General features: G+C 71.6%; 96 protein-coding genes (1 of these 96 running past the window's edge). 49 read left to right on the top strand and 47 right to left on the bottom strand.

The window, feature by feature from the left end; translation table 11 throughout:
• Together ACLF6P_RS07595 and acnA are read left to right on the top strand one after the other, a co-directional pair.
• A protein-coding gene (locus ACLF6P_RS07595) for a MalY/PatB family protein (protein WP_415949065.1) crosses the window boundary here: on the top strand, positions 1-100 show its final stretch. It extends 1,127 nt beyond the left edge of the window; only the last 100 of its 1,227 coding nucleotides appear in the window; its start codon lies off the left edge, out of view; the stop codon is at positions 98-100.
• 258 nt (positions 101-358) lie between these two features.
• A complete protein-coding gene (gene acnA / locus ACLF6P_RS07590) occupies positions 359-3,076 on the top strand; it encodes an aconitate hydratase AcnA (RefSeq protein ID WP_415949064.1) in 2,718 nt (905 codons plus the stop codon).
• Positions 3,077-3,220: 144 nt separating this feature from the next.
• On the opposite strand, the gene ACLF6P_RS07585 is transcribed toward acnA, so the two are convergent.
• The 4 genes from ACLF6P_RS07585 to ACLF6P_RS07570 form a co-directional block, all read right to left on the bottom strand.
• On the bottom strand, positions 3,221-3,916 hold the full coding sequence (locus tag ACLF6P_RS07585) for an ester cyclase (protein ID WP_415949063.1): 696 nt from the start codon (positions 3,914-3,916) through the stop codon (positions 3,221-3,223).
• Positions 3,917-4,149: 233 nt separating this feature from the next.
• A complete protein-coding gene (locus ACLF6P_RS07580) occupies positions 4,150-4,542 on the bottom strand; it encodes a VOC family protein (RefSeq protein WP_415949062.1) in 393 nt (130 codons plus the stop codon).
• Positions 4,543-4,683: 141 nt separating this feature from the next.
• Positions 4,684-6,396 carry a VanW family protein gene (locus ACLF6P_RS07575; RefSeq protein WP_415949155.1) on the bottom strand — a complete coding sequence of 571 codons (1,713 nt, stop codon included), beginning with the start codon at positions 6,394-6,396 and terminating at the stop codon, positions 4,684-4,686.
• A gap of 236 nt (positions 6,397-6,632) precedes the next feature.
• The gene (locus tag ACLF6P_RS07570; RefSeq protein ID WP_415949061.1) at positions 6,633-7,139 is read right to left on the bottom strand and encodes a hypothetical protein; all 507 of its coding nucleotides are present in this window, start codon (positions 7,137-7,139) and stop codon (positions 6,633-6,635) included.
• Positions 7,140-8,136: 997 nt separating this feature from the next.
• On the opposite strand from ACLF6P_RS07570, the gene ngcE reads away from it, so the two are divergent.
• The 8 genes from ngcE to dxs all read left to right on the top strand — a co-directional run bounded on the left by ngcE (position 8,137) and on the right by dxs (position 18,731).
• On the top strand, positions 8,137-9,543 hold the full coding sequence (gene ngcE, locus ACLF6P_RS07565) for an N-acetylglucosamine/diacetylchitobiose ABC transporter substrate-binding protein (RefSeq protein WP_415949060.1): 1,407 nt from the start codon (positions 8,137-8,139) through the stop codon (positions 9,541-9,543).
• Between the two features lie 7 nt (positions 9,544-9,550).
• A complete protein-coding gene (locus tag ACLF6P_RS07560; RefSeq protein ID WP_415949059.1) occupies positions 9,551-10,606 on the top strand; it encodes a carbohydrate ABC transporter permease in 1,056 nt (351 codons plus the stop codon).
• Positions 10,603-11,478, top strand: coding sequence for a carbohydrate ABC transporter permease (locus ACLF6P_RS07555; RefSeq protein WP_415949058.1), 876 nt, complete (start codon positions 10,603-10,605; stop codon positions 11,476-11,478). The genes ACLF6P_RS07560 and ACLF6P_RS07555 overlap by 4 nt, the downstream gene beginning before the upstream one ends.
• A gap of 215 nt (positions 11,479-11,693) precedes the next feature.
• On the top strand, positions 11,694-12,941 hold the full coding sequence (locus ACLF6P_RS07550; protein WP_415949057.1) for an ROK family transcriptional regulator: 1,248 nt from the start codon (positions 11,694-11,696) through the stop codon (positions 12,939-12,941).
• 121 nt (positions 12,942-13,062) lie between these two features.
• Complete coding sequence (locus tag ACLF6P_RS07545) at positions 13,063-14,157, top strand: substrate-binding domain-containing protein (RefSeq protein WP_415949056.1); 1,095 nt, start codon at positions 13,063-13,065, stop codon at positions 14,155-14,157.
• Positions 14,158-14,447: 290 nt separating this feature from the next.
• Positions 14,448-15,227, top strand: coding sequence for an ATP-binding cassette domain-containing protein (locus ACLF6P_RS07540; RefSeq protein ID WP_415949055.1), 780 nt, complete (start codon positions 14,448-14,450; stop codon positions 15,225-15,227).
• Positions 15,224-16,624, top strand: a complete 1,401-nt coding sequence (locus ACLF6P_RS07535; protein WP_415949054.1) for a sugar ABC transporter permease — start codon at positions 15,224-15,226, stop codon at positions 16,622-16,624. Before ACLF6P_RS07540 ends, ACLF6P_RS07535 begins: the two co-directional genes overlap by 4 nt.
• 184 nt (positions 16,625-16,808) lie before the next feature.
• Positions 16,809-18,731, top strand: coding sequence for a 1-deoxy-D-xylulose-5-phosphate synthase (dxs, locus tag ACLF6P_RS07530; protein ID WP_415949053.1), 1,923 nt, complete (start codon positions 16,809-16,811; stop codon positions 18,729-18,731).
• Between the two features lie 80 nt (positions 18,732-18,811).
• Here the strand turns inward: dxs and ACLF6P_RS07525 are convergent, their stop codons facing one another.
• The 6 genes from ACLF6P_RS07525 to ACLF6P_RS07500 form a co-directional block, all read right to left on the bottom strand.
• On the bottom strand, positions 18,812-19,183 hold the full coding sequence (locus tag ACLF6P_RS07525) for a PIN domain-containing protein (protein WP_415949052.1): 372 nt from the start codon (positions 19,181-19,183) through the stop codon (positions 18,812-18,814).
• Between the two features lie 227 nt (positions 19,184-19,410).
• On the bottom strand, positions 19,411-21,537 hold the full coding sequence (locus ACLF6P_RS07520) for a 3-hydroxyacyl-CoA dehydrogenase NAD-binding domain-containing protein (protein ID WP_415949051.1): 2,127 nt from the start codon (positions 21,535-21,537) through the stop codon (positions 19,411-19,413).
• Positions 21,534-22,748 (bottom strand): thiolase family protein, encoded by a 1,215-nt coding sequence (locus ACLF6P_RS07515; protein WP_415949050.1) that lies wholly within the window; start codon positions 22,746-22,748, stop codon positions 21,534-21,536. Before ACLF6P_RS07515 ends, ACLF6P_RS07520 begins: the two co-directional genes overlap by 4 nt.
• Positions 22,749-23,127: 379 nt before the next feature.
• Positions 23,128-24,420 carry an HRDC domain-containing protein gene (locus tag ACLF6P_RS07510; protein ID WP_415949049.1) on the bottom strand — a complete coding sequence of 431 codons (1,293 nt, stop codon included), beginning with the start codon at positions 24,418-24,420 and terminating at the stop codon, positions 23,128-23,130.
• Positions 24,421-24,500: 80 nt separating this feature from the next.
• Complete coding sequence (locus tag ACLF6P_RS07505) at positions 24,501-25,163, bottom strand: helix-turn-helix transcriptional regulator (protein WP_415949048.1); 663 nt, start codon at positions 25,161-25,163, stop codon at positions 24,501-24,503.
• A gap of 255 nt (positions 25,164-25,418) precedes the next feature.
• Positions 25,419-26,078 (bottom strand): DUF3000 domain-containing protein, encoded by a 660-nt coding sequence (locus tag ACLF6P_RS07500; protein WP_415949047.1) that lies wholly within the window; start codon positions 26,076-26,078, stop codon positions 25,419-25,421.
• Positions 26,079-26,197: 119 nt separating this feature from the next.
• On the opposite strand from ACLF6P_RS07500, the gene hemE reads away from it, so the two are divergent.
• Positions 26,198-27,262: a uroporphyrinogen decarboxylase gene (gene hemE / locus ACLF6P_RS07495; protein WP_415949046.1), complete on the top strand. Its 1,065-nt coding sequence runs from the start codon at positions 26,198-26,200 to the stop codon at positions 27,260-27,262.
• Positions 27,263-27,271: 9 nt separating this feature from the next.
• On the opposite strand, the gene ACLF6P_RS07490 is transcribed toward hemE, so the two are convergent.
• Entirely contained in the window at positions 27,272-28,645 is a 1,374-nt protein-coding gene (locus ACLF6P_RS07490; RefSeq protein WP_415949045.1) for an FAD-dependent oxidoreductase, read from the bottom strand.
• A 191-nt stretch (positions 28,646-28,836) separates the two neighbouring features.
• Positions 28,837-29,904 carry a DUF4349 domain-containing protein gene (locus ACLF6P_RS07485; RefSeq protein ID WP_415949044.1) on the bottom strand — a complete coding sequence of 356 codons (1,068 nt, stop codon included), beginning with the start codon at positions 29,902-29,904 and terminating at the stop codon, positions 28,837-28,839.
• Positions 29,905-30,117: 213 nt separating this feature from the next.
• Between ACLF6P_RS07485 and hemG the strand changes: the two genes are divergently transcribed.
• Both hemG and hemQ read left to right on the top strand, forming a co-directional pair.
• A complete protein-coding gene (gene hemG / locus ACLF6P_RS07480; protein WP_415949043.1) occupies positions 30,118-31,659 on the top strand; it encodes a protoporphyrinogen oxidase in 1,542 nt (513 codons plus the stop codon).
• A gap of 4 nt (positions 31,660-31,663) precedes the next feature.
• Positions 31,664-32,389 carry a hydrogen peroxide-dependent heme synthase gene (gene hemQ, locus ACLF6P_RS07475; RefSeq protein ID WP_415949042.1) on the top strand — a complete coding sequence of 242 codons (726 nt, stop codon included), beginning with the start codon at positions 31,664-31,666 and terminating at the stop codon, positions 32,387-32,389.
• 43 nt (positions 32,390-32,432) lie between these two features.
• Here hemQ and ACLF6P_RS07470 read toward each other — a convergent pair whose 3' ends face one another.
• The 7 genes from ACLF6P_RS07470 to zapE form a co-directional block, all read right to left on the bottom strand.
• Complete coding sequence (locus ACLF6P_RS07470; RefSeq protein WP_415949041.1) at positions 32,433-34,001, bottom strand: alpha/beta hydrolase; 1,569 nt, start codon at positions 33,999-34,001, stop codon at positions 32,433-32,435.
• Between the two features lie 199 nt (positions 34,002-34,200).
• A complete protein-coding gene (locus ACLF6P_RS07465; RefSeq protein WP_415949040.1) occupies positions 34,201-35,070 on the bottom strand; it encodes a TIGR04222 domain-containing membrane protein in 870 nt (289 codons plus the stop codon).
• Positions 35,071-35,259: 189 nt separating this feature from the next.
• Complete coding sequence (locus ACLF6P_RS07460) at positions 35,260-36,519, bottom strand: MbnB/TglH/ChrH family RiPP precursor modification enzyme (RefSeq protein WP_415949039.1); 1,260 nt, start codon at positions 36,517-36,519, stop codon at positions 35,260-35,262.
• A gap of 282 nt (positions 36,520-36,801) precedes the next feature.
• Positions 36,802-37,569 (bottom strand): DUF4142 domain-containing protein, encoded by a 768-nt coding sequence (locus ACLF6P_RS07455; RefSeq protein WP_415949154.1) that lies wholly within the window; start codon positions 37,567-37,569, stop codon positions 36,802-36,804.
• 190 nt (positions 37,570-37,759) lie between these two features.
• Positions 37,760-38,488, bottom strand: coding sequence for an aminoacyl-tRNA hydrolase (locus ACLF6P_RS07450; RefSeq protein ID WP_415949038.1), 729 nt, complete (start codon positions 38,486-38,488; stop codon positions 37,760-37,762).
• Positions 38,489-38,531: 43 nt separating this feature from the next.
• Positions 38,532-39,467 carry a polysaccharide deacetylase family protein gene (locus ACLF6P_RS07445; protein ID WP_415949037.1) on the bottom strand — a complete coding sequence of 312 codons (936 nt, stop codon included), beginning with the start codon at positions 39,465-39,467 and terminating at the stop codon, positions 38,532-38,534.
• 198 nt (positions 39,468-39,665) lie between these two features.
• Positions 39,666-40,724, bottom strand: coding sequence for a cell division protein ZapE (gene zapE, locus ACLF6P_RS07440; RefSeq protein ID WP_415949153.1), 1,059 nt, complete (start codon positions 40,722-40,724; stop codon positions 39,666-39,668).
• Between the two features lie 91 nt (positions 40,725-40,815).
• Between zapE and ACLF6P_RS07435 the strand changes: the two genes are divergently transcribed.
• From ACLF6P_RS07435 to ACLF6P_RS07405, 7 genes are all read left to right on the top strand, one after another.
• Positions 40,816-41,661, top strand: coding sequence for a pyrimidine reductase family protein (locus ACLF6P_RS07435; RefSeq protein ID WP_415949036.1), 846 nt, complete (start codon positions 40,816-40,818; stop codon positions 41,659-41,661).
• A gap of 164 nt (positions 41,662-41,825) precedes the next feature.
• The gene (locus ACLF6P_RS07430) at positions 41,826-42,293 is read left to right on the top strand and encodes an indole-3-glycerol phosphate synthase (protein WP_415949035.1); all 468 of its coding nucleotides are present in this window, start codon (positions 41,826-41,828) and stop codon (positions 42,291-42,293) included.
• A 138-nt stretch (positions 42,294-42,431) separates the two neighbouring features.
• Positions 42,432-43,832, top strand: coding sequence for a UDP-N-acetylmuramate--L-alanine ligase (gene murC / locus ACLF6P_RS07425; RefSeq protein ID WP_415949034.1), 1,401 nt, complete (start codon positions 42,432-42,434; stop codon positions 43,830-43,832).
• 38 nt (positions 43,833-43,870) lie between these two features.
• Positions 43,871-44,278 (top strand): peptide-methionine (R)-S-oxide reductase MsrB, encoded by a 408-nt coding sequence (gene msrB / locus ACLF6P_RS07420; RefSeq protein ID WP_415949033.1) that lies wholly within the window; start codon positions 43,871-43,873, stop codon positions 44,276-44,278.
• A gap of 64 nt (positions 44,279-44,342) precedes the next feature.
• Complete coding sequence (locus ACLF6P_RS07415) at positions 44,343-45,074, top strand: alpha/beta fold hydrolase (RefSeq protein WP_415949032.1); 732 nt, start codon at positions 44,343-44,345, stop codon at positions 45,072-45,074.
• Positions 45,075-45,128: 54 nt separating this feature from the next.
• Positions 45,129-45,725 (top strand): short chain dehydrogenase, encoded by a 597-nt coding sequence (locus tag ACLF6P_RS07410; protein ID WP_415949031.1) that lies wholly within the window; start codon positions 45,129-45,131, stop codon positions 45,723-45,725.
• A 69-nt stretch (positions 45,726-45,794) separates the two neighbouring features.
• Positions 45,795-49,193, top strand: a complete 3,399-nt coding sequence (locus ACLF6P_RS07405; RefSeq protein WP_415949030.1) for a hypothetical protein — start codon at positions 45,795-45,797, stop codon at positions 49,191-49,193.
• A gap of 18 nt (positions 49,194-49,211) precedes the next feature.
• Here the strand turns inward: ACLF6P_RS07405 and ACLF6P_RS07400 are convergent, their stop codons facing one another.
• Entirely contained in the window at positions 49,212-51,227 is a 2,016-nt protein-coding gene (locus ACLF6P_RS07400) for a PE-PGRS family protein (protein ID WP_415949029.1), read from the bottom strand.
• Positions 51,228-51,573: 346 nt separating this feature from the next.
• On the opposite strand from ACLF6P_RS07400, the gene ACLF6P_RS07395 reads away from it, so the two are divergent.
• On the top strand, positions 51,574-53,784 hold the full coding sequence (locus ACLF6P_RS07395) for an ATP-binding protein (RefSeq protein WP_415949028.1): 2,211 nt from the start codon (positions 51,574-51,576) through the stop codon (positions 53,782-53,784).
• Between the two features lie 38 nt (positions 53,785-53,822).
• Here the strand turns inward: ACLF6P_RS07395 and ACLF6P_RS07390 are convergent, their stop codons facing one another.
• The gene (locus tag ACLF6P_RS07390) at positions 53,823-54,188 is read right to left on the bottom strand and encodes a zinc ribbon domain-containing protein YjdM (protein ID WP_415949027.1); all 366 of its coding nucleotides are present in this window, start codon (positions 54,186-54,188) and stop codon (positions 53,823-53,825) included.
• A 175-nt stretch (positions 54,189-54,363) separates the two neighbouring features.
• Between ACLF6P_RS07390 and ACLF6P_RS07385 the strand changes: the two genes are divergently transcribed.
• The 3 genes from ACLF6P_RS07385 (at position 54,364) to ACLF6P_RS07375 (ending at position 57,050) form a co-directional block, all read left to right on the top strand.
• Positions 54,364-56,139 (top strand): SulP family inorganic anion transporter, encoded by a 1,776-nt coding sequence (locus tag ACLF6P_RS07385; RefSeq protein WP_415949152.1) that lies wholly within the window; start codon positions 54,364-54,366, stop codon positions 56,137-56,139.
• A complete protein-coding gene (locus ACLF6P_RS07380; RefSeq protein ID WP_415949026.1) occupies positions 56,136-56,522 on the top strand; it encodes a pyridoxamine 5'-phosphate oxidase family protein in 387 nt (128 codons plus the stop codon). Before ACLF6P_RS07385 ends, ACLF6P_RS07380 begins: the two co-directional genes overlap by 4 nt.
• Positions 56,523-56,681: 159 nt before the next feature.
• On the top strand, positions 56,682-57,050 hold the full coding sequence (locus ACLF6P_RS07375; protein WP_415949025.1) for an ArsR/SmtB family transcription factor: 369 nt from the start codon (positions 56,682-56,684) through the stop codon (positions 57,048-57,050).
• A gap of 37 nt (positions 57,051-57,087) precedes the next feature.
• Here the strand turns inward: ACLF6P_RS07375 and ACLF6P_RS07370 are convergent, their stop codons facing one another.
• On the bottom strand, positions 57,088-57,246 hold the full coding sequence (locus ACLF6P_RS07370; RefSeq protein WP_415949024.1) for a DUF6126 family protein: 159 nt from the start codon (positions 57,244-57,246) through the stop codon (positions 57,088-57,090).
• A 216-nt stretch (positions 57,247-57,462) separates the two neighbouring features.
• Between ACLF6P_RS07370 and ACLF6P_RS07365 the strand changes: the two genes are divergently transcribed.
• Entirely contained in the window at positions 57,463-58,311 is an 849-nt protein-coding gene (locus ACLF6P_RS07365; protein WP_415949023.1) for a S1 family peptidase, read from the top strand.
• Between the two features lie 168 nt (positions 58,312-58,479).
• On the opposite strand, the gene katG is transcribed toward ACLF6P_RS07365, so the two are convergent.
• Positions 58,480-60,660 (bottom strand): catalase/peroxidase HPI, encoded by a 2,181-nt coding sequence (katG, locus tag ACLF6P_RS07360; RefSeq protein WP_415949022.1) that lies wholly within the window; start codon positions 60,658-60,660, stop codon positions 58,480-58,482.
• A gap of 227 nt (positions 60,661-60,887) precedes the next feature.
• On the opposite strand from katG, the gene ACLF6P_RS07355 reads away from it, so the two are divergent.
• A complete protein-coding gene (locus ACLF6P_RS07355; protein WP_415949021.1) occupies positions 60,888-61,301 on the top strand; it encodes a Fur family transcriptional regulator in 414 nt (137 codons plus the stop codon).
• Positions 61,302-61,370: 69 nt separating this feature from the next.
• Here ACLF6P_RS07355 and ACLF6P_RS07350 read toward each other — a convergent pair whose 3' ends face one another.
• Positions 61,371-62,411 (bottom strand): lysylphosphatidylglycerol synthase transmembrane domain-containing protein, encoded by a 1,041-nt coding sequence (locus tag ACLF6P_RS07350; protein ID WP_415949020.1) that lies wholly within the window; start codon positions 62,409-62,411, stop codon positions 61,371-61,373.
• 455 nt (positions 62,412-62,866) lie between these two features.
• Here ACLF6P_RS07350 and ACLF6P_RS07345 point away from each other — a divergent pair, with 455 nt between their 5' ends.
• The 3 genes from ACLF6P_RS07345 to ACLF6P_RS07335 all read left to right on the top strand — a co-directional run bounded on the left by ACLF6P_RS07345 (position 62,867) and on the right by ACLF6P_RS07335 (position 65,509).
• The gene (locus ACLF6P_RS07345; protein ID WP_415949019.1) at positions 62,867-63,538 is read left to right on the top strand and encodes a PDZ domain-containing protein; all 672 of its coding nucleotides are present in this window, start codon (positions 62,867-62,869) and stop codon (positions 63,536-63,538) included.
• 103 nt (positions 63,539-63,641) lie between these two features.
• Positions 63,642-64,766, top strand: coding sequence for a M24 family metallopeptidase (locus ACLF6P_RS07340; protein ID WP_415949018.1), 1,125 nt, complete (start codon positions 63,642-63,644; stop codon positions 64,764-64,766).
• A 275-nt stretch (positions 64,767-65,041) separates the two neighbouring features.
• A complete protein-coding gene (locus ACLF6P_RS07335) occupies positions 65,042-65,509 on the top strand; it encodes a hypothetical protein (RefSeq protein WP_415949017.1) in 468 nt (155 codons plus the stop codon).
• On the opposite strand, the gene treZ is transcribed toward ACLF6P_RS07335, so the two are convergent.
• Entirely contained in the window at positions 65,469-67,298 is a 1,830-nt protein-coding gene (gene treZ, locus ACLF6P_RS07330) for a malto-oligosyltrehalose trehalohydrolase (protein ID WP_415949016.1), read from the bottom strand. The genes ACLF6P_RS07335 and treZ overlap by 41 nt on opposite strands.
• Positions 67,299-67,499: 201 nt before the next feature.
• On the opposite strand from treZ, the gene ACLF6P_RS07325 reads away from it, so the two are divergent.
• Together ACLF6P_RS07325 and ACLF6P_RS07320 are read left to right on the top strand one after the other, a co-directional pair.
• The gene (locus ACLF6P_RS07325; RefSeq protein WP_415949015.1) at positions 67,500-68,096 is read left to right on the top strand and encodes an FHA domain-containing protein; all 597 of its coding nucleotides are present in this window, start codon (positions 67,500-67,502) and stop codon (positions 68,094-68,096) included.
• Between the two features lie 176 nt (positions 68,097-68,272).
• A complete protein-coding gene (locus ACLF6P_RS07320) occupies positions 68,273-68,866 on the top strand; it encodes an SSI family serine proteinase inhibitor (protein ID WP_415949014.1) in 594 nt (197 codons plus the stop codon).
• 123 nt (positions 68,867-68,989) lie between these two features.
• Here ACLF6P_RS07320 and ACLF6P_RS07315 read toward each other — a convergent pair whose 3' ends face one another.
• Positions 68,990-70,303 carry a M14 family zinc carboxypeptidase gene (locus tag ACLF6P_RS07315; protein WP_415949013.1) on the bottom strand — a complete coding sequence of 438 codons (1,314 nt, stop codon included), beginning with the start codon at positions 70,301-70,303 and terminating at the stop codon, positions 68,990-68,992.
• Between the two features lie 202 nt (positions 70,304-70,505).
• Between ACLF6P_RS07315 and ACLF6P_RS07310 the strand changes: the two genes are divergently transcribed.
• The 3 genes from ACLF6P_RS07310 (at position 70,506) to ACLF6P_RS07300 (ending at position 74,222) form a co-directional block, all read left to right on the top strand.
• A complete protein-coding gene (locus tag ACLF6P_RS07310; protein WP_415949012.1) occupies positions 70,506-71,906 on the top strand; it encodes an MFS transporter in 1,401 nt (466 codons plus the stop codon).
• Between the two features lie 246 nt (positions 71,907-72,152).
• Entirely contained in the window at positions 72,153-73,403 is a 1,251-nt protein-coding gene (locus tag ACLF6P_RS07305) for an SAV2148 family HEPN domain-containing protein (RefSeq protein ID WP_415949011.1), read from the top strand.
• Positions 73,404-73,499: 96 nt separating this feature from the next.
• Positions 73,500-74,222, top strand: coding sequence for a 3'-5' exonuclease (locus ACLF6P_RS07300; protein ID WP_415949010.1), 723 nt, complete (start codon positions 73,500-73,502; stop codon positions 74,220-74,222).
• A 72-nt stretch (positions 74,223-74,294) separates the two neighbouring features.
• On the opposite strand, the gene ACLF6P_RS07295 is transcribed toward ACLF6P_RS07300, so the two are convergent.
• Positions 74,295-75,158, bottom strand: coding sequence for a phosphotransferase enzyme family protein (locus tag ACLF6P_RS07295; RefSeq protein WP_415949009.1), 864 nt, complete (start codon positions 75,156-75,158; stop codon positions 74,295-74,297).
• A 190-nt stretch (positions 75,159-75,348) separates the two neighbouring features.
• On the opposite strand from ACLF6P_RS07295, the gene mgt reads away from it, so the two are divergent.
• The 3 genes from mgt (at position 75,349) to ACLF6P_RS07280 (ending at position 77,627) form a co-directional block, all read left to right on the top strand.
• Positions 75,349-76,548, top strand: coding sequence for a macrolide-inactivating glycosyltransferase (mgt, locus tag ACLF6P_RS07290; RefSeq protein WP_415949008.1), 1,200 nt, complete (start codon positions 75,349-75,351; stop codon positions 76,546-76,548).
• 147 nt (positions 76,549-76,695) lie between these two features.
• Positions 76,696-77,241, top strand: coding sequence for a DUF1697 domain-containing protein (locus ACLF6P_RS07285; RefSeq protein WP_415949007.1), 546 nt, complete (start codon positions 76,696-76,698; stop codon positions 77,239-77,241).
• Positions 77,238-77,627 carry a nuclear transport factor 2 family protein gene (locus ACLF6P_RS07280; protein WP_415949006.1) on the top strand — a complete coding sequence of 130 codons (390 nt, stop codon included), beginning with the start codon at positions 77,238-77,240 and terminating at the stop codon, positions 77,625-77,627. Before ACLF6P_RS07285 ends, ACLF6P_RS07280 begins: the two co-directional genes overlap by 4 nt.
• A 90-nt stretch (positions 77,628-77,717) precedes the next feature.
• Here ACLF6P_RS07280 and ACLF6P_RS07275 read toward each other — a convergent pair whose 3' ends face one another.
• The 13 genes from ACLF6P_RS07275 to ACLF6P_RS07215 form a co-directional block, all read right to left on the bottom strand.
• On the bottom strand, positions 77,718-78,251 hold the full coding sequence (locus tag ACLF6P_RS07275) for a GNAT family N-acetyltransferase (RefSeq protein ID WP_415949005.1): 534 nt from the start codon (positions 78,249-78,251) through the stop codon (positions 77,718-77,720).
• Between the two features lie 66 nt (positions 78,252-78,317).
• Positions 78,318-79,115, bottom strand: a complete 798-nt coding sequence (locus ACLF6P_RS07270; RefSeq protein WP_415949004.1) for a sirohydrochlorin chelatase — start codon at positions 79,113-79,115, stop codon at positions 78,318-78,320.
• 10 nt (positions 79,116-79,125) lie between these two features.
• A complete protein-coding gene (locus tag ACLF6P_RS07265) occupies positions 79,126-80,010 on the bottom strand; it encodes an ABC transporter permease (protein ID WP_415949003.1) in 885 nt (294 codons plus the stop codon).
• On the bottom strand, positions 79,997-80,779 hold the full coding sequence (locus ACLF6P_RS07260) for an ABC transporter ATP-binding protein (protein WP_415949151.1): 783 nt from the start codon (positions 80,777-80,779) through the stop codon (positions 79,997-79,999). Before ACLF6P_RS07260 ends, ACLF6P_RS07265 begins: the two co-directional genes overlap by 14 nt.
• Positions 80,780-80,891: 112 nt before the next feature.
• Complete coding sequence (locus ACLF6P_RS07255) at positions 80,892-82,244, bottom strand: sulfate adenylyltransferase subunit 1 (RefSeq protein WP_415949002.1); 1,353 nt, start codon at positions 82,242-82,244, stop codon at positions 80,892-80,894.
• Positions 82,245-82,246: 2 nt separating this feature from the next.
• Entirely contained in the window at positions 82,247-83,185 is a 939-nt protein-coding gene (gene cysD / locus ACLF6P_RS07250) for a sulfate adenylyltransferase subunit CysD (protein ID WP_415949001.1), read from the bottom strand.
• On the bottom strand, positions 83,182-83,715 hold the full coding sequence (cysC, locus tag ACLF6P_RS07245; RefSeq protein ID WP_415949000.1) for an adenylyl-sulfate kinase: 534 nt from the start codon (positions 83,713-83,715) through the stop codon (positions 83,182-83,184). Before cysC ends, cysD begins: the two co-directional genes overlap by 4 nt.
• A gap of 26 nt (positions 83,716-83,741) precedes the next feature.
• Positions 83,742-84,452, bottom strand: coding sequence for a phosphoadenylyl-sulfate reductase (locus tag ACLF6P_RS07240; protein WP_415948999.1), 711 nt, complete (start codon positions 84,450-84,452; stop codon positions 83,742-83,744).
• Positions 84,449-84,706, bottom strand: a complete 258-nt coding sequence (locus ACLF6P_RS07235; RefSeq protein ID WP_415949161.1) for a hypothetical protein — start codon at positions 84,704-84,706, stop codon at positions 84,449-84,451. The genes ACLF6P_RS07240 and ACLF6P_RS07235 overlap by 4 nt, the downstream gene beginning before the upstream one ends.
• Positions 84,703-86,397, bottom strand: coding sequence for a nitrite/sulfite reductase (locus tag ACLF6P_RS07230; RefSeq protein WP_415948998.1), 1,695 nt, complete (start codon positions 86,395-86,397; stop codon positions 84,703-84,705). The genes ACLF6P_RS07235 and ACLF6P_RS07230 overlap by 4 nt, the downstream gene beginning before the upstream one ends.
• A 160-nt stretch (positions 86,398-86,557) precedes the next feature.
• Positions 86,558-86,641: a putative leader peptide gene (locus ACLF6P_RS07225; RefSeq protein ID WP_352248988.1), complete on the bottom strand. Its 84-nt coding sequence runs from the start codon at positions 86,639-86,641 to the stop codon at positions 86,558-86,560.
• Between the two features lie 215 nt (positions 86,642-86,856).
• A complete protein-coding gene (locus tag ACLF6P_RS07220; protein WP_415948997.1) occupies positions 86,857-87,405 on the bottom strand; it encodes a GNAT family N-acetyltransferase in 549 nt (182 codons plus the stop codon).
• Positions 87,406-87,498: 93 nt separating this feature from the next.
• Complete coding sequence (locus ACLF6P_RS07215; RefSeq protein WP_415948996.1) at positions 87,499-88,812, bottom strand: GAF domain-containing protein; 1,314 nt, start codon at positions 88,810-88,812, stop codon at positions 87,499-87,501.
• 537 nt (positions 88,813-89,349) lie between these two features.
• On the opposite strand from ACLF6P_RS07215, the gene ACLF6P_RS07210 reads away from it, so the two are divergent.
• Positions 89,350-90,531 (top strand): YihY/virulence factor BrkB family protein, encoded by a 1,182-nt coding sequence (locus tag ACLF6P_RS07210; protein ID WP_415948995.1) that lies wholly within the window; start codon positions 89,350-89,352, stop codon positions 90,529-90,531.
• An 18-nt stretch (positions 90,532-90,549) separates the two neighbouring features.
• On the opposite strand, the gene ACLF6P_RS07205 is transcribed toward ACLF6P_RS07210, so the two are convergent.
• Entirely contained in the window at positions 90,550-91,407 is an 858-nt protein-coding gene (locus ACLF6P_RS07205) for an NmrA family NAD(P)-binding protein (protein WP_415948994.1), read from the bottom strand.
• An 88-nt stretch (positions 91,408-91,495) separates the two neighbouring features.
• Here ACLF6P_RS07205 and ACLF6P_RS07200 point away from each other — a divergent pair, with 88 nt between their 5' ends.
• Together ACLF6P_RS07200 and ACLF6P_RS07195 are read left to right on the top strand one after the other, a co-directional pair.
• Positions 91,496-92,443 carry an AraC family transcriptional regulator gene (locus ACLF6P_RS07200; protein ID WP_415948992.1) on the top strand — a complete coding sequence of 316 codons (948 nt, stop codon included), beginning with the start codon at positions 91,496-91,498 and terminating at the stop codon, positions 92,441-92,443.
• A gap of 63 nt (positions 92,444-92,506) precedes the next feature.
• Entirely contained in the window at positions 92,507-92,932 is a 426-nt protein-coding gene (locus tag ACLF6P_RS07195; RefSeq protein WP_415948990.1) for a VOC family protein, read from the top strand.
• A gap of 57 nt (positions 92,933-92,989) precedes the next feature.
• Here the strand turns inward: ACLF6P_RS07195 and ACLF6P_RS07190 are convergent, their stop codons facing one another.
• Positions 92,990-93,679 (bottom strand): helix-turn-helix domain-containing protein, encoded by a 690-nt coding sequence (locus ACLF6P_RS07190; protein ID WP_415948989.1) that lies wholly within the window; start codon positions 93,677-93,679, stop codon positions 92,990-92,992.
• Positions 93,680-93,781: 102 nt separating this feature from the next.
• Between ACLF6P_RS07190 and ACLF6P_RS07185 the strand changes: the two genes are divergently transcribed.
• Entirely contained in the window at positions 93,782-94,465 is a 684-nt protein-coding gene (locus tag ACLF6P_RS07185) for a 4'-phosphopantetheinyl transferase family protein (RefSeq protein ID WP_415948988.1), read from the top strand.
• Positions 94,466-94,678: 213 nt separating this feature from the next.
• Here the strand turns inward: ACLF6P_RS07185 and rsgA are convergent, their stop codons facing one another.
• Positions 94,679-95,782 (bottom strand): ribosome small subunit-dependent GTPase A, encoded by a 1,104-nt coding sequence (rsgA, locus tag ACLF6P_RS07180; protein ID WP_415948987.1) that lies wholly within the window; start codon positions 95,780-95,782, stop codon positions 94,679-94,681.
• A 439-nt stretch (positions 95,783-96,221) separates the two neighbouring features.
• Here rsgA and ACLF6P_RS07175 point away from each other — a divergent pair, with 439 nt between their 5' ends.
• From ACLF6P_RS07175 to ACLF6P_RS07165, 3 genes are all read left to right on the top strand, one after another.
• Complete coding sequence (locus tag ACLF6P_RS07175) at positions 96,222-97,175, top strand: GNAT family N-acetyltransferase (protein WP_415948986.1); 954 nt, start codon at positions 96,222-96,224, stop codon at positions 97,173-97,175.
• 124 nt (positions 97,176-97,299) lie between these two features.
• On the top strand, positions 97,300-98,727 hold the full coding sequence (locus ACLF6P_RS07170) for a bifunctional transcriptional activator/DNA repair enzyme AdaA (protein ID WP_415949150.1): 1,428 nt from the start codon (positions 97,300-97,302) through the stop codon (positions 98,725-98,727).
• Complete coding sequence (locus ACLF6P_RS07165) at positions 98,724-99,224, top strand: methylated-DNA--[protein]-cysteine S-methyltransferase (protein WP_415948985.1); 501 nt, start codon at positions 98,724-98,726, stop codon at positions 99,222-99,224. The genes ACLF6P_RS07170 and ACLF6P_RS07165 overlap by 4 nt, the downstream gene beginning before the upstream one ends.
• Before the next feature lie 15 nt (positions 99,225-99,239).
• Here the strand turns inward: ACLF6P_RS07165 and ACLF6P_RS07160 are convergent, their stop codons facing one another.
• Positions 99,240-100,220: a helix-turn-helix domain-containing protein gene (locus tag ACLF6P_RS07160; RefSeq protein WP_415948984.1), complete on the bottom strand. Its 981-nt coding sequence runs from the start codon at positions 100,218-100,220 to the stop codon at positions 99,240-99,242.
• Between the two features lie 249 nt (positions 100,221-100,469).
• Between ACLF6P_RS07160 and ACLF6P_RS07155 the strand changes: the two genes are divergently transcribed.
• The 3 genes from ACLF6P_RS07155 (at position 100,470) to ACLF6P_RS07145 (ending at position 107,926) form a co-directional block, all read left to right on the top strand.
• Positions 100,470-104,249 (top strand): S8 family peptidase, encoded by a 3,780-nt coding sequence (locus ACLF6P_RS07155; RefSeq protein WP_415948983.1) that lies wholly within the window; start codon positions 100,470-100,472, stop codon positions 104,247-104,249.
• A gap of 181 nt (positions 104,250-104,430) precedes the next feature.
• Positions 104,431-105,912 carry a protein phosphatase 2C domain-containing protein gene (locus ACLF6P_RS07150; protein ID WP_415948982.1) on the top strand — a complete coding sequence of 494 codons (1,482 nt, stop codon included), beginning with the start codon at positions 104,431-104,433 and terminating at the stop codon, positions 105,910-105,912.
• Between the two features lie 271 nt (positions 105,913-106,183).
• Positions 106,184-107,926, top strand: coding sequence for a pyruvate dehydrogenase (locus ACLF6P_RS07145; protein ID WP_415948980.1), 1,743 nt, complete (start codon positions 106,184-106,186; stop codon positions 107,924-107,926).
• A gap of 88 nt (positions 107,927-108,014) precedes the next feature.
• On the opposite strand, the gene ACLF6P_RS07140 is transcribed toward ACLF6P_RS07145, so the two are convergent.
• On the bottom strand, positions 108,015-111,149 hold the full coding sequence (locus tag ACLF6P_RS07140) for an alpha-mannosidase (protein ID WP_415948979.1): 3,135 nt from the start codon (positions 111,147-111,149) through the stop codon (positions 108,015-108,017).
• 267 nt (positions 111,150-111,416) lie between these two features.
• On the opposite strand from ACLF6P_RS07140, the gene ACLF6P_RS07135 reads away from it, so the two are divergent.
• Positions 111,417-111,863, top strand: coding sequence for an ATP-binding protein (locus tag ACLF6P_RS07135; protein WP_415948977.1), 447 nt, complete (start codon positions 111,417-111,419; stop codon positions 111,861-111,863).
• Between the two features lie 91 nt (positions 111,864-111,954).
• Here ACLF6P_RS07135 and ACLF6P_RS07130 read toward each other — a convergent pair whose 3' ends face one another.
• Positions 111,955-113,088, bottom strand: coding sequence for a DUF2637 domain-containing protein (locus ACLF6P_RS07130; protein WP_415948976.1), 1,134 nt, complete (start codon positions 113,086-113,088; stop codon positions 111,955-111,957).
• Positions 113,089-113,275: 187 nt separating this feature from the next.
• The gene (locus ACLF6P_RS07125) at positions 113,276-114,139 is read right to left on the bottom strand and encodes a (2Fe-2S)-binding protein (RefSeq protein ID WP_415948975.1); all 864 of its coding nucleotides are present in this window, start codon (positions 114,137-114,139) and stop codon (positions 113,276-113,278) included.
• A gap of 193 nt (positions 114,140-114,332) precedes the next feature.
• Between ACLF6P_RS07125 and ACLF6P_RS07120 the strand changes: the two genes are divergently transcribed.
• Positions 114,333-115,292: a GntR family transcriptional regulator gene (locus tag ACLF6P_RS07120; RefSeq protein WP_415948973.1), complete on the top strand. Its 960-nt coding sequence runs from the start codon at positions 114,333-114,335 to the stop codon at positions 115,290-115,292.
• The last annotated feature ends 51 nt before the right edge of the window (positions 115,293-115,343 follow it).

Here is a 115,343-nt window from a genome sequence, read left to right as displayed (position 1 = left end):
AACTGGCGGCGCAGGTCATGTCCGGCTGAACTTCGCCACCTCACCAGCGGTGCTCCGGGAGGCGCTGACCAGGATGGGACGCGCCATCCGGGGCAGGTGACCGACTGGCCGACCGGGGCAGGCGGCCGCCGAGCCCCGGGCGGCCCGCACGTGATCAGTGCAACAGGCCTGAGCATGACCAGGCCGCGGTCATGTACTAGAGTTATCTCGACATCGAGATATCTGCCGAGGCGTGCCGCAGCCGCCACCCCGGCCGAACCGGTAAGGCTTGCCTAACTTAGCCCTACCTTAGCGGATCGGGCTCAGGTCATGGCGGCAGGATGCGGTGGGAACGCGCACACATATGAAGGAGACTGTCGTGTCGGCGAACAGCTTCGACGCCCGCAGCACGCTGCGCGTGGGCGACGAGTCGTACGAGATCTTCAAGCTGGACAAGGTCGAGGGCTCCGCACGCCTTCCCTACAGCCTCAAGGTTCTCCTGGAGAACCTGCTCAGGACCGAGGACGGCGCGAACATCACCGCCGACCACATCCGCGCCCTCGGCAACTGGGACTCCCAGGCGCAGCCCGCGCAGGAGATCCAGTTCACGCCCGCCCGTGTGATCATGCAGGACTTCACCGGCGTGCCCTGTGTCGTGGACCTCGCCACCATGCGCGAGGCCGTCAAGGAGCTCGGCGGCGACCCGAACAAGATCAACCCGCTCTCGCCGGCCGAGATGGTCATCGACCACTCGGTCATCGCCGACAAGTTCGGCACCAACGACGCGTTCGCGCAGAACGTGGAGCTGGAGTACGGCCGCAACAAGGAGCGCTACCAGTTCCTGCGCTGGGGCCAGACCGCCTTCGACGACTTCAAGGTCGTCCCGCCGGGCACCGGCATCGTCCACCAGGTCAACATCGAGCACCTGGCCCGTACGGTCATGGTCCGTAACGGCCAGGCCTACCCCGACACCCTCGTCGGCACCGACTCGCACACCACGATGGTCAACGGCCTGGGCGTCCTGGGCTGGGGCGTCGGCGGCATCGAGGCCGAGGCCGCGATGCTCGGCCAGCCGGTCTCGATGCTCATCCCGCGCGTCGTCGGCTTCAAGCTGACCGGCGAGCTGAAGCCCGGCACCACCGCCACCGACCTGGTGCTCACGATCACCGAGATGCTGCGCAAGCACGGTGTCGTCGGCAAGTTCGTCGAGTTCTACGGTGAGGGCGTCGCCGCCACCTCGCTCGCGAACCGCGCCACCATCGGCAACATGTCGCCCGAGTTCGGCTCCACCGCCGCGATCTTCCCGATCGACGGCGAGACCCTGAACTACCTGAAGCTCACCGGCCGCTCCGAGCAGCAGGTCGCGCTCGTCGAGGCCTACGCCAAGGAGCAGGGCCTCTGGCTGGACCCGGCCGCCGAGCCCGACTTCTCCGAGAAGCTCGAGCTGGACCTGTCCACGGTCGTCCCGTCGATCGCCGGACCGAAGCGCCCGCAGGACCGCATCGTCCTCGCGAACGCCGCCGAGCAGTTCAAGACGGACGTCCTCAACTACGTGGACACCGCCGACGAGGCGGGCCTGGAGTCCTTCCCGGCCTCCGACGCCCCGGTGAACCACCCCAACGGCGGCCCGTCGAAGCCGGTCACCGTGACCGCCCCCGACGGCTCCACCTACGAGATCGACCACGGCGCCGTCACCGTCGCCGCGATCACCTCCTGCACCAACACCTCGAACCCGTACGTGATGGTCGCCGCCGCGCTCGTCGCGAAGAAGGCCGTCGAGAAGGGCCTGACCCGCAAGCCCTGGGTCAAGACCACCCTCGCCCCGGGCTCCAAGGTCGTCACCGACTACTTCGACAAGGCGGGCCTCACCCCGTACCTCGACAAGGTCGGCTTCAACCTGGTCGGCTACGGCTGCACCACCTGCATCGGCAACTCGGGCCCGCTGCCCGAGGAGGTCTCGAAGGCCGTCAACGACCACGACCTCGCCGTCACCTCGGTCCTCTCCGGCAACCGCAACTTCGAGGGCCGCATCAACCCCGACGTCAAGATGAACTACCTGGCGTCCCCGCCGCTGGTCGTCGCGTACGCCCTCGCCGGCTCGATGAAGGTCAACATCACCGAGGAAGCCCTCGGCACCGACCAGGACGGCAACCCGGTCTTCCTCAAGGACATCTGGCCGACCGAGGCCGAGGTCAACGACGTCGTCGCCAACGCCATCGGCGAGGACATGTTCTCGAAGTCCTACGAGGACGTGTTCGCCGGTGACGCCCAGTGGCAGGCGCTGTCGATCCCGACCGGCAACACCTTCGAGTGGGACGCCGAGTCCACCTACGTCCGCAAGCCCCCGTACTTCGAGGGCATGACGATGGAGACCACCCCGGTCTCCGACATCGAGGGCGCCCGCGTCCTCGCCAAGCTGGGCGACTCGGTCACCACCGACCACATCTCCCCGGCCGGTGCGATCAAGGCCGACACCCCGGCCGGCCAGTACCTCACCGAGCACGGTGTGGCCCGTCGTGACTTCAACTCCTACGGCTCGCGCCGAGGCAACCACGAGGTCATGATCCGCGGCACGTTCGCCAACATCCGCCTGCGCAACCAGATCGCGCCGGGCACCGAGGGCGGCTTCACCCGCGACTTCACCAAGGCCGACAAGCCGGTGTCGTTCATCTACGACGCCTCGCAGAACTACCAGGCCGCCGGCACCCCGCTGGTCATCCTGGGCGGCAAGGAGTACGGCTCCGGCTCGTCCCGCGACTGGGCCGCCAAGGGCACCGCGCTGCTCGGCGTCAAGGCCGTCATCACCGAGTCGTACGAGCGCATCCACCGCTCGAACCTCATCGGCATGGGCGTCCTGCCGCTGCAGTTCCCGGCCGGCCAGTCGGCCGACTCGCTCGGCCTGACCGGCGAGGAGACCTTCTCGATCTCCGGCATCACGGAGCTCAACGAGGGCACCACCCCGGAGACGGTCAAGGTCACCACCGACACGGGCGTCGAGTTCGACGCGGTCGTCCGTATCGACACCCCCGGTGAGGCGGACTACTACCGCAACGGCGGCATCATGCAGTACGTGCTGCGCGGACTCGCCGGTTCCTGACCCGACGTGAACGAGCGCCCCGCCCCTGTGTCTCGCGCAGGGGCGGGGCGCTCGCGTTCGACGGTACGGAAGGCGCCGCCTGAGACCGTGCTCGCATTCGATCGATCTGAGACCGTTGAATCGCTCTGAGACCGTTGATGTGGATCAGACTTCGATCGCACCGAGCTGCTGCAGCAGGCCGAGGTCGTCCAGGTTCCACCAGGTCTCCGCGATCTTGCCGCCCTCGCACCGGAAGGTCGCGTGACCGGTCCCCGAGAACTCCCGGCCGGTGGGCTCCATGTCCTGGTACGGGCCCACATGGCGCCCCGTGAACGATATCCGCGCGCAGACCGTGTCGCCCTCGGCCACCAGACTGTCGATGGTGACCACCGATTCGAATGCCGCTGCCATCTCCGCGTTCTCAGCCTTGGCCTGCGCGAGCCCCAGGTCGTACGACGACATGGCCGGGTCGTGCTCCCGGTAGTCCTCGGTACACAGTGCGTCCGCCGCGTCGATGTTTCTCGCATTGACCACATCCTCGAAGAAGCTGCGGACCATGATCTTGTTCAGCTGCTCGTCCCGCACGACGTCGAGATCGGTGAAGGAAGGCTCGCCCTGGCACAGGGCCACCATCTCCCGGAAGATCCGGTCGGTCTCGGGCAGGTTCGAGTTCTTCATCGCCTCCTCGTACGAGGGAAACTCCACGATCTCGACCACGTGAGTGGAGTCGGCGCGGTCCCGCCCCACGATCGAGTGGGTGGCTGTGCGCTTGCCCTGAGTGGCTACGACCCAGTCGTCCATCAACCGGTTCAGCTCTTCGGGACTGCTCGTCTTGCAGTCGATGACCTGCATGAATGTCATGACGCCTCCCAGCGTCGAAGACTCCGGGACACTTCCAGGCCAGGCCAGGCCAGGCCAGGCCTGGGCGAGGGGTCAATTCCAGGCTAGGCCTGGGCGAGGTGAGCGGCCAGTCGTGGCGCGGGCGGCAGGTCTCCTGAAGCCCTGCTCTCCTGAAGCCCTGCGCCGCCGTCACGGCAGAAGGGCCGCACGCCTGCTGTCGCGAGGGGTGCGGCCCTTCTGGCCGTCCGTCCGGGCTACTGCTTCGGCCAGCCGCCGTACGGCACGGTCAGGATCTCCAGCGCATGCCCCGACGGATCGAGGAAGTAGACACCCTTCCCGCCGTCGTTGGTGTTGTACTCACCGGGATGACGCCGGTGCGGATCCGCCCAGTGCTCCATGCCGCGCTCGGAAATCTTCCGGTACGCGGCATCGAAGACGTCCTCCGAGACGAGGAACGCGTAGTGCTGCAGCGGCGTCTGTCCATCGGGGGTCTCGGCGAAATCGAGCGTCACGCCGTTGTCGAGTACGACGGGGACGAACGGCCCCCAAGGGGCGCCGACTTCGAGACCGAGGAGCTCCGCGAGGAACTCGGCGGACTCCCGTGCGTCCTTCGACGCGATGATGGTGTGGTTGAACTGCACTGACAAGGTTGAATGCCTCCAAGGCAAACTCCGGCACCTCCATGCCTCACCCAGACGGTGACCGACACGCGATGCTGCCCGGAAGCCTAGGTGGCAGGCAGGGAACCTGTCGAAGCCTTTTCAGCCAGTTTGCTCCTCTTCCTGCTCCTACTCCTCCTGCTCCTCCTTCTTGTTCTCCTCCTTCTCCTCCGGCACGCAGGTGATCTCGTTCCGTGGCGTGTAATGCGTACGGAAGGTCTTGCGCCCGACCTCCTTTCCGTCGTTCACCAGCACCCGGTCGACCTCGACGTCGAAGCCCACGTACGGCGGCTGCGGCACGCACTTCTCGCCCTTGCCCTCGATCTTCTCGGGCTGGGTGATGTTGGTGCGCGGGCCCTTCACCGCCTTCACCTCGTCGTACTTCTTCGTGCCGAGGAAGGTGATGGTGACGGTGGTGTCCGTGGCGGAGGCCTGTACGTAGATGGCGTTCCCCGAGTCGTTCTGCCAGCGCAGATCGAGCGTGCCCCACGCGACGGTGGCCTCGCGGCCCTCGGGATAGCGTTCGATGTAGAACGAGTGCGCTCCGTACTCCACCGGCTTGACCCCGGCGAAGAACATCGCGTTGAACATGGTCGTCGCCACGGCGGAGACTCCGCCGCCGGGCGCGCTGTAGTAGCGCCCGTTCAGGATCATGGTCCCGTCGGTGAAGCCGTTCTCCTTGGTGCGCTCACCGACCGTACGGTTGAACGACCACTCCTCGCCGTCCTTCACCAGCGAACCGTTGATCAGCTCGGCGGCCCGGCCGATGTTGACGGTGCGATACGGAGCCGCGTCGAACTCCACGGTGAACGTCGACACCTGCTCCTCGATCCCGAGCGCCTCGACGCTCCGGGAGGTCAGCTCGGGCTCCGTGTTTACGGTGGCCACGGTTCCGCTGCGTGCGGCCGCACCCTCCTTGGTGAGCAGCGGCAGCACGGCCTTCTGAAGGGCACCGGGCTTCACCTCACGCCCGGGCCTGCCCTCCTCCGCGACGACGACCTTCCCGCCGGCCTCGACCCGGAGCTTCGCGTCCACGGGCGGGCCGGTCGCCTCCTCGAGCTGCCCCGCCACCTCGGAATCCTTCATCAGCCCTTGGGCGTCCAGCTCCGGCGTGAGCCTGCCCTGCTCATCCGCGACGAGACTGAGATGCCGTCCCAGAGCGGCAGGCGTCATCCGGATCTCGCTGTCGCCTACGGAGAGAGTGACGGGACCGGACATCGCGGGCCCGGCGAACTGCTCGACGGCGCGCCGCACTTCGGCCGCACCGACCTTCGGTTCGGTCTCCGTGCCCGGCAACCGCACCGCCCCCTCGGCCGGAAACGCCGAACCCAAGGCGTCGACCGAACCCTCGACGTCCAACTCGATCCCGGTCCGTGCCTGCGTGACCTCAGGCTTCCCTTCCTCGAAGCCGACAGCCCCGTCCCGCGCGCTCCGGTCGTACTCCTGTGCCAGCGCACTGACCGCGGCCTCGGCCTTGCCCTCGTCCACCCGAACCACGGGCTCGATCTCACGCCCCCGGTCTCCGAACAGCCCGGCGATCACCGCCACCGGATTCGCCTCGCTCCCCTCCGCCTGTGCGACGGTCGCGGCGGCATCGACGCTCAGCCCGGCCTCACCTGGATCGATCTCGGCGACCTGATCCCCGATCCGTACGTCCAGCGGCGCCGCCCACGCCTCCCCGCGCTCCTCCACCAGCCGCTCCCGCGCCTCCCCGGCGCTGAGCCCACCCAGCGGCACGCCCTCGACGGTGGTCCCGTCCGGTATCCCGTCCCCTTCGGCCACCAGCCCGGCCACATACAGCCCGCCCAGCACGACGACCGCACCCCCTGCGGCGTAGAGCACGGGCCGCCGTATTCGCCCCCGTCCCGGACGCCGCGAGCCGGAATCCGGCCCCTTCTCGGGGGCGGGCTCGGGCTCGGGCTCGGGCTCGGGACCGGGTTCGGGGGCCTGGGGGAAGTCCGGGTGCGACACAGGGAGCTCCTTGGGGCCGACAACTCGGAACCGGGATTATTCACCCTATAAGCGGCACTCCTGTCTGTCGCGCCGACCGCCTCGCCCTCGCTGTCGCCTGCCCGCCCCTATTCACCGGGGATGCGAACAGACCAGCGTGCCCGCTCGTACGCGTCCCCCGGAGCGGTCCCGATCCTGAGCGGCCCGTGGCCGCTCGCATCGTCGACCCGGAGGGTGTACTCGACTTCGATGGCGGTGTCCGGCGGTATGGCCTCGAGGGTCCTGGGACTGTGCCAGTCCATCGGCAGGCTCTTTTCCTGGTCGGATGCCACGATGCTCAGGTGATCCGGCGTTACGGGACGGTCGCCGGTGTTGCGGAAGGTGATGACCATCCGCACGGTGAAGTCCTTCTTCAGCCAGCGCGCCCGCGAGACGGTCACCTGGAGCCCGTCGTCGTAGGTGACCGTGGTTCCCTCCTTCGCCATCGATCCGTCGCAGGGCGGTCCACAGCCGATGTTCCGGTCCGGCGCCAGATACAGCACCAGGAGGAAGAGGAGGAGCGGGACGCCGAGGATCGCCCCGAGGATGCCCCAGGTCCGTGCAACGTCATTTCTCTGTGTTGGTATGCCCGCCAACGAACTGCTCCTCCCGTGCAGTTGAACACCGACGCCCCTGGGTGCGTCGGTTGGCACGACTGTACGGTCGGTTCGCCCGGTGGTCGTCTCAGGCCCTGGTGTCGGCGCGAGGTACGGGCCGGGTCGGAGTGTCGAGCCGGTGGAGTGTCGAGCCGGATGAGTCGGCGCCGGGCGGCAGGGCTCACGCCGAAGTGCTTCCGGCTGGGCCGGTCGTGCTCGACGTACAGCCGGTGCGCGGCCCCCACCGCGTCCCACAGCAGCAGGGCCCCCGGCTTGCTGTGCCCAGCCGTCGTCGGCACGTGCCCACGCCCCATCGGCACGCCACAGTTCTACGGCGATGACGCTGCCGTCTTCGTCATGCTCGGATCCCCGTCACGATGTCGGGCGCGACGAGAGCCACCTGGAAGCAGTCATCCCCGCAGCCCGGTAGGTTGCCGGCGTGATCGCATGGGTACACCAAGGGGCCAAGTGTACGGCGGCATCAATGGTTCCAGGTTTGCTGATGGGATGTTCCGGGCGGCACCGCGGATCTACCGTCCGGCGCTGGTTTCCCGGAGCGCCGTGTGCCCCCCGAGGTCTCAACTCAGGAAAGACTGGCGCCCAAACTTGCCTTTGATCTTGCCCACTTGAAGGGGAGTGGACTATACCTGTCGGCGTCCGAGCTTCCCGCGGATGCGGATGCGGGTGCGAGGCGGGAGTGGGAAAGGTGCGGTAAGGGCCCAGAACCTTCAGGCGTCAACAATTCACCCACTTCAACAGATCCATCAGCACTTGGAGCTTCATCTGTTCGCGGGCGCCAGTGGATTCCACTGCACCGCCTGAGTCCAGGAGGGAGCGAGGACTTGAGTACGGGATCCACGCTCGGCGTGTTCCACGCGGAGACCCACTCGAAGCCGCGCTCGCAGGCAGGTGCGGTCAGCGCATCGCCGACCTGGCCCAGAAGGCCGACCACGCAGTGAATTCCACGAAGATCGAATCGATCAGTGAGGATGCAGAGATGACGACTCGTATGGGGTCTTTCGACAGGCGGGCCTTCCTGCGCGGGGCGATCGCCGCAGCCGCCGCGGCATCGATGGCGACCGCCTGTGGCTCTCCCTCCTCCGGGGGCAACGGCGACGGTGGCCCGAAGGGTGAGAAGTCGGCCAAGAACCCGTTCGGCGTCGCCAAGAACTCCAAGGTCGAGGCGGCCATCTTCGACGGCGGCTACGGCGTCGACTACGTCGAGTTCGTCAACACGCTCATCGGGTCCCAGGTCGCCGGGGTCAAGGTCGACGTCAACCCGGTCGTCGACATCGGCCCGCAGCTCCAGCCCCGCTTCGTCGGGGGCAACCCGCCGGACCTCATCGACAACTCCGGCGAGGACCAGATCGGCTTCCTGGGCATTCTCGACCAGCTCGAGGAGCTCGACGACGTCTTCGAGGCCAACACCTACGAGGGCAAGAAGATCGCCGACATCGTCTACCCCGGCGTCAAGGCCCCCGGCACCTTCAAGGACAAGTTCGTCGCACTCAACTATGTGATGACGGTGTACGGAGTCTGGTACTCCAAGACCCTGTTCGAGGCGAACGGCTGGACCCCGCCGAAGACGTGGGACGAGGCGATCGACCTCGGCCAGGCGGCGAAGAAGAAGGGCAAGTACCTCTTCGTCCACGGCAAGGAGGCGGCGACCTACTACCGGACGCTCCTGATCGACTCGGCGATCAAGGAGGGCGGTGACGAGGTCCGGCTCGCGCTGGAGAACCTGGAGAAGGGCTGCTGGTCGCATCCGGCGATCCAGGGAGTCATCAAGGCCATGGAGACCATGGTCAAGGAGAAGATGTTCGTCCCCGGCGGCTCCGGCACGCAGTTCCAGAAGGCGCAGGCGATCTGGAGCAACGACCAGAAGGCGCTGCTCTACCCGTCCGGTGGATGGATCGAGAACGAGATGAAGGACGCCACCAAGGCCGACTTCCAGATGACCGGTTTCCCGTCGATGACGCTCACGGACAAGTCGAAGCTCCCTTACGGGGCGCTCCGCGCGGCCGCGGGCGAGCCGTTCATCGTTCCCAAGCAGGGCAAGAACCCGGCCGGCGGCAAGGAGGTCCTGCGGGCGATGCTGTCCGCGGAGGCGGCCGCCAACTTCTCCAGGACGAAGCTGGCCCCGACGATCGTCAAGGGGACCGTGCCCGCCGACGGCTACGGCTCCACAGCCCTCGTCTCGCAGACGACGATGCTCGAGGCCGCGGGCGAGAGCATCTTCAACTACAAGTTCGTCGAGACCTACGGCATGAACACCGACCAGCTGGTGCCGTGGAACTCGTTCCTCTCCGGCGACATCGACGGCAAGGGCCTGACCTCGGCCCTCCAGAAGATCTCCGACAAGATCCGGGAAGACGACTCCATCGAGAAGATCAAGGTCAGCTAGCAGCGCGATGAGTGACACGATCACCAAAACCGAACCCGCGAGCGGCCGGCTCGAGTCGGCCGCTCGCGGGGGGCGCCTCCGGCGCCGCAAGCTCACCTTCGACCGGGTGACGTTCTTCCTCGCGTTCCTCGGCATACCCCTGGCCGTCTTCGTCACCTTCGTCCTGATGCCGTTCGTCCAGGCGATCTACTGGGCGATGACGGACTGGCGCGGCTTCAGCCCGGAGTACAACTTCGTCGGCTTCGACAACTTCATCAAGATGTTCCAGGACGACATCTTCCTGAAGGCGTTGCGCAACGTCGTGCTCCTCGCGGCCGTCGTTCCGCTGGTGACGCTGACGCTCGCCCTCGGTGTCGCGGTGGCCATCACCCTGGGCGGGCCGAGCAAGGGACCCGTCCGGGGGATCCGCGCAGCGTCGTTCTACCGGATCATCTCGTTCTTCCCCTACGTCGTGCCGGCGATCATCGTCGGCCTGATCTGGGCGCAGATGTTCGACCCGAACGCGGGACTGCTCAACGGCTTCCTCACCACGGTCGGTCTCGACGGCTTCGAGTCGTTCGCCTGGCTGGGCGAGCAGGCCACCGCCATGCCGTCCCTGATGTTCGTCTTCGTCTGGGGGCTCGTCGGGTTCTACGCGGTGCTCTTCATCGCCGCGATCAAGGGAGTTCCCGGAGAGCTGTACGAAGCGGCCAGGATCGACGGGGCCGGGCGCCTGCGGACCACGATCTCGGTCACCCTGCCGGCGATCCGGGACAGTGTGCAGACGGCGTACATCTACCTGGGCATCGCCGCGCTCGACGCGTTCGTCTACGTCCAGGCGATGCTGCCGGGCGGCGGTCCCGGCAACTCGACCCTGACGATCAGTCAGCGGCTGTACAACGTCGCTTTCGCGAAGCAGCAGTTCGGATACGCCACCGCGATGGGTGTCGTCCTCGCCGCCGTCACCCTGGTGTTCGCGGCGCTGGTGTTCGCCGTCAACCGGCTGACCGGCGGTGGCGAGAGAAATGAGAACGCGCGTGGGTCCAAGGCTCGGCGTGCCGAAGCCAAGGGAGGTGCTCGGTGAGCAGCGCCGTAGCCGCCGACCGGAAACTGGTCAGAGTCACCGCGAGCAGCGACCGCAGGTTCGCTGCGCTCTCGCACACCTTGCTGGTCATCTGGTCCGTGATCGTGATCGTGCCCATGCTGTGGGTACTGATGTCGTCGTTCAAGTCGACCGGAGAGATCCTCTCGTCGCCGTTCTCGCTCCCGGACCACTGGAGGTTCGAGAACTACGCGAACGCGTGGACGGACGCGAACATCGGGAAGTACTTCCTGAACTCGGTGATCGTAGTCGTCAGCGCCCTGTTCCTGGTCATGCTGCTCGGCTCCATGTGCGCCTACATCCTGGCCCGGTTCCAGTTCCCCGGACGCCGGCTGATCTACTACACGATGCTGGCCGGACTGACCTTCCCGGTCTTCCTGGCGATCGTGCCGCTGTTCTTCCAGCTGCAGAACTTCGGGCTGCTGAACACACGCCTGGGGCTGATCCTCACCTACGTCGCGTTCGCGCTGCCGTTCACGGTGTTCTTCCTCTACTCGTTCTTCCGGTCGCTGCCGCATGACGTCTATGAGGCCGCGCTGATCGACGGTGCCGGTGACTGGCGGGCGTTCTTCCAGGTCATGCTGCCGATGGCCAGTCCAGGGATGGCCGCGGTGGCGATCTTCAACTTCCTGGGGCTGTGGAACCAGTTCCTGCTGCCTGTGGCGCTCAACACCGACCAGGACATGTGGGTCCTGACCCAGGGCATGGCCGCCTACGCGTCCTCGCAGGTCTACGACGTCGACTACGGCGCGCTGTTCGCGGCGATCGTGGTCACGGTGGTGCCCGTCCTGCTCGTATACGGCATCTTCCAGCGCCGGATCGCCGGTTCGGTGTCACAGGGCACCTTCCGCTGACACCTGCTGTCCGACTGCCCGCAGAGGCCGACCTTGTCGCCCTCTGCGGGCAGTCGCGTTTCAGGAGCCGCGGCCGTGGCCGCAGCGGAGTGTTCCCTCTCGCTTTTATCTCAAGGGCTTGACGTGGGATGACCCCTCGGGCTCAGCTTAGAGTTCATAAGTTGGAGAGAGTCGGGGGGCTGCAATGACGCCGCGGCCCCGGCAAGGAGGTCGTCGTGCAGACTCCGGGGTCGCAGTCGTCGCTGCACCGGGCCAATCTCGAGCGGGTCGTGCGGGCCGTGCGGATGGCAGGCTCACTCACGCAGGCGGAGATCGCCAGGACGACGGGCCTTTCCGCGGCCACGGTCTCCAATATCGTGCGCGAGCTCAAAGACGGCGGAACCGTCGAGGTCACGCCCACATCTGCGGGCGGCCGCCGCGCCCGCAGCGTCTCGCTCAGCGGCGACGCGGGTCTGGTCGTCGGGGTCGATTTCGGGCATACGCATCTGCGCGTCGCCATCGGCAACCTCGCCCACCAGGTGCTCGCCGAGGAATCCGAGCCGCTCGACGTGGACGCCTCGTCCGCCCAGGGCTTCGACCGGGCGGAAGCCCTGGTCGGCAGGCTGATCGAGGCAACCGGCGTGGACCGCGCGAAGGTGGCGGGCGTCGGCCTGGGCGTCCCCGGCCCCATCGACGTGGAGTCCGGCACCCTCGGCTCGACCTCGATCCTGCCGGGCTGGCAGGGCATCGCCCCCGCCCAGGAGCTGTCCGAGCGCCTCGGTGTGCCCGTCTCCGTCGACAACGACGCGAACCTGGGCGCGCTCGGCGAGCTGGTCTGGGGGAGCGGACGCGGGGTCAAGGACCTCGCGTACATCAAGGTCGCCGGCGGGGTCGGTGCCGGGCTCGTGATCAACGGGGAGATCTACCGCGGCCCCGGCGGCACCGCCGGCGAGATCGGGCACATCACGCTCGACGAGTCCGGACCGGTCTGCCGCTGCGGCAACCGCGGCTGCCTGGAGACCTTCGCCGCCGCCCGCTACGTACTGCCGCTGCTGCACTCGACGCACGGCCCGGACCTGACCATGGACAAGGTGGTCGCGCTCGCCCGCGAGGGCGATCCGGGCTGCCGACGCGTCATCTCGGATGTGGGGCGGCACATCGGCAGCGGGGTCGCCAACCTCTGCAATCTGCTGAACCCCTCACGGGTCGTGCTGGGCGGCGACCTCGCCGAGTCCGGCGAGCTGGTCCTCACCCCCATCCGCGAGTCGGTGGGGCGCTACGCCATTCCCAGCGCCGCCCGTCAACTCTCCGTACTTCCCGGGGCGCTGGGCGGCCGTGCGGAGGTGCTTGGGGCGCTCGCGCTCGCGCTCAGCGAGGTGGGCGACTCGACCCTGATCGCACCCTCCGTGCCGCCCGTACCCTCCGCACCGACTTCGGCGGGCGAGGGCGAGCTGCCCCAGGCGCCGACCCCTGTCTTCACTTAGAGAACGAATGGCACCGTTGTCATCTCGTTAAGTATTTACTCCTTGACGCTGACAACGGGGCCGAGTTGACTCACTGCCACCTCGGCCGCAACGACGCGGCCTCGTCAGGGAGGCACCCTTCATGAACGCAATGACGCGCCGCGTCGTCATAGGTACGGCCGCGGTATCCATGACCCTCGCCCTCGCCGCCTGCGGCAAGGCCGGCGATGGCGACGACGCCGGTGACAAGGGCGGGGACGGCAAGACCATCGGTCTGCTGCTCCCCGAGTCCAAGACCACCCGCTACGAGTCCTTCGACAAGCCGCTGATCGAGAAGAAGGTCAAGGAACTCTGCGGCGAGTGCAAGATCGACTACAAGAACGCCGGCGAGAACGTCTCCACCCAGAAGCAGCAGTTCGACGACCTGGTCGCTTCCGGCGTCAAGGTCATCATCCTCGACTCGGTCGACTCCGGCGCCACCAAGGAGTGGGTGAAGGCCGCGGACGCCAAGGGCATCAAGGTCGTCGCCTACGACCGTCTCGCCGAGGGCCCGGTCTCCGCCTACGTCTCGTTCGACAACGAGAAGATCGGCCGGCTGCAGGGCGAAGGCATCGTCAAGGCACTGGGCGACAAGGCGAAGGACGCCAACGTCGTCATGATCAACGGCAAGGAGTCCGACCCGAACGCGGGCCTGTTCAAGAAGGGCGCCCACTCGGTGCTCGACGAGCAGGTCGGCAAGGTCGTATACGAGCAGACCGGTGAGTGGGATCCGGCCAAGGCCGGTCAAGCGATGGGCACCGCCATCACCCAGCTCGGCAAGGACGGCTTCGACGCGGTCTACTCCGCCAACGACGGCATGGCCGGCGGCATCATCGCCGCGCTCGATTCGGCCGGCATCACGGGCAAGCCGGTCGGCGGTCAGGACGCCGAACTCGCCGGTATCCAGCGGATCCTGAAGGGCACCCAGGCCTTCACGATCTACAAGCCGTACAAGCCCGAGGCCGACCTCACCGCCGAGATCGCGGTCAAGCTGCTCAAGGGCGAGGCGATCGACTCCCTGACCACCGGCACGATCGACAGCCCCAGTGACAAGGGCATCCCGGCCGCGCTGATCGACGCCCAGGTCATCACCAAGGCCAACATCAAGGACACCGTCATCGCGGACGAGCTGTACAAGGTCTCCGAGATCTGCACGGCGGACTTCAAGCAGGCCTGCGCGGACGCCGGCATCAGCTAGCACGCGCCCAGGACGCCCGGTCCCGGGGCGGTCGGCCCGCGAGGCGACCGGCCCCCGGATCGGCCGCCCGGCCGGACCAGTACGGCGGCCCCGGTCCCGGAATCAACCCCGCTGCGGGGCCGGGTCCGCCGTACGCACCCCCTCCTTCGCCCCGCTGCCGCCGCACGCGGCAGCCGGCCCGCAGCGCGCGCACAGGCCCAAGCCGGCGCCCGACTGCCCCCTCAACCCGCACGATTCATCCGGCCGTACGCTGCCGAGCAGCGCGTACGAGCCGAGGGAGATGGTTCAACATGTCCGCTGCGCCCGTACTGGCGTTGCGCGGCGTCTCCAAGCGCTTCGGTGCTGTACAGGCGCTCACCGACGTCGAACTCGAGGTCCATGCCGGGAAGGTGGTCGCCCTCGTCGGTGACAACGGCGCCGGCAAGTCGACCCTGGTCAAGACCATCGCCGGGGTGCACCCGGTGGACGAAGGCGTCATCGAGTGGGGCGGCAGGCCCGTCTCCATCCAGCGCCCGCACGACGCCCAGGAACTGGGCATCGCGACCGTTTACCAGGACCTCGCCCTGTGCGACAACCTGGACGTCGTCGCGAACCTGTTCCTCGGCCGCGAGCTGGGCCGCGCCAAGGTGCTCGACGAAGTCGCGATGGAGAAGCGCGCCAAGGAACTGCTCGACACCCTGTCGATCCGTATCCCCAGCGTCCGTATTCCGATCGCCTCGCTCTCCGGCGGCCAGCGCCAGGTCGTGGCCATCGCCCGCGCCCTGGTCGGCGACCCCGAACTCGTCATCCTCGACGAGCCCACCGCCGCCCTCGGCGTCGAGCAGACCGCGCAGGTCCTCGACCTCGTCGAGCGGCTGCGCGAGCGCGGCCACGCGGTCATCCTCATCAGCCACAACATGGCCGATGTGAAGGCCGTGGCCGACGAGGTTGCAGTGCTGCGGCTCGGCCGCAACAACGGGGTGTTCCCGGTGGCGGGAACCAGCCAGGAAGAGATCATCGCCGCGATCACCGGCGCCACGGACAACGCCGTGACCCGTCGCAAGGCGCGCAGCGCGGAGGCAGCGAAGTGAGCAACCTCGACAAGGACAAGGCCACGAGGGACGCCGAGGCCACCGTCCCCGCACAGCAGACGACCACCGCCGAACCGAATGCGGCCACCGCCGAACCCAATGCGGCCACCGCCGGATCGAAGACGCCCACCGCCACGGCACAGACCGGCGGCAACGGCGCCGCCCCCGGGGCCGACCCCGCCGTCGACCCCCGCCTGCTCGTCCGCGAGCAGGGCTTCGCCGGCTACCTGGGCGAGTTCAAGCGCAAGATACGCGGCGGCGAACTCGGTGCCGTTCCGGTGGTCTGCGGCCTCATCATCATCTGGGGCATCTTCGAGTTCACCACCGGGCGCTTCCTCGACCCGAACAACCTCTCCAACATCTCCCAGTACATCGTCGGCCCCGGCCTGATCTCCGTCGGCATCGTGTTCGTGCTGCTGCTCGGGGAGATCGATCTGTCGGTCGGGTCGGTTGCGGGTGTGACCGCGGCGATCAGCTCGGTGCTCGCGATCAAGCAAGGCGTGAACGAGGGGCTCGCGGTGCTGCTGGGCCTGCTCGCGGCCGCCGCGATCGGCGCTGTCCACGGCTTCTTCTTCGCCAAGATCGGCGTACCGGCCTTCGTGGTGACGCTGGCCGGCATGCTCGGCTGGCAGGGCCTGCAACTGCACGTCCTCGGCGACACCCTCAGCCTGAACAACCTCTCCGACGGCGTCGTCCACACGCTGAACAACTACTACTTCGAGGACATCGCCGTCGCGTACGGCCTGGCCGCCGTCGGCGCGGCCGGGATCCTCCTCACCGCGCTGCGTGAGCGAGCCCGCCGCAAGGCCGTGGACCTGCCGCACCGGCAGATGCCCGAGATCGTGCTGCGCACGGGCGTGCTCTCCGCCGTGCTGTTCGCGGCCGCCTGGGTCTACAACCAGTACAAGGGCCTGCCGCTCGGCATCACGATCTTCGTCGGCATCGTCGTCCTCGCCAGCTATGTGCTGCGCCGCACCAACTACGGCCGGCAGGTCTTCGCGGTCGGCGGCGGCATCGAGGCCGCACGCCGTGCCGGTATCAACGTGGCCTGGATCCGGATCTCCGTCTTCACCACCTCCGGCTTCCTCGCGGGCCTCGGCGGCCTCTTCGTCGCCTCGCAGTCCGGTGTGGCCGACTCCACGCTCGGCGGCGGCAACACCCTGCCGCTGGTGATCGCGGCGGCCGTGATCGGCGGCACCAGCCTCTTCGGTGGCCGCGGTACGCCCTGGTCGGCGCTGCTCGGCATCCTGGTGATCCAGTCGATCATCACGGGCCTGTACATGAACGGCAGCTCCAGCCAGGCCATGCAGTACATGATCACGGGCGCGGTGCTGCTCGGCGCGGTCGTGCTCGACTCGGTCTCCCGCCGTACGCAGAAGTCCTCCGGTCGCGCCTAACGACCTGCCTGCCGGAGCCCGGCGCCCGATGCGGGTGCCGGGCTCCGGTGCGTCCATATGGTCACCCGTCCTCCGAACGGGTGACACACCCGGCGGCGCCATCCGCGAGCGGAACATTAGACTCGACAGACCCGGCAACGCTCGAACAGCTCTGCCGAACCGAATAACACGCTAGGAGGCACGGGTGGGCTTGCTGACCCGTATCAAGGGGCCGCGCGACCTGGACCGGCTCAGCCATGAGCAGCTGGACCAGCTGGCCGCCGAGATCCGGACCTTCCTCGTCGACGCGGTCTCCAAGACCGGCGGCCACCTCGGTCCGAACCTCGGAGTCGTCGAGCTCACCATCGCTCTGCACCGCGTCTTCGAATCCCCCAGGGACAGGGTGCTGCTCGACACCGGCCACCAGAGCTATGTGCACAAGCTGCTCACCGGCCGCCAGGACTTCTCGAAGCTGCGCGCCAAGGGCGGCCTCTCCGGCTACCCCTCGCGAGCCGAGTCCGAGCACGACGTCATCGAGAACAGCCACGCCTCCACCGTCCTCGGCTGGGCGGACGGCCTCGCCAAGGCCAACCAGGTGCTCGGCAAGGACGACCACGTCGTCGCGGTGATCGGTGACGGCGCGCTCACCGGCGGCATGGCCTGGGAGGCGCTGAACAACATCGCCGCCGCCAAGGACCGCCCGCTCGTGATCGTCGTCAACGACAACGAGCGTTCGTACGCCCCCACCATCGGCGGCCTCGCGGACCACCTCGCGACCCTGCGGACGACGGACGGCTACGAGCGTTTCCTCTCCCGTACGAAGGAAGTACTGGAGAAGACCCCCGTCGTCGGCCGCCCGCTCTACGAGACGCTGCACGGCGCCAAGAAGGGCCTGAAGGACTTCATCGCCCCGCAGGGCATGTTCGAGGACCTCGGCCTCAAGTACGTCGGACCGATCGACGGGCACGACATCCAGGCCCTCGAATCGGCGCTGCAGCGCGCCAAGCGCTTCGGCGGCCCGGTGATCGTGCACTGCCTCACCGAGAAGGGCCGCGGCTACCAGCCCGCCGTCCAGGACGAGGCCGACCGCTTTCACGCCGTCGGCGTCATTCACCCCGACACCGGGCTGCCGGTCGCCGCCTCCGGGGCCGACTGGACCAGCGTCTTCGGCGACGAGATGGTCGAGCTGGGCCGGGAGCGCAAGGACATCGTGGCGATCACCGCCGCGATGCTGCAGCCGGTCGGTCTGAAGAAGTTCGAGAAGGCCTTCCCGGACCGGATCTTCGACGTGGGCATCGCCGAGCAGCACGGCGCGGTCTCCGCCGCCGGGCTCGCCACCGGCGGACTGCACCCGGTCTTCGCCGTGTACGCGACCTTCCTCAACCGCGCCTTCGACCAGCTCCTCATGGACGTGGCCCTGCACAAGTGCGGCGTCACCTTCGTGCTCGACCGGGCCGGTGTCACCGGAACGGACGGTGCCTCGCACAACGGCATGTGGGACATGTCGATCCTGCAGTGCGTGCCGGGCCTCAGGCTCGCCGCGCCCCGCGATGCCCAGCAGCTGCGCGCGCAGCTGCGCGAGGCCGTCGACGTCGACGACGCGCCGACCGTGGTGCGCTTCTCCAAGGGCCTGGTCGGCCCGGCCGTGCCCGAGGTGGGCAAGGTCGGCGGCATGGACCTGCTGCGCGAGGCGGGCACGGACCGGCCGGACGTCCTGCTCGTCTCCGTGGGCGCCCTGGCACCCATGTGCCTGGAGATCGCCGACCTCCTCGACAAGCAGGGCATCTCCACCACCGTGGTCGACCCCCGCTGGGTCAAGCCCGTCGACGAGGCGCTCGCCCCGCTCGCCGAGCGGCACCGCGTCGTCGTCACCGTCGAGGACAACGGCCGGGCGGGCGGCGTCGGCTCCGCCATCGCCCAGGCGCTGCGCGACGCGGGCGTCGACGTGCCGCTGCGCGACTTCGGCATCCCGCCGCGCTTCCTCGACCACGCCTCCCGCAAGGAGGTCATGGCCGAGATCGGGCTGACCGCGCCGGATGTCGCCCGCCAGGTCACCGGGCTCGTCTCCAAGCTGGACGGCCGCTTCGAAAGCCGTACGGCCCCGGCCGCGGAGCCTGCGCGCGACTGACCGCGACCACACGGCCCCGTATGTCCCGCTCCGTGAAGACGCGGGGGACATACGGGGCCGTACGCGTGGACCGCTCACGCTCAGTACACGGCCCGCGGCCCCACACACCGCGCCCCCGACGCAGCCACCCGGCTGCGCAGTTCCCGGTCCGCGGTGACCACCACACAGGCGCCGCCCGCCTCGGCGGCCAGCTCCACCATCCGGTCGTCCCCACTGCCGGGCGCCTCGTCCACCCGTACCCCCGGCACCGACTCGACGCCACGCGCCTTGCCCTCGACGACCAGCACGATGTCGAGCGGCCCGTCGAACTCGCCCGGCACACCCTCCTCGGCGTACGCAACCAGCGCGTCCCGCAGCCGCTCGGCGGCGGCCCTGCGGTCGCGCCACCAGCCGTCGGGGCGGGAGCCGACGACGTTCGCGCCGTCGACGATCAGAAGCAGGGCGGATCGCATCCGGACAGCCTCCCACAGCCGGTCCGGACAGCCGCCCACCGCCCGGACCCAGCGCCGTGCCCACCGCCTGGCCCAAGCCCCGTGCCCACCGCCCGGACCCAGCCCCGTGCCCACCGCCCGGACCCAGCCCCGCGGCCCCGGTCCGGACCGCCGCCCACCGCCCGAGGGAACGCAGACGGGCCCGCACCGGAGCGACTCCGGTGCGGGCCCGCCGTGGGCTCAGGTGATCACGCCGGTACGGACGCGACCCCCGGGGCCAGGAACTTCTTGCCGTTGACGCGCTCCGAGACGCCCTCGCGGTCCAGGTACGGCGTGATGCCGCCCAGGTGGAAGGGCCAGCCGGCACCGGTGATCAGGCACAGGTCGATGTCCTGGGCCTCGGCCACCACGTTCTCGTCGAGCATGAGGCCGATCTCCTGGGCCACCGCGTCCAGGACGCGGTCGCGGACCTGCTCCTCGGTGAGGACGGAGTCGCCCTGCACGAGCAGCGCCGCCACCTCGGGGTCCAGCTCCGGCGTGCCGGAGTCGTAGACGTAGAAGCCGCGCTTGCCGGCCTTGACGACGGCCGCCAGGTTCGGGGAGACCTTGAAGCGGTCCGGGAAGGCGCCGTTCAGCGTCTCCGAGACGTGCAGGCCGATCGCCGGGCCGACCAGTTCGAGCAGGACCAGCGGGGACATCGGCAGGCCGAGCGGCTCGACGGCCTTCTCGGCGACGGCGACCGGGGTGCCCTCGTCGATCACGTTCTGGATCTCGCCCATGAAACGGGTCAGGATGCGGTTGACGACGAACGCCGGGGCGTCCTTCACCAGGACCGCGGTCTTCTTCAGCTTCTTGGCGACACCGAAGGCGGTGGCCAGCGAGGCCTCGTCGGTCTGCTCGCCCTTGACGATCTCCAGGAGCGGAAGGACCGCGACCGGGTTGAAGAAGTGGAAGCCCACCACGCGCTCGGGGTGCTTCAGCTTCGAGGCCATCTCGGAGACGGAGAGCGAGGAGGTGTTCGTCGCGAGGATCGCGTGCGCCGGGGCGACGGCCTCGACCTCGGCGAAGACCTGCTGCTTGACCGACATCTCCTCGAAGACCGCTTCGATGACGAAGTCGGCGTCCGCGAAGCCCTCGGCCTTGTCCAGGACACCGCTGACCAGGCCCTTGAGGCGGTTCGCCTTGTCCTGGTTGATACGGCCCTTGCCGAGCAGCTTGTCGATCTCGGCGTGGACGTAGCCGACGCCCTTGTCGATGCGCTCCTGGTCGATGTCGGTCAGGACGACCGGCACTTCGAGGCGGCGCAGGAAGAGCAGCGCGAGCTGCGAGGCCATCAGGCCCGCACCCACGACGCCGACCTTGGTGACCGGGCGGGCCAGGTCCTTGGACGGGGCACCCGCGGGGCGCTTGCCGCGCTTCTGCACCAGGTTGAAGGCGTAGATGCCGGAGCGCAGCTCGCCGCCCATGATGAGGTCGGCGAGCGCCTGGTCCTCGGCGTCGAAGCCGGCCTGCAGGTCACCGGACTTGGCGGCCTCGATGATGTCGAGCGCGCGGTAGGCGGCCGGGGCGGCGCCGTGCACCTTGCTGTCCGCGATGAAACGGCCGTGCGCGACGGCCTGGTCCCAGGCCTCGCCACGGTCGATCTCGGGGCGCTCGACCGTGACATCGCCCTTGAGGACGGAAGCGGTCCAGAGCAGCGACTGCTCCAGGAAGTCCGCGCCCTCGAAGATCGCGTCCGCGATGCCGAGCTCGAAGACCTGCTTGCCCTTGAGCTGGCGGTTCTGGTTGAGCGAGTTCTCGATGATGACCGAGACGGCCTTCTGCGGGCCGATCAGGTTCGGGAGCAGCGCGCAGCCGCCCCAGCCCGGGACCAGACCGAGGAAGACCTCGGGCAGCGAGAAGGCCGGGATGGCCTTCGAGACGGTGCGGTACGTGCAGTGCAGACCCGCCTCTACACCGCCGCCCATCGCCGCGCCGTTGTAGTAGGCGAAGGTCGGGACCGCGAGGGCCGAGAGGCGCTTGAAGACGTCGTGGCCGCCCTTGCCGATGGCCAGCGCGTCCTCGTGCGTCTTGAGCAGCTCGACGCCCTTGAGGTCGGCTCCGACGGCGAAGATGAACGGCTTGCCGGTCAGACCGGCACCGACGATCTCGCCGGCCGCGGCCTCCTTCTCGACCTGGTCGACGGCGGCGTTCAGGTTCGCCAGCGACTGCGGGCCGAAGGTGGTCGGCTTGGTGTGGTCCAGGCCGTTGTCAAGGGTGATGAGGGCGAAGCGGCCCGCACCGTACGGCAGTTCGAGGTGCCGTACGTGCGCCTGCGTGACGACCTCGTCCGGGAAGAGCGCCGCGGCACCCTTCAGAAGCTCGGTGGTGCTCACTTGCCCTCCCAGTTGGGGTTCTCCCAGATGACGGTCGCGCCCATGCCGAAGCCGACGCACATGGTGGTGAGGCCGTACCGCACCTGCGGCTGGTCCTCGAACTGCTTCGCCAGCTGCGTCATCAGACGCACACCGGAGGAGGCGAGCGGGTGGCCGAAGGCGATCGCGCCGCCGAACTGGTTGACGCGCGCGTCGTCGTCGGCGATGCCGTAGTGCTCCAGGAAGGCGAGCACCTGCACGGCGAAGGCCTCGTTGATCTCGAACAGGCCGATGTCGTCGATGGACAGACCGGCCTGCGCGAGCGCCTTCTCGGTGGCGGGGATCGGGCCGTAGCCCATGACCTCCGGCTCGACGCCCGCGAAGGCGTACGAGACGAGGCGCATCTTGACCGGGAGGTCGTGCTCCCGGGCGAAGTCCTCGGAGGCGATGAGCGAGGCGGTGGCGCCGTCGTTCAGACCGGCGGCGTTACCGGCGGTGACCCGGCCGTGCGTACGGAACGGGGTCTTCAGGCCGGACAGGTTCTCCAGCGTGGTGCCCGGGCGCATCGGCTCGTCCGCGGTGACCAGGCCCCAGCCGGTCTCGCCGACGTCCGGGTTGGTGTTGCGCACCGAGATCGGCACCAGGTCCTGCTGGATCTTGCCGTCGGCGTACGCCTTGGCGGCCTTCTCCTGCGAGCGGACCGCGTACTCGTCGGCGCGCTGCTTGGTGATGCTCGGGTAGCGGTCGTGCAGGTTCTCGGCGGTCATGCCCATGAACAGGGCGGACTCGTCGACCAGCTTCTCGCTGACGAAGCGCGGGTTCGGGTCGACGCCCTCACCCATGGGGTGACGGCCCATGTGCTCGACACCGCCGGCGATGGCGGCGTCGTACGCGCCGAAGGCGATGGAGCCGGCGGCGGTGGTGACGGCGGTCAGGGCGCCGGCGCACATGCGGTCGATCGAGTAACCGGGCACGGACTGCGGCAGCCCGGCGAGGATTCCGGCGGTGCGGCCGATGGTCAGGCCCTGGTCGCCGATCTGCGTGGTGGCGGCGATGGCGACCTCGTCGACCTTCGCCGGGTCCAGGTTCGGGTTGCGGCGCAGCAGCTCCCGGATGGCCTTCACGACGAGATCGTCGGCGCGGGTCTCGTGGTAGATGCCCTTCGGGCCCGCCTTGCCGAACGGGGTGCGGACGCCGTCTACGAAGACGACTTCCTTGACGGTACGAGGCACGATGGCTCTCCTCCAGGGGGTGCGGGATCGCTGCGTACGCACGCGGCTGAGCGCGCGCTCACCTCTACATGCTACTTGTCGGTAACCAATGGCGACAGTGGGAGGGGGCGGAGCGGTGAAGGTCACATCCTGTGAGGGTGTGGATCGGGGCCCGATGCGGTGGGCAACGGGCCCCGGTGGGGCGGGGTGGGGTGGGGGCGCGTGGGTTGCGGTGGGGTCGCCTCCGGCGGGGGTGCGCCTCCGGTGGGGGTGCCGCTGTGCCCACCCGTGCCGCCCTGCGGCACGACTGCCCACAGCTGGGCGGGGGAGGGGTGGCGTGACTGCCCACGGCTGGGGGTGGGAGGGGGCGTGACTGCCAACGGCTGGGTGGGTGGGCTGGCTAGGGGGTCAGGGCCGTTACCAGGAGAGGCGTCACCTGGGCCACCTGCCAGGGGCGTGCGCCGTGCGCGAAAAGCACCGCGGCGACCGACTCCGGGTCGGGGTTCGCCGGGGGCTCCCAGCACAGGCGGCGGACCGTGTCCGGGGTGATGAGGTTCTCCTGGGGCATGTTCAGGCGTTCCGCCAGGGACATCACCGCGGCACGCGCCGCCGAGAGGCGGGCCGCGGCGGCCGGGTCGCGGTCGGCCCAGGAGCGCGGCGGCGGGGGGCCGGCCGAGGGCTGACCGGGCTGCGGGAGATCGGACTCGGGCAGCGCCTTCGCCCGGTCCACCGCGGACTGCCACTGTTCGAGCTGCCGCCGGCTCATCCGGTGCCCGAACCCGTTCAGCCTGCCGAGCGCCTGCACGTTCACCGGCAGCGCGAGCGCCGCCTCGACGATGGCCGCGTCCCCGAGCACCTTCCCGGGCGAGACGTCGCGCCGCTGCGCGATCCGGTCCCGTACGTTCCACAACTCCCGCACGGCCGCCATCTGCCGGCGCTTGCGCACCTTGTGCATACCGGACGTGCGCCGCCACGGATCCTTGCGCGGCTGCGCGGGCGGAGCCGAGGCGATCGCATGGAACTCCTCGTGGGCCCAGTCCAGCTTGCCCTGCCGGTCGAGCTCCTTCTCCAGCGCGTCGCGCAGGTCCACGAGCAGTTCGACATCGAGCGCGGCGTAACGCAGCCACGGTTCGGGCAGCGGCCGGGTCGACCAGTCGACCGCCGAGTGCCCCTTCTCGAGTACGAAGCCGAGTACCGATTCGACCATCGCGCCGAGGCCGACCCGCGGGAAACCCGCGAGGCGTCCGGCCAGCTCGGTGTCGAAGATGCGCTCCGGGAGCATGCCTATCTCGCGCAGGCACGGCAGATCCTGGCTCGCGGCGTGCAGCACCCATTCCGCATCGCCGATCGCCGCGCCGAGCCCTGAGAGGTCGGGGCAGGCGACGGGGTCGATGAGAGCGGAGCCCGCGCCGGTCCGGCGCAGCTGGACGAGGTACGCGCGCTGCCCGTAGCGGTAGCCGGAGGCGCGCTCGGCGTCGACCGCGACGGCACCGGTGCCGGCGGCGAAAGCGGAGACCACCTCGGCGAGCGAGGCGGCGTCGGCGATCACCGGCGGAATGCCGTCACGGGGTTCGAGCAGGGGGGTCGGCGGCGCTTCGTCAAGAGCGACGTCGTCCGGAGGGGCGCCTCCGGTGGTTCGCAGTGAGCTGTCGAGCGGGGAGCTGTCTTCTGCGGTCTCTTGAGCGTCGGTCACTTGTTAAGGGTATCCGTGGATGAACGGCGCCCGCCGACGGAACGTTCCGTCGGCGGGCGCGGAAATGGGACGATACGGGATCAGTGGATGATTCCGGTGCGCAGAGCCACCGCGACCATCCCGGCACGGTCACCCGTGCCGAGCTTGCGGGCGATCCGCGCGAGGTGGCTCTTCACGGTGAGCGCGGACAGGCCCATCGAGACGCCGATCGCCTTGTTGGACTGGCCCTCCGCCACCAGCCGCAGCACCTCGACCTCACGTCCCGACAGCTCGCGGTAGCCGCCCGGGTGGCTCGGGGCACCCGGGGGGCGGCGGTGCATCCGGGAGGCGGCCGCACCGATCTGTGCGGCTCCGTGCCGGGTCGGCATGCCGATGTTGGTGCGGGTGCCGGTGACGACGTAGCCCTTCACGCCGCCCGCGAGGGCGTTGCGCACGGCTCCGATGTCATCGGCCGCCGACAGGGCGAGCCCGTTGGGCCAGCCCGCGGCGCGGGTTTCGGAGAGCAGGGTCAGGCCCGAACCATCGGGCAGGTGGACATCGGCGACGCAGATGTCGCGCGGGTTGCCGATGCGGGGACGGGCCTCGGCGATCGAGGACGCCTCGATGACGTCGCGTACTCCGAGCGCCCAGAGGTGACGGGTGACGGTGGATCGGACGCGCGGGTCCGCCACGACGACCATGGCGGTCGGCTTGTTCGGGCGGTAGGCGACCAGGCTTGCGGGCTGCTCGAGGAGAACGGACACCAGGCCTCCTGGGTGCGGGACGGGGGGAGCCGGCTGCGGGGAAGAAGCCGGGCGAACCGTGCTTTCAGGGTCACGTTCGTCTTCGGCAGCCAGGAGGTCCGCCTTTAGCGAATGATCACGTACGAGTGAAAGCGGGACGATTCGTGCGGGTGTCCGTTGGATCGGGGGAAAGGCGCAGGGCTGGATCGAAGGAAGGGCGCAGGGCTGGATCGGGGGAAGGCGCAGAGCTCGATCGCGGAAGGGCGCGGAGCTCGGTCAGCGTGACTGCGGCCCGCGCCGCTGCGGCAGCGAGACCACCGACGAGTCCGGTGTCTGCGTCGGCGGCAGGCCCGCGACCTGACACAGCAGATCGCACCATCCGGCCAGGTGGGAGGCCGTGTCCGGTACGCCGCCCATGCCCTCGCGCGGGGTCCACGAGGCGCGGATCTCGATCTGCGAGGCAGGCGGGCGCTGTGCGAGGCCGCCGAAGTAGTGGGAGCCGGCGCGGGTGACCGTGCCGCTCGGTTCGCCGTACGTCAGCGAGCGGGCCTGCAGCGCACCGGTCAGCCAGGACCAGCAGACCTCCGGCAGCAGCGGGTCCGCGGCCATCTCCGGTTCGAGTTCCGCGCGGACCAGCGTCACCAGGCGGAAGGTGCCGTGCCAGGCCTCGTGGCCCGCCGGGTCGTGCAGCAGCACGAGCCGGCCGTCCGCCAGGTCCTCGCCGTCCTGGACCACGGCCGCCTCCAGCGCGTACGCGTACGGCGCCAGCTTCTTCGGGGCGGGTACCTGCTCGATCTCGATCTCCGGCCGCAGCCGTGCCCCCCGGAGTGCCTCCGTGGCCGCACGGAACGGGAGCGGTACGGCATGCGCCGCGCTCGCCTCCGTACTGTCCATCCCCTCAGCACCTTCCGACAGTCGTCCCTGCGCCGCAGCCATGCGGGGAAGGTTAAGGGGAACGGAGCGTTCGCGCAGTCCAAGACACTCGGGCCGGGCCGGGCACTTCGCAAGCCTGCGCCGAACGCAGGCTTCTCGGGGCACATGGGAGACTCTGCGGTGTGAGTGCCATGGACAGCCCCGAGGGCAAGAAGAGCCAGACGTACGATTCCGCCTTCCTGAAGGCCTGCCGCCGGGAGGCCGTGCCGCACACCCCGGTGTGGTTCATGCGCCAGGCCGGGCGCTCACTTCCGGAGTACCGCAAGGTGCGCGAGGGCACCGCGATGCTCGAATCGTGCATGATGCCGGAGCTCGTCACCGAGATCACCCTGCAGCCGGTGCGGCGGCACGGCGTCGACGCCGCGATCTACTTCAGCGACATCGTGGTGCCGCTCAAGGCCATCGGCATCGACCTGGACATCAAGCCCGGCATCGGCCCGGTCGTCGAGCAGCCGATCCGTACGCGCGCCGACCTCGCGCGGCTGCGGGACCTCACGCCCGAGGACGTCTCGTACGTCACCGAGGCGATCGGGATGCTGACCGCGGAGCTCGGCGAGACGCCGCTGATCGGCTTCGCGGGCGCGCCCTTCACTCTCGCCAGCTACCTCGTCGAGGGCGGCCCCTCGCGCAACCACGAGCACACCAAGGCCCTGATGTACGGGGACCCGCAGCTGTGGGCCGATCTCCTCGACCGGCTCGCCGAGATCACCGGCGCCTTCCTGAAGGTGCAGATCGAGGCGGGCGCGAGCGCCGTGCAGCTCTTCGACTCGTGGGTCGGCGCGCTCTCGCCCGCCGACTACCGGGCGCAGGTCATGCCGGCCTCCGCGAAGGTCTTCGACGCGGTCTCCTCCTACGGTGTGCCGCGCATCCACTTCGGTGTCGGTACCGGTGAGCTGCTCGGGCTGCTCGGCGAGGCCGGTGCGGATGTCGTCGGTGTCGACTGGCGGGTGCCGCTGGACGAGGCCGCGCGCCGGGTCGGCCCCGGCAAGGCGCTGCAGGGGAACCTGGACCCGGCGGTCCTCTTCTCCACGACCGAGGCCGTCGAGGCCCGCACCCGTCAGGTGCTCGATGCGGCCGCCGGGCTCGAAGGCCACATCTTCAACCTCGGCCACGGCGTCCTGCCGACCACCGACCCGGACGCGCTGACCCGGCTCGTGGAGTACGTGCACACGCAGACCGCGCGCTGACAGCCGCTCTCATCCGGCGGCACGTACGGCGGTGACCGCCTTGCGTGCCGCCACCAGGACCGGGTCCCACACGGGCGAGAACGGCGGGGCGTAGCCCAGGTCGAGCGCGGTCATCTGGTCGACGGTCATGCCCGCCGTGAGCGCCACGGCCGCGATGTCGACGCGCTTCGCGGCGCCCTCGCGGCCCACGATCTGCAGCCCGAGCAGACGGCCCGTGCGGCGCTCGGCGAGCATCTTCACCGTCATCAGGGCCGCGCCCGGGTAGTAGCCCGCGCGGCTCGTCGACTCGATGGTGGTCGTCACGTACTGCAGCCCGGCGGCCTGCGCGTCCTTCTCGCGCAGGCCGGTCCGTGCGATCTCCAGGTCGCAGACCTTGCTGACCGCCGTGCCGACGACGCCCGGGAACGTGGCGTAGCCGCCGCCCGCGTTCGAGCCGATGACCTGGCCGTGCTTGTTCGCATGGGTGCCGAGGGCGATATGGCGCTCGCTGCCCGAGACGAGGTCGAGCACCTCGACGCAGTCGCCGCCCGCCCAGATGTCGTGGTGGCCGCGCACGCGCATCGCCCGGTCGGTGAGCAGCCCGCCGTGCACGCCGACGGGCAGGCCCGCGTCACGGGCGAGCGAGGTCTCCGGACGCACGCCCATGCCCAGGATCACCACATCCGCCGGGTACTCGGAGTTCTGGGTGGCGACCGCCCGGACCCGGCCGTCCGCGCCGGTGAGGATCTTGGTGACCTCCGCGTTGTTCACCATCCGCACGCCCATCAGGCTCATCGCCTCGCCGACGAGCCGGCCCATGTCGGGGTCGAGGGTGGCCATCGGCTGGGCGCCGCGGTTGACGACCGTGACCTCGTAGCCGCGGTTCGTCATGGCCTCGGCCATTTCGACGCCGATGTAGCCCGCGCCGACCACGACGGCGCGGCGGCCCTCGGTGCGCCGCAGCGAGTCGAGGAGCGCCTGGCCGTCGTCGAGGGTCTGCACGCCGTGCACCCCGGGGGCGTCGATGCCGGGGAGCGGTGGACGGACCGGGCGGGCGCCCGTGGCGATGACCAGCTTGTCGTACGAGGTCTCGTACTCCTCGCCGCGCTCCAGGTCCCGGGCCACGACGCGCTGCCCGGCGACGTCGATCCGTACGACCTCCGTGCGCATCCGCAGGTCGATGGCGCGCTCGCGGTGCGCCTCGGGGGTGCGGGCGATCAGATCCTCGCGGTCCGCGACGTCGCCGCCCACCCAGTACGGGATACCGCAGGCGGAGTACGAGGTGAAGTGGCCGCGTTCGAAGGCGACGATCTCCAGCTCCTCCGGGCTCCTCAGCCTGCGTGCCTGCGACGCGGCGGACATGCCCGCCGCGTCGGCGCCGATGACGATCAGACGTTCGCTCATGGAGCCCACGCTACGTCGTGGTGCTGACAGTTCAGGCGGCTTCGCCGCCTGAACTGTCCCTGGGGCTTCGCCCCTTGCCCCCGATCACGCTGACCGCGCTCGCCCTCAAACGCCGGACGGGCCGGCAGTTGCTCCACGTGCCGAGTGCTCGGTTGTCGAGCGACAGGCAGTTGCCCCCACGCGCGCGTGCATCAGTCGCCGGACGTGTTGGGTGGGCCGGACGGACCGTCCGGCGCCGAAGCGGGCGGTGCGGCAGTCGGCGGGGCCGACGTCGGGCGTTCGGGGACGGCCGGCTCCGTGGCGGCCGTGGGGCGGCTCGGCAGGCGGATGCCGAGCACACGGCGGGCGAGGCGCCACAGGGCGTACAGCAGGACGAGCGCCACCGCCCACGGGGCGATCATCGCGAGAACGATGATCAGCCACCTCGCCGCGCTCACCAGCGCGTCCCAGCCGTCCGACAGGGCGTCCAGGAAGCCCTGGTCGTCGTCCTTGCCGGACTCGCCGCCCGTCTCGGTGAGATGCAGCGTGATGGTGGAAAGGCTCGTGCGGTCCTTGAGCGAGGCCTGCTGGGCCAGGAGGGACTCCAGGTCGGCCTGCCGGGTGCTCAGTTCGCCCTCCAGGACGACCACGTCACTGATCTTGGTCGCCTTGTCCATCAGCGCCCTGATCCGCGCCACGCTCGCCCGCTGCGTCTTGATCCGGCTCTCGACGTCCACCACCTGTTCGGTGACGTCCTCGGCCCGCTCGCTGCGCTCGAGCTGTTCACCGGTGCCGGCCAGGGCTTCGAGCACCGCGGCGTACTGCTCCTGCGGCACCCGCAGCACGATCCGGGAACGCTGGTGCCCCTTCCCGTCGCGGTTCGTCGTCTCACTGCCGACGAACCCGTCCGCGTCCTTCGCCGCCGTGCGCACCCCGTCGAGCGCGGAGGGCACATCCTCGACCTCGACCCGCAGGGTCGCGGTGCGGATGACGTGCTGGGCGAGCTTGAGGTTCGAGGCGGAATCCTTCGAACCCTTCTGATTGGCCGCGCCTTCGTTCGCGGCCTCCTCCGCGGCGCCGGCGGCCGCGTCGCTGCCTGCTCCGCGCCCGGCGCCCTTGGCGTCCGCGGCCTCCCGGGGCCCCTCCGCCCGCGCGGCTGAGGCGCTGTCACCACCCGAGTCGGATCCCGCGGCACACCCCGCCCCCGCCAGCGCCACACTCAGCAGCAGCGCGGCCAGTGCCGTGCCCCGCCGTCCTCTGTCGCCCCACACCGTACGCATCCCGGATCGACCCCCAAGCTCTGTCGTCTGTCGCTGCTTCGACGCCGGGTTCCGTGGAAACGTTCGGTGCCGGCAGGTTCCGAGGAGGTCACGGTCCGGCCGCGGAAGGGGCGGTTCCGGTCCTCGTGGGGCACTTCGGACCTCGTACGGCACTTCCGGACCTCGTATCGGACCTCGTACCGGGCCTCGTACGGCATCTGAGAGGCTGGGGGCATGCGCGAAACGGACCGCCGTACGGAATCTGGACACGTCGCCGTGATCGGTGGTGGAATCGCGGGCCTCACCGCCGCCCACCGGCTGCTCGACCGGGGGCTGCGGGTCACGGTCCTCGAAGCCTCCGAGCGGCTCGGCGGCAAGCTGCACGCGGGCGAGATCGAGGGCCTCCAGGTGGACCTGGGCGCCGAGTCGATGCTCGCGCGCCGCCCCGAGGCGGTGGCGCTCGCGCGCGAGGTGGGTCTCGGCGAGCGGCTGCAGGCACCTGCCACGGCGAGCGCCTCGCTGTGGAACCGGGGCGAGCTGCGACCCATGCCCAAGGGGCACGTGATGGGCGTCCCCGCGGACGCGGCCTCCCTGGCCGGGGTGCTGTCCGCGGAGGGCCTCGCGCGGATCGAGCGCGAGCGGGAACTGCCGCCCACCGAGGTCGGCGAGGACATCGCGGTCGGCGAGTACGTCGCGGCCCGCGTCGGGCGCGAGGTGGTGGACCGCCTTGTCGAGCCGCTGCTCGGCGGGGTGTACGCGGGGGACGCGTACCGGATCTCGCTGCGGATGGCCGTACCGCAGCTGTACGAGGCGGCGCGCAGCCGAGGCTCGCTGCTCGACGCGGTGCGCGCCCTGCAGGAGCGGGCCGCCGCCCGGGCGGACGACAGCCCGGTTTTCATGGGCATCGCGGGCGGCGTGGGCCAACTGCCCGCGGCTGTGGCGGAGTCGGTACGGGAGCGGGGCGGGCGGATCCTGCTCGGCACCCCCGTGAGCGGGCTGGCGAGGAAAGAGAACGGCTGGATCGTCCGTACGGGACGGGAGCCGGGACGGGGGCCGGGACGCGAATCGGTACAGGCGACGGCACAGGCGACGGCACACGCGACGGCACGGACGGCACAGGTGACAGCACCGGAGCCGCTGTACGCCGATGCCGTGGTCCTCGCGCTGCCCGCACCGCAGGCCGCCCGGCTGCTCGACCCGGTGGCCGCCTCGGCCGCCGCCGAGCTGCGGGCCGTCGAGTACGCCTCCATGGCACTGACCACGCTCGTCTACCGCCGGCAGGAGATCGAGTTGCCGGCCGGCAGCGGCTTCCTCGTCCCGCCCGTCGACGGGCACCGGATCAAGGCCGCCACCTTCGCCGGCCAGAAGTGGCGGTGGATCGCCGACCAGAACCCGGACCTGGCCGTGCTGCGCACCTCCGTCGGCCGGTACGGCGAGACCGAGCTCCTGCAGCGCGAGGACGAGGAGCTCGTCGAGATCGCCCGGCAGGATCTCAAGGCCGCCGTCGGCATCGGCGCCGCGCCCCTCGCGAGCCTCGTCACGCGCTGGGACGACGGCCTGCCCCAGTACCCCGTCGGCCACCACGCACGGGTGGCGCGGATCCGCGGCCGTCTCGCCGCGTTCCCCGGCCTCGCCGTCTGCGGCGCCGCCTACGACGGCGTCGGGATCCCGGCCGTGATCGCGAGCGCCACGGCGGCCGCGCAGGAGGTCGCGGAGGGTTCGGCCGCGCCGAAGGCGAACCCGGGCGAGAGCGTCTTCGGCGGCGCGGGACAATAGCCCCATGAGTGACGCCCCTGAGAAGATCCCGAACGCCGGCAAGAAGGCCAAGGACCTCAACGAGGTCATCCGCTACACACTGTGGTCCGTCTTCAAGCTGCGCGATGTGCTGCCCGACGACGGAACGGTCCGGGCCGGTTACGCGGACGAGGTGCAGGAGCTGTTCGACCAGCTCGCCGCCAAGGACGTGACCGTGCGCGGCACGTACGACGTCTCCGGCCTGCGCGCCGATGCCGACGTCATGATCTGGTGGCACGCCGAGACCGCCGACCAGCTGCAGGAGGCGTACAACCTCTTCCGCCGCACCGGGCTCGGCCGCGCGCTCGAGCCGGTGTGGTCGAACATGGCGCTGCACCGCCCCGCCGAGTTCAACAAGTCGCACATCCCGGCGTTCCTCGCCGACGAGACCCCGCGCAACTACGTCTCGGTCTACCCCTTCGTGCGCAGCTACGACTGGTACCTGCTGCCCGACGAGGACCGCCGCCGCATGCTCGCCGACCACGGCAAGATGGCCCGCGGCTACCCTGACGTGCGCGCCAACACGGTCGCCTCGTTCTCGCTCGGCGACTACGAGTGGCTGCTGGCCTTCGAGGCCGACGAGCTGTACCGGATCGTCGACCTGATGCGTCATCTGCGCGGCTCGGAGGCCCGTCTGCACGTGCGCGAAGAGGTTCCGTTCTTCACGGGCCGCCGCAAGTCGGTGGCCGACCTGGTGGCCGGGCTCGCCTGAGCCACGTCGGCGGACGGGTGTGGGGGCCCGGGCCCCCACACGCCTACGGCGTCGGCTTCGGTTCCTCGCGCGGTGCGCAGTCCGCGTGCACGGCGGGCAGGCGGCCGTCCAACAGATACGCGTCCAGGTGGCCGTTGAGGCACTGGTTCGGGCCGCCCGCCACCCCGTGGGTGCCGGCTCCGCGTTCGGTGACGAGGACCGAGTCCGGCAGGCGGCGGTGCAGTTCCAGGGCCCCCTCGTACGGTGTGGCCGCATCGCGTTCCGCCGCCATGATCAGTGTCGGCGGCAGCTCGCCCGGTGCGAGGCGCACGTCCACCGGCTGCTGCCGGGGCACCGGCCAGTAGGCACACGGCAGGTTCATCCAGACGTTGTCCCAGGTCTCGAACGGGGCGATCCGGGCCAGCCGGCTGTTGTCACGGTCCCAGACCTCCCAGTCGGCGGGCCAGGGTGCGTCGTTGCACTCGACCGCGGTGTACACGGCCGTACCGTTCTCCGCCTCGGCGGCCGCCTCGGGACGCCTCGCGGCCTGCTCGACCAGCGGCTGTTCGTCGCCGCGCAGATACTCCGCCAGCGCGTGGGCGCGCTGCGGCCAGTAGGCATCGTGGTACCCGGCCTTGAGATACGCGGACTGCAGCTGCGCCGTGCCGACCCTGCCGCCCGCCGGCCGCGCGGCGATCCGTGCCCGCGCCTTCTCGTAACTGCGCTGCACCGCGGCCGGGGTACGGCCGAGACCGTACGTCTCGTGATGCTTGGCGACCCAGGCGCGGAAGTCGGCCCAGCGGCGCTCGAAGGCAAGGGACTGGTCGAGGTTGTTGCGGTACCAGATCCGCTTTGGATCCGGGTTGACGGCCGAGTCGAAGACCATGCGCCGCACCCGCGAGGGGAACAGCTCCGCGTACACGGCACCGAAGTACGTGCCGTACGAGGCGCCCACGAAGTTGAGTCTCCGCTCGCCGAGCGCCGCGCGCAGGACATCGAGGTCGCGGGCGTTGTTGAGGGTGTTGTAGTGCCGCAGTGCGCGGCCCGTGTGCTTGAGGCAGCCCTGCGCGTACGCCTTGGCGCGGGCGATCCGTTCCTTCTTGTAGGTCTCGTCCGGGCGCGGCGGCAGGACCGTCGGCGCCTTCGCGAAGTCCTCGGGGCGCTGACAGGTCAGCGGCGCGGAGCGGCCCACCCCGCGTGGGGCGTAGCCGATCAGATCGTAGGCGCGGGCGATGTGCTGCCACTCGGGGAGCGAGCCCATCAGCGGGAAGTGCATGCCGGAGCCGCCCGGGCCGCCCGGGTTGAAGACGAGCGCGCCCTGCCGCTCGCTCTTCTCCCCCTGGGCCGGCACACGGCTGACGGTCAGTTCGATCTGCCGTCCCGCGGGCCGGGCGTAGTCGAGCGGGACACGGACCGTTCCGCAGGTGACCGCATCCGGGAGCTTTTCCGCCTCGGGGCAGGCGCCGAAGGTGATGCCGGCGGCTTCGGCGCGCTCCGCGGCGACCGCGACCCCGCTGCGCTCGGGCGACACCGGACCGGCCGGTGACTTCGCGGGCGCGCCGCCCGCGGGCGTGACGGACAGGGCGGTCAGGGCCAGTGAGCAGGCCAGGCCGTACAGCAGGGGCGCTCTCATCGCGCTGCGGCATCCCTTCGAGCGGGCCGAGTGGAACGAAAGGGATACTTCGGCGGTGCGCTGCGGATGTAAAGCACCGCTGTGAGGGTGTCGGTGCAATGACCCCGTTGCGCGGCTTCGTCGCGGACGGCGCTCGTCGCGCTGCTCGGACGGGCGGCCCCCCCCGCTCGTCGTGCTGCTCAGTCGTGGAGCGCGCGCATCAGTCGAAGACCGCGCGCAGGGACGGGTCCCTCAGGGCGCGCCTGCCGCGTACCGCCACCGCCGTGAGGAAGCCGCGCTCGTCGTCCGGGCGGTCGGTCTCCAGGGTGCAGAGGAGCTGCCGCCCCTCGGTCGAGGCCCAGCGGGTGTACGGGTGGACCTCGAAACGGGCTATCGCCAGGCAGCCGAGGGTGAGGAGGAGCGGGAGCAGGAACCACAGGGCGGGTGGGCCCATGCTGCCCTCGCCCTGCGGCCACATGGAGAGCGCCACGGCACCCAGGACGACGACCGCGACCGCCGCCGCCTGCACCTGCCGCACCGCGGCCTCGATTCCGCCGCGGGCGTCCTCCGGTACGGCCAGACCGGCGGCGGTGAGACGGTCGGCGAGCCTGCGCACGGGCTCGTCACCGGCCGCGCGGTGCCGGGCCGGGGCTATCGGTGACTGTCCTTCGGGGCCGATTGCGCCGAGCACCGCGCGTTCCAGATCGTTCCTGCCGTCCGGGTCGACCACGGTCGCCCAGCCCGTGTGGGCGAGGAGGAGTCGGCGCTGGCGGGCCATCGCGATCATCGCGAGGGCGGCGACCCGGTCGGGGCCGCCGGAGAGGAAGGCGGCCTCGTAGATGTTCAGTTCGGGTGCGGCAGCGGGCTCGGCGCCACCGGGTCTCTCGCCACCGGGTCTCTCGCCACCGGGTCTCTCGCTACCCGGCCTCTCGCCACCGGACCCCTCGGCGCCGGACCGCATGCCGTCGGGCGGTGCGATGCCGGGTCTCGTCGCCGGAGGGCCGTCGCTGCGGCTCGCGGCGAGGCAGAGCCTTGTGCAGGTGATGCCTGCCAAGACCCAGGCGACGAGGAGGAAGGGGACCCAGAACATGGCGGTGTTTCTATGGGACGGGGTACGCAATCCGCCATGGGGTGTTCACCATCCGGACACTCGGTGACGGAAACGTGACCCGGTACGGCTCCGCTGTGTCCCAGTATCCGTCGACTTCAGGCGGAATGCGCCACCACACCCAGGATCCGCCGCATCCAGGCCCCGCCTCCGCGAAGATCTCCCTTGCCCTCAGCCCCTGCCCAGCGCGAGCCGCACCCGACGGGCGAGGCGCGCCACCGGCCGCTGCGCCATCGGCTTCGGACCCACCCGGTCCAGCCACCAGTCGGTCAACTCCCGCCGCGCCCCGCGTTCCTCGGGCCGCCCGTTCGCGAGCAGATGCTCGGCGAAGTCGAGGGCGTCATGGCGGTAGCCGTCCGTCATGGGCCGCAGCCGTGCGTACGCGATGAAGTCCGCCCGGTACGCATCGCCGAGGATCACCGGCAGTTCGGGGGCCACCTTCGCCACCACGTCCGCGCGCTTGGCGGTCAGGGCCCGGCTCTGCACCGCGAGCCGCCGCCGGTCGAAGCCCTCGGGCGCCGGCGTCCCCGCGACCAGCGCCGACAGCAGCGACGTCTGCGCGAGGGCGAGCCGGTCGCGGGCCGCCTCGGTGGACTCGCCGGTCGGCGCGGCCGGAGCCGCGGGCGCGGCGGCGGGTGGCTCGGCCGGATGGTGGGCCGCGACGGTCTCCCGGATGGCGGCGAGCTCGCGCTCCAGCTCGGCGGGCTCCGGGAAGTGCTCGTCGCGCTCCAGGAGTACGCCGGGCGGGCTGACGCGCGAGGCGAGTTCGGCCAGGATGCCGAGGACCTGCGGCGGTACCGGGTGGGCGTGGCTGTCGTGCCAGACGCCGTCGCGTTCGAAGCCGCCGGCGACATGCACGTAGGCGATGGCCTCGACCGGCAGCTGTGCGAGCGCCTGCGCCGGGTCCTCGCCGCGGTTGACGTGGTTGGTGTGCAGATTCGCCACGTCGATGAGCAGCCGTACACCCGTGCGCTCCACCAGCTCGGTCAGGAACTGCCCCTCCGTCAACTCCTCGCCGGGCCAGGCCACGAGCGCGGCGATGTTCTCCACGGCGAGCGGCACGGGCAGGGCGTCCTGCGCGATGCGGATGTTCTCGCAGAGCACGTCGAGCGCGTCGTATGTGCGCGGCACCGGCAGCAGATGCCCCGCCTCCAGCGGCGTGGACGCGGTCCGCCTGCCCCCGGCCCGTACGAAGGCGATGTGCTCGCTGACCAGCGGCGCGCCCAGGGCCTCGGCGCGCTCCGCGAGGGCGGCCAGCCTGCTCGCGTCCGGGCGCTCGGCGCCGCCGAGACCGAGGGATACCCCGTGCGGGATCACGGTGATGCCGCGTTCGCGCAGCTTCAGGAGCGGATCGGGGAGGTGGCCGGGGCAGATGTTCTCCGCCACGACCTCCACCCAGTCGATCCTGCTCGCGGCGGGCAGGGTGGACATGCGGTCCACCGCCCCGGCGATCTCCGGGCGCCAGCCGATCCCCGTACCCAGTGTCGGAGTGCCCTGTGTCGGAGTGCCTTGTGTCGGAGTGCCCCGTGCCGGAAGTGTCGTCATGTCTGTCGTCCCCCTCGCTGCCGCGCCGGCCTGCCTCCTCGGCCGGGTACGCGGCACAACGCTGTGCGTGCAGAGGTGATGGCCCCGGCGCGCGAGGGTGAATCCACCCGGAGGGACGTTCAGAGGTTGATTTGAGGTTTCGGCGAGCAGGCGCCCGATTTCGACCGGTCAGTCCTCCGGCTCGGGACGCGAAGTGCTGATGTCGGACGGTCCCGGCGCGGAGGGGCGGGATGTGAAGGACAGGTCGCCGTCCGACGGCGAGGCGGGCGGGGCCGGGGGCACCGGGTTCGAGGCCGCCGGCGGGCCGGTGGGGCTCGCGGTGAGCTTGCCCGCCGCCTCGTCGGCGATGCCGTCGAAGTCGACGCGTCCGGTGCGCTCCAGCATCACGATGTGGTCGAGCACCGTCTGGTTGGCGTCCGTGGCGAGCTGCCGTACGAGGGTGTTGCGGGTCGTGTGCCGGACCTCGGCGATGAGCGAGAAGACCTTGCCGTGCGAATTGCGCAGCAGGTTCGCGAACTTGCGTTCGTACTCCAGGCCGCGGGCGGCGCTCAGTTCGTTCAGCCAGCCCTGCTGCTGGGCGGTGGGCTGGTTGGGCAGCTCGATGTTGAGCTTCGCGGCGATGGAACGGGCCCGGCGGTCGAGGTCCGCATGACCGACCACCAGGTGGTCACCTGCCTCCCGGAACGCCCGGGTGGGCGCGCGTTCCATGGCCTGCTGGCCCGCGGGCAGCTCCCACAGCCCGGCGAGGCGCACCTTGACGACGAAGTCACGGTCGGTGGCGGTCAACGGCCCCCACTGTGTGGAGACCGTACCTGCGTCGACGTTCGCCTGCCCCGTGCCCGAGCGGTCGGCGTACGACCAGATGGGAAAGGACAGCGCGCCGAGCGTCGCGACCAGCGCCGCGACGATGAGGGCGGTTCCGTTGACGCGTCGCAGCAAAGGTGCCTCCCGGGGTGGTGCGGACTTCCGCACGAACCAACCGCCAACCGACCGGTCGTACAACCTGCTTGGCGTTATTGGGAGATACGCATGGCCGAGGTGTTGTGTTCAGAGTGACTGTGGCGGTTCTTGGCCGTCAGGAGACCGGTGAGGCGAGGGTGGCGGGGGAGGGGGGGCAGGCCGCCGCCTATCGCCGTAGCGCCGGGTGGTCGGCGACGACCGTGCACGATCCGGGGGCGATCTCCGTGAAGCCCGCGTCCCTGACCACCGGAAGACCGCTGCTCGTCAGGGCGGCCCACTGTTCGCTCGGCGCCGTGCGGACCGCCAGCGGGAAGCCCGCCTCGCGCCACTGCGTGCGCTCGGCCTCGTCCAGCTCCCACCAGGCGAGCTGTGCGCCGTGCCCGGCCTGCGCCATCGCCTTGCCCGCCGACATGTCGACATCGGGACTCATCCACAGCACGGCCGCGCCGGGATCGGGCTGCGCGGGCGGCTCCGGGTCGTCCAGCTCCGTCCCCGAGACCTGGAGCTTGGCCAGCTCCTTCGGCCAGCCGTCGAGGGGCACGGGCGGGAAGACCCGCACCTCGGCCGACTTGCCCGTGACCGTGAGCCCGGGCAGCGCGGAGGCCTTGCGCCATTCCGCGCCGCGCGCCCGGCGCACCACCTTGCGGATCCGGGCGTCCTGCCAGTCGCGCATCGCCTCCGCCCACTCGCCCTCGCCGAGCGACCGCGGATCACTGAGCATCACGAGCACCGCGCGGGCCGCCGTCTCCAGTGCGTCGGTGCGCGCCGGGGGAGCGGTCTTCTCCAGGTGGACGACGAGGGGGAGGGCGAACTGCGGGGCCTCGTCACGGAGGGTGTTCTCGTGCCGGAACGGACTGTCGGGCGCGGCACCGGGGGCGGGATTCTCACTGCTCACCCGCCCCAGTCTGCCAGGACGGCACCGGATGCCTCCCCTCCGGTCAGCGGGACGCACCGCCCACGGACTCCCGCATCAGCTCCGAGACCCGTACGAAGCGGTACCCGCGCTCGCGCAGCTCCGGGACGATCTTCCGTACCGCCTCGACCGTCGCGGGCGCCGCGCTGCGCGTGCAGTGCATGACCACCACCGATCCGGGCCGCACGCCACCGAGCACGTCCCGTGTCACGGCATCGGCGTCCGTGGCGAAGGCGTCCCCGCTCACCACGTCCCACTGCACGGCGGTCACGCCGGTGGCCGCGATCGCCTTCAGCGCCGCCTTGTCGTAACAGCCGCCGGGGAAGCGGAAGTACGGCACGGCTTCCCGCACCCCCGCCTTCGCCAAGGCCGTGAAGGCCTTCTCGACATCCGCGCGCATCTTCTCGGGCGCGATCGTCGGCAGGCCGTAGCAGTCCTCGGTGAAGGCGTGGTGGCTGTACGAGTGGTTGGCCACCTCGAAGAGCGGGTCCGCGTCGATCGCTTTCGCCTGCGCCGGGTACTCCTCGGCCCAGCGGCCCGTCATGAACACCGTCGCGGGCACCTTCAGCCGCTGCAGGGCCCGGATCAGCTCCGGATTGTCGAAGCGCTCCCCGCGGGCGGCGCGCGGCCCCTGATCGGCCGTCATGTCGGCGTCGAAGGTCAGCGCGACGGTCTTCTCGCCGCGCTCCCCGCGCTTGCCACGCTCGCCGTTCTCGAACACGGGCGTGAGGCCCTGCGGGCCGGGCGCGAGCGTCGGCGGACGCGGGGCGGCAGCCTTCGGCGAGTGCGCGGGCTCGGCGGGCGCGGCGGCCGGCGGGGCGGCGGGGGAGGTGCCGCAGCCGGTGAGTGCGGCCGCGAGGGTGGTGGCGAGTGCGGTGGCGAGCAAGGAGCAGGTGGTGGCGGGGCGAATGCGCGGGGCGAGGGTGAGGGCGCGGGCGCTGCGGGGGCTGTGCGGGCTCATGCGCGGACGCTAACCCGGCAAATCGGATAAACGGCTCATTTACGGGTTCTTGTCGGGGTGATGGATCGTGCCCGCCGCCCCGGAACGCGGGAGGCGGACGGGAATATGACCCGCCTGTGTGCATCACGCAGATGGCTGCGCGGGAACCACGCCCGCGGCGAGGACCCGGGTGTCGCCCGAGCGGCCTCAGGTGCCCTCTCAGGCCCCTTCCACCAGCCGCTGCCCGTCCCGTGCGAGGGCCGTGAGCCGCGAAATCGCCCGGAAGTACTTCTTCCGGTAGCCGCCGCGCAGCATCTCCTCGCCGAAGAGCCCGTCGAACGGCACCCCGGAGGCCACCACCGGCACCTCACGGTCGTAGAGCCGGTCCGCGAGCACCACGAGGCGCAGCGCCGTCGACTGGTCGGGCACGGCCTCGACCCCGTTCAGGCACACGGCCGCGAGGTCGTCGGTGAGCGCCCCGTACCGGCTCGGGTGCACCTTCGCGAGATGGTCGAGCAGATGCGGGAAGTCGTCCAGGCTGGACCCCGGTGTCGCGTACGCCGTCTTCGCGACCTGCTCGTCGTCGAACGGCGGCGGTGCCTCGGGCAGCCCGCGGTGCCGGTAGTCCTCGCCGTCGATCCGCAGCGCCTTGAAGTGCGCGGACAGGCCCTGGATCTCCCGCAGGAAGTCGGCCGCCGCGAAGCGGCCCTCACCGAGCTTGCCCGGCAGCGTGTTCGAGGTCGCGGCGAGCGCCACGCCCGCGTCCACCAGCTTGCCGAGCAGCGTCGAGACGAGCACGGTGTCACCCGGATCGTCCAGCTCGAACTCGTCGATGCACAGCAGCCGGTGCCCGCTCAGCGTCGCCACCGTCTGCTGGAAGCCGAGCGCACCCACCAGATTCGTCAGCTCGACGAACGTGCCGAAGGCCTTCAGCGAGGGCTCCGCGGGGGTGGCGTGCCACAGGGAGGCCAGCAGATGCGTCTTGCCGACCCCGTACCCGCCGTCGAGATACACCCCGCGCGGCCCCGCCGGGACCTGCGCCTTCTTCTGGAACCAGCGCCGCTTGCCCGACCCGCTCGCGTGCGCCCCGCCGAGCGTCCCCGCGAAGCTGCTCAGGACCTGCACGGCCTGCGCCTGCGAGGGTTGCGAGGCATCCGGTACGTAGGTCTCGAAGCGCGCCTTCTGGAAACGCGGCGGCGGCACCATCTCGGCGACGAGCCGCTCGGCCGGAACCTGTGGCTCGCGCGCGCAGAGGGACAGGGGGGCCGGGTCCGCTATCGGACGGGAACCGGGCGCGGTGGAGTAGGCGGAGGAGTCAGGAGAAGGCGACACAGGGCCTCACTCTACGGGGCGTGCCAGACTGCGGGACATGCGCAGCCTGTTCCCTGTGACCGAAGAAACAGCCGCTCAGAGCGGTGCCGTGGCGGCCGAGGCCGGTGAGGCGGCCGGTTCCGGTACCGCCCCCGGCCCCGTGAGCGCCCCCCGCCCCGCCGATGACCGGGAGTGGAGCCTCGACGAGCTCGCCGACCGGTACGCGTACCCGGCGGGCCCCGGCCCCTGGCTGCGCGCCAACATGGTGTCCACACTGGACGGAGCGGCCCAGCACGACGGTCGCTCCCAGCCCATCTCCTGCCCCGCCGACATGCGGATCTTCGGCACCCTGCGCGGGCTCGCCGACGCCGTTCTCGTCGGTGCGGAAACGGTACGCCTGGAGGGGTACCGGCCCGCCCGCGCCCGCGAGGCCTTCGCCGCGCGCAGGGCCGCGGCCGGGCAGGGGCCGGCCCCCGCGATCGCCGTCGTGAGCGGCAGCCTCGACCTGGACTTCTCGCTGCCCCTGTTCACCGATCCGGTGGTGCCGACCCTGGTCGTCACGGGCTCACAGGCCCCGGCCGACCGGGTCCGGCAGGCCGAGAAGGCGGGCGCCCGGATCGTCCGCGCGGGTGAGGGCCGCCGGGTGGATCCGGCGGCGGCCGTACGGGCGCTCGCCGATCTCGGCCTCACCCGGCTGCTCAGCGAGGGCGGCCCACGGCTGCTCGGCCAGCTGATCGCGGCCGGCGTCCTGGACGAGCTGTGCCTGACGGTTTCGCCCATGCTTGCGGCGGGTGACGCCCAGCGGGTCGCCTCAGGGCCGTCCGTGCGGGTTCCCGAGCGGCTCGGGCTCGCATCGCTGCTGGAAGAGGACGGGTTCCTGTTCTGCCGCTACCGTCGTAGCTGACAAACAACGGAATGTACCGTTCCGTTTACTCTCCGCTGGGCACACTAAGACACGCAGACCCCGTGCCGAGACGGGGAAGGATGGTTTCCGCAGCGGCCGTAAGGCCCTGTGGTCACGAGGTTCCACAGGAGCCGAGAGGGCTCCGGAGGAGAAGGGCGCCGGACGTGTTCACGAGCGTATTGATGATCGAGAAGGCCTTGTCGGCCATCGACGTGGAGTTCGTCACGACCCTGCACGGAGACGACAGCGTCTCCTTCGTCGTCCTCATGCAGCCGAGAGGCGACCAGGACCGGCTGCTGCGCGCCGTGGACGACGTGGCCCTGGGCGAACTCGACCAGGCCGTCCGCGAGGGCGAGGAACCCGAGGGCAGTGAGGCCATGGGACCCGCACAGCAGGCACTCGACCACTCACTGAAGGCGCTGCGGGAGGCGGGGTGCGAGGCGGTCGGACATCTGGTCGAGGACCACCCCCTCGACGTGCTCTCCAAGATCACCGAGGAGACCGACGCGGACGAGGTCATCGTCCTGACGGCCCCCCACTACGTGGAGGAGTTCTTCCACCGCGACTGGGCTTCGAGGGCCCGCCACAAGGTGGGCGTCCCCGTCCTGAAGCTCTACGCGCACAGCGAGTAGCCGGACGTCTGGGCGCGGCCGGGCGGCCGACGGCCGGGCGGTGGCCGGACCCCGGCCCGGCCACTGCCCACGTCACCCCGTGGAGCGCATAGGCTTGGCCCCGCCCCAAGCCCGGCCGCACCCCTCGGGAGACCCCGCATGACCCCCGGCATTCCCCCCGCCCTGTCACGCCCCCACTTCATCGGCATCGGCGGAGCCGGAATGTCGGGCATCGCGAAGATCCTCACCCGGCGCGGAGCACGGGTGGCGGGCAGCGACTCCAGGACCTCCCCCACCTCGCAGGCCCTGACCGCCCTCGGTGCGAGCGTCCACCTCGGCCACGACGCGGCACACCTCGCCGAGGACGCGAGCGCCGTCGTCGTCTCGTCGGCGATCCGCGCGGACAACCCGGAACTCGCCGCCGCCCAGGAGCGCGGCATCCCGGTGATCCACCGTTCGGACGCCCTCGCCGCCCTGATGGACGACCTGCGCCCGATCGCCGTGGCCGGCACCCACGGCAAGACGACCACGACCTCGATGCTCGCGGTCGCCCTCTCCCACCTGGGCCTCGACCCCTCGTACGCGATCGGCGGCGACCTGGACGCCCCCGGCTCCAACGCCGAGCACGGCACGGGCGAGATCTTCGTCGCGGAGGCCGACGAATCCGACCGCAGCTTCCACAAGTACGCCCCCGAGGTCGCGATCGTCCTCAACGTCGAGCTCGACCACCACGCCAACTACGCCTCGATGGACGAGATCTACGACTCCTTCGAGACCTTCGCCGGCAAGATCGTCCCCGGCGGCACCCTCGTCATCGCGGCCGACCAGCCCGGCGCCGCGGAACTCACCCGCCGCCTGCGCGAAGCCTCCTCCCTCGACATCGTCACGTACGGCGAATCGGAGGGCGCGGACGTCCGCATCCACAAGATCACCGCGCGCGGCCTGAGCAGCGAGATCACCGTCCTCATCGGCGGCAAGCTGCTGACGTTCACCGTCTCGGTCCCCGGCCGCCACTACGCGCACAACGCGGTCGCCGCGCTCGCCGCGGGCGTCGCGCTCGGCATCCCGGCGCACAACCTCGCCGCCGCCCTCAAGGCGTACACCGGCGTCAAGCGCCGCCTCCAGCTCAAGGGCGAGGTGGCCGGCGTGCAGGTCATCGACTCCTACGCGCACCACCCCACGGAGATGACCGCCGACCTGGAGGCGATGCGCGCGGCCGCCGCGGACGCCCGCATCCTGGTCCTCTACCAGCCCCACCTCTTCTCCCGCACCCAGGAACTGGGCACCGAGATGGGCCAGGCCCTCGCCCTCGCCGACTCCTCCGTCGTCCTCGACATCTACCCGGCCCGCGAGGACCCGATCCCGGGCGTCACCAGCGATCTGATCATCGACGCGGCCCGCAGTGCGGGAGCGGACGTCGTCGCGGAGCACGACAAGGACAAGTCGGTCGCCGTGATCGCGGGAATGGCCAGGCCCGGCGATCTCGTTCTCACCATGGGAGCGGGCGATGTCACCGACCTGGGTCCGCGCATCCTGGACCACCTGTCCGCCGCCGAATAGCCGAATAGCCGAATAGCCGAGTAGGGGAGCCGAGCATCATGTCGTACGAGGTGGAGAAGCCGGACGAGCAGTGGCGCGCCGAACTCACCCCGGCCGAATACGCGGTGCTGCGCGAGGCGGGCACCGAGCCGGCCTTCGTCGGTGAGTACACCGACACGAAGACGGCCGGCGTCTACTCCTGCCGCGCCTGCGGAGCGGACCTCTTCACCTCGACGGAGAAGTTCGACTCCCACTGCGGCTGGCCGAGCTTCTACGATCCGAAGGACACCGACGCGGTCGAACTCCTCGAGGACCGCTCCCACGGCATGGTCCGCACGGAGGTCCGCTGCGCCCGCTGCGGCTCCCACCTGGGCCATGTCTTCGAGGGCGAGGGCTACCCGACCCCGACGAACCAGCGCTACTGCATCAACTCCATCTCGCTGCGGCTGGAGCCCGCTTCGGACTGAGCCGAGGTTCTGCTGTCGGCCGAGAAGGTCGCGGCTTCGACGGCACGGGCGACAGCATCGTCGTATGCAGCCCATGCAGCCCATGCAGCCCATGCAGCCCATGCAGCAGGTCTTCGTTCTCGTACACAGTCCGTCCGTGGGTCCCTCGACCTGGCACCCCGTCGTCGAGCACCTGACGGCGGCGGGACACCAGGTGCGGGTGCCGTCCCTCGTGAACGTGGGCGCCGGTGCTCCGCCGTTCTGGCCTCACGTCGTCGACGCCGTCCGCGACGAACTGCGGCAGGTCCCGGCCGATACCCCGCTCACGTTGGTGGCACACAGCAACGCCGGGCTGTTTCTCCCACTGATCTGCTCGGGCCTCGACCATCCGGTGATCGGCTCGGTCTTCGTCGATGCCGCACTGCCGGCCCGATCCGGACCCACCCCGGTCGCCCCGCCCGAGCTCCTTGAATTCCTCCGCCCGATGGCCGTGAACGGCAGGCTGCCGCGCTGGACCGACTGGTGGGACGAGGCGGATATCGCCCCCATGTTCGCCGATCCGGCCATCCGGCAGACGGTCATCGATGAGCAGCCGACCCTGCCCTTGTCCTACTACGAGCAGCACATCCCGGTCCCCGAGGGCTGGGACGACCATCCCTGTTCCTACCTGCTGTTCGGTCCTCCGTACGACGGCCTCGCCGACGAGGCGCGCGCACGCGGCTGGCGAGTGGCGCACCTGCCCGGCGCGCACCTCCATCAGACCGTCGAGCCCGCCGCCACGGCCCGGCACCTCGTCGAACTTGCCACGACGAACTGAGCAACGGGCGGGCGGAGCCGGGTTTCTGAGGGGCGGCGTGGGACCGTGGAGGGTATGAAGATCCTTCTGACCGGCGCGGCCGGCACTCTCGGACGTGCTCTCGATGCCTCACTGCGCGAGCGCGGCCACCAGGTCCTCACCGTGGGCCGCAGCTCCGGTGACCTGCGCCATGACCTGACTGACCCCGAGCAGATCGCGGCCCTGTACGAGGCCGCGGGGCCGGTGGACGCCGTGGTCAGCGCCGCAGGTTCCGTTCCGTACAAGGCGCTGGCCGAGATGAGGCCCGCCGACTGGCACTCCGCCTTCGCCGGCAAGGTGCTCTCGCAGATCGAACTGGTCCGCCAGGGGCTGCCGTACGTCGCCGAGCGCGGCTCCTTCACCCTCATCACCGGCATCCCCGCACGTGAACCCGTCCGCACCGGTGCCGCCGCAGCGCTCGCCAACGGAGCGGTGGAAGCCTTCGTCCGCACCGCGGCCGTCGAGATCGCGCCGCAACGCGTCAACGCCGTGAGCCCCAATGTGTTCACCGAGTCCCTGCCCGATTACGGTGCCTACTTCCCCGGCCAGGGCTCGGTCGACCTCGCCGATGTCGCCGAGGCGTACGTCCGATCCGTCGAAGGCGCCCAGACCGGACGCGTCTACGAGCTCTGACCTGCTGGACGTGGCGTCCCGCGGGAAAACGCGTGGCCCGTCCGGCAGGGGGACCGGCAGAATCGCGGCATGCCGAGCACCGCCGATGAACTGCTTGCCGACCTCGAACCCCTGCCGCACACCCAGCGCCCGAGACAACTGGCACTGACCGCGCGGTCCTTGGCCGAAAGCGGTGAGTTGCCGGATCTTCTGGCCGAGCTCGACGCGCGGGGTCCCTACGAGCGCCGGCTGGCCGCGCTGGCCGCGCTGTCCGGGCGGCAGGCCGGCTTCCTGGCGGCGCGGCTCTCGGATCCTGACCGGGTGGTGCGGGGGTATGCGCTGGCGGCCGCCCGTACCTTTCTTCCGGATGCCGCGATCGAGGCGGCCTACGCCGACGCCTCCGAGGCGCTCCGCCGCGACCTGGGCAGGATCGTGGCGGGGAAGCGCCGTACGGAGCTGGCCGAGCGGCTCCTCGTACGGTTGCACGAGCAGTGGGGTGACACGGAGGCCGCGCGGCTGCTCGCGGCATGTTCGGCCGGGTTCGTGGCCGCATGGCTGCCCCGGCTCGCGCATGCCGTCACCTCCTGGGCGAGTCTGGCCCGGCACCACCCGGACCTGCTGCTCGACCATGCCGAATCCGAGCTCGCCGCCCAAAGGCAGAGGCAGCTGCGCGCGGCGTGGTGGGAGCTGCACGCCGGTGCGGTCGCGGCCGTTGCCCAGGCGCGCCCCGAGCGGGTCCTCACGCTGCTGGAGCTGTACGGCCCGGCTCGGCTTCCGCACCAGCTCAGGGACCGGCTCGGCAGGCTCGTCAAGGCCGATGCGGAACGGACCGTACGCTGGTTCCTCGCCCCCGAGCGCGAGATGGCGCACCACGAGCGCGTGTGGTCGCCCGGGGTCCTGCGCCGGCTCGTACAGGCCGATCCGCCGTCCCTGCCGCTGCTCGGCCGACACTGGCTGAAGCGGCCCGGCCACTTGGCGGCACTGCTCAGGGCCATGCCGCCGAGCCGACGCAGTGCCTTCCTCGACGGCTGCACGGACGAGCCGACGTCCAGGGACGAGCCGTTGCCGGACGCCGTCCTCGACGTGCTGCCGCGCGAACGGCAGTGGGCCGAGGCGCGATACTGGGCGCCCAAGGGCCGTGCCGAGGAGTGGTACTGGGGCGATGTCCTTCAGACCCTGTCCTATGCCCCGCCGGCCGAGGCCGTGCCGGACCTGCTCGCCGCCTTGCGGCGCCCGGACGCACAGGAGCGCGCGATGGTCTGGCCGTGGCTGGTCGCCTGCCTCGGACGCGGCGGCGATCGGGCGGCGATGACCGAGCTGTTGGGGCTGATGCTGCGGCTGCGCAACGAGCAGGATCCCGTGCGGGCCAGTGCGCTCGGCGCGCTCGCGGGGCTGCACCCGCGGCTGTTCGCCGCCGAGGACGTCGTACACCTCGACCGGATTCTTCTCGACGCGCTCGAGGCGAGGGACAGTTCGACGAGGACGCGGGACACGCTGCGGCGTCTCGCGGTCGGGCTCCTCGTGGAGCACGCGGGCGATGACGCCCCCGGTGCCCGGCCCGGGTCCGGGCTGCTCGCCTGGTCGTTGCGTGCGCTGGAGCGCATCGTCGCCCATGCCGGAACCATGATCTTCGGGCCGCTGCACCGCACCCTGCGCCGGGGCCAGGAACACGACCTCTTCGAGGCGCTGCGGCCCCGCCTCGAAGCGGAGGCGCAACGGGCCGACTTCGGCCTGCTCTTCGCCTTCGCCGGCTCCCTGGGCACCCGCGCCCGCACCATGCCCGTGCTCCAGGACATGCTGGAACAAGCCCTGAAGCACGGCTCGGACAGCGACTTCACCACGGCCACCCGGCTCTGGCTCGGCGTTTCGGCATCGCCCGACGACCGGGTGGCGAGCCTCCTGGAGCGGGACCCCTCCGCCGCCGTGCTCGCTCCCGTGCAGCAGATTCTGGCCCGGCGCCGTACCGACCTGCTCGATGTACTGCTCGGCGAGGAACCGCCGTACGGGCGTTTCCTCACCGCGGGCAGCAGGCGGCCCGTGCCGGACCTGACCCAGGCCGGACGTTGGCTGCCCCGCCAGCAGGAGGCGGCGCTCCGGCTGGCCGCCGCCGTGGTCGCGGACGAATCGAGGCCGCTGTACGAACGTGCCGAAGTCCTGGGCGGAGCCGCCCACATACCTCTCCACGGCCCCCGTCTCGTGGCCGGGTACGCCGCATCGGCGGATACCGTCCTCGCCGAGGCGGCCCTGGGCGCACTGCCGTGGACGGACCGGCCCGGGGAATCGCTGCCGCTGCTCCTGTCCCACGCGGGCGGAGAGCGCGCCCGTGTCGCCGTGTACGCGGCGAGCCGCACCGCCCGCTTCGTCGCACCCTCCGTCCTGAGCGCCCAGCTGGGCGAACTGCTGTCCGCCAAGCGGGCGGTGAAGGTCACGAGCCGCAAGGAAGCCGTACGTCTCGCGGCCCGCCTCCTGCCCGTACGAGGGGCCGCGGAGCTCCTGACGGCCACGTACCGGGCACCGGAGCAGCATCCCGACGTGCGGGCCGCGGTGGTCTGCGAACTGGCGCCGCTGCTCGACGTACCGGAGGCCTGGGACCTCCTCGACGAGGCCGTACGCGGCGACTCGCGGATCCAGCAGGCCGTCACCGGGCCGAGCCCCCGGCAGCTTCCGGCCGTGCACCGCCCCCGCTACGCGCGGCTGATCGGCGAGTTGTGCCGCAGCGGTGAGCACGACGTCGCGTGGACGGCACTGCTCGCCCTGCCGCAGTGGGCCGATGAGGCGCCCGACGTGGCGGCCCGCCTCTCTTCGGCCCTCACCGACCTGGAGGACCGCAGCCGCCTGTGGTCGGCCGCGGCCCGGTCCCTGCAGCAGGTGGCCGTCTCCGAACTGCCCCACCCGGCCGGCGGCGCCGCCGAGGGCAGTGTCCTGCACACGACGGTGGCCGAACTGCTGCAGGCCGTACGGCGTGGCGAGTACGAGGCGCTCGACGACCGCGACCTCCCGGCCCGGCAGCGACTGCTCTCCCTGGTGGGCGGACTGCCGGACGAGCCCGCCGGGCTCGCGCGGCCGGTGCTGGAGTCACTGGCCGCGCAATTGGCCGAGGAAGCCACGCTCACGGAAGCCCGGGCCCGGATCCTCGGCCGACTGGTGGACCTCCGGGCAGATCCGCCGGAACTCATGACCCGGCTCGGGGCGCTCGCTCAGGCGGTGGTCGGCCGCCCGGTCCTCGCCGCGGAACTGGGCAGGAGCCTCAGCCATCCCGCCTCGTACGACACCGTGCTCGGATCCCAGCCGGGCCCCCTCGCCGCGGCCCGACACCTCGCTGCGGACGGTGTGGCCACCACCGGTCTGCTCGCGGTCGGCCTGGTGGCGAACATGGGCGTGCGGCTGCGGTGGCCGGAGGAATGGCGCGGACTGCTGAGGGAACTGAGGCGGCACCGCGACCCGGACGTACGCCACGCGGCGTTCACGGCGACGACGGAACGCGAGTGACCCGAAGGACTGCCCCTGCTATTCCCGCTCCCGCTCCCGCTCCCGCTCGTGGTCGTGCTCGTGGTCGTGGTCCCACTCGGCCATCCTCCGGATGACGCCGGGCGGGAGCGCCGGGTTGCCGGCGGCCGCCTCGGCGGTGCGGGGGTCGCGCAGGAGCGTGGTCAGGACGCGGGCCGGGAGCCGAGGGGCGCGGGCGGCTGCCCGGCGCACGGAGCTGTCCGGGTCGTCGAGGAGCCGGACCGCCCCCAGGCGGCCGAGGCGGGCGTCCGTGGCGGCGCGCAGCCGGACCTCGCGGTGCGGATCACGGGTGAAGGCCTCGACCAGGTCCGGGGTGGAGTCCGGGTCGTCCAGGGCGAGTTGGCGCAGCCGCGGGTTGGGGTCCCCGGCGTACTTGAGAAGGTCCGTGCGGGGGAAGTTGGGGTGGGTGCGGGGGCGGCCGGGGAAGGAAAGGCTGCCGTTCCACCACAGCCAGACCTGGAGCAGCATCCAGGCCGGGGCGTCCGCACAGGATTCGGCGAGGAAGAGGTGGACGACGCGGTCCTCGTCGCGGGCGAGACGGTCGACCACGTCCGGCGGAAGGTGTTCGGCGCGGGCGACCGAGCGGCGGACCAGGGGGTGCGGAGAGGCGGCCAGGCGGCGCATGGCCTCGGGGTCGTCGTGAAGGGCGTGTACCCAGGGGAGGGTCCGGTGGGTGACCGAAGGATCGAAGTCGTAGTCGATGGCGCCTCGTTGGGTCTCCGTGAGGTCGGATCGCAGGCTGACGGTCCACCGCACGCCGGGGTCGGGGTCCTCGGCCAGTGCGGCGATCAGGTCCGGTGGGAGGCGGGGGTTCTCGGCGAGCGCATCGCGCAGTGCCGGATCCGGGTGCGCCGCGAGGTGGCGGGTCAGGTCGGGGTCCAGGAGCGCGTCCGGGATGAGCGCGGGAGCGTGACCCAGTTCGCCGCTCTCGAAGTCGGCGCGGGTCACCGGGTGTGCGCGGTGGTGCAGGCCGCGGGCTTCAACGCGTACGTCCGGGGCGGGGTCGGCCAGGAGCGTACGGCGCTCCTCGGCGTCAAGGCGCGGCCACATGGCCCGGCAGGCGGACCGGCGGACCTCGGCGGCGGGGTCGGCGAGCAGTTCGCGCGCCAGGGCGGCAGGCAGGTCCTTGAGGCGCGCCACCTCGGCGCGGATGCGCGGCACGGGATCGGCCGCGAGGCGCTCGTACGCGGCGGGGGTGAGGCTCGCGCGGTAGTCGACAGCGCACACGACTATGGAGAACCGGCGGCGGTCGTCGTCCTCGGCGAGGGCGACGCGGCTCCACTGCTCGGGTGAGAGCTGATCGCTGCCGGTGTCGACCAGGGCGCCGCGTACCTTCCAGTCCGGGTGCGCGACGAGCCGGTCGATCAGGTCGGCGGGCAGCGACTGGCCGAAGTAGCGGCCGGTGCGTACCGCGAGGTCGAGCCGCAGGTCTTCGGGCACGGACGGGCTGTACAGGAGTCCGAGCGCCCACTGCTCCCGCGTGCGCGGCCCGATACGCAACCGGCCGAACAGCCCCTCCCAGGCCGCCTCCCGCTCCTCCTCGCTCTCCTCCCGCGCCAGCCGCACGGCCCGCTGCTCCTGGTAGGCGGGCACGTCGTCGACGACGACCAGCCAGACCTCGTACTCCTGCGTGGTCACCCCGATGAGCGTCCTGCCGTCGCACGAGAGCGTCATGAACTCCGGGCTGCCCGGCTCGCTCGGCAGCACCTCCGCGAGCCGCCACCGCTCACCGAGCCGGACCCGGAACCAGTGGCCGTCCCCCAGGGAGACCAGGAAGCCCCCGTCCTCGGCGAACAGCCCGTGCGCGGTGGCCAGCCGGAACCACTCCTCGTCGGTCGCCGCGCACGGATCGGCGTCGTCCAGACGTACGGTGGCCGCCGGTTCCGCAGTCGCAGAAGCGATGGGGCGCAGTGCCGCCCAGGTGGGGAGGGCGTGCTCGGCCGCGCTCCAGCCACCCGCGTCCTTGAGGCCGGCCTCGGCGAGGAGCGCTTCGGCCCGCTCCAGGGGTGTGCTCACGTTGCTGTCTCCCGTACGTCGTTCGGGGTGGGCGCCGCAATGATCGCAGGCGGTCGGGCGGTCGGGCGGTCGGCCTGTTGGTCGGGCGGGCGTCGGGCGGGAGTCGGCGGGGTGCCGGGCGGGGCGGTCATCAGCAAACGTGTTCGCACGCATCGCGCTCCCGAGTGCAACGTGCCCCGATGCCGATACCTGGAGCGGTGTGCTCCGTTGGAAGAACCGTTGTGCGCCCTGCGCGCGATCGGGCGCGGTGGGTGCAGAAACGTTCCTACCGGGGACTTTGTGATCGCCGGAGGACGACAGACGGATCCAGGAGAGGACAGCGGTGGCCGGCGGTATCAGGGGTTTGGTGCCCACCCCACGTTTGGGACGCGGTGACGGCGGGCTGATCGGCCGGGCCGAGGAACGCGCGCGTCTGCGGGGGCTGTTGGACGAGGACGTACCACTGGTCAGCGTGGTCGGCGCGGCCGGGGTCGGCAAGAGCGCGCTGGCGAAGGCTGAACTCTGCGCGGGCGGCCGCGGCCGTACCGTGGTGTGGGTGCGCTGGCCCGGGAAGGGGCCGGCGGCGCGGGATGTCCACGAGCCGGCCGGACCGGCGGCCGAGGTCCTCGCCGCGCTGGTGGAACTGGCGCAGGGCGGCGGGACGGGCAGGGGCGATGGGGTGGGGAGAGGTGATGGGGCGGGCAGGGGCGGCGCGGTGCAGGTCGAGGCCGCGGTGCAGGGGCTGGCCGGGCGGCTGCGGCAGCGGCGCGAGGTCGTGCTGCTGCTCGACGACGTCGATCCCGTGCACGCCGCGTGCGTCGCGCTGACGCAGCAGCTCCTCAACAGGCTGCCCGGGCTGCGCATCCTGGTGACCTCGCGGCGCCCGCTCGGCCTGGGATACGAGCGCACCCTCCGGCTCGGGCCCCTCGGCTACGGGACGGGGCCGTACGAAGAAGGCATGCGCGCGGCGCGGACGTACGGTACGCACCGTACGGACGGACACCCGGCGCAGACGCACGGAACGGAGAAGGGTCCGGCGCAGACGCAGGGTGCGGACGCAGGTCCGGCGCAGGCGCAGGGAGCAGCCGCGGGGGACGAGGGCGAAGTTCCCGCCGTGCGCCTCTTCCTGGAGCGGGCCCGCAGCGCCCGCCCCCGCCGCCCCGTCGCCGCCGACGAGCTTGATCTCGTACGGGACGTGTGCCGCCGGCTCGAAGGCCTGCCGCTGGCCATCGAGCAGGCCGCGTACCAGCTGACGCGCATCGAACTGCCGGATCTCGCCGAGCGGTTGAAGTCGGGGCAGTGCTGGCTGACCAACCCGCGTGCGGCTCTGCCCCGGCAGAGCTCGCTGCACCACAGCCTCCTCGCCGTCTACCGCCAGTGCGAACCGGGCGAGCGCGTGGTCTGGAGCCGGGCCAGCACCTTCGCCGATGCCTTCACCGAGTCCTCGACCGCCTTCCTGTGCACCGGCGGAGGCATCTTCGCCCAGGACATCCCGCGTCATCTCGCCCGCCTGTGCGCCCAGGGAGTGCTGACCCCCATCGGCGACCCCGGGGGAGTGCGGCCGCTGCGTTACCGGATGACGTCGGCCGGCCGGGAGTTCGGGCAGGAGCGGCTCGCGCGGGCCGGTGAGGCCGAGATCGCGGCCGAGCGCTGTCTCGCGCACGGCCGCCAGATCGCCCATGTCGCCGAGCACCTGTGGAACCACGGAGGTCAGCGACAGGCCGTGCAGCTGCTCAGGGAGGAGCACCACAACCTCCTCGGCGTCCTCGGCCGTGCCGCGCGCGATCCGCAGCAGGCGTACACCGCGCTGGGCATCGTGACCGACCTCTGGTTCTGGTGGGCCGCCTACGAGCACGCGGACGAGGGCCGCCGCCATCTGCTGCGGCTGCGCGCGGCCTGCTCGCCCGAGGCACCGCTGTCGACCCGTGAGGGCTGGCTGGGGGCCCTGCTCCTGGCGGGTACCGCTCCGTTGACGGCCGCGCGGCTGCTCCAGGAGGCGTGGCCCGGTTCGCTCCTGGCCGGGGACGACGCGACCGCGGGCAGTGTCGCCTTCGTGCAGGGGCTCGTCGCATGGGACCAGGGCCGGACCGATGCCGCCGTCGAACTGCTCGACGACGCCGCCCGCACCCTGCCGGTGCACGCCCCTTCGGGCCTGTCACGGCCGGTGGCGCTCGCGGCCCTCGGCCTGCTCCAGGCGGACACCGATCCGCGCGCCGCCCTGCGCTCCGCGCGTCTCGCGCAGGTCGAGTCCCGGGTGCAGGGCGATGACCTGGCCTGCTTCCTGTCCCGCTTCGCGCTGGCCCGTATCGACCACGGCCGGGGCCGCAGCACGCGCGCCTGGTCCCGGGCCCGGCGCATCCTGGCCGACCACGCCGCGGATGAGCCCGCGCCGCAGGGCCTCGCGGCGGTACGGGAGTTCCTCACCGGGATCGAGAACGGGGACCCGCCCGCGGTCCCGCCGGCCCCGTTCCCGGGCACCGGGCCTGCCCCGCACCGGCCGGCCGGTCCCCGCCGCCGAGGGCCGGAACGTGCCCTTCCCGCAGGAGCCGCGGGCTCGGGCGAATCGGTTGCCCGCTAGGCAGGGCCCAGGGCAGGCGGGTCCGACCGAGAGGTCGGTCAGGCCTTCTTGACGACGCTCGACTTGAGCTGCATGCTGCCGAACCCGTCGATCCTGCAGTCGATGTCATGCCCGTCGACACCGTCGACGAGGCGGATGTTGCGGACCTTCGTGCCCGCCTTGATGCCGCTCGGGCTGCCCTTGACCTTCAGGCTCCTGACCACGGTGACCGTGTCGCCGTCGGCCAGGATGTTGCCGACCGCGTCCCGGATCGCCTTCGGCTCGCCCGCGTCCTCGGAGGCGGGGGCGGAGGCGGAGGCGCCGGGCGTCCACTCGTGGGCGCACTCGGGACAGACGAGCAGGGCGCCCATCTCGTAGGTGTAGGCGCTGGAGCACTCGGGGCACGGCGGCAGGTTCTCGGACATGCGTCCAGGGTATTTCAGCAGGAGTCAATTGCGAAATTATGCAATTCCATACATGCTGGAGTGCGCTGCGTCCGTCACCTGTCGGCGGGCGCGGCTTCGTGTCGAGGAGGAGTGCGTGAGGTCGGTCGGGTCCGTTGTGCGCTCCCTGCTGCCCGTGGCCGCCGACTACCGGGCCATGACCCGCGACCCCCGCCGGGATCTGCTCGCCGGTCTGACGGTCGCCATCGTCGCCCTGCCGCTCGCACTCGGCTTCGGGGTCTCCTCCGGGCTCGGCGCGGAGGCCGGCCTCGCCACCGCCGTCGTCGCCGGGGCGCTCGCCGCCCTGTTCGGCGGCTCGAACCTGCAGGTGTCCGGGCCGACCGGCGCCATGACGGTGGTGCTCGTGCCGATCGTCGCCCAGTACGGGCCCGGGGGTGTGCTGACCGTCGGGCTGCTGGCGGGCGCCATGCTGATCGCGCTCGCGCTGCTCAGGGCCGGCCAGTACATGCGGTACGTGCCCGCCCCCGTCGTCGAGGGCTTCACGCTCGGGATCGCCTGTGTGATCGCGCTGCAGCAGATCCCCAACGCACTGGGCGTGCCCAAGCCCGAGGGCGAGCGGGTGCTCCAGGTGACCTGGCGGGCCTTCGTGGAGTTCGCGCGGGCGCCGCACTGGACGGCCCTCGCCCTGGCCGTCGCGGTGGCCGCCCTGATGCTGGCAGGGGCCCGCTGGAAGCCCACGGTCCCGTTCTCCATCGTCGCGGTGATCGCGGCGACCCTCGCCACCCAGCTGTTCCACCTCGACGCCGCGCCCATCGGCGAGCTGCCCGCGGGCCTGCCCGCACCCTCGCTCGGGTTCCTCGACCCCTCCGCGCTCGGCTCCCTGCTCGCCCCGGCCGTGGCGGTCGCGGCGCTCGCCGCCCTCGAATCGCTGCTCTCGGCGACCGTGGCCGACGGGATGACGGTGGGCCAGAAACACGATCCGGACCGCGAACTGTTCGGGCAGGGCATCGCCAACCTGGCCGCGCCGCTGTTCGGCGGCGTACCGGCGACCGCCGCCATCGCCCGTACCGCCGTCAACGTGCGCAGCGGCGCCGGATCGCGGCTCGCCTCGCTCACCCACGCCGCCGTCCTCGCGGCGATCGTCTTCGCCGCCGCGCCCCTCGTCTCGAAGATCCCGCTCGCCGCGCTCGCCGGTGTGCTGCTCGCCACCGCGGTCCGGATGGTCGAGGTCGGCGCGCTGCGCGCGATGGTCAGGGCCACCCGATCCGACGCGGTGATCCTCGTACTGACCGCCGCCGCAACCCTCGTCCTCGACCTCGTCTACGCAGTGATCATCGGCCTGCTCGTGGCGGGCGCCCTCGCCCTGCGCGCCGTCGCCAAGCAGGCCCGGATGGACCAGGTCGACGTCACCCCCGACCTGCCCGGCGGGCACAGCGAGGAGGAGCGGGCGCTGCTGGCCGAGCACATCGTCGCGTACCGGATCGACGGCCCGGTCTTCTTCGCCGGAGCGCACCGTTTCCTGCTCGAACTCTCCGAGGTCGCCGACGTCCGTGTGGTCATCCTGCGGATGTCCCGGGTGACCACCATGGACGCCACCGGGGCCCTGGTCCTCAAGGACGCTGTCGAGAAGCTGAACCGGCGCGGCATCGTCGTGCTGACCTCCGGCATCCGCCGCGGCCAGCGCCAGGTCCTCGACTCGACCGGCACACTCGAGCTGCTGCGGCTCGAAGGCCGCGAGTACGCCACCACCCCGCAGGCCATCGCCGGCGCCCGCGCCCACCTGGTAGGAGCCGGAGTGCTGCCGGCCACCCCGGGCCCGTGCAGTGTCCGTCCGGCCACCCCGGGCCCGTCCAGTGTCCCTCCGGCCACCCGCGAACCGTCCACCGCCACCTTCGACGAGCCCTGCACCACCCGGCCGACCGCCTCCGGCCCGTCCACCGCCCGGCCACACAGCGAGGAAGCCGCCCGATGACCGCACCCACCGCTCCCCGCCGCCTGGTCGAGGTCTCCGGCGCCGAAGCGCTGTGGCTCCTGGAGGGCTGTCGTCAGGGTCGGCTCGTGTACGTGCGGCACGGCGTCCCGGTCGTACGGCCCGCCGCGCATGTCCTGGAGTACGGGCGCCTGGTCGTCCGCACGCCTGTACCGGCTGCCGCACTCGACGGGGCCGCGTCCGTCACCTACCACGCGGACGAGATCCGCACGGCGGCCGGCACCGGCTGGAGCCTGACCGTCACCGGCCCGCCCCGGGTGATCCACGACGGCGACGACGAGGCCGCACACCACCGCCGCACCCTGAGCGGCTGGGCGCACGGCCCGCACGACACCCTGCTGCGCATCCGCCCGAGCAGACCGTGACCGGCTTCCGGCTCCTGGGGCCGGCGGGGTGACGCGATGGTGCCGTCGGCGCCGGGGGCGGCCTCCTGTCGGCCCGGGCGGCGCGGATGGGATGCTTGGGCGGCGGACGCGGGCGAGCGGCCGCCGTGAGGGCATCGAGTACGCGAGGAGGCCGGCCCCGTGAGTGCGCCGCTGTACCAGCTGAAGGCGGAGTTCTTCAAGACGCTGGGCCACCCGGTTCGTATCCGGGTGCTCGAACTGCTCAGCGAGCGGGAGCACGCGGTGTCCGAGATGCTGCCCGAGGTCGGTGTCGAGCCCGCGCACCTGTCCCAGCAACTCGCCGTGCTGCGCCGGGCGAACCTGGTGAGCACGCGCAAGCAGGGCTCGGCGGTGTACTACTCGCTGACCACTCCGCAGGTGGCCGAGCTGCTGAAGGTGGCGCGAACCATCCTGTCCGGGGTGCTCGCCGGGCAGGCCGAACTGCTCGCCGATCTGCGGGCCACGGATGCGGGGCCGCCGGTACGCGAGGGGCGGGCCACCGGCTCGTAGGGGAGGATCCGTGGGGAGGATCCGCGACAGGGCGCCGTTACTTGTTCGCGTGCTCGCCCACGTAGAAGAGGATCCAGATGAAGCCCGCGAACAGGTGCGTGCCGAAGATGTAGAAGCCCACGCGCAGCGCGACTCCGCGCTCCTTCCAGGTCTCCTCGTCCACCTCTGCGGTGTCGGCCTTCTTCCTGTGCAGCACTTCAACCCCCTGCTCCGGGTCCGGCCCGCGACGAGACGACACCTGGCGAATTGCGAATCTCTGCAACTCTACCGTGCCCGCGCCGGGGCCTGAACGGCTCGGTCCGGGTGGTCTTGTACGGCCCGGGGTTCCTCTCCATACTCGCTGCAGCACTGCGCATTGTCAGGAGCACGCCATCTATCCCGATGGTCGTGTCCACCGCGAGGAGGAACCTTCGTGAGACTCAAGCGCACCACCGTCGCCATCGCCGCGGGGCTGCTCGGCGCCACCGCGCTCACCCTGCCGCAGGCCCAGGCCGCCGCGCCCGGGCCGTACAGCGCGACACAGCTGGCCCGGGTCGACCGGGCCGTACTCAAAGCCGATGTCGGCGGCACCGCCTGGTATGTGGACCGGGCGAGCGGCGAGGTCGTCGTGACCGCCGACAGCACCGTGTCCGAGGCCGCCCTCGCGAAGATCCGGCGAGCGGCCGGCGCGGACGCGGGAGCGCTGCGCATCGAGCGCACGCCCGGCACGTTCACGCGGCTGCTCGGGCCCGGCGACGCCATCTACGGCGGTGGCTACCGCTGCTCGCTCGGGTTCAACGTGGTCAAGGGCGACACCTACTACTTCCTCACCGCCGGACACTGCGGCAAGGTCGTGAAGACCTGGTACACCAACTCCTCCCAGTCCACGCGGATCGGACCCACCGTCGGTGCCAGCTTCCCCAACAACGACTACGCGCTGGTGCGCTACGACAACACTTCGCTCAGCCGGCCGGGCGGCTTCACCGCGGCCGAGGCCTATGTCGGCGAGCCGGTCAAGCGCACCGGTTCCACGACCGGCACGAAGAGCGGCACCGTCACCGGACTCAACGCGACCGTGCACTACAGCGGCGGCGGCACGGTGAAGGGCATGATCCAGACCAACGTCTGCGCCGAGCCCGGTGACTCCGGCGGTGCGCTGTACGACGGCACCAAGGCGCTCGGCCTCACCTCGGGCGGCAGCGGCGACTGCCGCGTGGGCGGAACGACCTTCTACCAGCCGGTGCCGGAGGCTCTGTCCAAGTACAGGGTGTCGCTCTACTGAGCCGCTTCCGCGAGGCTGCCGGGTGCGCCGCTTCCATGAGGCCGCTGAGCCGGCCGGGCAGGCGGCGCGCGCGGCCGTGAACACGACGGTGGCCCTGCCCGGGGAGTCCCGGGCAGGGCCACAGCGCTCATGCGGCGGGTGGCCTCAACAGGCTCCCCGCGTGGCGGCTCAGACGTCGAACCGGTCCAGGTCCATGACCTTGGCCCAGGCGGCGGCGAAGTCCCGCACGAACTTCTCCTTCGCGTCGTCGCTCGCGTATACCTCGGCAAGCGCACGAAGCTCCGAGTTCGAGCCGAAGACCAGGTCGGCGCGGGTGCCGGTCCACTTGACGGCGCCGGAGGCGTCGCGGCCCTCGAACTGGTCCTGCGCGGAGGACGTGGACTTCCAGGTCACGTCCATGTCGAGCAGGTTGCTGAAGAAGTCGTTGCTCAGCGTGCCGACCCTGTCGGTCAGGACGCCGTGCGTCGAACCGCCTGTGTTCGCACCGAGGACACGCAGACCGCCGACGAGGACGGTCATCTCCGGGGCGGACAGGTTCAGCAGGTTGGCGCGGTCGAGCAGCAGGTACTCGGCCGGCAGGCGGTTGCCCTTGCCGACGTAGTTGCGGAAGCCGTCGTACTGCGGCTCGAGGGCGGCGAAGGACTCGACGTCCGTCTGCTCCTGCGAGGCGTCGACACGGCCCGGCGTGAACGGGACCTCGACGGCCACGCCGCCGTCCTTGGCGGCCTGCTCGACGGCCGCGGTGCCCGCGAGGACGACCAGGTCGGCGAGGGAGACCGGCTTGCCGAAGGAGGCCTGGATGCCCTCCAGGACCCGCAGGACCTGCGCGAGGTCGTCCGGGTTGTTGACCTCCCAGCCGCGCTGCGGCTCCAGGCGGATACGGCCGCCGTTGGCGCCGCCGCGCTTGTCGCTGCCGCGGAAGGAGGCGGCGGCGGCCCAGGCGGCACCGACCAGCTGCGAGACCGTCAGGTCGGAGGCGAGGATCTGCTGCTTGAGGGCGGCGATGTCCTCGGCGCCGAGCAGCTCGCCCTCACGGGCCGGCAGCGGGTCCTGCCAGATGAGCTCCTCGGAGGGGACCTCAGGGCCGAGGTAGCGCACGAGCGGACCCATGTCGCGGTGCGTCAGCTTGTACCAGGCGCGGGCGAAGGCGTCCGCGAATTCCTCCGGGTTCTCGTAGAAGCGGCGCGAGATCTGCTCGTAGACCGGGTCGAAGCGCAGCGACAGGTCGGTGGTGAGCATCTGCGGCTTGTGCTTCTTCGTCTCGTCGAAGGCGTCCGGGATGATCTCCGGAGCGTCCTTGGCGACCCACTGGTTGGCACCGGCCGGGCTCTGCGTGAGCTCGTACTCGTACTCGAAGAGGTGCTTGAAGAAGTCGTGGCCCCACTGGGCGGGCGTGGTGGTCCAGGTGACCTCCAGGCCGGAGGTGATGGCGTCCTTGCCCTTGCCGGTGCCGTTGGTGGAGGCCCAGCCGAGGCCCTGGGCCTCGATCGGGGCGGCCTCCGGGTCGGCGCCCACGAGGTCGGCATTGCCGGCGCCGTGGGTCTTGCCGAAGGTGTGGCCACCGGCGATGAGGGCGACGGTCTCCTCGTCGTTCATCGCCATCCGGCGGAAGGTCTCACGGATGTCGCGGGCCGCGGCGACCGGGTCCGGGTTGCCGTTGGGGCCCTCGGGGTTGACGTAGATGAGGCCCATCTGTACGGCGCCGAGCGGGTTCTCCAGCTCGCGGTCGCCGGTGTAGCGCTCGTCGTCGAGCCAGACCTTCTCGGGGCCCCAGTAGACGTCCTCCTCGGACTCCCAGACGTCCTCACGGCCGCCCGCGAAGCCGAAGGTCTTGAAGCCCATCGTCTCCAGGGCGACGTTGCCGGTGAGGACCATGAGGTCGGCCCACGAGATCGACTGGCCGTACTTCTTCTTGACGGGCCACAGCAGACGGCGGGCCTTGTCCAGGTTGCCGTTGTCCGGCCAGGAGTTCAGCGGCGCGAAGCGCTGCTGGCCCGCGCCCGCGCCACCGCGGCCGTCGCTGATGCGGTACGTGCCCGCGGAGTGCCAGGCCATACGGATCATCAGCGGGCCGTAGTTGCCGAAGTCGGCCGGCCACCAGTCCTGCGAGGTGGTGAGCACCTCGGCGATGTCCCGCTTGACGGCCGCGAGGTCGAGGTTGTTGAAGGCCTCGGCGTAGTCGAAGTCCTCACCGAGCGGGTTCGCCACGGCGGGGTTCTTCGCGAGGATCTTCAGGTTCAGCCGCTCCGGCCACCACTGCCGGTTGCCGCCGCCCTGCGTGGGGTGCAGTGCGCGCTCACCGTGCGGTACGGGGCAGCCGCCAGTGCTGGCTTCGGTGTTCTCGGACATGGAAATCCCTCCGGACGGGGCGGAATCGCTGTGCTCAGAGCCTGCTGAGGAGCGGTGTTCAGGCACTGCGTGGGTGTTCATGTACTTGGCTAACGTCGTAGCCGATCCTACAATGGACAGAGTCCAAGTCAAGAAACACGCTAACTCTTGTGCCCGTGAATGTCCTGCCGGCTTCCGGGCGATCTTCCTGCCCGCTGTGCCGCCCGACCTGGAATAGGTGATCCGAGATGAGCGACCTCCTTGAGCGACTGCGCGGCCGCGGCTGGCGGATGACCTCGCAGCGGCGCGTCGTGGCGGAGGTGCTCGACGGTGAGCATGTGCATCTGACCGCGGACGAGGTGCTCGTGCGGGCGGCCGAGAAGCTGCCCGAGATCTCCCGTGCGACCGTCTACAACACACTCGGTGAGCTTGTCTCACTCGGCGAGGTCATCGAGGTCGCCACGGACGGGCGCGCCAAGCGCTATGACCCGAATGCCCGCACTCCGCACCAGCACCTGGTGTGCTCGGGCTGCGGCGCCATCCGCGATGTCCGCCCGCAGGGCGACCCGCTCGCGGACCTGCCGTCCACGGAGCGCTACGGCTTCACCGTCGAGGCGGCCGAGGTCACGTACCGCGGGGTGTGCCCGGCCTGCGCGGCGTGAGGCCGCGTCCGTACCGGGGCTGGTGTCGCGACGGGGCGACGGTTCCCAGGGTCGTTCCCTGACGGGGTACTAGAGCGCCTTGTTCCGTACGAGTGCGGAGAGGATCAGCGCTCCGGGTAGGACCGGCAGCCAGCCGTTGACCAGGCGGTAGCCGAGCACCGTGGCCGTGGCGAGGGCCAGGGGGGTGCCGAAGGCGATCAGGGTGAACACCAGCGCCGCGTCCACCGGGCCGATCCCGCCGGGCGCGGGCACCGCGCCGACCATCGTGCTCGCCGCGAGATAAGCGAAGATCAGATGGGTCCAGGGCAGCGTGACCCCGAGCGAGGCCCCCACCGCGGCCAGCGTCGCCCCCTGCATCAGCGGCAGCGCGGCCGCACCGCCCCACAGCGCGAGGGCCCGGCTCGGCCGGGCGTGCAGCAGCCGGGCATCGGTCAGTGCGGTCGAGACGAAGCGCTGCAGCGGGCGGCGCACGGCGCGGACCGTCCTGAGGACCACCACGATGATCAGGAGCGCGGCCGCCGCGCACCCGGCGGCGATGAGCACGGACTCGCCGTGCGGCAGCAGCTGCCCGACCGGCAGGGTGTCGGGGAGGGCGATCAGGAAGCCGAGGATGAGCGCGGTCCTCGCCACCGGCTTGACCAGCGAATACAGGGCGAGCGAGGTGGTGGCGCGGGCCAGCGGGATGCCGTGGGCCTGCAGGAAGCGCAGGGTGACCGCGTGCGAGCCGAGCCCGGCCGGCAGTACGTGGTTGGCGGCGCCCGCCGCCACCTGCGAGGCGAGCAGGCGGCCCGGTGGCAGCCTCTCCAGGACGGCGCCCTGGCGGATGAAGGCGGTGCTGATGCTGCACAGTCCGGTGAAGGCCACACCCACGAGCAGCCACCACGGATCGGCGGAGGCGAGCCGCGCGGCGCCGTCGCGTACGGAGTTCCAGTCCAGGGCCGCCCAGGTGCCGACGAGCAGCAGGGGGAGCACGCTGAACACCAGGCGCAGCCGGCGTCCGCTGAGCGGGAGGCGGGTGAAGGCGGGTCGCCTCAGGGTGAGGCGATCGGTTGTGGCCTGGGCCTGGGCCGGGCCGGGCGCGGGGGCTTTCTCAAGGCTGAGCGGGGACACGGCGCACGTCATCCTTCCGCGTCGTGCCCGCGCACAGGGGGGATCCGGGAGCGGGCCGGTCGGACACAGAGTGGGGACTCGGAGTGGGGACTCGAGGAGAGGATTCCCGTTTTGAGGTGTTCCCATCCTTGGTGACGCATTGGTGTCCTGTGGGGGAATGCCCTCATCTGTGTAGTGAATCGTTGTCTGTCCGTCCTCCGACTGTCATGGCCCGCCGGTGGTGCTGCCAGTCACGGTCGGGCAATCGGGTCAGGCGCGGGCCCGCCGGGTTCGGCGGGCTCGGGGTGAGGCGGGCTCGGGGTGTGGTCGGGTGGGGTGTGGTCGGGTGGGGTGTGTTGCGCAAGCGGGGGCGAGCGGGGAGGGGATCGCTCGCCCGTTCCCCTGGGGGGCTTGTCACCCGTTCGTGAATCGTTCCGCGGCGGCCCGCAGGGTAGAGCACTCCGCGGAGGCCAGCCATGGAACAGACAGCGTTGCGACCCAAGCCGATGCCCGGCCACACACCCGCGCCGGGCCACCGTCCGCACGCGGTGCGGCGGCGTGGGCGGCGGACCAGGACCGTGCTCGGGGCGAGCGTGATCGCGCTCGTCCTGGTGCTCACCGGGATCGGGCTCGGCACGGTCGGGGCCGGCGTGATCGGGATGAGCAAGCTCGCCGAACTGCGGCAGCAGGAGGCGGCCCAGGCCCCGCCCGAAGGTGCCGCGAACCCGCCGTCGGAGCCCGGCCCGGACGGGAAGGGGAATCCGGACGCGAAGGGCAGCCGCAGCCCGGACTCGAAGCGGAATCCGGATGCGGGCTCGGATCCGGAGTCGAAGTCCAGGGCCGAGCCGCAGGGCAGTCATGGCGAGTCCCTCGGACCGGCGCCCGCGGCGATCGGCGTCGAGGCGGTGGACGCGGCCCAGGGCGCGGGGGCACGCCTCCTCGGGGTCCACCAACCGGGCCCGGGCCACAGCGCGGGACTGGTCCGCGGCGATGTGGTGACGGAGTTCGGCGGGGAGCCCGTCACCTCGGCGCACGACCTGGCCCGCGCCGTCGTGGCGGCGCCGCCCGGCGAGGAGATCGCCATCGTCGTACGGCATGCGAACGGGCTCCGCCAGGAGCTGACCGTGACACCGGGAGTGGTCATCTGACCCGCCCGTGGCCCATGCCGGGCAGGCCGGATTCCGCTCGACTCGCCGCGGGTGCGGGGGAGAGGATGGCCAGGTCGTAGCCGCACCGAACGAGGAGTACGCGATGTCCACCGCACCCGCGCCGTTCACCGCCGATGACTACAGGGCCAGGATGGAGCGTGCGGCGCAGGCCGCCGCCGATGCCGGTCTCGCGGGCGTGCTGGTCGCACCGGGACCGGACATGGTGTGGCTCACCGGCTACCAGCCGCCCGCCGAGACCGAGCGGTTGACGATGCTTGTGCTCGCGGCCGGGCAGGACCCCGTGCTCGTCGTGCCGACCCTCGAGGCGCCCGATGCCGAGAAGGCCGCGGGCGCGCCCGCGCTGACCCTGCGCGACTGGACCGACGGCAAGGACCCCTACGCCGTGACCGCGCCGCTGCTCGACATGGACGGCCGCTTCGGCGTCAGCGACAACACCTGGGCGCTGCATCTCCTTGGCCTCCAGGGCCAGTTGCCCGGCACCACGTACGCCGCACTGACCACGGCCCTGCCCATGCTGCGCGGCGTCAAGGACGCCCACGAACTGGAGCGGCTCGCGGCCGCGGGGGCGGCCGCCGACGCCACGTACGAGGAGATCAAAAAGGTCCGGTTCGCGGGCCGCCGGGAAAGCCAGGTAGCCGGTGATCTCGCGGATCTGCTGCGGCAGTTCGGCCACGAGCAGGTCGACTTCACCGTGGTCGGCTCGGGCCCGAACGGCGCGAATCCGCACCACGAGGCCGGCGAACGGGTCATCGACCACGGCGACATGGTCGTCCTCGACTTCGGCGGCCTCAAGCACGGCTACGGCTCCGACACCTCCCGTACGGTCCACGTCGGCGAACCCACCGCCGAGGAGCAGAAGGCGCACGACATCGTCCGCGAGGCGCAGGAGGCGGGCTGTGCGGTGGTACGGCCCGGAATCGCCTGCCAGGAGGTGGACCGGGCCGCACGCGCGGTGATCGTCGAGGCCGGCTACGGCGAGTACTTCATCCACCGGACCGGGCACGGCATCGGCGTCACCACGCACGAGCCGCCGTACATGATCGAGGGCGAGGAGCAGCCGCTCGTGCCCGGGATGTGCTTCTCCGTCGAGCCCGGTATCTACCTGCCGGGCCGCTTCGGCGTACGGATCGAGGACATCGTGACCGTCACCGAGGACGGCGGGCGTCGGCTGAACGCCACCACTCGTGAACTGGCCATCGTGGAGTAGGTGCGAGGTGCGAGGTGCGAGGTGCGAGGTGCGAGGTGCGAGGTGCGAGGTGCGTAGACGTGTAGAGGTGCGAGGTGCGTAGACGTGTAGAGGTGTGTAGGCGTGTAGGCCTGCAGACATAGGTACATGAGGGCGTGGAGATACGTACGGGCGTGCGGGCCCCGGAGTGCCGGGTGCCCGTCCAGCCCAGTGCCGTCCTCCACGAGTCGCGCTCCGCCGAGGGGCCGCGCAGGATTCCCCTTGTTGCCTGCCCGCCCTTCGGAAGGACCCTGGACGTGCCCCAGCAGGACCGCAGCTTCGCCGTGCCCCAGCCGGACCTGAGCGCCGTGGAGTGGCTGGCCGCCGCGGCCGCCGACCCGGCGGGGCTCGTCCGCCGGTGGGAGCGCGACCCGCTGGGTGTGGCGCTGCTTCAGGTGGGGCGGCTCTGGGACATGGTGCTCGTCGCGGGCGCTGCCGGACTGTCCGTGCTCGACCGGCTGGCCGCCCGCGGCGCGGCCACCGGCCCGGTCCTCGCCGACACCGCCGGCACCCGCGTCGGCTTCCTCACCCCCGCGGGCACGGCGGGCGCGCCCTTCGGCGACCGGGCGCGGGTGATCGGCTCCGGTGCCTGGCTGGAGGTTCCGCACCCCGAGGTCGCCGCAGGCGGCTCGCGCTGGCTGGTGCCGCCGGACGGCAGCGGCGCGCTCACGGCACCGGGGCTGCTCATGGAGGCGGTGAGAGGCGTGGTCCCCGTGCAGTCCTAGGGTTGTCCTCAGTCTCCCGGCGTCGACCGAAGGGCGGCCGTGCGGCGTCCGGTGCGAGCAGCACGCAGGACTCCGGCGCCAGGGTCAGTACCCCGTCCGGCCCCGGCGCATCGGCCGCCTCCCAGGCCGCGAGCACCTGCGCGGACCCGCCCTGCAGCGGGATCCGCGCGGGTCGTCGGCCGAGGTTGACTGCGATCCGAAGATCGCCGCGGCGCATCACCAGCCACTGCGCCGCCTCGTCGAACGCGACCCGGACCGCCGCGAGATCGGGATCCGCCAGATCGGGCTGGCTGCGGCGCAGCGCCACCAGTTCCCGGTACCAGGCAAGGACGCGGGCGTGGTGGCCGCCGTCAGGTTCGGACCAGTCGAGGCAGGAGCGGGTCCGGGTCGCCGGGTCCTGCGGGTCGGGGATCTCCTTCTCGACCCGGCCGAGGCGCGCGAACTCCGCCCGGCGGCCGTCGCGTACGGCTTCGGCGAGCCGAGGATCCGTATGGTCCGTGAAGTACTGCCAGGGTGTCGTGGCCGCCCACTCCTCGCCCATGAACAGCATCGGCGTGCCCGGTCCGGTCAGCGTCAGGGCGGCGGCGCAGGCGAGGAGGCCGGGGGAGAGGGTGGCGGAGAGCCGGTCGCCGAGCGCGCGGTTGCCGATCTGGTCGTGTGTCTGGCTGTAGCCGACGAGGCGGAAGGCCGGGGTGCGGGTGCGGTCCAGTGGCCTTCCGTGGCTGCGGCCGTGGAAGGCGGAGTACGTGCCGTCGTGGAAGAAGCCGCCGGTGAGGGTTTTGGCGAGTGCGCCGAGCGGCGCCTTTGCGAAATCGGCGTAGCAGCCCTGGGATTCACCGGTGAGGGCGGCGTGCAGCGCGTGGTGGAAGTCGTCGTTCCACTGCGCGTGCACGCCCAGACCGCCCTCCCGGCGCGGAGTGATCAGGCGCGGGTCGCAGCGCTCGGACTCGGCGACCAGGAACAGCGGACGGCCGAGTTCGTCGGCCAACGCGTCGACGGCCGTGGACAGTTCCTCCAGGAAGGGCAGCGCCCGGTCGTCGTGCAGGGCGTGCACCGCGTCAAGGCGCAGACCGTCGAGCCGGTAGTCGCGCAGCCAGGCGAGGGCGCTCTGCAGGAAGTACGCGCGGACGTCGTCCGAACCCGCTCCGTCCAGGTTGACCTCCGCGCCCCACGGGGTGGGGTGGTCCGCGGCGAAGTACGGGCCGAAGGAGGGCAGATGGTTGCCGGAGGGGCCGAGGTGGTTGTGCACCACGTCGAGGACCACACCGAGGCCCAGCTCATGGGCCGCGTCGACAAAGCGCTTCAGCGCCTCGGGACCGCCGTAGGGCTCGTGCACCGCCCACGGTGCGACCCCGTCGTAGCCCCAGCCGTGGGTCCCGGGGAACGGGCAGAGCGGCATCAGCTGGACATGCGTGATCCCGAGCTGCCGCAGATGCCCGAGCCGGGCGGCGGCCGCGTCGAGAGTGCCCTCGGGTGTGTACGTGCCGATGTGCAGCTCGTAGAGGACCGCGTCGCGCAGCCCGAGGCCGGGCCAGTCGCTGCGCCAGGTGTACGCCTCGGGGTCGACGACGGCGCTCGGGGCATCCGGGCCCTCGGGCTGGCGGCGGGAGCGCGGGTCGGGGAGCACGGGCCCGCCGTCCAGCGAGAACCCGTACCGGTCGCCGTCCCCGGCCTCCGCCTCGGCCGCCCACCAGCCCGTACGGGCCGGATCCGGACCCATGGCGTGCCAGTCGTCCCGCAGCCGCAGCCTCACCTCCTGTGCGCCAGGAGCCCACACCTCGAACAGCACGGACGATTCCCCCTCGTCGTCGAATGCGTCGCCGTTTCTGCGCCGTCGTACGCCGCGGTGACCATGGTGCTGCACAAAGGATCGGAACACCGGCGGTTTCACGGGTCCGGCGCATGCGGTGCCTGCTCGTCCCGGTCCCCGCAGGACCCCGGAGCGGCGGCTTTCTGGACAGTGGTGCGTCACTCGTCGACAATCGCGTACGTGACGTCCTCCTTCGAGTTCCCGACCTACCCCGACCGGGTGTCGGACGCCGAGCGCGACAAGGCGCTCGACGCGCTGCGCGAAGGCGCGGCCCAGGGGATGCTCTCGCACGACACCTTCGTACGCCGCGTGGAGCTCGCGCTCGCCGCACGCCGCTCGTACGAACTCGCCCGGCTCACCGCCGACCTGCCCCGGCGGCCGGGCGGCGGCCGGATGCTGGGCGCGCTGACGGGCGCGGTCGGCGCCCTATCGGCCTTCACCGTCAGGGTGCGCCGGGCGTGGGAGGCCGAACGGCTGCCGAAGCTGCTGCTTCCGCTGCCCGGGCCTTCCTCAAGCTCTCCGACAAGCTCCGAGCATGGGATACCCCACTCGCTGCGGATCGGACGCGACCCCGGGAGCAGCCTGCGGCTCAGCCACGAGACCGTCTCGCGCCGCCATGCCGAGCTCGTCCTCCAGGGCGGCATCTGGGTGCTGCGCGACCTCGGCTCGACCAACGGGACCTCCGTCAACGGGCGCCGTGTGGTGGGCGCGACAGTGGTGCGCGAGGGCGATCACATCGCGTTCGGCTCGATGCGGTTCCGGCTGGCCGCGCAGTAGGAGCGCCCCGAGCGCCCCCGGCGCAGAGCCGCGGCGTGCTCCGACAGGCTGCTCGAGTCCGGCCCGTTCGGGTGAGTTCCGGTGCGTTCGGGGACTTCTGTGCGGTTGGACAGCGGTGTACGGGCTTCACTCCGTACCGCCAACTGCATTCCACAGCGAGGACGGTGACGGTCCCCATGACCACTTGGGCGACGGCGGCGACGACGGCCACGACCGCGACGAGCACGCAGAGCACGCCGGGCATGACGAGCACGCCGGGCATGCCGGGCGCGCCGGGCACTATGCGGGCGGGGAAGACCCCGCGGGCGGTGAGTGCCTTCAAGGGCCTGCTCGCGGTGGCCGCCACGGCCACGCTCCTTGTCGGCGCCGCGGGCAGCGCCCCGGCCGCGGGCCACGGCCATGACACCGGGCGCGGCCATGACACCGGCCGTGACACGTCCGTCCCCGACCTGAGCGGCAACTGGATGGTCGTGGCGGTCGAGCAGGCCGAGGACGCCCCCGGCGAGGGGGAGACCCGGCTCGTGCGCTGTCCGGCCGGCGAGGGCACCACCCACCCGCACCCGGCCTCCGCCTGCGCCACGCTCAACGCGGCCGAGGGCCGGATCGCGAAGATCGCACCGCAGGAGATCCTCTGCCCGATGAACTACCAGCCGGTGAAGACGCTCGCGTACGGGATGTGGGACGGCATCCACGTCGCCTACGCGAGGACCTTCCCCAACGAGTGCGCGATGGAGGCCGCGACGGGCAAGGTCTTCAAGCTCGACGATTAGAGCGAGACGCCCCCTCAGGCAAGGGAGACCCCCTCAGGCAAGGGAGACCCCCTCAAGCCACCCGGGGCGGGCACCCGCAGCACCCGCCCTCCACACGCCCGCCCCATGCCAGGCACCCGCCCGTCAGGCCGCATCCGCGTCCATCCGCGCGTGACGCGCCGCACTCAGCACAGTGCGGGCCTGGTGCTCGACCTGATGCTCGAGCGGCACCCAGCGGGCGCGGAAGACCGTGGCGAACTCCTCGGACCAGAGGCGCACCAGGCGGTCGAGGCCGGGCGCCGCGGGATCGTCCGCCGCCTTGAGGATCCGCAGCAGCATCGCGGCGGCCCGCAACGGCAGCCGCCGCCCGAAGGCGTCGATGCTGGAGACATACGTCCTGGTCGCGTCGGCGGGCGGCGGCTGCAGCCAGTCGTCCGCGAGCCCGGGGACGAGGTCGAGGGCCCAGCGGCTGGCCCTGAGCAGCGGCGCCAAGGGGTGTGGCGGCTGAGGATCCCCGCCGTGCCCGCCGCCGCGTATCCACGTCCCGTACGGACCCGTGGACCCGGCAGCCGACCGGGCCAGCACCTCCTCGACCTGTCCGGCCTGCACCCGCAGCCGCCGTGAGACCTGGCGCAGGGCGGCGCCCGGATCGGGGTGCGGGCGGGAATCGTCGACGAGATCGCTCGCCCACATGGGCACTTCGACGATCGCGGTGAGCCCGCCGTAGCGGTGGGCGCGGTACCAGGTGGAGCGTGTCACGTCCTCCGGCAGGCTGGGGAACGGCGCATCGGAGCCCGGCCCGGGCATCACATGCACCCCTGGACCGGTCACCGGCCAACCCGCCGCATCGGAAGTGCCGGTCTCCACCGGGATGTGCAGCTCCGCCGCCGATTTCGCGAACGGTTCGGCGAGCCCCGGTACATGCCGCGTCAACTGCACCCACGTACCGCCCAGATCCGTGCCGTGCAGCGAGACCTGCAGATATGGCTGCAGCTCGTCGATCAGCCGTAGCAGCGTGGAGGCCTCGGGCGGCAACTGCTCCGGCGGCAGCACCGAAGGCGCCCACTCGGGCTGCTCGGGGCCCGCCGGCCGGAAGAAGTACCGGTGGTAGTCCAGGAGCGAGGCCGGGGTGAGGGAGCGGTGCAGGCTCGCCCCGTCCGGATCGGCACAGAGCAGGAAGTGCCAGGAGGTCCCGTCGCGCAGCCGCTGGTCGGCGGCGACCCGGCGCGCCAGATGCAGCGCGGTCGGCCCGCCGACCGGCTCGTTGGCGTGCGCGCCAGCCACCACAAGCACGGCACGCGAGGCATGTCCCACGGACAGCAGCTGCAGCGGCCGCCCGGCACGCGAGGTGCCGACCTGCCGCAGCCGGCACAGCCAGGGCAGCTCGGCCGCCAACACCCGTGCCGAAAGGACGAGTTCCTTCACACCCGGGTAATGCTGCTCCGTCAGGTGACTCACCCCCGTATGGTCCCCTCTGGCGTGCACGCAGTACCCCATGTGCCGCCCCCGGTGTCAAGGTGGCCGGAGCGGGTGGGGTTACCGCGGGTCCACTGCTGGTGCGTGCGACGGCGCGCAGCCATGCGAACCTACGGACCCGGGCCCGCGGCTTCGTGCCAACACCCCATGCGTTCGCCACCCCTGAGCTGGCTAGCGTCGAACGGTGACGACGCAGGGGAACAGGACCGGGACCAGGAGCAGGACCAGGACCTCACAGAACACGATTGGTGCCTATCGCCAGGTGATCGGGCTGACCGGGGCACTGCTCCCGGCCGTCTCCTTCCTGGGGCGACTCCCCACCGCGACCATCCAGATGGGCAGCGTGCTGCTCGTCGCCGAGACCAGCGGCTCGCTGGGCACCGGAGGCGCGGTCGGCTGCGCGCTCGCGCTCGGGCAGGTGGCCATGGGCCCGTACCTCGGGAGGCTCGCCGACCGGCGCGGGCAGCGGCGCGTCGTGCTGTGCTTCGCGCTGCTCAACGCCGTGCTCATCGCCGCCTTCACGCTCGCCGCGCTGCTCCGGCTGCCCACGTGGGCGCTCATCCTGCTCGGCGCGCTCGCCGGTGCGAGCCAGCCCGGGATCGGGCCGCTGGCCCGCGCCCGCGTCGTGGCGCTCGCCCGCGCGCGTCCGGGCGGCGACCGGCTCGTGGCCACGGCGTTCTCCCTGGAGGGCACCATGGACGAACTCTCCTTCGTGCTCGGCCCGGCGCTCGTCGGCATCGCGGCGGTGGCCGGGCATCCCGCGTACGCCTTCGTCCTCGCGACCCTCCTGGTCGCAGGCTGCGGGACGGCCTTCGCGCTGCATCCCTCCGCCCGCCAAGTGCCGGTCGCGGTACGGGATACGAGTGCCGTACGGGAGACGAGTGCCGTACGGGATGTCAGTGCCGTACGGGATACGGGAGCCGTACGGGAAGCGGGCACCGGCGGCGCGCGCAACCGGCAGCGGACGCCCGCCCTTTCGAAGCGACGGATGCCGCCCTCGGTGTACATCGTCCGCACCGGCCTGGTCCTCCTCGGCTTCCTCCTCGGTGCTTGCGGCGCAGGTATCACCGCGCTCACCCGGGAGCTGGGGCAGCCGGGCCAGGCCGGTCTGGTGTACGCGGCGATGGGCGTGATGAGCGCCGCCGTCGGCCTGGCGATGGCGGCGCTGCCCGCGCGCTTCGGGCTGCGGCTGCGCTGGCGGCTCGCGACCGCGGCCGCCGCCCTGCTCTCGCTGCCGCTGATCTGGACCGGCAGCCTGGCCGGCCTCTACCTCGTGGTCACGGTCTTCGGCGCGGTCTACGCACCGAACCTCATCACCGGCTTCGCCCTCACCGAACGCGCCGTGCCCGAGGAGCGGCTGGCCGAGGGCATGACGTTCGCCGTCAGTGCGTTCACCGGCGGCCAGGCCGTCATGCTGGCCGTCGCGGGGCGGCTCGCCGAGGCGCACGGCGCCCAGGTGGCCTTCGCGATCGGCAGCGCGGCCGCCGCGTGCGCCTTCCTCGCCTCACTTGCGGTACGCAGGCCTCGTACGCCTGTCGTACGGGAACCGGAACCCGCCCTCCAGCAGACCGCCTCGGCCCCGTGAGACAGCGGTTTCCGCCGTCCCTGCGGGCCGCGGCCGCTATGAAACCGCTCACGCCCGGGCGCCCCGGCCGCCGGAACGAACAGCCCGTACAACGGAGTTGGGAAAGCAGCCTGTCCATCCTGCTGCACCGTCGGCCGCTCGCGGAGTACCCTTCCTTGATCGTGAACGGGGTAAGGGCGTTGCTCGCCCCTGAGTCCGCGACGCCGACCCGGCGGCGGACCAGGGGGAGCGGAAGGCGGTGCACGGGTGAGCTCGGGAGGTCTTGAGCTGCCCCCAGGCGACTCGGGTCGCGAGGAGGGCGGCTCCACTGACACCCCGCCCTCAGCGGTGTCCCTGGCGCGCCCTGTGGACACACATTCCCAGATAGGCCCCGAACTGAACTGGGGCGCGGACGCCTGGCGCGAAGTGCGCACCCGCGCCCAGCGGGCCGGACGCGCCTACATCTGGCTGAACCTCGTGGAGCAGCGGCTGCGCGCCGTCGTGGCAGCCGTGCTCCGGCCCGTCTACGAACCCGTGCACGGCGAGGACTGGGTGGTGGCCGCCGCCGGGCCCGCCGGACAGGAATGGGTGCAGCGAGCCGTCGCCGTACGGGAGGTGAGCCGCCGCAAGGGCTATCTGCTCGACCCGGCCGACGACAACGTGCTGAGCTTCCTCACCCTGCCGCAGCTGCGCGAGCTGATGGTGCAGCACTGGCCGTGTTTCGAACCGTACTTCGACGACCGGCGCGACCTCGAACTGGCCCTGGACGAGCTGGAGGTCACCCGGAACGTGGTCTCCCGCAACCGGGCCCTGTCCTCGCCGGTCCTCGCACAGGCCGAACGGGCCTCGTCCCGGCTCCTGGAGATACTCGGCGGCGACGCGGAGGTCCCCTCGGCGCGCCGGCTGCCGGTGGACGCGGTGGAGGACATCGTCGGCGACCGGTACGCGGACGTGGTCGGCGTGCACCCGGACCGGGTGCGGCTCCTTCGCCAGTTCCCCGCGGAGGACCTCTTCGGCGGGGCGCGCCGGCTCGACGCGATCGGCATCGGCCTGAACCTCCTGGTCCAGAACTTCTCCGGCCGCCGCCTGCTGCGCCTCGCGGAGGCGGGCGGCCGCGTACGGCTGCTCTTCCTCAACCCGGCCAGCAGCGCAGTGAAGCGGCGCGAGCGGGAACTGGGACTCAAGCGAGGCGAGTTGAGCCGCTCCGTCGAGATGAACATCTTGCACATGCGACGGGTCCGCTCGCGCCTGCGCGACCCCGGTGCCTTCGAGATCCACGTCTTCGACGAGACCCCCCGCTTCACCGCCTATCTGGTGGACGGCGACGGCCAGGACGGCATCGCGGTCGTCCAGTCCTACCTCCGCCGCCTGCGCGGCATGGAGGCCCCGGTCCTGGTCCTCCGCAAGGGCAACAGAGTCGTCCGCCCCGACGAGGCGGACCTGGGCGAGCACGGGCTGTTCGAGACGTACCGCGAGGAGTTCGAGTCGGTGTGGGGGGATTCACGGCCGGTGTCGTGACCGGGGCCGGGCCCCCGCCCGTGGAAACCCCGTTGTCAGTGCCGCATGACAACCTGTGCAGCACATGGGGGAACCGCAACGAAGGAGGCGCCACGCATGGGCTGGCACCAGGAGCTGCTGATCGGCTTCGACCTCGAAACCACCGGCACGGACCCGCGTACCTCGCGCATCGTGACCGCCGCACTGATCGAGGTCAGGGGTGGGAAGCCGGCAGGCCGCAAGGAGTGGCTCGCCGACCCGGGCGTGCCGATCCCCGCGGAGGCGGTCGCGGTGCACGGCATCAGCAGCGAGCGCGCGGCGAGCGAGGGCCGCCCCGCCGACCGCGTCGCCGACGAGGTGGCCCGCGCCCTCGCGGGCTACTGGGACGCGGGCGTCCCGGTCGTGGCGTACAACGCGAGCTTCGATCTGACCCTGCTCTCCGCCGAGTTGCAGCGCCACGGCCTGCCCTCGCTGAGCGAGCGCCTCGGCGGCCGCGAGCCCGCCCCTGTGATCGACCCGTACATCATCGACCGCACCGCGGATCGCTACCGCAAAGGCAAGCGCAATCTGACGGCGGTCTGCGCGGAGTACGGCGTGGTCCTCGGCGATGCCCACAATGCGACGGCCGACGCGCTCGCCGCCGCCCGCCTGGCCGTGGCGATAGCCGACCGCTATCCCAAGCTCGGCGCGCTCGGTCCGGCGAGCCTGCACCGGCAGCAGATCGCCTGGTACGCGGACTGGGCGGCCGACTTCCAGGAGTTCCTGCGGGCCAAGGGGGACACGACGGCCGTGGTCGAGGCGACCTGGCCGATGCGGGCCCTCACCGACCGGGTGGGCTGACACGCCGGCCCGCGCTCGCGCCGACGGCCCACCCGCGTCGCACGTCAGACGTCGCACGTCACAGCTCGCACGTCAGAACGGATACCACCGCACCGACGCGTCCCCGTCCCGCAGCGAGCCCACCCGCCGCCGGAACTCCGCGAGCGCCTTCGGATTGGCGGACGCGTGCTGCGCCACCCAGGCGCAGCTCGCCGTCTCCCGGGCGCCCCGCAGCACCGCGCACCCCTCCCACTCCCGCACATCCCAGCCGTACGCCCGGACGAAGGAGTCATAGGCGGCGGGATCGAGCCCGTACCGGTCGCGGGACAGCGCCATCACCACGAGATCGTGCTCACGGAAGTCCGCGGAGAACGTCTCCAGGTCCACGAGCACCGGCCCTTCGGCCGTCACGAGGACGTTCCGCGGCAGCGCGTCCCCGTGGATCGGCCCCTTCGGCAGATGCGGTACGAGGCTCCGTACGGCCTGTGCGAACGAGTCCACGCGCGCCCGCAGGAACTCCGCATCCGCCGGGTCGATCGCGTCCCCGGCCAGCCGGAGCCACCGCTTCACTCCGCCGAGCAGCTCGCGGCGCTCAAGGGTGAAGGAGTCCGCGGGCGGGGAGTCGAGCTCGTGCACCTTGCGGATCAGCGCGGCCAGATCCGCGGCCTGTGGGGGCCGCACCGGATCGCCGAGCCGGTGCCACACCGTGACCGGATGCCCGTCGAGAACGCGCGGCGCCGGCTCGGCGGCCCGCACCGCCGGCACCCCCGCCCCGGCGAGCCACCCGGCGATCCGCACCTCGCGCCCGGCCCGCTCGACCAGCTCCGGCGCGCGGCGGCCGACCTTCACGACGAGCTCACCGAGCGCGAACACCGCGTTCTCGCCGAGCGCGAGCAGCCGCGCGTCCCCGGCGAATCCCGCGCCGTCGAGCACCTCGCGCGCCCTTGCCTCGTCCATCCGCCGCCTCCGTGCCGATCCGCTCATGCCCGCACCGTTCCGCACCGTTCCGTGCCGTTCCGCACCGTTCCGTGCCGCTCCGGGCTCTTCCCTCTTGTGACCAGGCAAGTCTTGCATCCGCGCGGGCCGCACCCGCCCCACGAGAGAAAAGCCTTGTGCGAGACGATACGTCTCGTCTAATCTTCTGCGTATGACAGCTCACAAGCCCGCACACATCGCCATGTTCTCCATCGCCGCCCCCGGGCATGTGAACCCCAGCCTGGAAGTCATCCGCGAGCTCGTCGCCCGCGGACACCGCGTCACCTACGCGATCCCCGAGTCCTTCGCCGAGAAGGTCGCCGAGGCCGGTGCCGAACCGAAGGTCTGGAAGTCGACGCTGCCGACCGGTGACGACCCGGACGCCTGGGGCACCGAACTCATCGACAACATCGAGCCGTTCCTGAGCGACGCAATTCAGGCGCTGCCCCAGCTCGCCGAGCTCTACGAGGGAGATGAACCGGACCTCGTCCTCTACGACATCACCGCCTACCCGGCCCGCGTCCTCGCGCACCGCTGGGGCGTGCCGATCGTGCAGCTCTCGCCGAACCTCGTCGCCTGGAAGGGATACGAGGAGGAGATCGGCAAGCCGACCATGGACCCCCTCAAGGAGACCGAGCGCGGGCGGAAGTTCTTCGAGACGTTCGCCGGCTGGATCGCCGAGAACGGCATGGACCTCTCGGTGGAGGACTTCATGGGCCGCCCCGACCGCTGCATCGTCGTGATCCCCAAGGCGCTTCAGCCGAATGCCGACCGGGTCGACGAGTCCGTCTACACCTTCGTCGGCGCCTGCCAGGGCGAGCGCGCCGAACAGGGCCGGTGGCAGCGGCCCGAGAACGCCGAACACGTACTCCTCGTCTCGCTCGGCTCGACCTTCACCAAGCAGCCCGGCTTCTACCGCGAGTGCGTCAAGGCCTTCGGCGAGCTGCCCGGCTGGCATGTCGTGCTGCAGATCGGCAAGCATGTGGACCCGGCCGAACTCGGCGAGATCCCGGGCAACATCGAGCTGCACAGCTGGGTGCCGCAGCTCGCGATCCTGCGCCAGGCCGATGCCTTCATCACCCACGCCGGCGCGGGCGGCAGCCAGGAAGGCCTGGCCACCGCGACCCCGATGATCGCGGTGCCGCAGGCCGTCGACCAGTTCGGCAACGCCGCCATGCTGCAGGAACTCGGCGTGGCCAGGCAGATCGCCACCGAGGAGGCCACCGCCGAGGTGCTCCGCGAGGCTGTGCTCGCCCTGTCCTCGGACCCGGACGTTGCCCGCAGGCTCACCGAGCTGCAGGCACAGACCGCGGCCGAGGGCGGCACCCGGCGGGCGGCCGATCTGGTCGAGGCCGAACTGCGCGAGAGCTGACCCGACCGAGACGAGACCGAGCTGACCCGACCGGGACACGGCGGAGCTTGCACGACCGAGGGCGGCCCGCGGCCAAGACCCGCGGCCCGCGGGCATTTCCGGCGGGCCGCCCTCGACTGTCGGTCCCGGCGCCTATCGTTCTCGACCATGACGAAGAATTACGCGACCCTGCTGCGCGGCATCAACGTCGGCGGCCACGCCAAGGTGCCCATGGCCGAACTGCGCACCCTCCTCACGGGACTCGGCTACGGCGAGGTCACCACGTACCTGCAGAGCGGCAACGTCTCCTTCACCGCCGAGAAGGGCGACGAGGAGAGCCTCGCCGCGGAGATCGCCAAGGCCATCGAACAGCACTTCGGCTTCCCGGTGGACTGCCTGGTCCGCGAGCACGCCTACCTCAAGGCCGTAGCCGAGGCCTGCCCCTACCCGGCCGTGGACCTGGAACCCAAGCAGCTCCACATCACGTATCTCTCCACCCAGCCGGACCCCGAGCGCTATGCCGAGATCGACCCGCCGGCCTTCCAGCCCGAGGAGTTCAGTCTCGGCGACCGCTGCCTCTACCTGTATGCGCCCAAGGGGCTCGGCCGCTCCAAGCTCGCGGAAATGCTGTCGCGCCCGAGGATGACCAAGGGCATGATCGCCACCACACGCAACTGGAACACCGTCACCAAGCTTGTGGAGCTGACCCGATGACCGAGCAGTCCACCGCCGTCACCGCCGTCACCGCCGTCACCGCCGCCATCGAGGCCGAGCTGCGCCTCCTCGACCCGGAGGTGCGCAGGGACGCGGAGGCCGTGGGGGAGCTGCTGCACGAGGAGTTCTTCGAGTTCGGCTCCTCCGGGACCGTCTGGGACCGGCCTTCGATCATCGCGGCCCTCGCCGCATCGGGCCTCGACAACGGGGCACCGATCGTGGCCTCCCGCATGCGCGGCGTCCAGCTCGCCGACGACCTGGTCCAGCTCACCTTCGACTCGGAGAACAACGGACGCCACGCCCACCGCAGCTCCCTGTGGCGCCACACCCCCGAGGGCTGGCGCCTGTGGTTCCACCAGGCAACCCCGTTCACGCCGGAGAACTGAGCCTGTCCGGCCGCACCGAGACGCCGTACCGGCAGGCCGCCGCCGAGCAGGAAGGCGCATCGCCGGAAGGGGCCGCGGGGGGCGTATCGGTCATGTCCGGGTGGTGTTCGAGGCCACGCGGTGGGTGAGCAGACGGGTTGTGCTGCCGTCCTGTTCGCGGACGTCCTTGGCGTGGAGGTATCCGATTCTTTCGAGGACCTTCAGGGAGCGTGCGTTCTCCGCGTTCACCGTGGCGTGGACCTCCGTGAGGCCCAGTTGTTCGTGTCCGTAGGTCGTGAGGCCGGTGGCGAGTTCGGTGCCGAAGCCCTGGCCCCAGCTGCTCACCGTCAGGCCGTAGACGATCTCGTGGCCGTGGAGCCAGGATTCGGGCGAGGGCTTGATCTCGGCGTGGCCGATGTAGCGGCCCTCGTGGCGCACCGCCCAGACGGGGAAGCGGTCCTCGGCGTAGATCAGCGAGAATATTCGGCCGAACAGCGCGTGGTCCTGGGCCGCGGGCGGGCGCTCGGGGCCTTCCCAGAACCACCGTCCGGACTCCGTGTTCTGGAAGAGGGCCACGAAATCGCCCTCGTCGGACCGGACATACGGGGACAGGGTGAGGCGTTCGGTGCGCAGTTCGGGAGTCACAGGGCCGACGCTAGGCACCGTTTCGCCTCGCGGCAACCAGCTTTCGGGCACAGAGGAGCGGATTGTTCAGGCTGCCAGTCCGCCCACGAGGGGGAGCGCCGTACGGCAGGCGGCCTCGTAGCGCGCGGCGAGCAGCCGCGCCACCTCCGGCGCCGGTCCCAGCACATCCGCCAGGACGTCCGCACCGGCCTCCCGCGCCCCGCGGGCGATCCGGTCCGGCAGAAAACCGGGCGCGAGGACGTACGGCGCGACGGCGATCCGCCGGACGCCCTCGGCGCGCAGTTCCCGTACGGCATCCTCCGTACGGGGCAGGGATGCGGAGGCGAACGCGGGCCGCACGGCACACCAACCGGTGCGCCGCCACTCCCGCGCGATTTCTGCGATCACCGCGATCGCCTCCGGGTCGGAGGAGCCCGCCGAGGCCAGTACGAGGCCGGTCGAGCTCTTGTCGCCGGGCGTGAGCCCGGCCTCGTACAGCCGCCGTTCGAGCGCGTCGACGAGCAGTGGCGAGGGGCCGAGCACCTCGGCCTGCCGGATCCGCAGCTGCGGCAGCCGGGCCCCCGCCTCGTCGAGTACGGCGGGGATGTCGGCCTTCGCGTGGAAGGCGCGGGTGAGCAGCAGCGGAAGCGCCACCACATCCCGGGCGCCCTCGGCGGCGAGGCGTTCGAGCACCCGCGGTACGGAGGGTGCGTTGAAGTCGAGGAAACCGGTCTCCACCCGCAGCCCGGGGCGCTCGGCGCGGAGCCGGCCGACGAGCGCATGCACGCTCGCGGCATGGCGCGGGTCGCGGCTGCCGTGGGCGACCACGAGGAGCGCGGGCCGGGGCAGGCCGGTCGGTCCCGGCAGCACTGGTCTCACCTTCATCACGCCTCCCTCAGTCCCGTCCAGCGGCCAGGCCCCGGCTGCGCAGCACCCGCTGCTGCAGCGGGGCGAACAGCACGGACTCGACGAGCACACCGACCGCGAGGATCAGCAGCACCGAGGCGAGCACCAGGCTCATCGAAGCGGACTCCTTGCCCTCGGCGAGCATCCGGCCGATACCTGGCAGCGGGGTCGCCGTGATCAGTTCGGCGGTCATCAGGGCCCGCCAGCCGAAGGTCCAGCCCTGCCGGAGCGCGGTGATCAGACTGGGCAGCGCGGCGGGCACCAGGACGTGCAGCGCCCCGCGCAGCCCGGAGGCGCCCATCGAACGCCCGGCGCGCAGCAGCAGCGGCGGCACCTGGTCCACCCCGGCCGCCATCGACACCGCGATCGACGGGACCGCTCCGAGCAGCACCACCGCGTACACGGCCTGCTCGGAATTGCCGAGGGCGATCACGGCGACGGGCACGAGACCGGCGGCGGGCAGTGACTGCAGCGCGGACAGGATGGGGCCGAAGACGCTGCGCAGCGCGGTGACCCGGGTCAGGAGCAGCCCGAGCGGAATGCCGATCACGGCCGCGATGCCGAAGCCGAGCAGGCAGCGCAGGAGACTGTGCCCGAGCGCGGGCAGCAGCGTCCCCTCGGCCTGCGCGTCGGCGAGCTCGCCCCAGACCGCGGCGGGCGAGGGCAGGGATGCCGACCACTGGAAGGTGTGGGCGAGCTGCCACAGGCCGAGCACCAGGGCGATGGCGGCCAGGGGAGGCACGGCCTTCGCGAGCAGCCTGCGCGAGGTGTCCTTGGCCGCGGCGGGGGTCTCCAGAGCATCGAGCCCGGAGGCCATCTCCTCCTCGGAGCAGACCACCGCCTGACGAGTGCCGGACGCGTCAGTGGCGGGCATGTCGAACGATCTCCTCGTGCAGATGGCCGGTGATCTCCCGGGCGAAGGAGGTGACGTCGGCGTCCTCGATCCGGCGGGGGTAGGGCAGGTCGACGTCCCAGTCCCGGGCGACGCGGCCCGGCCGGGAGGACAGGAGCACCACACGCTGCCCGAGCCGCACCGCTTCGCGCACGTTGTGCGTGACGAACAGGACGGTCAGCTTCCGCTCGCTCCAGACCCGGGTGAGCTCCTCGTGCAGCAGGTCACGGGTGATGGCGTCGAGCGCCGCGAAGGGCTCGTCCATCAGGAGAACCTCACTGCCCTGGGCCAGCGCCCTGGCCAGCGCCACCCGCTGCCGCATCCCGCCGGACAGCTGGTGCACCCGCTTCCCGTACGCGTCCGGGAGCCGCACCAGACGCAGCAGCTCCTGCGCCTGCTCGCGCCGCTCCGCCTTGGCCACCCCGGCCAGCCGCAGGGCCAGCTCGATATTGCGTCCGGCGCTCAGCCACGGGAACAGCGCATGGTCCTGGAACATCAGGGCGGGCCGCCCCGCGGGCACGCTGACCCGGCCCGCGGAGGGCCGGTCCAGGCCCGCCACCAGGTTGAGCAGCGTGGACTTGCCGCAGCCCGAAGCGCCGAGCAGGCAGAGGAATTCGCCGGGTGCCACACCGAGCCGGATGTCGTCGAGGACGACCTGGGGGGCGTGGGCGGGCCCGAAGCTCTTCGAGACGCCGTCGAGGTGGACGGCGAAGTCCGGGCCGGTGGCGGCGGTCCGGGCGGGCGCGGGCAGGGCGGTGAGGTCGGCGGTCACGGGAGGCGGTCCTCTCGTCGGGCCGGCACCGCCCTGACGGGCGGTTACGGCTGTGCGGCGGGGCGGGGACTGCGGTGCTGCGTCAGCGGTTTCAGAAGTCCCAGCCCTCGTCGTCCACTTCGGCTGTCGCGGGTTCATCGCCCTGGGCGAAGGCCTCACCGGACATGCCGGCGGCGAGCGTGGTGCCGTCCGCCGGGTCGATGAGCAGGAAGGATCCGGTACGGCGCGAGTCGGCGTAGGAGTCGAGCGCGAGCGGTTCGGCGGTACGGATCCTCACCCGGCCGATGTCGTTGGCGACCAGCTGCCCGGGCTCGGGGTGCTGGGAGAGGTCGTCGAGGGTGAGCCGGGAGGGGATCTCCTTGACGATCGCCTTGACCGTACGGGTGGTGTGCTTCAGGAGTACCCGCTGCCCGACCGAGAGCGGCTGGTCGGCCACATGGCAGACCGTCGCCTCGATGTCCTGGCCGGCGGCCGGGGCGTCGTGGGCGGGCACGATGAGATCGCCGCGCGAGATGTCGATGTCGTCTTCCAGGAGCAGCGTGACGGACTGCGGCGTCCACGCCACGTCCACGCTCCTGCCGAGCAGATCGATCCCGGAGATCTTCGAACTCCGTCCGGAGGGCAGCACCTTGACCTCCTCGCCGACCCGGAAGGTACCGGCGGCGATCTGCCCCGCGTAGCCCCGGTAGTCGGGGTGCTCGGCGGTCTGCGGCCGGATCACCACCTGCACCGGGAAGCGGGCGTGGCAGGTCGCGAGGTCATGGCTGACCGGGACGGTCTCCAGGTGCTCCAGGAACGTGGGGCCCGCGTACCAGTCCATGTGCGCGGAGGGCTCCACGACGTTGTCGCCGGCGAGCGCGGAGATCGGGATCGCGGTGATCTCGGGGACGCCGAGTTCACCGGCGTACGTCGTGAACTCCTCGGCGATCTTCGCGAAGACCGCCTCCTCGTAGCCGACGAGGTCCATCTTGTTGACCGCGAGGACGACGTGCGGGACACGGAGCAGCGCGGCGATCGCGGCGTGCCGGCGGGTCTGCTCGACGACGCCGTTGCGCGCGTCGACCAGGATCACCGTCAGCTCGGCGGTGGAGGCGCCGGTGACCATGTTGCGGGTGTACTGCACATGGCCGGGCGTGTCCGCGAGGATGAACCGGCGCCGGGGCGTGGCGAAGTAGCGGTAGGCGACATCGATGGTGATGCCCTGCTCGCGCTCCGCCCGCAGCCCGTCGGTGAGCAGCGCCAGGTCGGGTGCCTCCTGGCCGCGGCTCGCGGAGGCCCGCTCCACGGCTTCCAGCTGGTCGGTGAGCACCGACTTGGAGTCGTGCAGGAGCCGTCCCACGAGGGTGGACTTGCCGTCGTCCACGGAGCCTGCGGTGGCGAACCGCAGCAGCGTCGTGGCGGACAGGCCGTCGATATCGGTCAGCTGACCGGTGGTGCTCGTCATGGCTAGAAGTACCCCTCGCGCTTACGGTCCTCCATCGCGGCCTCGGACAGCTTGTCGTCGGCGCGGGTGGCCCCTCGTTCGGTGAGCCGCGATGCGGCGATCTCGGCGATGACCTGCTCCAGCGTGGCGGCGTCGGAGTCGACGGCGCCGGTGCAGGACATGTCGCCGACGGTGCGGTAGCGCACGAGACGCCTCTGGACCGGCTCGGTCTCCTTCGGGCCGCCCCATTCGCCCGCGGTCAGCCACATCCCCGAGCGGGAGAACACCTCGCGCTCGTGCGCGAAGTAGATCTCGGGCAGTTCGATGTGCTCGCGTGCGATGTACTGCCATACGTCGAGCTCGGTCCAGTTGGACAGCGGGAAGACGCGGACGTGCTCGCCCGGCGCGTGCCGGCCGTTGTACAGGTTCCACAGCTCGGGGCGCTGGCGGCGCGGGTCCCACTGCGAGAACTCGTCGCGCAGCGAGAACACCCGCTCCTTGGCGCGCGCCTTCTCCTCGTCGCGGCGCCCGCCGCCGAAGACCGCGTCGAACTTCTCCGCGGCGATCTTCTCGGTCAGCGGCAGCGTCTGCAGCGGGTTGCGGGTGCCGTCGGGGCGCTCCTTGAGGACCCCGCGGTCGATGTAGTCCTGCACGGAGGCGACATGCAGCCGAAGCCCGTGCTCGGCAACCACCCGGTCGCGGTACGCCAGCACCTCGGGGAAGTTGTGGCCCGTGTCGACGTGCAGGAGCGAGAACGGGACCGGCGCCGGGGCGAAGGCCTTCAGCGCCAGATGCAGCATCAGGATCGAGTCCTTGCCGCCGGAGAACAGGATCACCGGCCGCTCGAACTCGCCCGCCACCTCACGGAAGATGTGCACCGCCTCGGACTCGAGGGCGTCCAAGTGGCTGAGCGCGTACGGGGAGTCGGTCTCCCCCGCGACGGATGCAACGGTCGTGGTCACGCCAGACCCCTCTCACTGAGCAGCGCATGAAGCGCCGCGGCCGATTCCTGCACGGTCTGGTCCTGCGACTCGATCCGCAGATCGGGTGCCTCGGGCGCCTCGTACGGGTCGTCCACGCCGGTGAGCCCGGAGATCTCGCCCGCCGCCTGCTTGGCGTACAGGCCCTTCACATCGCGTACGGAGCAGACGTCCACCGGGGTGGCCACATGGACCTCCAGATAGGGCGTGCCCTCGCTCTGGTGCCGCTTGCGCACCGCCTCGCGGCTGTCCGCGTACGGGGCGATGACCGGGACGAGCACTTTCACACCGTTCGAGGCGAGCAGCTCCGACACGAAGCCGATGCGCTGCACGTTGATGTGCCGGTCCTCGCGCGAGAAGCCGAGACCCGCGGAGAGGAACTCGCGGATCTCGTCCCCGTCGAGCACCTCGACGCGCTCGCCCTCGGCGCGCAGCCGGTCCGCGAGTTCGTTCGCGATGGTGGTCTTGCCCGCGCTCGGCAGCCCGGTGAGCCAGATGGTGGCTCCGGTCACGTTGCTCTCCTCGGAAGTTCCAGCACTCATCCGTGCAACCCGCATTCCGTCTTGGCCCGCCCGGCCCAGCGGCCCGAGCGCGCGTCCTCGCCCTCGGCGACCCGGAAGGTGCAGGGCGCGCAGCCGATCGACGGATAGCCGTCGTCGAGCAGCGGATTGGTCAGTACGCCGTGTTCGGCGACGTAGGCGTCCACGTCGGCCTGTGTCCAGCGGGCGATCGGCGCGATCTTGACCTTCTGCCGCTTGGCGTCCCAGCCGACCACCGGGGTGTTCGCGCGGGTCGGCGACTCGTCGCGGCGCAGCCCCGTCGCCCACGCGTCGTATCCGGCAAGGCCCTGCTCAAGCGGCTTGACCTTGCGCAGCGCGCAGCACAGGTCCGGGTCGCGGTCGTGCAGCTTCGGCCCGTACTCGGCGTCCTGCTCGGTCACCGACTGCACGGGTGTGAGCGTGATCAGGTTGACGTCCATGACCGCGCCCACCGCGTCCGCGGTGCCGATGGTCTCGGGGAAGTGGTAGCCGGTGTCGAGGAAGACCACGTCCACGCCGGGCATCGCACGCGAGGCGAGATGCGCGACCACCGCGTCCTCCATCGAGGAGGTGACGCAGAAGCGCGGGCCGAAGGTCTCGGCCGCCCACCTGAGGATGTCGAGCGGAGAGGCCTCCTCCAGGTCGCGGCCCGCCTGTTCGGCGAGCGCTTCCAGTTCTTCGGCCGTGCGCTGCGTCTGAGCCGTGCTCATATCCCGTCCCCTCCACCGGAGTTCTGCGAGGTCTGAGAGTTCTGTGAGGCCTGTGAGTTTGAGTTCTGCGAGTGCTGCGAGTTCTGCGAGGTCTGCGAGGTCTTCCGGACGCCCCGGGCCAGCAGCCCGAGGAACTTCAGCTGGAAGGCCCGGTTGCAGGAGGCGCACTCCCAGGCGCCGTGGCCCGTCTCGTTGGGGCGCAGATCCTCGTCCCCGCAGTACGGGCAGTGGAACGGCGCCGCCCGCTCGCTCACGACAGGGCCTCTTCCGAGGCACGCGCGGTCCAGGCGGCGAAGCGCTCGCCGTCCTCGCGCTCCGCCTGGAAGCGCTTGACGACCCGCTCGATGTAGTCGGGCAGCTCGGCCGAGGTGACCTTCAGGCCACGGACCTTGCGGCCGAAACCGGCGTCCAGGCCCAGGGCGCCGCCGAGGTGCACCTGGTAGCCCTCGACCTGCTCGCCGTTCTCGTCGAGGACCAGCTGTCCCTTGAGACCGATGTCCGCCACCTGGATACGGGCGCAGGCGTTGGGGCAGCCGTTGATGTTGATGGTGATCGGCTCGTCGAAATCGGGGATGCGGCGCTCGAGCTCGTCGATGAGGGAGGCGCCGCGCGCCTTCGTCTCCACGATCGCCAGCTTGCAGAACTCGATCCCGGTGCAGGCCATCGTGCCGCGCCTGAACGGCGAGGGGTTGACGGTCAGATCGAGGGCCTCCAGGGCCGCCACGAGGGAGTCGACGCGGTCCTCGGTGACATCGAGGACCAGCATCTTCTGCTCGGCGGTGGTACGCAGCCGGCCCGAGCCGTGCGCCTCGGCCACCTCGGCGATCTTGGTGAGCGTGGCACCGTCGACGCGGCCGACGCGCGGTGCGAAGCCCACGTAGTAGTTGCCGTCCTGCTGCTTGTGCACGCCGACGTGGTCGCGCCAGCGGCCCACGGGCTGCGCGGGCGCGGGCCCGTCGACGAGCTTGCGCTTGAGGTACTCGTCCTCCAGGACCTGGCGGAACTTCTCCGTGCCCCAGTCGGCGAGCAGGAACTTCAGGCGGGCGCGGGTGCGCAGCCGCCGGTAGCCGTAGTCGCGGAAGATCGAGATGACGCCCTCGTAGACATCGGGCACCTCGTCCAGCGGCACCCAGGCGCCGAGCCGCTGGCCGATCTTCGGGTTGGTGGACAGGCCGCCGCCGACCCAGACGTCGAAGCCGGGACCGTGCTCGGGGTGCTCGACCCCGACGAACGCGATGTCGTTGATCTCGTGCGCCACGTCGAGCAGCGGGGAACCGGAGATCGCGCTCTTGAACTTGCGCGGCAGGTTGGAGAAGTCGGGGTTGCCGACGATGCGGCGGTGGATCTCCTCCAGCGCGGGCGTGCCGTCGATGATCTCGTCCTGGGCGATCCCCGCCACGGGCGAGCCGAGGATGACACGCGGGGTGTCACCGCAGGCTTCCGTGGTGGACAGGCCCACGCCTTCGAGCCGCCGCCAGATCTCGGGCACGTCCTCGATCCGGATCCAGTGGTACTGGATGTTCTGCCGGTCGGTGATGTCGGCGGTGCCGCGCGCGAACTCCTGGGAGATCTCACCGATCACCCGCAGCTGCTCGGTGGTCAGCCGGCCGCCGTCGACGCGGACACGGAGCATGAAGTACTTGTCGTCGAGCTCCTCGGGTTCGAGGACGGCCGTCTTGCCGCCGTCGATCCCGGGCTTGCGCTGGGTGTACAGGCCCCACCAGCGCATCCGGCCGCGCAGGTCGTTGGGGTCGATCGAGTCGAATCCGGTCTTGGAGTAGATCGTCTCAATGCGTGTCCGCACATTGAGACCGTCGTCGTCCTTCTTGAACTGCTCGTTGCCGTTGAGCGGAGTGAAGTGACCGACGGCCCACTGACCCTCGCCGCGGTGACGTCCCGGCCGACGGCGTGGGGCTGGTGCGGGCTTGTTGGGGGTGGCGGCCATGGCTGTGTCCTTCACTGCAGGTGCGCGGCTTTGACCTGCGCAAACGGAAACGCGTACGGGCGTACGGAGGTACGGGGATACGCGCGCGTCATTGCGCAGGCTCGTCGAAAGAGGTCGGGCTACGTCGGGCCCGGGGAAGTGCGGCGTCGTGCTGAGATCTTCAGCGCGCCGGACAGATGGCGCTGGACACGCGGCCGAGGTCGACGTGACGTCGACTCACCAAGGCAATTCCAGCTCGAGACATGACGGAAGCGTGGCACGGGACTTTGGACTCAGTCCAGCATCGTCCGTCATGTGGACAGTGTTGTCCTGCATGATGAGATGGTGTGGTCTGGGTCACGGATCGGGGATCGGCCCAGGTCACCACGGGTGTCACCACCGGAGGGGCGGCGGCGCGGCGCGGCTCGCCGCCCCGCGCACAGGAGCGCGGGGCGGCTCAGCACCGCTGCGTGCGGGAGCTCACCACTGCGCCGAGGGGCGCTCCGGCTCCTCCTCCACCTTGGTGTCGAAGAGCCGGAAGCCGCGCCGGAGGTAGTTGTCCATCGCATGCTCGCCGTCGAGGCTGCAGGTGTGCAGCCAGACCCGCTTCGTCGGCGTGCGGCCCGGCCAGCGCTCGGCCAGATCCCAGGCGCGGGCGGTCCCGTACGTCAGGAGATGGCCGCCGATGCGGCGGCCCCGGAAGGCGGGGAGGAGCCCGAAGTAGAGGATCTCGACGACCCCCTCCTTCTGGGCGTCAAGCTCCACGTACCCGGCCGGCGTCCCCTTGTCGTACGCGACCCACGTCTCGACCCCCTCACGCTCCAGATGCCGCTGCCACTCGGCGCGGCTCAGCCGCAGCCGGTCGGTCCACTGGATGTCGCCGCCTACGGCGGAGTAGAGGAAGCGGCTGAAATCGGCGGAGGGGACCTCGGCGCGCACGATCCGCACCTCGCCCTCCGGTTCGCGCGCGGGGCGCAGATCGGCGGGCGAGGTCTGCTCCAGGGACCAGGTGGTCACAGTGATGCTCATGCCGCCCAGCGAATCATGCGCCCGCACCCGGCCCAACCCCCGGGGCGGCGGCCGGGGCTCGGTCCGGCCGCTCTCCTCGGCCCACCGGTCTCCTCAGCCTGACTGCTTCCCGCAGTCCGGCCGCTCCCCGCGCCGGACCCGCACCACGGTCGGCGCGTTCGACCGCGGCAGCAGGTCAGACGGATCCTGCGGCAGGATCACCCGTACGTCGGTGTCCTCGCGGAAACGATACGGCCGGCCTTCGAGCAGCCCGGCCAGATAGCGCCGTACCCGTGACAGCTCCGCCCGCACGGTCACCGCACGGCCCGGATCGCCGAACAGCTCCCCGGCGAGGGCGGGTGCGCTGCGGCCCGCGGGCGCGACGGCGAGCAGATACAGCAGCTCGGCGTGGCGCGGGCTCAGCTCATGACTCCAGGCGCCGCTCGCGCCGGTCACGCTGAGCGTGCACCGCGGTGCGGCGCTCAGATCGAGCACCACGACCGCCGGCGCCCCGAGCGCACGGTCCCCGGCCTCCTCGGGCCGCAGCAGCCAGCCGCCAGGCAGCGGCTCGACGAGGCAGTCGCCGAACGCCGGCAGCCAGGCCCGCCCCGGCCCGACACCGCTGGGCAGCGCGATCCGCTCGACGGGCGCCGTGCCCGTGACGGCGGCGGTCCAGCCGTCGCCGTCCACGACGAGCGCCCGCCCCTTGATCCCGGCGAGCAGTGGCGCCGCCGTCATCCGCAGCCGGTCGAGCGAGACCCGATGCCGGGTGCGCAGCTCGGCCTCGGCGAGCCGGGCCACCGACTGCACCAGGGAGAGCGTCGCCGGATGCATCGTGTCGAGGGGGCCGCTCACATCGACCACCCCGATGAGACGGCCGTCTCGCGGATCGGTCACCGGGGAGCCAGCGCAGGTCCACTGGTGATGGCTGCGGACGAAGTGCTCGGCCGAGAAGACCTGCACCGGCCTGCGCGTGACCAGAGGCGTACCGACGCCGTTCGTGCCGACCGTCGACTCTGCCCAGTCCGCGCCCAGCTCGAGGCCGTGCCCGTCCGCCATCCGCAGCACGGACGAGGAGCCCTCGCGCCACAGGATGCGCCCCTCGGTGTCCGCGACCAGCATGATGTGCTGGGCCGCGTCCGCGATGGTCACGAGCGCGCGGCGCAGCTCGGGCAGCAGCTCGGCGAGCCCCGAGGTGTGCCGGCGCTCCTCCAGGTCCTCGCGCCCGAGCAGCCCGTTCCGCACGTCGCGCTCCGGATCGACGCCGCGGCGCAGCATCCTGCCCCAGGACTCCCCGATCACCGGGCGCGGCTCGACCGGCGGCCGCCGCCCCAGGAGCGCGGCATCCCGCACCCCCTTGAGCACCCGGGCCGCCTTGACGGAATCCACGGCCGCCAGCCGGGTCAGATCGATCGTCGCATTCGCCACCGGAGCCTCCCACTACGCCAGTGCACATCCTGCACTCCCGACGCGGTGACCCTCCGGTGGGGAAACCGGCTGCAGAACCGGCTGCAGAACCGGCGGGGGAAGCGAGCCGCGGAGGTCCGCCCGGCGCATGACCGCCGGACGCCCCTCGGGAGCGCACGGCACGATGCAACCCCCTGCAACGCTCGCGAACAAGTGCGCGTACGACCGAAAATGAACACGACGCCGCTTCCGCGGCGTTCATGCCCGCTTTCCAACAGGGTATGGGGGCGGGGATGGTGCCGTGTCGGCGCAGCACCATCCCCGCGACCCGCACACCGGCGGCATTCGCTCCGTGAACCGCCGCGCCCGCCCGGCCCCTCTGGGCACGGAAAACGGAACGGCCCTCTCTCGTACGGAAAGCGGAACGGCCTCGGGACCATGCCGTCCGACAGCCTCCGCGAGGGGCCCGGCCGGCGGTGGACTCTCCGCATGCGACCAGCGGCTCGGCCCGATTCCCGCCGGTGCGGGCGGGGGCGCCCTTGCGGATACGGTAAGGACGTGCACCAGGCAGAAGAAACACCCGAGCTGCCCCCGGGGCGGCTCCACCGGGCCCGCGCCGTTTACCGCAACATGTCCAAAGGCAGAACCGCCTGGCTGCTCCTCAAGGACACGGTGAACTCCTGCATCGAGTACCGCATCCTGGGCCTGGCCGCGGAGGCCGCCTTCTTCACCCTGCTCTCCGTGCCCCCGCTGCTGCTCTCCCTGGTCGGACTGCTCGGCTACGTGGACGCCTGGACCGGCGCCGAGACCATCCAGTCGGTGCGCGACAACATCCTGGAGGCCGCCCGCACGGTGCTCTCCGACAAGGGCGTGCACGACATCGCCGAGCCGATCCTCGACGACGTCCTCAAGGGCGGCAGCCCCGACGTCATCTCGCTCGGCTTCATCCTCGCGCTGTGGTCGGGCTCGCGCGCCGTCACCGTTTTCATCGACACCATCACCGTGATGTACGGACTCGACGGCGTACGCGGCATCGTGACGACCCGGCTGCTCGCCTTCCTGCTCTTCATCGTCGCCCTGGTGATCGGCTCGGTGGCACTGCCGTTGATGGTGGCCGGGCCCGATGCGGTGCTGCAGGTCCTGCCGATCTCCGACGGCGTCGTACAGGCCCTGTACTGGCCCGTGGTGATCCTGCTCGGCATCGTCTTCCTGACCACGCTGTACCACGTGTCCGTACCGGTGCGCTCGCCCTGGATCGAGGACGTGCCCGGCGCCCTGGTAGCCCTCGGCATGTGGGTGCTCGGCAGCTTCCTGCTGCGGATCTACCTCACCAACACCGTGGAGGGACCCACCATCTACGGCTCCCTCGCCGCACCCGTCGCCGTCCTCCTGTGGATCGGCGTCTCGGCCTTCGCGGTCCTCGTCGGCGCGGCGGTCAACGCGGCCATCGACCGTGTCTGGCCCTCGATCGCCACCGCCGCCGCCCGCGAGGCGAACGAGCGGATCAGGGAGGCGAGGGCCGCCGAGGTGGTCGCCCGCGCGGCCGCCGCACGGGCCGCCGAGGATCCGGAGGACCCGGACATGCCCTCCGAGTTCCCCGAACGCTGGGCCCAGTTCCTGCCCCCGGACGACCTCAGCGCCCGCCTGCGCACCCACGCGAAACGGCACCCCGAGCCGCGCCCGCCGAAGCATCCCGCGCCGCACGCGAAGGACTCCCCCGAGGAGCGCGACCGGCCCTGAACCCTTACGGGGTCCGGCTCACTCCTTCCAGGTCCCGGCCGCCGCGTGCTCGCGCACGAACTCCCCGAAGTCGCGCGGCGCACGCCCCAGTGCCTGTCGGACCCCGTCCGTCAGCTGAGCGTTGTGCCCGTCGAGCATCGTCTCGAACAGCTCCACCAGGAACGCGACCGCGCCCTCCTCGGTCCCCGTCTCGGCGAGAATCTCCCCGAAGGCCCGCGCCGGCACCGGGATGTACGGGATCTCCCGCCCGGCCGCCTCGTTGATCTCCGACACGGCCGTACGGAAGGAGAGCAGCCGCGGCCCGGTGAGGTCGTAGGAGCGCCCGATGTGCCGGTCCTCGCTCAGCGCCGCCACCACCACATCGGCGATGTCCCGCACATCGACGAAGGGTTCGAGGACCTCACCGGCCGGGAAGGCCAGCTCTCCGGTCGCCCGCACCCCCTCGAACAGCTCGCCCTCGCTGAAGTTCTGCATGAACCACGCGGCCTGCACGATCGTCCACTCGGCACCCGACTCACGCAGCGCACGCTCCGCGGGCGCGGCCTGCGGCTCACCGCGCGCGGAGAGCAGTACGAGCCGCCGTACCCCCTTCCCCACCGCCTTCGCCGCGAGAGCCGCGATGTCCTCGGCGGTGCCGGGCGCGCCGATGTCGAAGTAGTGCGCGAGATACGCGGCGTCCACACCGTCCAGCGCCGCATCCCACGTCGAGCGGTCCGTCCAGTCGAACGGGACGGGCGCGGACCGCGATCCGCGCCGCACCCGCAGCCCCGCCCGCTCGGCCGCCTCCGCCACGATCCGCCCGGTCCTGCCGGTCGCCTGCGTCACGAGGACGGTCCGGTTGCTGTTCGTCTGCTGGTTGCCCGTGGTCTCTGTCATGTCTCCAGTGAACTTCCGCACGCCGCCGCTTCCCATCGCAGAGACGCTCGGTGCCATACGCAGACGTCTCGCCCGTACCCTGGGGGCCATGGACGCACTCGCCGGATTACTGGAAGGCCCCCGGGCGAAGGGCGCGTTCCTGGTCCGGGCCTGCTTCGACCCGCCCTGGTCGGTACGGATCGAGGACCGGGCACCCGTCAGCGTGATGGTGATGCTGCGCGGCGAGGGCTGGCTGATCCCCGACGAGGGCGGGAAGCACCACCTGGCGCCCGGCGACATCGCGATCGCCCGTGGTCCCGACCCGTACATCTGCGCCGACGACCCCGCCACCGAGCCGCGCGCGGTGATCCTGCCCGGCGGGCGCTGCACCGCCCCGGACGGCCGGGAGATCAAGGACTACCTCGATCTCGGCACCCGCACCTGGGGCGGTCGCAGCGACGGGGAAGCGGTGATGCTCGTCGGCACCTACCAGCTGCCGGGCGCGGCGAGTTCGCGGCTGCTCGACGCGCTGCCGCCGCAGCTCGTGCTGCGCGAGGAGGTCGCCGACTGCCGTCTCCTGCCGCTGCTCGCGGAGGAGATCGTCCGCGACGAGCCCGGCCAGGACGTGGTTCTCGACCGCCTCCTCGACCTGCTCCTGATCGCCTCGCTGCGCACCTGGTTCGCCCGCCCCGAAGCCTCACCGCCCGGCTGGTACCGGGCCCTTGGCGACCCGGTCGTGGGCGTGGCGCTGCGCGCGATCGAGGACGCTCCGGCGCACCCGTGGACCGTCGCGGAACTCGCCACCCGGGCCGGCGTCTCGCGTGCAGCCCTGGCCCGCAACTTCACCGAACTGGTCGGCGACCCCCCGATGGCCTACCTCACCGGATTCCGCCTGGCCCGCGCGGCGGACCTCCTGCGCGATACGGACCTCACCCTCACCTCGATCGCCCGCAAGGTCGGCTACGGCAGCCCCTTCGCGCTCTCCACCGCCTTCAAACGGGAGTACGGGGTGAGCCCGGCGGAGCACAGGGAGGGCGCCGCGCCCAACACGCCCTGAGGCGGGCGATGCGGTGTCCGATTCCTTCAAGACGGCGGATCGCGGGTGGTCTACGTTCGCAGCATGACCACGCAACACAGCCACACCCCGCAGCCCACCCCTCGCTTCGACATGATCGGCATCGTCGTCTCCGACATGAGCGCCTCGGTCGCTTTCTACCGGCGCCTCGGGCTCGACTTCCCCGAAGGCGCCGAGCAGGAGCCGCACGTGGAGGCGAGCCTTCCGGGCGGACTGCGGTTCGCCCTGGACACCGAGGCGACCCTGCGCTCCTTCACCCCCGGCTGGCAGCCGCCGGCGTCCGCGGGCCGGATCGGCCTCGCGTTCCTGTGCGCGGACGCGGCCGACGTGGACGCCCAGTACGAGGCGCTGGTGGCGGCGGGCTACGGCAGTGAGCTCAAGCCGTTCGACGCGTTCTGGGGACAGCGGTACGCGACGGTCCTCGACCCGGACGGGAACGGGGTGGACCTGTTCGCGCCGTTGGGGGAGTAGGAGGCGATACATCCTCAGGGGTTCCGCAGCGGCTCCAGAGCGGCCTCTGAGCCGCTGCTACGGCGCCAGCGCGAGCAGCGCGCCGAGCGGCATGCCCGCCAAGTCCCGTACATCACGTGACAGATGGGCCTGGTCGGCGAAGCCCGCGGCCGCCGCGGTCCCGGCGGCGGGCAGGCCCGAGCGGGCCAGTGAGAGCGCGCGCTGGAGGCGGAGGATGCGGGCGAGATTCTTCGGCCCGTAGCCGAAGGCGGTGCGGGAACGGCGGTGCAGGGTGCGGGCGGTGAGCCCGATCTCCGCCGCGACCTGCGCGACGGTGGCGCCCTCGGCCAGCCGCTCGGCCGTGTGCCGCAGCGCGGTGTCGGGCGGGGCGGTGCCGACGGTGCGGGCGAGTTCCTCCAGGCCCGTTCGGGGATCGGCCGCCGCCTCGACCTGCGCGGCCAGCCGCCGGACGCGCGCCGCGGGCCACAGGTCGCGGAGTTCGACGCGCTGGTCCAGGAGCGCGTGGGCCGGGGTGCCGAGGAGGGGTGGTGCGGTGCCGGGGGCGAAGCGGATGCCGGAGACGGTGGTGGCCTCGCCGGGGCTTGTGCGGTGGGCCCGGGTGTCCGGGCCCGCGACGAGCAGCCGGCCCTCGGACCAGAGGATGTCGATACACCCGTCCGGCAGCACCGGGTACGGCTCGCCGTCGCCGGCCCGGTCCGCGGTCCAGACGGCGGCCCCGGGGAAGAGGGCGGGGCGCTCCTGGTACATGCTGCCAAGGGTAGGCGAGGCAGCGCCGCGGAGGCGGGGCCGACAGCCGACCCCAGCCCCCGCGGGGGCTGGGCCGACAGCCGACCGCATAGAGTCGGCCGGGTGATCGAGACCCTCCGGTTCGGCGACGCCGGGACCCTGCCGAGCAGCCCGCCCCTCACCCCCGAGGTCTGGGCGGTGCACGGCCTGGCGGGCCATGCCCCCGTCCTCGGCGAGGACGAGCGGCAACGGGCCGCCGCGCTGCGGCAGGAGGCGGACCGCACCGTCTACATCGCCGTGCACACCGCGCTACGGATCCTCACCGGCGCCTACCTGCAGCAGGACCCGGCCACGCTCCGTTTCCACCGCGAGGACTGCCCTGGCTGCGGCGGCCCGCACGGACGCCCCGCACTCCCCGGCAATCCGCTGCACTTCTCCCTCTCCCACACCAAGCGCCTCGCCCTCCTCGCCTTCGCCCCCGCCCCCGTCGGCGTGGACATCGAACCCCTGCCGGCCGCGGACGTCATGGCCGACGTGGCCGCTGCCCTGCACCCGTCCGAGCGGGAGGAGCTGGCCCGGCTCCCCGAGCCCCGGCGCCCGTCGGCCTTCGCCCGCTGCTGGACCCGCAAGGAAGCGGTCCTGAAGGGCACGGGGGAGGGCATCGCGGGGGACGGCCTGGTCCGTACGGTCGTCGGTACGGGCCCTGACCCGCGTCCCGTCCCGGGGTGGCGTATCGAGGACATCACCGCGCCTGCCGGTTACGCCGCCGCCCTTGCGGTGGCCGCACCCGGACCGGAGCCTGGATGACCCGGCACGCTCACGCCGAAGGGCCCGTCGGTCAGGCCGCCACAGCCGGCCGACGGGCCCCTCCACCCCGGTGCCCGGCCAGGCACCGGCTCCACCGGTACGAGGGGGCGTCACTGGCAACCTCCCGTACCGGAAGCAGGGTTGATCGAGCAGGGGCACCCGGTGCCCCGGGGCCGCTCAATCGAGCAGGGGCACCCGGTGCCCCAGGGCCGCTCAGCGGAGCTTGCGCCCCTTGGCCTCCATGGCCGCGCGGCCCTGCGCCTGCTTGAGCCGCCAGTCGCGGCGGATCTCCGCCCGCAGCCGGGCGTCGGTCTTGGCGAGCAGGCGCTGGTTCTCCCGGATCAGCTTGCGGTAGCTCTCCAGGCGCCGAGCGGACAGCGAACCTTCCTCGAGTGCGGCCAGCACCGCACAGCCCGGCTCCACCTCATGGGCGCAGTCGTGGAAGCGGCACTCCTCGGCCAGCTCCTCGATCTCCGAGAAGACCTGGCCGACTCCGGTCTCGGCGTCCCACAGGCCGACGCCCCTCAGCCCCGGGGTGTCGATGAGGACTCCGCCGCCGGGCAGGGCGAGCAGATTGCGGGTGGTCGTGGTGTGCCGGCCCTTGCCGTCCACGTCACGGATCGCCTGCACATCCATCACATCCGCCCCGAGCAGTGCGTTGGCCAGGGTGGACTTGCCCGCGCCCGACGGGCCGAGCAGCACGCTCGTACCGCCCGAGACGACGGCCCGCAGCACTTCGACACCCTCGCCCTCGGCGGCGCTGACGGGCAGCACCTGCACGCCGGGTGCGGTGGTCTCGACGTCCTCGACGAGATGGGAGAGCGCGACCGGGTCGGGCACCAGATCGCATTTGGTCAGCGCGATCAGGGGCTGCGCACCGGACTCCCAGCCGAGCGCCAGGAACCTTTCGATCCGGCCGAGGTCGAGGTCCCCGGTCAGCGGTACGGCGATGATCGCGTGGTCGACGTTGGCGGCGAGGATCTGGCCCTCGGACCGCTTGGACGAGGTGTTGCGTACGAAAGCCGTACGGCGGGGCAGGTAGGTGCGCACCAGCGGCGGTTCCGCGGCCGTGTCGACGGCCGCCCAGTCACCGGTGCACAGGACCTTCATCGGATCGCGCGGTGTGACGAGCGCGGTGTCCGCGCGCAGCGTGCCCTCGGCGGTCACGATGTCGCACAGCCCGCGGTCGACGCGCACCACACGGCCCAGGGTCAGGCCCTGCTCCGTATACGGCGCGGCAGTGGCCTCCCAGTCCGCGTCCCAGCCGTAGGAGGTCAGGGGAAGCGAGGACGAACGGGAGAAGGAAACGGTGTTCAAGTCTGGGGACCCTTCGAAGGGAAGTGGCCCCGGCAGAGCGCCGCGTGTGCGGCGGCGCGGTTCGTTCAGTCAGGGATCAGCCGGAGACCACGAGGGGGTGGGTGACGGTCTTCTGCGTGCGGACGGCGTCCGCCCAGGTGACGGCAGTCATCAGGCACACCTCCAAGCTCTCCGGTCGGTACGGTCGGTTCGGCGCCGCGGACCGCTGCTGTGCACCGGTCCTCGGTTCGACGGATGAAAGCTAACCCGAGGCGCCTTGGCGGTGCCACAGGTTTTTCCGGCACCGGATTCCGAGGCCGCATCCTCCGCTTCCCGGGGCCCGGCCCCCGTGCCCCTGGGCCCGTGCCCCCGTGCCCAGTCCCCAGCCCCCAGCCCTGGGGCCCCGTGCCCCGGAAAGATCGTTGACGGAACTCGGCGGCGCTGCTTACCGTCTGCGCCGATGCCTTCTGACGCTGCGTACGCAGATCTCGTCCTTCGTCCCGTTTCCGGGCCCGAGGAGATCGAACTCTTCAACTCCCTCCCGTACTCCATCAACCACGAGCTGGCCGACGACCTCGCCGAGGACCGCCGCCGCCCCGGCTGGATGTGGCTCGCCCTGCGCGGCGGGCGCGTGACCGCGCGGCTCGCGTGGTGGGCGCGGGCGGGGACCGGGCGGCCCGTGCTCCTGGACATCCTCGACGTGGACGATGCGGACCCGGGGGCGGCGGCGGACGCGCGTGCGCTGTACGCGGAGGCCGCCGCGGCCGTGCTTCCCGCGGGGGAGACGCAGCCCGAGTACGAGCGGTTCATCCCGGCCGACTGGCGGGAGGACCCCGAGGCACGGCGGGCGGTCGAGACCCGGATGTCGGTGCTCGAATCGGCCGGAGCGCGACTGGTGGTCGAGCGGTTGCGGCTCGAATGGCGCCCCGGCACCGAGCTGCCGGCCCGCGACCCGCGCCTCGCCTTCCGGCCCGCCCTCGACGAGGACGAGCTGCTCGACCTCCAGACCCGAACGCTCACCGGCACGCTGGACTTCCACAGCCAGGCCGACCTGAAGCGGATGTCCGCGGCACAGGTGGCGCGGGAGCAGTGGGACGAGGAGTTCGCCCGCTACACCTCGCCGCGCGAGTGGTGGCAGATCGCGGTGCTGGCGGACACGGGGGAGGCGGTGGGCTTCGTGATCCCCGCGCGCAATCCCTACAACCCGGTCCTCGCGTACATCGGCGTCGTCCCCGAGCATCGCGGCAACGGCTACATCCACGGCATCCTCGCCGAGGGCACCCGCATCCTCGCCGCCCAGGACGTCCCCCGGATCCGCGCGGCAACGGACCTGGGCAACGCCCCGATGGCAGCGGCCTTCGCCAGGGCGGGCTACGTGAACTTCGAGCGCGCCGTCAACATGGCCTGGTCGTAGGCGGGTACGCCCGCATCGATACAGCCGGGAAGGCGCGGTGGCGGGAAGGAGGCCCGCCCCAGGCAACCGCGGTGTCCGATTCCCGCCAGCACGCGCGGCGAGGGCCCCGCACACTGGAAGGGTGATCGACCAGGACACCGCCTACGAGGCGGTACGCAGCCGCGACCCCCGCTTCGACGGTGCCTTCTTCTTCGCCGTCTCCACCACCGGCATCTACTGCCGCCCGAGCTGCCCCGCCATCACCCCCAAGCGCCCCAACGTCCACTTCTACCCGACCGCCGCCGCGGCCCAGTCCGGCGGCTACCGCGCCTGCCGCCGCTGCCGCCCCGACGCCGTCCCGGGCTCCGCCGACTGGAATGCGCGGGCCGACGTCGTCGGCCGCGCCATGCGCATGATCACCGACGGGGTCGTGGACCGCGAGGGCGTCCCCGGTCTCGCGACCCGCCTCGGCTACAGCGCCCGCCAGGTGCAGCGCCAACTCACGGCCGAGGTGGGCGCGGGGCCGGTCGCCCTGGCCCGCGCCCAGCGCGCCCACACCGCACGCGTCCTGCTCCAGACCACGGGGCTGCCCGTCACGGACGTGGCCTTCGCCGCCGGTTTCGCCAGCGTCCGGCAGTTCAACGACACGATCCGCCGGATCTACGCCCGCACCCCGAGCGAACTGCGCAAGGAGACGGGGACCGCCAAGCCCGCCAAGCCCGGCGGGACCGTCAAGCCCGCCAAGCCCGCCAAGCCCGGCGGGACCGTCAAGCCCGTCAAGCCCGCCGCGCCCGCCGGGAGCGGCGCGGGTGTGCCGCTGAGGCTCGCCTACCGCGGCGCGTACCACGCGGCCTCCGTCTTCGATCTGCTCGCCGCCGAGGCGATCGAACGGATCGAGGAGGTCACGGGCGAGCCCGGCACCCGCACCTACCGCCGCAGCCTGCGCCTGCCGCACGGCACCGGTATCGCCGCCGTCGACGAACACGCACCCGGCCCGTGGCTCGAGGCCCGGATCCACCTCACGGACCTGCGCGACCTCACCACCGCCGTACAGCGCCTGCGCCGCCTCTTCGACCTCGACGCCGATCCGCACGCCGTCGAGGAGCGCCTCGCCGAGGACCCGCGCCTGGCCCGGCTGATCGCCGCCCGCCCCGGGCTGCGCTCGCCGGGCGCCGCCGACCCCGAGGAGTTCGCCCTGCGCGAGGTCCTCGGCCGCGAGGCGGCCACCGACCTGCTCACGCGCTACGGCACCCCGCTCGCCACCCCTTGCGGCAGCCTCACCCACGTCTTCCCCGAGGCCGCGACGGCGGCCGATGCACTGCCCCTCGCGAAGGCGCTGACCGACGGCCTGGTACGACTCGATCCGGGCGCCGATCGCGACGACGCGCAGGAGGCGCTGCGGGCCGTGGCGGGTGTGGACCCGTACACCGCGGCCGTGATCCGGACCCGGGCGCTCGGCGATCCCGATGTCGCGCCGCCCGGCGAGGAGTCCGCCGACCTGTGGCGCCCCTGGCGCTCCTACGCCCACCGCCACCTGCGGGTGGAACGCACCGAGAGGGAACCCCGGCCATGACGACCGCCGTCACCACCACCACGTACTGCACGACCCTCCCGAGCCCGCTCGGCGAGCTGCTCCTCACCGGCGACGGCAGCGGCGCACTCGGCTCCGTCTCCGTACCGGGCCAGAAGGGCGGACGCACCATGCAGGCGGAGTGGGTGCGCGCGCCCGAGGCCTTCGCGGAGGCCGAGCGGCAGCTCGCCGCGTACTTCCGGGGCGAACTCGAGGAGTTCCACCTGGAGTTCCGCACCCACGGCACGGCCTTCCGCGAGCAGGTGTGGGCCGCGCTCGACGCCGTCCCGTACGGCGCCACCACGACGTACGGCGCCATCGCCCGCAGCATCGGTGCCTCGCGCGCGGCGGTGCGCGCGGTCGGCGGCGCGATCGGCGCCAACCCGCTGCTGATCGTGCGTCCTTGCCACCGGGTGATCGGCGCGGACGGCAGCCTCACGGGCTACGCGGGCGGCCTGGACCGCAAGCTGCAGCTGCTCGGCCTGGAAGGCGCGCTCTGAACCGAGCAGCACCTCCTAACGCGCCACCCACCCCCGCTCGTACGCATGCCACCCGAGCTGCAACCGCGTGGTCACCCCGGCGAGTTCCATCAGCCGCTTCACGCGCCGCTGCACCGTCCGCAGCCCCAGATCGAGCTGCTTGGCCACGCTCGCGTCCGTCAGGCCCGCGAGGAGCAGCGACAGGATCTCCAGGTCCGTCCGGTCCGGTCCCTCGCCCTCCTGCGCGTACACCGAGGCGTCCTCGCCGAGCCGGAGCGGAAGCGCCTCGCGCCATACGGAGCTGAACAGGCCGTGGAGCGATTCGAGCAGCCCGCTCGCATGCACCACGAGCGCCGCCGGTTCCGCATCGCGTGAGGTGAGCGGGACCATCGCGAGACTACGGTCGGCGATCACCAGCTTGGTCGGTACCCGGTCCACGACCCGCACCTGTTCGTCGCGGCGCAGCGCGGTGGAGAGTTCGAGCAGCCCGGTCGGCAGATCGAGTACGGCACGTTCGACGATCACGCGATACCTGACGCCGCGTGCCGTCGCCTGTTCCTCGGCCTCGTTGTCATGGCCGGAGACCACGGTGGGCCGTCCGGTGACCAGCGCACAGACCTCCTGTGTCGCGCCGAGCTGCAGTTGGAGGAAGCGCCGGGCGACCGCGCCCGCACCCGTGACGACCTCGACGAGATCGTGCACCGAGGGCGCGTCGGCCTGCGTGCGGTACTCATCGGCCAGCAGCGCGGCCGCGAGCTCCGCGCGCTCCAGCTCGTGGCGCTGCTGGGTGAGCAGCGCACCGAGCGCGACACCCGGGGGAGCGGCCACCCAGCGGCCCTGACGCGAGGTGGACTGGGCGGCCAGACCGTGGTGTTCGAGCCTGCGCAGCGCCCGCTCGGTGTCGGTCTCCTTCAGTCCGAGACGGGCGGCGAGGTCGGCCGCGTCGGCCGCACCGAGCGTGACCAGCGCGCGGTAGGCCGCCTCCTGCATCTCGTCAAGGCCTATGGCCCCCAGCATTGCCCGCACCTTTCACGTACCTGCCGAACCCACCCGGGAGCGCCCTGCCTGCCGCTCCGGCAGGGAACGCTCTCCCGGCCGCTCCCTGCCGTCCTGCGCCGTGGCGGGAAACGGCCACGGCGCAAACCCGCCTCGGCACATCATCCCCGCACCACCGCTTTCTTTGCCAAGGTGGCGCCACCGCAGGCTCTGGCAGGTCACACGGCTCACGCAGCACAAGCAGCTCGAGCATTTCCAGCAGGGAGACTAATGCGCCCGATATCCAGAAAGGTCCTGGTCGCGGCCACCGCCGCCGCCCTGGCCGCCACCTTGGCCGCGCCTTCACAGGCCGCGCCCTCCGCATCCGAGAACGAACGCAGCCCCCTGGCCGGCAGCGAGGCCGCCCAGGCCGCGGGCGAGGGCGCACGGCAGACGACCGTGACCCTGGTCAACGGCGACAAGGTGCTTGTCACGACCGGGAAGTCCGGCCGCAGTTCCGCCGCCGCGCTGCCGCGCGAGGACGGCACGGTCCCGTTCCTGCAGACCCGTACCGTCGGAAACGACCTGTACGTCTACCCGGAGGGCGTCACCGAGGCGCTCGCCGCGGGCAAGGTGGACGAGCAGCTGTTCAACGTCTCCGGCCTGATCCGCCAGGGCTACGACGACCAGCACGCGAAGACGCTGTCGCTGATCGCCGTCTACGACGAGTCCGTGGACGTCGCGCGCTCCGCACCCGCGGCCCCGCGCGGCGCCGAGCGCGAGCAGGTCCTCGACGCGATCGACGGCGTCGCCCTCGAAGCGGACAAGAAGCAGGCCGCCACCTTCTGGGCCGATGTCACGAACCCCAGGTCCCGCACCTCCGGCGGTCTGAAGAAGCTGTGGCTCGACCGCAAGGTCGAGGCGACGCTCGACAGGTCGACCCGGCAGGTGCATGCCCCCGAGGCCTGGGCCGCCGGCTACGACGGCAAGGGCACCAAGGTCGCCGTCCTCGACACCGGCGCCGACACCCGGCACCCTGACCTCGAGGGCCGGATCAGCGAGTCGAAGAACTTCACCGACTCCGACACCGCCGAGGACCGCCGCGGCCACGGCACCCACACCATCTCCACCGTCGGCGGCTCCGGGGCCGCGAGCGACGGGAAGAACAAGGGCGTCGCGCCGGGCACCGAACTGCTCAACGGCAAGGTGCTCAACGACTACGGCCAGGGCGCCGAGTCCTGGATCATCGCCGGCATGGAGTGGGCCGTCGAACAGAAGGCCGACGTCGTCTCGATGAGCCTGGGCACCGCGCTGCCCAGCGACTGCACCGATCCGATGAGCCGCGCCACCGAGGAACTCGCCGCGAACTCCGGCACGTTGTTCGTGGTGGCGGCCGGCAACCTCGGCCCGAGCGCCAACACCGTCACCTCGCCGGGCTGCGCCCCGAGCGTCCTGACCGTCGGTGCCGTCGACCGCGAGAACAACACCGCCCGGTTCTCCAGCCGCGGCCCCGTCACCGGCACCCACACCCTCAAGCCCGAGATCACCGCACCCGGCGTCGGCATCTCGGCCGCCGCCGCGGGTGGACGCGGCCTGTACGCGTACCAGTCGATGAGCGGTACGTCGATGGCCACTCCGCATGTCGCGGGCGCCGCGGCCGTTCTCAAGCAGAAGCACCCCGACTGGACCCCGCAGCAGCTCAAGGCCGGGCTCGTGGCCTCCGCCGACCAGGACATCCCCGGTGACGTACGGGAGACCGGTGGCGGACTGCTCGACGTCGAGGCCGCGATCGGGCAGCAGGTGCTCTCCGCGCCCGCCGTCCAGGCCGGCAGCTACAACTGGCCGCAGGACGACAGTGACCGCACCGCCGTCGACGTGCCGTACACCAACACCTCCGACAAGCCGGTCCGGCTGCGTCTGTCCGTCCAGGACCTCACCGGCAACGACGGCACCCCGGTCCGCTCCTCCATCGCCCGGCTCGGCGAGCGCACCGTGAACGTGCCCGCGGGCGCCACCGTCAAGGTCCCGCTGCACATCGACCCCTCTGCGGCACTGCGCAGCGGCCAGTACGGCGACCTCGTGGGCCGTGTCCTCGCCGAGGCGAAGGGCCTCAGCGTCTCCACCCCGTTCTCGCTGTACGTGGAGCCCGAGACCGTCACCCTGCGCGTCAAGCTGATCGACCGCCAGGGCAGGCCCGCCGACGCCGGCTCCTCCCTCGACGTGATCGACATCGAGGCCGACCGGGGTGAGCGCCGCTTCAACGAAGGCGCCAAGGACCAGACGTACGCCCTGCGTCCCGGCAACTACTTCCTCTCCGGCTTCGTCGCCACCCCGGACGCCGGCGAGAACCCGAGCCTCGTCGACTCGCTCACCTACCTGGGCCGTCCCGAGATCGAGATCGAGAAGGACACCACGATCGTCCTCGACGCCCGCGAGGCGCACCGCCTCGACGTCGAGACCGACCAGGCCTTCGAACAGCGCGGCGCCACGCTTTCGTTCGTCCGCACCTGGGACGACATCTGGGGCCACACCGGCACCGCGAGCGGCGGCCGTGAGGTCCGCGGCTACTACGCCTCCGTCGAAGGCCGCGCCCACGCGGGCGACTTCGAGTTCGGCAGCCACTGGCGGGGCGCCGCCCCGCAGATCTCCGAGATGAGGGTCGTCGGCGGACAGGCCCTGCACCCGGTCACCTCCGCCACCAACTCGGCGAACCTCGACGGCACCGGATCCGCCGAACTCGTCGACGCGGGCACCGGAACGGCCGCCGAGCTCGAAGCGGCCGGTGTCGAGGGCAAGATCGCCCTGGTGAAGCTGCCCGCGGGCAGCTCCGCGGTCGGCTCGCTCGCCCGTACCGCCGAGGAGGCCGGCGCCCTCGCCGTCATCGCCCACCGGGACGACCCCGCCCGCTGGTACCCGACCGCCGGATTCATCGGCGGCACGCTGCCCGCGCTCGGTCTGCCCACCGAAGAGGCGAAGGCGCTGGTTGCCGCGCTCGCCGAAGGCCCGGTCGAACTCTCCTGGAAGGCCACGGCCAACACCCCCTACCTGTACAACCTGTCCTTCACCGAGGACGGCACCCTGCACCGCGACCGCACCTACAAGGCGCGAGACAAGAAGCTCGCCGCCGTCGACACGAAGGTCCACGCGATGGGTGTCCGCGCCGACTACCTGGACTTCCTGACGACGGTGCTTCCCAGCGGCCTGCAGGTCACCGCCGGCGGCTTCAGCACTGTCCCCGCGCCCGGTGAGCGCACCGACTACTTCACGGCCGACGACGGTGTACTCCGGTCCCGGACGCTGTCCAGCAGCTTCCCGTGGGGCGAGTTCATGGTCGGCAAGGAGCACGAGTACCAGCGCGGGCAGCGCACCGAGGAGAGCTGGTACGACGGCGTCATCGCACCCACCGCCCCGGTCGACACGGTCACCGGCGAAGTGACCCTCACCGCCGAACGCCAGGGCGACCTGATGGGCTTCGCCCCCGGTATGTGGGGCGACGGCACCCACCACGGCAACGCCGGCTCCTTCGGTGACATCGGCGGCCTCACGCTCAAGCGCGACGGCGAGGAACTCGGCAGCACCGGCTGGCCGTTCGGCGTCTTCGAGGTTCCGGCCGAGGAGAGCACGTACGAACTCACCCAGCGCGTCATGAAGATCGGTTCGCCCGCCGCCGTGTGGAAGCGCTCGCAGTCCGTCGAGACCACCTGGACCTTCCGCTCGAAGCTGGACGAGACCGAGTACACCGTCGGCCTGCCGCTGATGTACCCGCGCCTGACCCTCCCCGAGGACGGCATGAAGACCCTCGCCGCCGAGGACGGCCTGCGCATCGGCCTCAAGGTCACCGGCCACGCGGGCTACACGCCCGGCGCCATCAAGTCCGCCTCCCTGTCCTACTCGTACGACGGCGGCGAGACCTGGACCGAGGCACAGCTCACCGGCACGGGCACCACCCGCACGGCGACCGTGAACCATGCGGACGCCTCCGGAAAGCCGGTCACCCTGCGGACCGAGGTGACCGACACCAACGGCAACACCGTCCGGCAGACGGTGATCCGCGCGTACGACGTGCGCTGACCCCCGCCCCGGACCGCGCCCGTCAGCGGTCGCGTGCGACTGGGACCGCGAGTGGGACAGCGACCGGGACCGCGCGCGACTGAGGCCCCCGGCAGCAACTGCCGGGGGCCTCGGGCCGCCCGCGGCGAGAATTTTCGGGATGCCCCGTTTTCGTACGCCCCGTGCGGTGGACAATAGGGGCATGAGCCAGCAGGGGGACCGGCGCAACGACGCCGCGGGGTACGAGGACGACTGGTGGGCGAAGCTGTACAGCGGCTTCACGGACGACACCGGACCGGCGGCGACCCCCGAGTCCTTGGACGACCGTTTCGAATCGGCCGCGGACACGGTGGTGGAGCAGCCCGGGAGGGCTGGTGAACAGCCGGGGCGGCCCGGCGAGCAGCCGGGTGCCGCGCCGCTGCCGCCGCCCGCCCCCACCCGACCGCCGCGCCCGCGCACCTGGACCCCGCCGCCGCGGAACCCGGTGGCGGAGCCGGGCGGCACGCCGGGGGCCGGTGGCGTGGAGCAGGACCCGGAGCCGCCTCCCGCCCCCACCGAGCCCGCCGCGACATCATCTCCGCGCGACTCCCAGGACCTCACCCCACCCCGAGGCGCCGAAACTCCCAGCGCACAGGCCCCCGTGGCGCTCCCCGAACAGGCCGATCCGACCACGCTCGCGGAGGTGGCGCGGCGCGGCGGCGGCGCACAGCAGCCGAACTTCGTCGGAGACGGCCCGCCCACCTACGACGCCGAGCCCGGCACGCTTCCGTCCGCCGAGCCCGACGAGCTCACGGACCTCGTCGCCGACACCGTGCTCGACGGTGCCACGTACGGCACGTACAGCCTGCGCGCCGTGTCCGTGCGCGGGGATTCCGCGCGCTACCGCGGCGAGGTGCGCAGGGACTCGCTGCTCACTGCCCGCTTCGGCAGCGGCGAGAGCGCGCTCGTGCTCGTCGCCATGGCCACCGGCGCCCGCGCCACACCCGGCGCGCATCTCGCCGCCGCCGAGGCCTGTCACTGGATCGGCCGAGCGGTCGGCCGCAGCCATGCCCGCCTCTCCGAGGACATCCGCGCGGGCAGGCGCGGCGACCTGAAATCGGGCCTGCACCGCCTGACCGACCGCAGCCTCGGCAAACTGCGCGCGGGCGCCGCCGAGCGCGGCCTCGAACCCGAGGAGTACACGGTCACCTCGCTGCGCTGTCTGCTGCTGCCCGCCGACCCCGGCTGCCGCACCCGGGTCTTCTTCGGGATCGGCGGCGGCGGTCTGTTCCGCCTCAGGGGCGGTGACTGGCAGGACATCGAGCCCAAGGCGGCCGAGGCGGCGGGCGAGCCGGTGGTCGGTTTCGGCTCGGTGCCCTCGGAGTCCCCCCAGGGTGACCGACTCACCATGGACCTGCAGATCACGACGCCCCCGAGCCCGTACGACGCACCGCAGGCCCCGCCCCGCGAACCCTTCCGCTTCCGCGCCTCCGTAGCCCGTCCGGGTGACACCCTGCTGCTGTGCAGCGGCGGCCTCGCCGAGCCCCTGCGCGGCGAACCCGCCCTCGCGGGGGCGCTCAGGGAGCGCTGGGCGGGCGAGGAGGGCCCGCCAGGACTCGTCGACTACCTGGCCGACGTCCAGCTGCGCGTGAAGGGCTACGCGGACGACCGCACCGCCGCGGCCGTCTGGGAGGACCAGCCGTAGCCGAGGACTAGCCGTAGCCGAGGACTAGCCGTAGCCGAGGACCAGCCGTAGCCGGGGACCAGCCGTAACGGAGGACCAGCCGGAACGGACGACCAAGGGCCCCGGTGCCCGCCTCGGGGCACCGGGCGCCCCTCCTCGGCGCGCGGCCCACAACGCGCGGCACCCCCGCCTCTGCACCGATCATGGGCTGCACAGGCAAGCACACCCTCGCCGTGTCCGCCGTGTCCGCCGTGTCCGCCGTGTCCGCCGAGTCCGAGGAGCGCAGACCCTCATGGCCAAGCAGAACGTCGCCGAGCAGTTCGTCGACATCCTCACCAGGGCGGGCGTCCGCCGTCTGTACGGGGTCGTGGGGGACAGCCTCAACCCGGTCGTGGACGCCGTCCGGCGCAATGCCGCGATCGACTGGATCCATGTGCGGCACGAGGAGACCGCCGCCTTCGCGGCCGCCGCCGAAGCGCAGGTCACGGGGAAGCTCGCGGCCTGCGCCGGTTCCTGCGGCCCGGGCAACCTGCATCTCATCAACGGCCTCTACGACGCCCACCGCTCCATGGCCCCCGTACTCGCCCTCGCCTCGCAGATCCCCTCGCACGAGATCGGGCTCGGCTACTTCCAGGAGACCCACCCCGACCAGCTGTTCCGTGAGTGCAGCCACTACAGCGAGCTGCTCTCCAACCCGAAGCAGATGCCCCGCCTGCTGCAGACCGCGATCCAGAACGCGGTCGGCCGCCAAGGCGTCAGCGTCGTCTCCCTGCCCGGCGACGTCGCCGACGAACCCGCGCCGGAGAAGGCCGCCGAGACCTCCCTGGTCACCTCACGCCCCACGATCCGCCCGGGCGACGACGACCTGGACCGGCTGGTGGAGATGGTCGACGAGGCGGACAAGGTCACCCTGTTCTGCGGCAGCGGCACGGCGGGCGCGCACGCCGAGGTCATGGAGTTCGCCGGGAAGATCAAGTCCCCGGTCGGGCACGCCCTGCGCGGCAAGGAGTGGATCCAGTACGACAATCCGTACGACGTGGGCATGAGCGGGCTGCTCGGCTACGGCGCCGCCTACGAGGCCACCCACGAGTGCGAGCTGCTGATCCTGCTCGGCACCGACTTCCCGTACAACGCCTTCCTGCCGGACGACGTGAAAATCGTCCAGGTCGACATCCGGCCCGAACGCCTCGGCCGCCGCTCCCGGCTCGACCTCGCCGTCTGGGGCGACGTACGCGAGACGCTGCGCTGTCTGACGCCGAAGGTGCGGGCCAAGACCGACCGCAGGTTCCTCGACAAGATGCTCAAGAAGCACGCCGACGCGCTGGAGGGCGTGGTCAAGGCGTACACCCGCAAGGTCGAGAAGCACGTCCCGATCCACCCCGAGTACGCGGCCTCCGTCCTCGACGAACTCGCCGACGACGATGCCGTGTTCACCGTCGACACCGGCATGTGCAATGTCTGGGCCGCCCGCTACCTCAGCCCCAACGGCCGCCGCCGCATCATCGGCTCCTTCTCGCACGGTTCGATGGCCAACGCCCTGCCGCACGCGATCGGCGCCCAGTTCACCGACCGGGACCGTCAGGTCGTCGCGATGTCGGGGGACGGCGGTTTCTCGATGCTGATGGGGGACTTCCTCACCCTCGTGCAGTACGACCTGCCGGTGAAGGTGGTCCTCTTCAACAACTCCTCGCTCGGCATGGTCGAACTGGAGATGCTGGTCGCCGGACTGCCCTCCTTCGGCACCGCCAACCACAACCCCGACTTCGCGGCGGTCGCCCGCGCCTGCGGTGCGTACGGCGTACGGGTGGAGAAACCCAAGCAGCTCGCGGGCGCGCTCAAGGACGCCTTCAAGCACAAGGGCCCCGCCCTCGTGGACGTGGTCACCGATCCCAACGCGCTCTCCATCCCGCCGAAGATCAGCGCCGAGATGGTGACCGGCTTCGCGCTCTCCGCGAGCAAGATCGTCCTGGACGGCGGGGTGGGGCGGATGCTGCAGATGGCCCGCTCCAACCTGCGCAACGTGCCGAGGCCCTGAGCAGCCGTCCGCACATCCCGCCGCGGAACGTCCCGCCGCGGAACGTCCCGCCGCGGAACGTCCCGCCCCGGAGCGGCCCGCCCGAGCATCAGGCGGGCCGCAGCCGCAGCGTCACGATCTGGAACGGCCGCAGCGCCACCCACAGCCCTTCCTCATCCGTCTCCACCGCACCCACCGGCCGTTCGAGGAGATCCGTCACCTCGGCCCGCGCCACCGGGAACGAGGCCGTGACCGAGGCCCGGGCCCGTCCGCCGCGCGATTCGTAGAGCCGTACGACCACATCCCCGCTGCGGTCCTCCGCGAGCTTCACGGCCTCGACGGTCACCGCCGGATCGTGCACGGTGATCAGCGGGTCGAGCGCGGGTGCCTCCGTGACCCGCAGTGGCAGGTTCAGCGCGAGCCCCTCCGCGACTGCCTCCCCGACCGAGGAACCGGGCAGCAGCGCATACGTGAAGCGGTGCGTGCCCAGGTCCGTCTCGGGGTCGGGGGAGTGCGGGGCCCGCAACAGCGTGAGGCGGACCGTCGTCCCGAGCCCGTCCGCGTGCGGGGCGCGGCTCACATCGTGGCCGTACGTCGAATCGTTGAGCAGCGCGACCCCGTACCCCTCCTCCGCGACCCGCAGCCAGCGGTGCGCGCAGATCTCGAACCGTGCCGCGTCCCAGGCGGTGTTGGCGTGCGTGGGCCGGTGCACATGGCCGAACTGGATCTCCGCCGTGGAGCGTTCGGCCTGCACGTCCAGCGGGAAGGCGACCTTGAGCACCTTCTCCGACTCCTGCCAGTCCACCTCGCACTCCACGTCGAGGCGTCGGCTGCCGGTGGCAAGGCGCAGCTCCTGGGTGATGCGGGAGGACCTGCCGAAGGCCCGTACGACCCGTACGACCGCCCGCAGCGGACCGGATTCCACCAGCTCCACCGACTCGGCCGCCGTCAGATCGGTGTGCCGACGGCGGTAGTGCTGGTCGAGGTCCCAGGCGTCGTACTGGTTGGGGTGATCGGGGTGCAGCTGGAGGAGGTTGGCGCGGGCGTCGGGCGGAAGGACCTCGCGGTCGGCGTCCAGGTCCCGTACGGAGGTGAGCAGCCCGTCGGAGTCGATGTGGACCGACAGATGCTCGTTGGTGAGTGTGATCCCCGTGTCCGTCTCCTCGGCGAAGAGCGCGGAATCACGGGGGTGTGCGGCGGCGGCCGCGAGCGATTTCGTGGCCAGGCCCTGCACGTTCACATGCACCGGGCCGCCGGCCGTCTCGACGACCTCGCTCCGGGCGTACGGGGAGGAGTTGAGCACCGCCGGATCGCCGGGCCCCAGCGCGCGCACCGCCTCGGCGGTCAGCTCGTCGAGTTCCGCGAGGACCCGGGCGTAGGTCTCGCGGGCCTCGCGGTGCACCCAGGCGATCGAGGAGCCCGGCAGGATGTCGTGGAACTGGTGCAGCAGCACCGTCTTCCACAGCCGGTCGAGCGCGTCGTACGGATACGCGTACTCGGGCGAGCGCAGGGCCGCCGCCGTGCACCACAGCTCCGTCTCGCGCAGCCGGTGCTCGCTGCGCCGGTTGCCCTGCTTGGTCTTGGCCTGGCTGGTGTACGTACCCCGGTGGAACTCCAGGTACAGCTCGCCCGACCACACCGGCGCCGACCGCCCGTACTCCTCCTCGGCGGCCTTGAAGAAGGCGGCCGGCTTCTCGATCTCGACGCGCGGTGAGCCTTCGAGCGAGCGCAGACGCCGCGCCCGCTCCATCATCTCCCGGGTCGGACCGCCGCCGCCGTCGCCCCAGCCGAAGGGCAGGAGGGAACGCGAGGCGCGGCCCTTCTCGGCGAAGTTGCGTTCGGCGTGGGCGAGTTCGCTGCCGTGGAACTGCGCGTTGTACGTGTCCACCGGCGGGAAGTGGGTGAAGACCCGGGTGCCGTCGATGCCCTCCCACCAGAAGGTGTGGTGGGGCATCTTGTTGCTCTGGTTCCACGACAGCTTCTGGGTGAGGAACCAGCGCGCCCCCGCGAGCTTCGCGAGCTGCGGGAAGGCGGCGGTGTAGCCGAAGGAGTCCGGGAGCCAGATCTCCTCGGTCTCCACGCCCAGTTCCTCGGCGAAGAACCGCTTGCCGTGCACGATCTGCCGGGCCAGCGCCTCTCCGCCGGGCATGTTCGCATCGGACTCCACCCACATCGAGCCCACCGGCGCCCAGGTGCCGTCCGCCACCGCCTTCTTGATCCGCTCCCAGATGTGCGGCTGGTGCTCTTTGACCCAGGCGTACTGCTGGGCCTGCGAGCAGGCGAAGACGAGCTCGGGATAGTCGCGGGCGAGCGCGGTGACGTTGGCGAAGGTGCGCGAGGCCTTGCGCACGGTCTCGCGCAGCGGCCACAGCCAGGCCGAGTCGATGTGCGCGTGCCCGGTCGCCGAGATCCGGTGGGCGCTCGCAGCGGCCGGCTTGGCGAGTTCACCGGCCAGGGCGGCCCGCGCGGCGGCGGCCGTGCCGGGCACGTCGTGCAGGTCGAGCGCGTCGAGCATGTCCTCCAGGGCGCGCAGGATCCCGTGGTGCCGCGTCCGGTCGGCGGGCAGCTCCGCCATCAGCTCCGTGAGCACCTCGATGTCGAGGACCAGCCGCCATACGTCCACATGCAGTACGGCGAGATCGGCAGCCGCGAATCGGTAGATCGGCCGATCCCCTGCCGTCAGGATGTCGCCCAGACGCGTCGGCTCGAAGTCGCGCAGCACGGTGGGGTTCGCCGCCGCCTCGAGCAGCAGATCCACCGGCTCGCCGCCCTCGGCCCGCTCGGCGACGGTCAGATGCCGGTTGCGCGGATGGATCCCCTTCAACGGCACGCCGTTCGCGTCGTACAGCATCCCCTCCGCCTGGAATCCCGGCCCGTCCCCGCTGAACCCGGGGTCGACCACCACCTCCACCTGACGGCCCGCCCAGCCCTCGGGCACCGCACCGGTCAGCCGGAACCAGCTGGTCGACCAGGGGCTGCCCCACTCGGTCCCGGTCGCGAAGGGCTCGTACGCGGCAGTCAGCGCCTCGCCCACCGGCACAGTTCCCCAAGCTCTCGACTGCTTCCCCAAGCTCTCGGCTTCGCTCGAGCAGGGGAGACCCCACTGACCAGGGGAGGCCCCACTTTCGGGCGCATGCCATACGGACAGGGCCAACGGCACCCGCTCCCCGTACCGGGCGGGACGGATGAACTGGCGCAGGGCACGTTCCAGACGTCCCAGCACCAGCGGTCGGTCGTCGTGCATCACGGCTCCTGTTCGCTTGCCGGTCGCTCACACCCACTGCCCCTGATGTTCCCCGCTCACCTCCCACAGCCCTCGATACGCCGCACCCCCGCCGCCTGTCGAGTACGCGCCCTCCGTTTGTTTGACGAATGGACATGCGTGCTGCCCGGGATGGGCGGGAATGCATTCCCGTGAACCTGTTCGAGAAGACAGGCCTCCGGAGGCGAAGAGCAGCAGCACCACCGCACATCCAGAGAGGGAGCAGTCATCAGCGCACGGGGCGGGGTCATGTCAAGGCAGGCAAGCCGGCGGTCGGACGACGAAGCCACGGCAACGGGGGAGCACGCGTCATCACTCAAGTGCAGACTGGGAAGCTCCGATCTGCGCGCGGTGCCCGAAGTGCGCCGGGCGTTGCGGGAGCTGCTCGCCCACTGGGGCAGGCCCGGGCGCTCGGACGTGGCGGAGTTGCTGACCAGCGAGATAGTCACCAACGCACTGGTGCACACGGACGACGACGCGGAACTGATCGCGACCGTGGCACCGGAGCGGCTACGGGTCGAGGTACGCGACTGCACGGAACGAAGGCCTGAGGTGCGGGTACCGCACGCCGACGACGGTCCGCGCACCGGCGGCAGAGGGCTGCAGCTCGTGCAGTCCCTCGCCGATGCCTGGGGCGTCATGTCGTACGGGACCGGAAAGGTGGTGTGGTTCGAACTGGGCAGCGGCCCGGCTTGAACGTGCGCCCGCGCACACGGCCGGGCGACCACCGACGACGGAGCGGCGCCGCCCTCGTCACCGGGCGGACGCCACCCGACATCCCTGACACTCAGCCGAATTGCTGCTCCAGATCCTTGAGCTTCTGCTCCAGGGAGTCCAGGCGAGGAAGCGTCTGGGTGTCGTCCTCCGCGGTGAGGTCGACGGCGACCGGCCCGTCGGTGCCGGTCACGGCCTGCAGCGAGGGCCGCGGGCGTACGGGCAGCTGCTCGGCCGGAGCCAGGCCCGCGGAAGGCTCCGCGAGGGGCTGCGGAGCGGCGCTGCCCGCCGCGGCGGCGAGCGCCTGCGGACCGGCCGTGCCGCCCGCGCGGGCCGCGAGGGCCTGCGGGGTGCCGGTGCCCGCCGAGGCCGCCTCCACCTCCAGCCTGCCCGCCGTACGGCGGCCGCCGCCCCAGGCGTGCCCCCGGCTCAGCGCCTTCAGGCGGGCGCGCTCCAGGCGTTCGTGCTCGCGCTTGCGGAGCCGGTTGGCCGCCTTGTCCTTGCGGTCCTCCCGCACCTCCTCGACCGCCTCGTCGAGGGTGCGTACGCCTTCCAGGAGCATCAGCGACCAGGCGCCGTAGGTCTCCCGGGGAGCCCGCAGCCAGCGCACGATACGGATCTGCGGCAGCGGACGCGGCACGAGCCCCTGCTCGCGCAGCGCGGCACGCCGGGTCTGCTTGAGCGCGCGGTCGAAGAGCACCGCGGCGCTCAGCGACATCCCCGCGAAGAACTGCGGCGCGCCCGCATGGCCCAGACCCCGGGGCGCGTGCACCCAGTTGAACCAGGCCGCCGCCCCCGCGAACGTCCACACGAGCAGCCGTGAGCCGAGCGCCGCATCGCCGTGGCTCGCCTCGCGGACGGCGAGCACCGAGCAGAACATCGCCGCCCCGTCCAGGCCGAACGGGACCAGGTACTCCCAGCCGCCGGAGAGGTTGAGGTTCTGCCGGCCGAAGCCGACCAGGCCGTGGAAGGAGAGCGCGGCCGCGACCGCGGCGCAGCAGAAGAGCAGCAGATACGAGACCGATCCGTAGATCGCCTCCTTGCGCCTGCGCCGCTCCTCGCTGCGCTCCCAGGAGTCCTGCTCCACCGCCGCGGCCTTGGCACCGGCCCGCTTGCCGCGTGTGAGCACCGCAACCGCCACCAGCATGCCGAGCAGCAGCACCCCGCCGGGCAGCAGCCAGTCAAGCGATATGTCGGTCATTCTCATCTGGGGTCCCTTGCGTCACCTGAGGGGGGTTTCGGCGTCATCCTGACGCAGACGCGGAGACCTTCAGGGGGTTTCGGGGGAAGAGAACGCCAAGGGGGTGTGCGGGGGTGCAGATGGGTGGATTCTGCTCGAACTTCCGTGCTGATACCGGGAGTTGAGTTCGATGACTCCCACCCGTGCGGGTGGTTCAGGTCGATCCGCTTGCGGTCAGCTTGACGATCCGCTCCGCATCACAGGTACGCGGGCACGTCACACAGGTGTCGTCCGGACGCAGGGTGTAGAAGAGGCAGCAGCTCGCACGGTCCCGGGTGGGCAGCGACTCGCCGTTCGGACCGGTGAGTTCACGGAACGAAGGCGTCCCCACGTACGGCTTCGTCCTGCCCGGAAGCAGCAGCTCCAGCTCCGCGATCGCCCGGCGCTCCTCGCCGAGCAGATGCCCGATGTACCAGAGCCCCTCGACGATCTCGTCCGTGGCCATGCCCCACAGGGCCCGCGGCCCGCGCCGCATCCGCGGCCCGAAGCCGTCGAGCACCGGACCCAGGTGCGCGGCGACCGAGGCCCGGACCTCCGCCATCAGCGCCGCCTCGTCGGGCACGACCCGTGCACCCGGCGCGGCGGCCAGTGGATCGCCCGGCAGGCAGGCGAACTCCTCGACGCGGACGGCCATCTTGCCCAGCGTGCGCTGGAAGGCGACGTTCGTCACCGGCAGGCGCGGCACCCGGCGCCGCAGGAACCACGGAACCGTGATGAGGAGGCAGGCCGGCCAGGCGTACCGGTGGAAGCCGAAGCTGGCGGTCACATCGGGGCGGGCCTGCTGCCCGTAGTCCCTGAGGACCTGTGCGTCGTCCCAGGCGAGAAAGGTGTCGAGCGCGGCCCCGCCTTCCGCGAGCTCGACGGCGGCGACCCAGCCGCCGCCCTGCGGGGCCTGCTCGTGTGCGCCCAGCTCGCGCACCGCGAGTCCCGGGAACACCTCGCCGAGGCGTGCATACGTATCCGCGAACGCCGAGGGGGCTGTGCGGGTGTCGCCTGGCAGAAGGGCGTCAAGGGACATGCGCGGGACCACCGAATCGCGATCGTTTGCAGGTAAGCCTTACCTTACCCGAAGGATTCGATGTTTGAACTCGGGGGTCGTCGGCTCGGGCCCCGGGCCGGGTTTTTCGACAGCCGGGGCCGCTCCGCCTATCGTCTTTGGGTGAGCCGCTGGGGCTCCTGAGCCGTGACGAGAGCCGGGGAGGTGGACCCGAGTGGAGCAGGCCCGTCCGCGAGCCGCCTCGGATCCTTCGTCCACGGAACGCACACAGGCCGCCGCGCCCACGGTGCGGGTGCCCGCGCAGACGGTACCCGCCCGCAGGCCGACTGCGCGTACGGCGCGCGGAGGCGCGGAGGAACGCGGTGCTGCGGAGGGGCGCGGTGCTGCGGAGGGGCGCGGTGCTGCGGAGGGGCGCGGCATCGCGGAGCTGCCCGGTGTCGCGCAGGGCGCGCCCGCCCGCGGCGACCACACGCACAGCGAGCCACCGGCGCCTGCGTTCGTACCGGCTGCTGCGCCCGTACCGGCCCCACCGGCCGAGGGCGGCCGTCATTCGGTCCGGCGTCATTCCGTACGAGGCCAGATCCTCGAAGCCCTGCGCGCCGCCCTCGTCGGAGGCGAGCTGGCGCCCGGCGAGGTCTACTCGGCACCCGCGCTCGCGAGCCGGTTCGGAGTCTCCGCCACGCCCGTACGCGAGGCCATGCAGCAGCTCGCCCACGAGGGCGCCGTCGAGGTCGTGCCGAACCGGGGCTTCCGGGTGGCCGAGCGCAGCGCACGCGAGCTGGCCGAACTGATCGAGATCCGCTCGCTGCTCGAGGTGCCGGTCATGCTGCGCCTGGCCCGCACCGTACCGGCCGGGCAGTGGGCCACCCTGCGGCCGCTGGCCGAGGCGACGGTCACGGCGGCGGCCCGCGGTGACATCACCGCGTACGTGGACGCCGACCGCGCCTTCCACGGCGCGATCCTCGCGCTCTCCGGCAACGAACAGCTGGTCATGGTCGCCGACGACCTGCACCGCCGCTCCCAGTGGCCCCTGGCCACCGGCCCGGTGAGCATCGGGCGCGCCGACCTCGTCGCGGACGCGGCCGAGCACACGGCGCTCCTGGACGCCCTGGTCGCCCAGGACCTCCAGGTGGTCTCCGCCCTGGTCCGCGAACACTTCAACGGGGCGCACTAGTGACCTGAGTCGGAGATTCGTCGTTAGTTGGGTATGAGTCGTCCGGGTCCG

The organism is Streptomyces lothianensis (assembly GCF_047779955.1).
In the GTDB taxonomy this organism is placed as follows: Bacteria; Actinomycetota; Actinomycetes; order Streptomycetales; family Streptomycetaceae; genus Streptomyces.
This window is presented reverse-complemented; position numbering and strand designations above follow the sequence as displayed.

Excerpts from the sequence above, each read along its gene's own strand:
- ACLF6P_RS07460 (WP_415949039.1), bottom strand. The coding sequence starts at position 36,519 with ATGTCCACCCTGCCCGCCGCGAGCAGGATCGACTGGGTGGAGGTCGTG.
- ACLF6P_RS07140 (WP_415948979.1), bottom strand. The coding sequence starts at position 111,149 with ATGCACGACGACCGACCGCTGGTGCTGGGACGTCTGGAACGTGCCCTG.
- ACLF6P_RS07410 (WP_415949031.1), top strand. The coding sequence starts at position 45,129 with ATGAAGATCCTTCTGACCGGCGCGGCCGGCACTCTCGGACGTGCTCTC.
- ACLF6P_RS07280 (WP_415949006.1), top strand. The coding sequence starts at position 77,238 with ATGACCGAGCAGTCCACCGCCGTCACCGCCGTCACCGCCGTCACCGCC.
- ACLF6P_RS07465 (WP_415949040.1), bottom strand. The coding sequence starts at position 35,070 with ATGTTCTGGGTCCCCTTCCTCCTCGTCGCCTGGGTCTTGGCAGGCATC.
- ACLF6P_RS07155 (WP_415948983.1), top strand. The coding sequence starts at position 100,470 with ATGCGCCCGATATCCAGAAAGGTCCTGGTCGCGGCCACCGCCGCCGCC.
- ACLF6P_RS07345 (WP_415949019.1), top strand. The coding sequence starts at position 62,867 with ATGGAACAGACAGCGTTGCGACCCAAGCCGATGCCCGGCCACACACCC.
- ACLF6P_RS07355 (WP_415949021.1), top strand. The coding sequence starts at position 60,888 with ATGAGCGACCTCCTTGAGCGACTGCGCGGCCGCGGCTGGCGGATGACC.
- katG (WP_415949022.1), bottom strand. The coding sequence starts at position 60,660 with ATGTCCGAGAACACCGAAGCCAGCACTGGCGGCTGCCCCGTACCGCAC.
- ACLF6P_RS07470 (WP_415949041.1), bottom strand. The coding sequence starts at position 34,001 with ATGAGAGCGCCCCTGCTGTACGGCCTGGCCTGCTCACTGGCCCTGACC.
- ACLF6P_RS07220 (WP_415948997.1), bottom strand. The coding sequence starts at position 87,405 with ATGAGCATCACTGTGACCACCTGGTCCCTGGAGCAGACCTCGCCCGCC.
- ACLF6P_RS07265 (WP_415949003.1), bottom strand. The coding sequence starts at position 80,010 with ATGCCCGCCACTGACGCGTCCGGCACTCGTCAGGCGGTGGTCTGCTCC.
- ACLF6P_RS07585 (WP_415949063.1), bottom strand. The coding sequence starts at position 3,916 with ATGACATTCATGCAGGTCATCGACTGCAAGACGAGCAGTCCCGAAGAG.
- ACLF6P_RS07390 (WP_415949027.1), bottom strand. The coding sequence starts at position 54,188 with ATGTCCGAGAACCTGCCGCCGTGCCCCGAGTGCTCCAGCGCCTACACC.
- ACLF6P_RS07540 (WP_415949055.1), top strand. The coding sequence starts at position 14,448 with ATGTCCGCTGCGCCCGTACTGGCGTTGCGCGGCGTCTCCAAGCGCTTC.
- ngcE (WP_415949060.1), top strand. The coding sequence starts at position 8,137 with ATGACGACTCGTATGGGGTCTTTCGACAGGCGGGCCTTCCTGCGCGGG.
- murC (WP_415949034.1), top strand. The coding sequence starts at position 42,432 with ATGACCCCCGGCATTCCCCCCGCCCTGTCACGCCCCCACTTCATCGGC.
- ACLF6P_RS07255 (WP_415949002.1), bottom strand. The coding sequence starts at position 82,244 with ATGACGAGCACCACCGGTCAGCTGACCGATATCGACGGCCTGTCCGCC.
- ACLF6P_RS07165 (WP_415948985.1), top strand. The coding sequence starts at position 98,724 with ATGACGACCGCCGTCACCACCACCACGTACTGCACGACCCTCCCGAGC.
- ACLF6P_RS07435 (WP_415949036.1), top strand. The coding sequence starts at position 40,816 with ATGCGCAGCCTGTTCCCTGTGACCGAAGAAACAGCCGCTCAGAGCGGT.
- ACLF6P_RS07205 (WP_415948994.1), bottom strand. The coding sequence starts at position 91,407 with ATGACAGAGACCACGGGCAACCAGCAGACGAACAGCAACCGGACCGTC.
- hemG (WP_415949043.1), top strand. The coding sequence starts at position 30,118 with ATGCGCGAAACGGACCGCCGTACGGAATCTGGACACGTCGCCGTGATC.
- ACLF6P_RS07285 (WP_415949007.1), top strand. The coding sequence starts at position 76,696 with ATGACGAAGAATTACGCGACCCTGCTGCGCGGCATCAACGTCGGCGGC.
- ACLF6P_RS07240 (WP_415948999.1), bottom strand. The coding sequence starts at position 84,452 with ATGAGCACGGCTCAGACGCAGCGCACGGCCGAAGAACTGGAAGCGCTC.
- hemQ (WP_415949042.1), top strand. The coding sequence starts at position 31,664 with ATGAGTGACGCCCCTGAGAAGATCCCGAACGCCGGCAAGAAGGCCAAG.
- ACLF6P_RS07160 (WP_415948984.1), bottom strand. The coding sequence starts at position 100,220 with ATGCTGGGGGCCATAGGCCTTGACGAGATGCAGGAGGCGGCCTACCGC.
- ACLF6P_RS07135 (WP_415948977.1), top strand. The coding sequence starts at position 111,417 with ATGTCAAGGCAGGCAAGCCGGCGGTCGGACGACGAAGCCACGGCAACG.
- ACLF6P_RS07405 (WP_415949030.1), top strand. The coding sequence starts at position 45,795 with ATGCCGAGCACCGCCGATGAACTGCTTGCCGACCTCGAACCCCTGCCG.
- ACLF6P_RS07295 (WP_415949009.1), bottom strand. The coding sequence starts at position 75,158 with ATGGACGAGGCAAGGGCGCGCGAGGTGCTCGACGGCGCGGGATTCGCC.
- ACLF6P_RS07300 (WP_415949010.1), top strand. The coding sequence starts at position 73,500 with ATGGGCTGGCACCAGGAGCTGCTGATCGGCTTCGACCTCGAAACCACC.
- ACLF6P_RS07415 (WP_415949032.1), top strand. The coding sequence starts at position 44,343 with ATGCAGCCCATGCAGCCCATGCAGCCCATGCAGCCCATGCAGCAGGTC.
- ACLF6P_RS07545 (WP_415949056.1), top strand. The coding sequence starts at position 13,063 with ATGAACGCAATGACGCGCCGCGTCGTCATAGGTACGGCCGCGGTATCC.
- ACLF6P_RS07230 (WP_415948998.1), bottom strand. The coding sequence starts at position 86,397 with ATGGCCGCCACCCCCAACAAGCCCGCACCAGCCCCACGCCGTCGGCCG.
- ACLF6P_RS07500 (WP_415949047.1), bottom strand. The coding sequence starts at position 26,078 with ATGGCTGCGGCGCAGGGACGACTGTCGGAAGGTGCTGAGGGGATGGAC.
- ACLF6P_RS07490 (WP_415949045.1), bottom strand. The coding sequence starts at position 28,645 with ATGAGCGAACGTCTGATCGTCATCGGCGCCGACGCGGCGGGCATGTCC.
- ACLF6P_RS07525 (WP_415949052.1), bottom strand. The coding sequence starts at position 19,183 with ATGCGATCCGCCCTGCTTCTGATCGTCGACGGCGCGAACGTCGTCGGC.
- ACLF6P_RS07190 (WP_415948989.1), bottom strand. The coding sequence starts at position 93,679 with ATGTACCAGGAGCGCCCCGCCCTCTTCCCCGGGGCCGCCGTCTGGACC.
- ACLF6P_RS07125 (WP_415948975.1), bottom strand. The coding sequence starts at position 114,139 with ATGTCCCTTGACGCCCTTCTGCCAGGCGACACCCGCACAGCCCCCTCG.
- ACLF6P_RS07145 (WP_415948980.1), top strand. The coding sequence starts at position 106,184 with ATGGCCAAGCAGAACGTCGCCGAGCAGTTCGTCGACATCCTCACCAGG.
- ACLF6P_RS07320 (WP_415949014.1), top strand. The coding sequence starts at position 68,273 with ATGACCACTTGGGCGACGGCGGCGACGACGGCCACGACCGCGACGAGC.
- ACLF6P_RS07340 (WP_415949018.1), top strand. The coding sequence starts at position 63,642 with ATGTCCACCGCACCCGCGCCGTTCACCGCCGATGACTACAGGGCCAGG.
- ACLF6P_RS07385 (WP_415949152.1), top strand. The coding sequence starts at position 54,364 with ATGACCCGCGACCCCCGCCGGGATCTGCTCGCCGGTCTGACGGTCGCC.
- ACLF6P_RS07175 (WP_415948986.1), top strand. The coding sequence starts at position 96,222 with ATGCCTTCTGACGCTGCGTACGCAGATCTCGTCCTTCGTCCCGTTTCC.
- ACLF6P_RS07225 (WP_352248988.1), bottom strand. The coding sequence starts at position 86,641 with ATGTCTCGAGCTGGAATTGCCTTGGTGAGTCGACGTCACGTCGACCTC.
- ACLF6P_RS07130 (WP_415948976.1), bottom strand. The coding sequence starts at position 113,088 with ATGAGAATGACCGACATATCGCTTGACTGGCTGCTGCCCGGCGGGGTG.
- ACLF6P_RS07195 (WP_415948990.1), top strand. The coding sequence starts at position 92,507 with ATGACCACGCAACACAGCCACACCCCGCAGCCCACCCCTCGCTTCGAC.
- ACLF6P_RS07560 (WP_415949059.1), top strand. The coding sequence starts at position 9,551 with ATGAGTGACACGATCACCAAAACCGAACCCGCGAGCGGCCGGCTCGAG.
- mgt (WP_415949008.1), top strand. The coding sequence starts at position 75,349 with ATGACAGCTCACAAGCCCGCACACATCGCCATGTTCTCCATCGCCGCC.
- ACLF6P_RS07150 (WP_415948982.1), top strand. The coding sequence starts at position 104,431 with ATGAGCCAGCAGGGGGACCGGCGCAACGACGCCGCGGGGTACGAGGAC.
- ACLF6P_RS07270 (WP_415949004.1), bottom strand. The coding sequence starts at position 79,115 with ATGAAGGTGAGACCAGTGCTGCCGGGACCGACCGGCCTGCCCCGGCCC.
- ACLF6P_RS07485 (WP_415949044.1), bottom strand. The coding sequence starts at position 29,904 with ATGCGTACGGTGTGGGGCGACAGAGGACGGCGGGGCACGGCACTGGCC.
- msrB (WP_415949033.1), top strand. The coding sequence starts at position 43,871 with ATGTCGTACGAGGTGGAGAAGCCGGACGAGCAGTGGCGCGCCGAACTC.
- ACLF6P_RS07445 (WP_415949037.1), bottom strand. The coding sequence starts at position 39,467 with ATGAGCCCGCACAGCCCCCGCAGCGCCCGCGCCCTCACCCTCGCCCCG.
- ACLF6P_RS07380 (WP_415949026.1), top strand. The coding sequence starts at position 56,136 with ATGACCGCACCCACCGCTCCCCGCCGCCTGGTCGAGGTCTCCGGCGCC.
- ACLF6P_RS07200 (WP_415948992.1), top strand. The coding sequence starts at position 91,496 with ATGGACGCACTCGCCGGATTACTGGAAGGCCCCCGGGCGAAGGGCGCG.